The organism is Mesorhizobium sp. M0923, assembly GCF_040319365.1.
Taxonomy (GTDB): Bacteria; Pseudomonadota; Alphaproteobacteria; order Rhizobiales; family Rhizobiaceae; genus Mesorhizobium.
Genome location: NZ_JAMYNW010000018.1, coordinates 1 through 108,052 on the forward strand (window position 1 = coordinate 1; position 108,052 = coordinate 108,052).

The window sequence follows — 108,052 nt, forward strand, 5'->3', positions numbered from 1 at the left end:
GAGTTCTTTCGTGCGCACCCCGGCAAGACCGCCGCTGGATGGCCTGAAGAAAAGGCTCGACCGTTCGCGCGCCGAGAGCGCGCGCATGCCGCGCGACGGCTTCCTGCGCGAGACCTTCGTGCTGCCGCGCTCCGACGCGCGCCTCAAGGCGAAAGAGTGGTTCGAGCGTTTTCCCAAGCAGGCCTATTGGACAGAGATCGAAAGCTGGTTCGAGCGGCCGGGCGACGTCATCGAATTCACCATCAGGCGGCTGCCGGCGGCGGATTAACGCTCGATCAACAGCCGTCTCGCTCCCGGCCCCCGGGTGCTCAGCCGATCGCCCTTGTTCCGCAGCGGGCATTTGTCAATCGACATGCAGCCGCAGCCGATGCAGTCCGTCAGCCCGTCGCGCAGCTTCTTGAGCTGGGCAATCTTCTGGTCGAGTTCGTCGCGCCAAGCCGTCGACAGCAGATTCCAGTCCTCGCGCGTCGGCGTTCGGCCTTCAGGCAGTGATCGAAGTGCTGTGCCGATCTCGGCCAACGAAATGCCGACCTCCTGCGCCACCTTTATGATCGCCACACGCCTCAGCACGTCGCGGCCGTAGCGCCGCTGATTACCGGCGGTACGGTGGCTGCGGATCAGCCCGCGCGCTTCGTAGAAATGCAGCGCCGACACCGCGACGCCGCTGCGCATCGCCACCTGGCCGACTGTTAATTCCGTTGCCGCAGCCATCTCCGATTTTCCGCTTGACCTCAAGTTAAGTTGAGCTTGTAACGAAGAAATTCTGGATAGGCAAACCGCAGGAGAAGGCGATGTGCGCCTGGGTTAGAATGACAAGCGAGGGCGCAGTCGTCGACCAGAAAGCGGCCGTACTCGCCGCGCGCGCCGACGGTCTGCAAATCCTATCCAAGCTGCCGCGTCGCCTCGCCGGCCACCATGGCGACGGAAAGCGCGACGTTGATGCTGCGCGCGGTGCCCTGCATCGGGATGGTAAGTCGCGCATCCGCCGCCTCGTGGACATGATCCGGAACGCCTGCGGATTCGCGGCCGAACAGAAGAACGTCGGCGCCGGTGAAGACGAAATCCGTATAGGCGCTCGCGGCTTTGGTCGACAGCAGCACCAGCCGCCGCGCTTCGCCTTTGCGCCAGTCCTCGAAGGCGTGCCAGTCGACATGCCGGGTCAGCGCCGCCATTTCGAGATAGTCCATGCCGGCCCGTTTCAGCGCCCGGTCGGAGAGCGGGAAGCCGGTCGGTTCGATGATGTCGACCCCAAGGCCGAGGCAAGCGGCGAAGCGCAGGATAGTCCCGGTATTGCCGGCGATATCCGGCTGGTAGAGCGCAATGCGGAGACGGTCGTTCATTTCCGCGTCTTTCTAATAAGTGGCAGATCAGCCACAGAGCTCTCGCGGTTTTGGAAATTCCTGGACTGGCGGGTGGTCATTTTCTGCGAAGTCGGTTATACGGCCAGCATTGTCAACCCGAACCGATGAAGGGGTAATTCATGATGGCCATGCACATCCACCACCCCTCTCGTGGGCTTACCAGCCCGACGGCGGTTTCGGTACGACGATTCTCCTGAACTTCTAGACTTCAATCGCACCGATTCCCGCCGAAACCTTTTTCGGCCTTCGAAGGAATCCGGCGATGTTTTTCAAGCTGTCGAAGGGGCTGAACGCCCCACCTGAACGTGCTTCGACCGATATCACCCTTGCCGCGCGGCGCGTGCCCACGGTCCGGGTTGGTTCACCCTTCTATCTGCATCTTCAACTGGAGGACGGACCGATGTTCGATCCCTGTAGAATACCCGGCTCAAGAAGCCTGCACGAGCGCAAAACCGCGACTTGGGCGCTTTTAATCGGCGAGACCTACTCGTCGGCGGTTCACGCCGAGACCCGCCAGCGTCCGCATCGCGGCATGCTGCCGGACGTCGATTTCTCGCATGCCGTTCCGGACTATAGCCGGCCGTCGCTGGTGCGCCGGATCATCAGGCTCATCCGGCCTGGTGCAAAAACCGGCGCGAAAATCCGGATCGTCAAAACGTCGTCAGCATCGTCAAACGAAACTGTCGGCGAAAGGCCCGCGACAACCTATATAGCCCGAAGCAGGACCGGCGAGGCGGACGATTCCGTATCGCCGGTCCTTGACGCCATGCGGTCTGGGCACGTCGTCCGTTCCCGTGCCGCGTGAGCGGAAACAATATTGTGAGCATCACTATGTTTAGCTGGTTTGAAAAAAGGCTCGATCCGTTTCCGGCTGCGGAACCGGTCGAGCCGCCGAGGACGCTGATCGCCTTCTGCGTGCATTATACGCGCGGCGCGTGGCCCTACATCGCTCTCGATGCGGTGCTGGTGACGGCCATCGCGCTGGCTGAGGTGTGGATGTTCGGCTTCATGGGCCGGATCGTCGACTGGCTGTCGGCGCAGAATCGCGAGACGTTCCTGCAGACCGAAGGCTTGAAGCTGGCCGGCATGGCCTTCATCGTGGTTTTCGCGCTGCCGGCGACGGTCTGGTTCCATTCGCTCCTCAACCAGCAGACGCTGATGGGCAACTATCCGATGCGTATCCGCTGGCAGGTGCATCGCTATCTGCTCAAGCAGTCGATGAGCTTCTATCAGGACGAGTTCGCCGGACGCATCGCGACCAAGCTGATGCAGACTGCGCTCGCGGTGCGCGAATGCGTCATCAAGCTCATCGACGTGCTCAATTATATCGTCGTCTATTTTCTCGGCATGCTGTTCATCGTCGGCTCGGCAGACTGGCGGCTGGCGGCGCCGCTTGCCGTCTGGCTTGCCGGCTATGTCCTGCTCTTGCGCTATTTTATCCCGCGGCTGGGCAAGGTCGGTGAGGAGCAGGCCAATGCGCGCTCGACCATGACCGGCCGTGTCGTCGACAGCTACTCCAACATCCAGACGGTCAAGCTGTTCTCGCATGCGCGGCGCGAAGCGTCCTTCGCCCGGGAAGGCATGGCCGGCTTTCTCGATACCGTCTATCGGTCGATGCGGCTGGTGACGCAGCTCTACGGCCTGCTCTACATCCTGAATTCGCTGCTGTTGTTTTCGGTCACGGCGATCTCGCTGTGGCTGTGGCTCGGCCAGGCCGTGACGATCGGCGCCGTCGCCCTAGTCATCGGCCTCGTGCTTCGGCTGTGGGGCATGTCGCAATGGATCATGTGGGAGATGTCCACGCTGTTCGAGAATATCGGCACGGTGCAAGACGGCATCAGCTCGATCTCGCTGCCCCGCCTCGTCGAAGACAGGCCTGGGGCCAAGGATATTGCCGTGACCAAGGGCGAGATCCGTTTTGAGGACATCCGCTTCCACTACGGCAAGCAGAAGGGCGTGATCGAAAGCCTGTCGCTGACGGTGAAGCCGGGCGAGAAGGTCGGCATCGTCGGCCGTTCGGGTGCCGGCAAGTCGACGCTGGTCAATCTTCTGTTGCGCTTCTACGACCTTGAAAGCGGCAAGATCCTGATCGACGGCCAGGACATCGCGGCGGTGACGCAGGACTCGCTGCGCGCCCAGATCGGCATGGTCACGCAGGACACCTCGCTGCTGCATCGTTCGGTGCGCGAGAACATCCTCTATGGCCGGCCGGACGCCAGTGACGAGATGCTGGTCGAGGCGGCACGCCGCGCCGAAGCGCTTGATTTCATATCAGGGCTTTCGGACGCCGGTGGCCGCAAGAATTTCGACGCGCATGTCGGCGATCGCGGCGTCAAATTGTCCGGCGGCCAGCGGCAACGCATTGCCATTGCCCGCGTTATGCTGAAGGACGCGCCGATCCTCATTCTCGACGAGGCGACGTCCGCGCTCGATTCCGAGGCCGAGGCGGCCATCCAGGAGAACCTCTACAAACTGATGCAAGGCAAGACCGTCATCGCCATCGCGCACCGGCTGTCGACGATCGCCGCCATGGACCGGCTCGTCGTCATGGACAAGGGCCGCGTCATCGAAGAAGGTTCGCATGAGGAACTCGTTGCCAGCGGCGGGCTCTACGCCCAGCTCTGGCAGCGCCAGTCGGGCGGCTTCCTGCTCGACGACGGCCCCTCTGCCAACGATGCAGCCGCCAACGATGCACTCGCCAAGGGTGAAGCCGCCGAATGATGACTGCCATCTACCGCTGGTTCGAGAACTGGGTCTATCCGTTCCGGGAGCCCGCGGACCTTCGGCCACCTGCCGGCGTCAGGGGTTTCCTCTGGCACTATGTCGGGCAGGCGAAGATCGCTTTCTTCGCCATGCTGGTGATCGGCGGCATCGCGCCGTTGGTCGAGGCCGGACTGTTCTACTTCGTCGGGCGGCTGGTCGACATCCTCGACCAGCTTCCTGGCGAACGTAGCTGGCATGCCTTGTGGACTGCCGCCGGCCCCGAACTTGTCTTCATGATCGCCGTGGTGCTGGTCATCCGCACCATCGTCGTCGGCCTGTCGGCGCTGGTCGACGAGCAGACGATCACGCCGGGTTTCTATAATCTGGTGCGCTGGCAGGCGCATCGCCATGTGTCGCGCCAGTCCTACGCCTTCTTCCAGAACGATTTTGCCGGACGTATCGCGACCAAGGTCTGGCAGGCGGGGCAGGCGACCGGCGATCTGATGGAAAGCTTCATCGAGGTCGTCTGGTTCATGGTCGTCTATACGGTGACGACGCTGGCGCTGGTCGCCGGGCTCGATCTCAGGCTGGCGGTGCTGGTGGTGATCTGGATCTCAGCCTTCGGCCTGCTGGCCAGACGCTATTTGCCGGCGATCCGCAAGCATGCCGAGGCCACCGCCGAAGCCGGCTCGATGATCACCGGCCGCATCGTCGATTCCTATTCGAACGTGCAGACGCTGAAGCTGTTCTCGGCCGATGGCGACGACCGCTATATCAGGAACGGCTTCGACATCTATCTCGACGCGCTGCGCCCGTTCACCCGCCGGCTGACCGGCGTGCGCATGGCGCTGACCATGCTGTCGGGGATCATGATCACGGCGATCGCCTGCTTTGCCGTCTATCTCTGGGTCGAAGGCTCGATCACCGTCGGCGCCGTCGCCTTCACGTTGTCCTTGGTGCTGCGGCTGAACATGCTGCTCGGCCGGCTGATGATGCAGCTCAACAGTATTTTGCGGAACCTCGGCGTGCTGGAAAACTCGAAGGCGCTGATCTCGAAGCCGCTCGGCCTGACCGATGCGCCCGACGCGAAAGAGCTTCTCGTTGGCGGTGGGCGCATCGACGTCAGAAACGTCGAGTTCCATTACGGCAAGGGGTCCGGCGTGCTCAACGGCATCGACCTCGTGGTGCGGCCGGGTGAAAAGGTCGGACTGGTCGGGCCGTCCGGCGCAGGCAAGACGACGCTGGTCAACCTGATCCTGCGCCTCTACGACCTCGAGAGCGGCAAGATCACCATTGACGGGCAGGACGTCTCCAGGGTCACGCAGAATTCGCTGCGCGCTAATATCGGCGTCGTCAGCCAGGATACGGCACTTTTCCACCGTTCCTTGCGCGACAACATCAAGCTCGGCATGTCGGAAGCAACCGACGCCGAGGTGATCGCGGCAGCGGAGAAGGCCGAGGCGCAGGAGTTCATCCTCGGCCTGCGCGACAGTCGCGATCGTACTGGCTATGAAGCCTTTGTCGGCGAGCGCGGCGTCAAGCTCTCGGGCGGCCAGCGCCAGCGCGTGGCGATCGCCCGCGTCTTCCTCAAGGACGCACCGATCCTGGTGCTCGATGAGGCGACCTCGGCGCTCGATTCCGACATCGAGGCGGCAATCCAGGAGAATCTGGCAAGGCTGATGGAAGGCAAGACAGTCATCGCCATCGCGCACCGGCTGTCGACCATCGCGGCACTCGACCGGCTGGTGGTGCTCGACGAGGGCCGCATCGTCGAACAAGGCACGCATGACGAACTGGTTGCGCTCGACGGGCTCTATGCACGGCTGTGGAAACGGCAGTCCGGCGGCTTCCTGTTCAACGAAGAGAGCGCGTTGGCCGAGACCCGGCCGGCGGAGTAGTTTTCCATAGACCGGAGTGAAATCATGGCGGTGAGATTGCCATCGAATTTTGGACGGTCCGGCGCGCAGGAGAGCGCGTTGGATCTGCTTGGCCATGAAATCCTCGGCGAAAACGCGGCAGCGCTCGGCCGCGCCGGCCGGCGCGTCGAGAAAACACTGACGAGGCTGCGCGAGAATGGCGACAGCGACGATCGACCCCGGCTGCTCAAGGACGCAGCCGACGCGGTGCACGGCTATTTCATCCAGCGCGAACTCTGCGGCCTGCGCAAGCACGACGCGGTGATCCGGGAATACAATATTCCCAAGGCCGTGCTGGCCAGGCTCGGCGCCAGCGTATGATCCAAACCGGAATCGGTTTGGGAGGCGTTATTCCAGCCACTCGGTGATGAAGCTGCCGTTCTCGTGTATGTCGGTGGTTTCCAGCGGGCCTGGCCCGAGATTGGTGAATTTGTGCGGCGTGTCCGGCGGTACGATCAGGATCTGGCCGGCCGTGGCCTCGATCTGCCGGTCGCCGACGGTGACCAGGCCGGTCCCGGTCCGGATGATAAAAATCTCGCAATAGGGATGGCTGTGCAGCCTGGGGCCGCCGCCGATCTCAGGCAGGTAGTTGAAGATCAGGCAGCTGTTGGAGCCGTAGGCGCCGCATTGCAACTCGCCCTGCCAGTGGTCGGGCGCCTCGGCCCATTTGTCGCGGTCTATAACATGCGCCATAGGGCGAGGATAAACCGCGCCAGCGCCCGCTGTCGAGGCGAACGCAGTCGTTTGGTTTTCCTGCGATTTTCCAATCATTCCATCGGGCAAATTACGTCCCCGCGACAATCTGCCCTTGTGCCTTCACCCGTCTGGACAAAAACAGGCTTCACGCATAAACCCAAGTCCCAAATGCCGGAGGAATTCGCTAGCCTGTTCGCCATGCGCTGTCGGGCCGGCGCGATTGAGCGGGAACAAGGCTCGGCCGCCGGCATGGAAGAGGCGAAAGGATCAGGCACCCGTGAGCGCAACCGACACCCAGGATCCCAACCGTCGTGATTTTCTCTACGTCGCCACCGGCATGGCCGCGGTGGTCGGCGCGGGCGCCGTCGCTTGGCCGTTCATCGATCAGATGCGTCCGGATGCCTCGACGCTGGCCCTTGCCTCGGTTGAGGTCGACGTCTCTTCGCTGACGCCAGGAATGTCGCTCGTTGTGAAGTGGCGGGGCAAGCCGGTGGTCGTGCGCAACCGCACTGAGCAAGAGATGAAGGACGGCGAGGCAGTCAATCTCGCCGAGCTCAAGGATCCAATTGCCCGCAATGCCAATTTGCCGGCCGACGCGCCGGCGACCGACGCCAACCGCACCACGCCGGGCAAGGAAGCGTGGATGGTGATGGTCCAGGTCTGCACCCATCTCGGCTGCATCCCGCTCGGCCAGGAAGGCGATTTCGGCGGCTGGTTCTGCCCGTGCCACGGTTCCGTATACGACACCGCCGGCCGCATCCGGAAGGGGCCGGCACCCGAGAACATGGCGGTACCGGTGTTCCAGTTTATTTCCGACACCAAGATCCGTATCGGCTGAGGCAAGGGATATTTCGATGAGCGAGGGACACTCGACCTATACGCCCAAGACCGGCATCGGACGCTGGTTCGATTCGCGCATGCCCCTGCCGCGGCTGGTCTATGACAGCTTCATCGCCTATCCGGTGCCGCGCAATTTGAATTATGCCTGGACCTTCGGCGGCATCCTCGCGCTCATGCTGGCGGCGCAGATCCTGACGGGTATCGTGCTGGCCATGCACTACGCGGCCGACAGCACTCTCGCCTTCGATTCGGTCGAGAAGATCATGCGCGACGTGAATTCGGGCTGGCTGCTGCGCTACCTGCATTCGAACGGCGCGTCGTTCTTCTTCGTCGCCGTCTACATCCATATCTTCCGTGGCCTCTACTACGGCTCCTACAAGGCGCCGCGCGAGCTGCTGTGGATCCTCGGCTGCATCATCTACCTGCTGATGATGGCGACCGGGTTCATGGGCTATGTGCTGCCTTGGGGCCAGATGAGCTTCTGGGGCGCCACCGTCATCACCGGCTTCTTCACCGCCATACCGCTGGTTGGCGACTGGATCCAGCAGCTTCTCCTCGGCGGCTTCGCGGTCGACAATCCGACGTTGAACCGCTTCTTTGCGCTGCATTACCTGCTGCCGTTCATGATCGCCGGCGTCGTCGTGCTGCACATCTGGGCGCTTCACGTCGTCGGCCAGAACAATCCGACCGGCATCGAGGTCAAATCGAAGACCGACACGCTCGCCTTCACGCCTTACGCGACCATCAAGGACGGGTTCGGCATGATCGTGTTCCTGTTCGTCTTCGCCTATTTCGTGTTCTACCTGCCGAACTATCTCGGCCATCCGGACAATTACACCGTGGCCAACCCGCTGAAGACGCCGGCCCACATCGTGCCGGAATGGTACTTCCTGCCGTTCTACGCGATCCTGCGCGCCATCACCTTCAATATCGGGCCCATCAACTCCAAACTCGGCGGCGTGCTCTGCATGTTCGGCGCGATTGTAATGCTGTTCCTGGTGCCGTGGCTCGACACCTCGAAGGTGCGCTCGGCTGTCTACCGGCCCTGGTACAAGCTGTTCTTCTGGCTGTTCATGGCCGACGCCATCCTGCTCGGCTGGCTGGGCTCGCAGCCGGCCGAGGGCAGCTATGTGTTCATGGCGCAGATGGCGACGCTGTTCTACTTCGCCTTCTTCCTGGTAGCGCTGCCGGTGCTTGGGCTGATCGAGACGCCGCGGCGGCTGCCGAATTCGATCACCGAGGCGGTGCTCGAGAAGAACAAGGGTGGCGGTGGACATCCTGCCGGCGCCACGGCCGCGCCGGAAACCAAAGGCTGAGCATGATCCCGAAAAGTGGAAACCGGTTTTCGGACAAGATCATGCTCGGGACGATGACCGCGCGTCAGAGAATCTCAAGGGGATATGGCATGAAGAAGATTCTCGCCTCGTTGGCGCTGCTTGGCCTTGTGGCCGCGGGCATTGGGGCCACAGGCACTGGAGCGAGCGCCCAGGAAGAGGCGCACAATGAGGCGGCGCCGACGCATTTCCCGATTGACGAACCGAAGGAAATGGACTGGAGCTTCGCCGGGCCATTCGGCACCTACGACAAGGCCCAGCTGCAGCGCGGGCTCAAGGTCTACAAGGAAGTCTGCTCGGCCTGCCATTCGATGAATTTGGTGGCGTTCCGTACGCTGGAAGGCCTTGGCTATTCGGATGCGCAGATCAAGACGCTGGCGGCCGAATATACGATCCATGACGGCCCGAACGATGCCGGCGACATGTTCGATCGTCCCGGCAAGCCGTCCGACCATTTTCCGCCGCCGTTCCCCAACGAGGAAGCGGCGGCGGCGGCCAATGGCGGTGCAGCACCGCCCGACATGTCGCTGCTGGCCAAGGCGCGCGGCGTCGAGCGCGGCTTCCCGCGCTTCGTGTTCGACATCTTTACGCAATATGCCCAGGGCGGCCCCGACTACATCCACTCGCTGCTGACCGGCTACGACCAACAGCCGCCGGCGGGCATGGTCATACCAGAAGGCACGCACTACAATCCGTACTTCCTGTCCGGCGTGTCGCTGAAGATGCCGAAGCCGCTCTCCGACGGCCAGGTTACCTATGATGACGGGGCGCCGCAGACGGTCGACCAGTATTCTCGCGACGTGTCGGCCTTCCTGATGTGGGCGGCAGAACCGCACCTCGAGGACCGCAAGAAGACCGGCTTTCGCGTACTGGTCTTCCTGCTGCTGTTCGGCGCACTGGTCTACCTGACCAAGCGCAAGGTGTGGGCCGGCGTGGCGCACTGAGCCCTGCGATATAAGAGAATGCGAGGGCGTCGAAAGGCGCCCTTTTCATTGCAGGCATGTCGATTCATCGCAGCCGGCGCTGAACAAGGCCCTTTGCCGGACAATTTTCCGTCAGGCGTCACATGGCGGTAGCCGGACTTGGCTGCACCGGGTTACGATTGGCCAATTCCTTTCACGTCTTTAGCCGAATCTGAATGGCCCGGAGAGCCGCTTGATGAAGTCCCCGCTCGAAGAGACGCTGCTTGCCGCGATCCGCACCATTCCGGATTATCCCAAGCCGGGCATCCTGTTTCGCGACATCACCACGCTGCTCGGCAATGCGCGGGCCTTCCGCCGCGCGATCGACGAACTGGTGCATCCCTATGCCGGCCTGAAGATCGACAAGATCGCCGGCATCGAGGCGCGCGGCTTCATCCTCGGCGGCGCCATCGCCCACCAGCTCTCAGCCGGCTTCGTGCCGATCCGCAAGAAGGGCAAGTTGCCTTACGAGACGGTGCGCGTCGCCTACAACCTGGAATACGGGCTGGACGAGATGGAGATGCACAAGGACGGTGTTTCTCCGGGCGAGAAGGTAATCCTCGTCGACGATTTGATCGCCACCGGCGGCACGGCGGAGGCGGCCGTCAAGCTATTGCGGCAGATCGGCGCCGACATTCTCGCCGCCTGCTTCGTCATCGACCTGCCGGACCTTGGCGGCCGCGAGAGGTTAGAGGGGCTCGGCGTGCCGGTGAGGACGCTGATCGGGTTTGAGGGGCATTGAGCGTTTCTTCCTTCTCCCCCGTGGCAGAAGGGAAGAATTCCGCTCACCCCACCTTCACCAGCACGGCACTTTCGAATTCGATCACCTTGTCGCCCGTCGAATCGAAGGCCTCTGAGCGGAGCGTCAGCAGCCGCCAGCCCGGTCGCGAGGCAATGGGGCGGTGGGCCAGCGCCGTGCGGGTGAAAGTCACGGTTTCCCCGGCATAGACAGGTTTGGGCCATTTGAGGTTCTTGAAGCCGGGCGAGGGGCCGAATTCCGGCACCGGCCCGGGGCCGGGCCAGCGGGCGACCTCTGCCTCTATGCCAGCCTGGAGGTTCAATTTCATCCAGGTGGCGGCGGTGTGCCAGCCCGAGGCGCAGAGCCCGCCGAATATGCTGTTCCTCGCCGCCTCTTCATCGATGTGGAAAACTTGCGGATCGTATTTGCGGGCGAACGCCTTGATCGCCTCCGGTTCGAATCGATGCGAACCGAGCGTGACGGTGATACCGATGCAGAAGAATTCGTCGAGGCTCACGCACTGCCCTCGCGGGTGAGGAACATGACGGCGTTTTCGAGCTCGAAAACACCTTCGCCGCGCTGGTTGAATAACTCGCTGCGCATGGTCACCAGGCCAAGCCGGGGCTTCGATCTAGACAGGCGCTTGGCAAGGACGGTGGTGCTGCCGCTCAACAGGTCGCCGGCCAGGACCGGCCGTTTCCATTTGACCTGGTCGACGCCTGGCGCGCCCTGGGAGGTCGAGTCGAGCAGGAAGGCATCGCACAGCATGCGCATGAACATGGCGCAGGTGTGCCAACCCGAAGCCGCCAGCCCGCCGAGGATGCTGGCCTTACCCGCAGCCTCGTCGAGATGCATCGCCTGGGCATCGAACTCGCCGGCGAATTCTATGATTTCGGCGGCGCTTACCAGCTTGGTGCCGAGGTCGAGCGAAGCGCCCTCGACAAAATCCTCATAAGCCCAGGTCTTTGCGGTCATGGTCTGGAAATCCTGTTCAGGATTGTACGATCGCTGCGGGTCGGGGTCCCGGATGCAGGCAGCGCGGCATTTGGTCAAGCAATTTCTAGTGCGCCAGCCTGCGGCGCCCAAGCCGCAGCGGAGGTATTGATGACCCTACAGCCAGCCGCGGCGGCGGAAATACCAGAAGGGCAGGATTGCCGAAAGCACCATCATGCCGATGGCGAAGGGATAACCAAAGTGCCATTTGAGCTCGGGGATGATGTCGAAATTCATGCCGTAGATTGAAGCGACAAGCGTCGGCGGCAGGAAGATGACAGCGGCGACGGAGAAGATCTTGATGATGGCGTTCTGCTCGATCGAGATCATGCCGAGCGTCGCGTCGAGCAGGAAGCTGATCTTCTGCGACAGGAACGTGGCGTGGTCGGCGAGCGACAGCACATCGCGCGACAAGGTCTTGATGCGGGCGCGGGTATCCTTGCTCATCCTGGTCTGCGTGGAGGCATGGGCGAGGAAGCCGGCAAGGCGCTGCAGCGAGATCAGGCTGTCGCGGACCGAGGAGGCGAGATCCTCCTTGCGGCCAATGCCTTTCAACAGCTCCTGGAAGTCGCGGTTGCGCTTGGAAACCTTGGTCGAGCGTGCCTCGAAGATGTCGCGCGAGATCGCCTCGACGTCGCGGCCGGCGCGCTCCAGAATGTCGGCGAGGCGGTCGACGATCGCCTCCAGTAGTCCGATCAGGATGGTGTCGCCGCTGGTGCAACCGGTCGCCACCTTCTCGGCGCGCTGCGGAAAGGTCTTAAACGCCTTCGGTTCGTGGTACCGCACGGTGATCAGCCTGCTGCCGGCGAGCACGAAGGTAACCGGCGACATCAACGGATCGTCCACCTCGGTCTGCGCAGGCAGAATGGCGGTCATGAAGTAGGCGCCGTCCTCGACGTAGAGACGGCTCGAGATCTCGATCTCTTCCATCTCTTCGCGGGTCGGAACGGCGATGCCGAGCCAGGTCTCAATTGTCGTCTCTTCTTCCTTTGTCGGGTTGAAGAGGTCGACCCAGACCACAGTGTCGCTGTTCTGCAGGAGATCGTCGACCAGGCGCAGGCGATCATTGTCGACGACGAAGGCCTTGATCATCGCCGGGTCTCCCTTGCTGTTGCCAAAGAGCGTTCGTTGGAGGGGCGCGTCAGTCAGATCGCACGGACACGGGCAGGTGAGGCGCGAGGCCGGTGCAAAGGCCCCTTAGACCCCGCACGACGGCCCGTCAAGCAGCGCAAGAGGCACTGCGACCCCTGCTTTGAAGTTTGGCATCGAGCGGCGGCAATGGTGGCCGCTGGGCTCCCTCGCCTGGTCAGGTGTTGAACTTGAACAGCATGATGTCGCCGTCCTGGACGACATACTCCTTGCCTTCGTCGCGCGCCTTGCCGGCCTCCTTAGCCGCCACTTCGCCGCCCAGCCTGACGAAGTCGTCATAGGCGATGGTCTGGGCGCGGATGAAGCCGCGCTCGAAATCGGTGTGGATAACGCCTGCCGCCTGCGGCGCCCTGGCGCCCTTGTTCACGGTCCAGGCGCGTGTCTCCTTCGGCCCGACGGTAAAGTAGGTGATGAGCTGCAGCAGCTCGTAGCCGGCGCGGATGACCTTGTTCAAGCCGGGTTCGTCCAGGCCGAGCGTTGCCAGGAATTCCATTTCCTCTTCGTCCGAGAGCTGGGCGACCTCGGCCTCGATCGCCGCCGAAATCACAACGGTGCGGGCACCTTGCGCGGCCGCCATCTGCTCGACCGCCCTGGTATGGGCGTTGCCGATGGCGGCATCGGCTTCGGCGACGTTGCACACGTAAAGCACCGGGTGCGACGTCAAAAGGTTCAGTCCCTGCAGGATGCGCAGATCCTCAGCCGAGATGCCGTTGAGCAGGATGCGGGCGGGCTTGCCGGCCTGCAGTAGTTCAAGCGCCGCTTCCATCATGGGAAGTACGGTCGCTGCCTCCTTGTCCTTGCCGGCGGCACGCTTGCGGATCTGCACGATGCGGCGCTCGAGGCTGTCGAGGTCGGCAAGCATCAATTCGGTTTCGACGGTCTCGGCATCGGCGACAGGATCGATGCGGCCCTCGACATGGGTGATGTCGTCATCCTCGAAACAGCGCAGCACATGGACGATGGCGTCGACCTCGCGGATGTTGGCGAGGAACTGGTTGCCCAGCCCTTCACCCTTCGAGGCGCCGCGCACCAGGCCGGCAATGTCGACGAACGAGATGCGCGTCGGGATGATCTCCTTCGACTTGCCGATCGCGGCGATCTTCTGCAGGCGCGGGTCGGGCACCGCCACCTCGCCGGTGTTCGGCTCGATGGTGCAGAACGGATAATTGGCGGCCTGTGCCGCCGCCGTCCTGGTCAACGCATTGAAGAGCGTCGACTTGCCGACATTGGGCAAGCCAACGATGCCGCATTTGAAACCCATTTTTGTCTGGTCCTATCGGGAAATCGAAATTTGATCAGGGCTATGGGCGAAAGCGCCGACGATCGTCAAGGCGCAATTCAATTCAGACGCTGCGCGATGTCATCGGTGCCTATCGCCAACGCGTGAACGCCGGACCTGCTCAGTATTTGCAGAAGATGCCAGAACGCGTCGACATCCGCGGTTCCGAAATCGATCGTCAGTTGCCCCTCGAGCAATTGCGCACTGTGAATGATGCTTCCTACGGTCTCCGATGTTTCACGCTCGCCATCGATATCGAACCAGCCGCGAAACCATTCGTCGAAGAGATCGCCGTCAAGCTCATTTACGGGGAATTTGAAATGAACCTCGTCCCACTTGAACGGTGAGATGAGGACATCCATTCCACCGATCCCGGCGTGAATATCCGGAGAGAATTTCACATAGGTATCGCTATTGATGAACTGCGGATTTGGCTGTCCGTCATTGCCGACGAAATCAACCGCGATGAGATTTCGATAGAAGGAATCGACGTTCGAAAACTTGACCTCGGTCGCATGCGATCCTTGGCCGTTGCGAGCAAGTTCGCCGGCAGCGGCGACGAAATAATCAACATACTTCTGCCTTACGCGGCGAACCAATTGCTGGACGTCATCCATATTCATGGCTCAGTCCTTGCCGCCAAAAAGCTTCTTCAGCATCGCCGCCATCGGGCCGGTTTCGGGCAGCTTGGCCGCTGGCTGCTGCGGCCGCGCCTGGCGGACATGGCTTTGCACCTTTGGCGCCTTGGGTGGCGGGCGGTCGTCGTCGCCCGTCGGCGTGAGCTTCTCGCGCAGCGCCAGCGTCACGCGATTCATGAACGAATTGTCGTCGCCCTTGGCAAGCAATCCGGCACCATCGGCGATTGCGTCGAGCAGCACGTCCAGCCATTCGCGGTCGCCCTTGGCGAAATCGCCGAGCACATGGCCGTGCACCATTTCCTTGACGCCGGGGTGGCCGACGCCGATGCGCACACGGCGAAAATCCTTGCCGACGTGCTGGTCGAGCGAGCGGATACCGTTGTGGCCGCCGGAACCGCCACCGACCTTGACCCGAACCTTGCCGGCGGCAAGGTCGATCTCGTCATAAAAGACAGTCAGCGCCGAAGGGCCGAGCTTATAGAAGCGCAAGGCTTCGCCGACCGATTGGCCGGACAGGTTCATGAAGGTCTGCGGCTTGATCAGGATCACCTTGTCGCCGGCAAGCGTGCCTTCGGCGATCAGCCCCTGGAATTTCTTCGACCAGGGCGAAAAGGAATGGCGGCGGGCGATCGCGTCCGCCGCCATGAAGCCGACATTGTGCCGGTTGTTGGCGTATTTCGCGCCCGGATTGCCGAGGCCTGCAAAGACAAGCATCGTCGCCTCCGGGCGGGAAGGGGTTACTTCTCTTCGGCGGCAGGAGCCGCTTCGGGCGCAGCCGCTTCAGTCGTCTCTTCTACGGCCTCCGGCTTCATCGCCGAGGAGCCGGCAATGGTCGCGATGGTGAAGTCACGGTCGGAGATCACCGGCTTGACGCCGGCCGGCAAGGTGACGGCCGAAATGTGGATCGAATCGCCAATATCGGTGCCGGTGAGATCGATGGTGATGAAATCCGGGATCGCATTGGCCGGGCAGTGGAATTCGACCTCGTGGCGCACGATGTTGAGCACGCCGCCGCGCTTGATGCCGGGCGACTTGTCTTCATTGATGAAGTGCACGGGCACGTCGACATTGACTTCGGTGTCCTTGCCGATGCGCAGGAAATCGACATGGACCGGGAAATCCTTGACCGGGTCGAGCTGGAAGTCCTTGGGCAGAACCTGGATCTTGTTCCCGTCGACATCGATCGTGGCGACCGTGGTCAGAAACCCGCCGCCATGGATCTTGTAGTAGATGTCCTTATAGGTCAGCGCAATCGCCAGGGGAGGCTGCTTGTCGCCGTAAATCACTGCAGGCACTTTACCGTTGCGGCGAACTGCACGGGCGGACCCCTTACCGACCTGTTCGCGCGCTTCGGCCTTGAGCTCGTAAGTATCGTGGCTCATGGCATTTCCTTTCGCGTTGTTCTGGAGCGTTCGCGGCCGGCAACGTGCCGGGGCCGTAAACGTCGAAAGCCGACATAGCTAACGCATGACCTGGTCCGAAAACCGGAATCCACTTTTCGGGATCATGCGGGAAGGCGGCCTTCCGCCGCGTTGCCTCCAAGGGTGTCTACGCGGGTGGCGGCTCTATAGCGGAAGGCGGCGCGAGGTGCAAGCGGGGTGGAAGGTGCCCAGGGACGGACCGTGTCCCATCAATGTCAGGCCGGAAACGGCAGTGCCGAAAGCAATGCTGCAATGTACAGTCCGACGCCAAAGGACAGATGGGTCATCAGGCTGCGCAGGCGCGCAGTGCGCGGATTGGGAACTTTCGAAGCCGCGATGCCGATCCCAAAAGCCGGTTGCATCACGAAGAACGGGGCGACGATGGTGCAGACGCCGACCAACAGGGCCGGAAGCACTGTCGGGTGCCGTGCCCAGTCGAGGCTCCACACTCCAATCAGCGCCGCGGCAAATACGATGCCGGTCGCGTAATGTGCGCTCCATCCAATGGCGGTTTCGCCGCGAACGCGAGCAGCTTGCGCGATATTCGCGTGCGCGAAACGGCCACGCGGAAAGTGTCCGATCCAGCGGCCGACCCAGGCGTAATCAAGCGATGGAATCGCGAGCATTCGCTTCAGAAACCATCCCCAAAGGTCCATCAGGGCTGTCGCGCCGATACCAATGACGGCCGCACGGACAACGAACTCCAACATTTTTGCTCTCCTGTTTCACCCGTCAGACATTAACCAATTAGAATCAATCATTCAACATATTGATTGATTGATTAATTAATGCTAGCCAAGTCAAATGAAAAGCACGGACGTTCACCACCCGATCTTCGACGAAGTAGCGGATCTCGCCCGCACCTTGGGGCATGCCCACCGGCTGGTTCTGCTGCGTCACATTGCCGATGGCGAACTGGCCGTCGAGCAGCTGACGCAGCTTTCGGGGATCGCATTGGCGAATACGTCGCAGCATCTTCAACATCTCAAGCGAGCGGGCCTGGTGCAGACCCGGCGAGACGGAAAACGCGTTCTGTACCGGCTTGCAGATGTCCCAATCGAAAACGTGTTCGCGGCGCTGCGAAGCCTTGCAAACCATAGACGCGAGCAGATCCGTGAGTTTATCAACGACAGCATTAGCCAGCCGGACAGGCTGGAAAACATCTCGCGCGAGGAACTCGTGCGCCGCATGCGAAACGACGAAGTCGTGCTGCTCGATGTCAGGCCGCAGAACGAATTCGCGACGGGGCATTTGCCGGGTGCGATCAACATTCCCGCTGATGAGCTGGAGCAGCGGCTTGCGGAGCTTCCACGAGAGAAGGTCGTTGTCGCCTATTGTCGTGGGGTCCAGTGCGTTCTGTCGGCCGACGCTTTGGCAATCCTGAGGGCACGAGGCTGGGCCTCGCGCCGTTTCGAAGGCGGCTTGCCCGAGTGGGCAGCTGCAGGCCTGGGTGTAGAGGGAACGAACTACGAAAGCGGCTGACGGCCGCCAAATCGGCGTCGCCGGGCCTGGCCCAAATAACCGCAGGCGGCTGGACGGGCGCGTCGGAAGAGGGGATTCGCTTAGAAACCGAACCCGGGCTTCACCCGACCGTGGTCACCTTCCTCGCTTCCTTCATGTTAGGCAGAAAAACCGTCAGCAGCCCGAGTAGCGGCAAATACGAGCAGACCTGGAAGACGAAATCGATGCCTTTCATGTCGGCGACGACGCCAAGCACGGCGGCCGCGATGCCGCCCATGCCGAAGGCGAAGCCGAAAAAGATGCCGGCGATCATGCCGACCCGGCCGGGCACGAGTTCCTGCGCGAAGACGACGACGTTCGAGAAGGCCGAGGACAGGATCAGGCCAATCAGCACGGTGAGAACCATCGTCCACTCGAAATTGGCATAGGGCAGGGCCAGGGTGAAGGGCAGCACGCCGACGATCGAGAACCAGATCATCGCCTTCTGCCCGTAGCGGTCGCCGAACGGGCCGCCGAGCAGGATGCCCAGGGCCGAGGCGCCGAGGAACAGAAACAGCATAACTTGCGACATCTGCACCGAAACGCCGAATTTATGGATGGAATAGAAGGTGTAATAGCTGGCAAGGCTGGAAATATAGGCGTTCTTGGTCAGTACCAGCAGTGTCAGCACCAGCAGCGCTCCCATCACCTTGCGGCGCGGGAAGGGCGAGACGAAGCCTGCCGCCTTGCGGGTGCTCTGCGCGGCACGCAGGCGGCTGTACCAGCCGCCGACCTGCCACAGCACGATGATGCCGATCAGCGAGCCGCCGGCGAACCAGGCGATGCTGGTCTGGCCGAAGGGCACGACGATGAAGGCTGCCAGCAGCGGCCCCATGGCCTGGCCGAAATTGCCGCCGACCTGGAACAGCGACTGTGCCAGGCCGAACCTGCCACCAGAGGCGAAGCGCGCGATGCGCGAGGATTCCGGGTGGAAGATCGCCGAGCCAATGCCAATCAGCGAGGCGCCGATGAGGAGCAGCGAGTAATGTCCAGCATAGGCCAGCACGACCAGGCCGATCAACGAAGAGGCCATGCCGTAGGGCAGCGAATACGGCATCGGCCGCTTGTCGGTAATCATGCCGATCACCGGCTGCAGCAAGGATGCCGTCACCTGGAAGGTGAAAGTCAAAAGGCCGATCTGCCAGAAATCGAGACCGTAATTGTCCTTCAGCAGCGGATAGATCGCCGACAGCAGCGACTGCATGATGTCGTTGATGCAATGGCAGAAGCTCACCGCCAGGATGACGGTGAAGGCCGTCGCCTGAGCTGAAATGTGGCTGGCCGCTGCCGGCTTGGCGTCGGCGGTTGCTGTGGTATCGGTCAAGGCAGGCTCCGTGGTCTTTTTGGCGGGCGCTCCCGCAGGCGGTCTTATGGGCCGGCTGCCTTATACGTTGCTTGTCACGCGACTTCTTTCGTGGTTTGGTCCAATAGTTTCGCAAGTGGGCCATAGCTGATGCCGCATGGCAGGGAAATGTTCAGAGCGGGCGATACCGATCTTGGGCTGTTGCATGAGCGTCGCTGGCAATGGCTGGAGCAGGCCGTCGGGCCGGCGGTGGCGCTGCCGACCGAATATCCGGACGGCTATCACGTGCCGCGGCACCATCACAGCCGCAGCCAGTTGCTGCACGCGCTGGTCGGTGTCGTGCTGGTGACGACGCGGCATGGGCGCTGGATGGTGCCCCCCAACCACGCGATGTGGATCCCAGCCGGCACCGAACACTCGGTTGAGATGCTGGGCGACGTCAGCATGCGCTCCGTCTATGTGATGCCGGAGGCCATTCCCGGCCTGCCGGACGGGTTGCGCGTCGTCGGCATCACCGACCTGATGCACAGCCTGATCGTGGAATCGGAAAAGCTGCCGCAGGGCGCCGAGCTGGAGGGGCGGGGCGGGCTGATCATGAAGCTCCTGCTGCACGAAATCCCGAACCTGCCGCAACGGCCACTCGGACTGCCGTTCCCGTCCGACGCAAGGCTGGCAGCGCTGTGCCGGCGCTTCGTCTCGGCACCGTCACCGCACGCGACGATCGATGAATGGGCCGCTATCGTCGGCATGAGCCGCCGCTCTTTCACCCGCGCCTTTCATCGCCAGACCGGATTGTCGCTGTCGACTTGGCGCCAGCAGGCCTGTCTGTTCGCGGCGCTGCCACGGCTGGCCGACGGCGAGCCGATCACAAGGGTGGCGCTCGATCTCGGCTATGACAGCGTGCCGGCGTTCATCACCATGTTCAAGCGCATGCTGGGAGCCTCGCCACGCGGTTACATGCTCGGCGCCCGTGATGCTGGTGAAGGTGTGCGGCGAATAAGCGGTCCGGCTCGGCCTGAGTCGCAGCCCTAAAGCGCGTCGCGTTCGACCGGTCTCATGCGACGCGCTTTAGGGTCTTGTTTTATGCATGTCGTTGTCGCAAAACCGCTGCTCACTTTTGCGCGACATGTATTAATCGAACAGGCTCGACACCGATTCCTCGGTTGCCGTGCGGGAGATCGCCTCGCCCATCAGTTCGGCGATGGAGATGACGCGGATATTGGCGGCGTCCAGCACTGCCTGGGTCGGCTGGATGGAATCGGTGATGACCAGTTCCTGCAGTTTCGAGGCGCCGATGCGGGCGATGGCGCCGCCGGACAAAACGCCATGGGTAGTATAGGCGGTGACACTGGTGGCGCCGTCGGCAAGCAGCGCATCGGCCGCATTGCATAGCGTGCCGCCCGAATCAATGATGTCGTCGATCAACAGGCAATCCTTGCCGCGCACGTCACCGATGACGTTCATGACTTCCGATTCGCCGGGGCGCTCGCGACGCTTGTCGACGATGGCCAACTGGGCATCGATGCGCTTGGCGAGGGCACGGGCGCGGACCACGCCGCCGACATCCGGCGACACCACCATGACATTGGCGAGCTGCTTGTATTTCGCCTTCACGTCACGCGCCATCACCGGCACGGAAAACAGATTGTCGGTCGGGATGTCGAAGAAGCCCTGAATTTGCCCGGCATGCAGATCCAGCGTCAGCACCCGGTTGACGCCCGCCCGCGTGATCATGTTGGCTACCAGCTTGGCCGAGATCGGTGTGCGGCCGGAGGCGCGGCGGTCCTGCCTGGCATAGCCGAAATAAGGAATAACCGCAGTGATACGCTTGGCCGAGGAGCGCATGAAGGCGTCGATCATGATGAGCAGTTCCATCAGATGATCGTTGGTTGGGAACGAGGTGGACTGCAGGATGAAGACGTCCTCGCCTCGCACGTTCTCCTGGATCTCGACGAAGATTTCCTGGTCAGCGAAGCGCCTGACGCTGGCCTTGCCCAGCGGAATGTTGAGGTAGCGGGCGACTGATTCGGCCAGCACCCTGTTGGAATTGCCCGCGAAGAGCTTCATGCACCGTTCCTGGCGAAGGATTGAGAGACTCCGATAGCACTCCAGCCTCTTAGTCGGGCTTTTAGCGGCCCGCGCCGGTATTGCAAGCGTCGTGAATGGGAATCCGCCGGCTAATCTCAATAATCGCTTACGGCTTGACGATGCGGCGATAGGCCCACTTCGATGCCGACAGAATCGGGATAGCTTCTATCTTTCAGTCTGAGCATGCTCTTTTCCGAAAACCGGATTCCACTTTTCGGAATCATGCTCCAGGTCAGCCGGCGCCGCCGCCAAGCCAGGTGGCGAACTGGTCGATTGTCTGGTCGGCAATCGCCTGCATGGTCGCCGGCGCGACCGCCGCCCAGCCTTCGCCGCCACCGACGGAGGGCGCCTTCTGCTGGCCGTTGATGCGATGCAGCCGGTTGCCGGCCGGGTCATAGATGTCCCAGACATAGATGACGGTGGTGTCCTTGCCTTCCGTCATGGTCGAGAAATAGCCCTTGAGCACGTGCGTTGGGGTCTGGTCGGTGCTGCCGGCCAAGGTGATGCCACGCTGCCTGGCGCGTGTCTGAAGCTCGGCGGTCAGCGGTGTCGCGGCTTCTACCGAGGCGCCGACGATCGGCGCCACCTGCAGCCGGGTTCGCGCAATGGCAGCGGCGCTTTTGGCGGGCGGCACGGCTGCTGCCGCCGGAGGCTGCGCTGTATCTGCAGTTGGCGCGGTGCCGGAAGACGGCGCCGCAGTTGAGGGGGGCGTTGCGGCGCCGCCGGCTCCGGGCAGGGATTGGGTCGATTGCGGGGCGATGGCCGAGGGTTCGAGAACGTCCTTCGCATTGGTGCAAGCCGCCAGCGCCAGCGCCGCGAGCAATGACACGGTCGTCACATGCGATCGTCTCATTAGCCTGAAAACTCCTTGGCGACGAACGCCCCTCACACTTTTTCCATTATGGATTCACTGCACGATCAAGTCGAGATCATGGCGGGACAGCGGCTTCGGCTGGGATTCGGTCGTCAGGTAGGTGCGGCCAAGGGTCATCGCCGTTTCGGTTTCGGAGTCCATGATGATCATATGGGCGAACAGCGTCATGTTCGGCGCAATCGGTTCGGGATTACCCTGATAGAACATCGGCATATCCATCCAGGACGGGGTGAAGCGGGCGCCGAGCGAATAACCGCAGGCATTGAGCCGGTGCTTGGTCAAATTGTGGGCTTCGAGCGTGCGGGCATGGGCGTCGAACACGTCGCCGAACGTATTACCAGGTGTCATCGCCTTCTCGACTGCAAGTAGCGCGGCGCGGGCGGCATCGAACAATTCCTGGTGGCGTTTCGATACCTTGCCGGTCAACACCGTGCGCATCATTGCCGCATGGTAGTGATGGAAGACACCGGCCCATTCGAGTGTCAGCTGGTCGTTCTTGGTGAGCTTGCGGCGACCAGCCTTGTAGCGGCAGAGCAGGGCGTCGACGCCCGAGCCGATGATGAACTCGTTGGCCGGATAATCGCCGCCGCCGGCAAAGATCGCGCCTTGCATGGCGGCGAGGATCAGCGCCTCATCGCCGCCCTGCTTGATCAGCGGCAGTGCTGCGTCCAGCGCGTCGTCGGCCAGATTTGCGGCTTTTTCCGCCTTGGCGATTTCGGCCGGGCTCTTGAACAGCCGCAGCCGGCTGACAATGCCAGAGGCATCTGCGATCTGCCCGAAGGTCTGCAACTGCTCGTCGAGGCGCCGGCCATTATATGCCGTCAGGCCGTGGGTGTCGTATTCGACGCCGATGCGGGCGCCGAGCAGGTCAAGCTCGTTGAGCAAATTGCGCAGGTCGACCGCCGGATTGGCGCCGTTGCGATCCGTCCACAAAACGATGTTGTCGATGATCGAGGTGTGGCGTGCCTGGCGCAAATCGGCCGAACGCGTCAGCAGTACCATCGAGCCGTCGGCCTTGACCACCAGGCACTGGAAAAAGCAGAAGCCGAACGTGTCGTAGCCGGTTAGCCAATACATGCTTTCCTGCGCAAACAGCAGGACGGCGTCGAGCTTCTTTTCGGCGATCTCGATCATCAGTCGATCGCGCCGCGCGTCGAATTCCGAGCGTTCGAAATGCAGCGCCATCAGTCAGTCTCCAAAACGATTGCCGAAACCTGCCGTCCGTAGTCGGGCTCGTTGCGATGCGTGCTGCGCCGATAGGAGTAGAAAAGCTCTTCCTCGGCATAGGTGCAGCGGCCGAGCCCTTCGGCATTGACGCCAGCCTTGGTCAGCCGGTCGACTGTGTAGCGGTTGAGATCGAACATCGCGTGTCCGGCATTTGCGGAGGGCGCGAAATAGCGGGCATTACCGGCATCGGCGTCGACGAAGCGGGCGACGAATTCCGGTCCGACTTCGTAATTCTGTGGGCCGATGGAAGGACCGAGCACTGCGACGATGCGGTCACGCCGGGCGCCGAGGCTTTCCATTGCCGCGATGGTGTTTTCCAGCACTCCCGTGAAAGCGCCTTTCCAGCCGGCATGGGCGGCTCCGATAATGCACGCCTCGGCGTCAGCGAAGAGGACCGGTCCGCAATCGGCGGTCGAGGCCCCGATGGCAATGCCCGGCCGGTCGGTGACGATGGCGTCGGCCTTGGGACGCTCGCCGGCAAAAGGTTCCCTGGCGATGACGACGTCCGGCGAATGAACCTGATGAGCAGTCAGCAGATGGCTTGCCGCCACGCCCATCCATTCGGCGACGCGGCGGCGATTCTCGCGCACCAGCGTCTGGGCGTCGCTCGATCCGGTGCCGATGTTGAGGCCCCGGTAGATGCCGCTGGAAATGCCGCCGACGCGTGTGAAGTAGCCGTGGCGGATGCCTTGCGCCGTTTCCAGCAAGGGCGACCGAACGGGATCCGGTTTGGTCTGATTCAGCATGGCGGCTTTGTTGTCCGTATGGGCGATTTCGTCAAGCGCGTTGAAGGCGGCCGAGTTGAAGGTAGGCGAGTTGAAGGCGGCGCAGTTGAAGGCGAGTGCAGTTGATGTCGGGCGCGGCCGGAGAGGGGAGAGTGGTAGAGGCGGCAGCGAAAAGTCAATCCGCGCTTGCGAACGGCGGAACGGCAATGCCGGAAGGAAGGATGGCAAGCACCTTGAAGAGCTCGCCCATGGCCTGCTGACCGGCGAGGCGCTCGACGTCGGCCGCGATCTTTTCACGAGCTGCCTGATCGGCATTGGCGCCGAGCCGGCCAGCTCGTTCGAGAAGCCCCATTTTGAGCAGGAATTCACCTTGCGTGGAGAGGTGGGCATCGAGGCTGTGTGCCCGAACGGTTGCCGCGAGGGCAGCGAAATCGACATGGGCGGTGAGATCGGCCTCCCCCGGATTGGCCAGCACGTCCTCATGATCGTGCTTGCGCAAGGCCTGCAAGGTGTCGCCGATGCCGGGCTGGAGGTGACCGTAGTCGAGAAACAGGCCGGCGCCGCCAAATCCGGCAAGTCGCCCGGCGATGGCCGCCATCAGAGCGGCGCGGGCCGGCGCCACCTCGACGATCGCACCTTGCGGCGCATTCTCGGCACCCTCCGGCAGCAGCATCGGATCGAGCGAGCCGGCGCCGACGAAAAAGCGCAGCCGGTTCGCATCGTCGAGACCGATCATCCGTTCGCGCCAGCCGGCTCCGGCGCGGACGAACTGGCGAATAGGCACCGCGTCAAACAGCTCGTTGCCAACAATCAGAAGCTGCCCCTGCGGTAGTGTGTCGATGGTTTCATTCCAGGCGATGGTGGCCGACGTCCCGGCAAGCGTCCGTTTCTGGACCTCGGTCAACCGCGGACTGGTCTCGATCAAGGCGAATGATGCGCTGGCGGTAAGCGTCGGATCGAGCCGCGAAAGCGTGCGCAGCATATCTCTCATCAGCGTGCCGCGGCCGGGGCCTATTTCGGCGATGGCGACCGGCGTCGGCCGGCCGATCGCCAGCCATGCCTGGTAGAGCCAGACGGCGACCAGCTCGCCAAACATCTGGCTGATCTCCGGCGCGGTGACGAAGTCGCCGGCGGCGCCGAACGGCTCGCGTGTCTTATAATAGCCGTCCTGCGGATCGAACAGGCAGAGCGCCATGTATTCGCTGATGGGGATCGGTCCCACCGCACCGATCAGCTCGGCGATGCGTGTCTTCAGCGGCGTCATGCGGGCTGCGGTTTTGTCACCGGCTTGGCTGTAGCCATCGCCCAGATGCCGGCCAGCACCATCGGCAGCGACAGCACCATGCCCATGGTGAGCCAGCTCGTGCCAAGGAGATAGCCGAGCTGCTGGTCGGGCTCGCGGAAGAATTCGACGAAGACGCGCGAGGCGCCATAGCCGGCAATGAAGGCGCCGCCGACGAAGCGCGGCGTCTTCAGCTTGAGCCGCGAATGAGTGAGAAAGCGCAGGACAAGGAACAACACCAGCCCTTCGAGCAGCGCCTCGTAGATCTGGCTCGGATGGCGTGCAAATGGGCCGCCATTGGGGAATTCGAATGCCCATGGAACGTCGGTCGGTCGGCCCCATAGTTCGGAATTGATGAAGTTTGCCAGGCGAACGAGGCCAAGCCCCACCGGCACGCCGGCGGCAACAACGTCGAACAGCGACCATGTGCGGATGCCACGCGCCCGGGAAAACAGCGTCATGGCGAGAATGACGCCGAGCAGGCCGCCATGAAACGACATGCCGCCCTGCCAGACGGCGACGACATCGAGCGGATTGGCGATGTAACGCGGCAGGTCGTAGAACAACACGTAGCCGGTGCGTCCGCCGAGCACCACGCCGATGGCCGCCCAGACGATGAAGTCGTCGAGATCCACGGGCTTCATCGGCAGGGTGCCGTCGGGCCAGAGTTTCGGGTTGGTGACGAGGCGCTTGGCATACCACCAGGCGAACAGGATGCCGACGATGTAGCCGACGCCGTACCAATGCACCGCCAGCGGTCCGATCCGGACGATGACCGGATCGATGTTGGGGAAGGGCAGGGCAGCCAGCGGCAGCAAATATTCGCTCAACAGGGTCTCCCGGTTCCGGTCAGGTTCGGGCGCGGACCATGCGGCAGGGTTTTGGCAGGGTCAAGGCGAGCATATCCTTGCATTCCGCATCGTGCGCCACTACGTCAATTCGACCAAGCGAGGATTTGCCATGGCGACCGGACCGAACCGCATTCTCGATGAATTCGCCAAGCTGATGACCGACGCAGCCGGTGCCGCGCAAGGCGTGCGGCGCGAGGTGGAGACCGCCTTCAGGGGCCAGGCCGAGCGGATACTCAACTCCATGGACGTCGTGCAGCGCGAGGAATTCGAGGCCGCTCGCGACATGGCGGCGAAGGCCAGGGAAGAAAACACCCGCCTCGCTGCTCGCATCGAAGCGCTCGAGGCCAAGCTTGCCGAAATGACCGGTCAGGCAGCGCCTGCGGCTTCGGCAAAGCCGCGTGCAAAAAAATAATAAAAATATTCGTTAAACTTTTCCACAAAGCCGGATCGCAAAAAGCGCTTTGTCGTGAATCGCTTACCGGTACTGCGTGGATCTTTCCGACAGCGCCTTTCCACATGCGAATGACGCAGTGCGAAAAATTGGGCTGGTCACGCGACTCCCGATCAATAGACTGAATTTGTTGCATGATTCGGAGCAGGGTCATGCGCCGGGCGGTGGGGTCCGGTCCGGGGTCTTTGCGTTGACGAAGTCCTGGCCGTCCGAGTTCTAGGCAGAATTGTTCGAGTGTGCCTCTCCCGCGGAGCGTGTGGTGGCGCTCCCAGAACGACAGGAAGCATTTCATGGAACTTCTCGAACTCGAATTCTCCCGCGAAATCCATCCGGTGGATGTTATCGAGCAGGTGGCGCACAACAACGATTGGTCCTTCGAGCGGGCCGGCGATGACGAGATCTCGATCTCGGTCGCCGGAAGCTGGACCGACTACCACGTTTCATTCTCCTGGATGGAGGACTACGAGGCGCTGCACCTGGCCTGCGCTTTCGACATCAAGGTGCCTGAGGCGCGCGCGCTCGAGGTGATGCGGCTGCTTTCGCTGATCAACGAACAGATGCTGTTTGGGCATTTCGACCTCTGGGAGCAGGAAGGCGCCATCATGTTCCGCCAGTCGCTGCTGCTGGCCGGTGGGGTTGAGCCGTCGAGCCAGCAGGTCGAGGTGCTGCTGTCGTCGGCGCTGGAAGCCTGCGAATGCTATTTTCAGGCCTTCCAGTTCGTCGTCTGGTCGGGGACTTCGGCCAAGGACGCGCTGGCCGGCGTGCTGTTCGAAACCTACGGAAACGCCTGACCGTCGATGGGTTCGAGCAACGCGAGAAAAACCGAGATCAGCTTCGCCGATTTCGACCGCGTCGACATCCGCGCCGGCACGATCGTCGAGGCCGAGCCTTTTCCCGAGGCGCGCAAGCCGGCGATCAAGTTGAAAATCGATTTCGGTCCCGTGATCGGGGTGAAGAAATCCTCGGCCCAGATCACGAAATACTATACACCTGAAAGCCTGATCGGCCGGCAGGTGTTCGCGGTGGTCAATTTCCCGCCGCGTCAAATCGGGCCATTCATGTCGGAAGTGCTGACGCTCGGTTTTCCCGATGAAGAGGGCGCCGTCGTCCTCGGCGCGATCGAGCACAAGGTGCCGGACGGCGGCAGGTTATTCTAACTGCGGTTTGCTCAGGCGGCCAGTTTTCGCGTGGTACCCAGTGCTCCTTCGACCGTTTCCATGAACATTTCTGCACAGGCCTTCCAGCTGTAGCGCATAGCACGTTGCCGCGCCTCGGTGCGGTCGACGAGAAGCGCGGCGAGCGCTGCTTGCCTCAGCTCTTGCGAGACTGCGCCGCCTATGCCGTCGCCCACAATATCGATCGGCCCGGTGACGGGATAGGCTGCGACAGGCGTGCCGCTGGCCAACGACTCGATAATGACGTTGCCGAATGTGTCGGTGCGGCTGGGGAAGACGAAGACGTCGGCCGAGGCGTAGATCTCGGCCAGTTCGTCGTTCGGGCGATGGCCGAGAAAATGGGTATCGGGATATCTGGCCTTCAGCTTCGCCAATTCCGGCCCTTCGCCGACAACCACCTTGCTGCCGGGCAGGTCCAGGTCGAGGAAAGCCGGCAGGTTCTTCTCGATCGCGACGCGGCCGACGCAGAGGAAGATCGGTCCCGGAAGCCCCAGGTCCTTTCTTTTATCCGGCCGAAAATGATCGGTATCGACGCCACGCGTCCATGGCCGAAGCTTGGTGAAGCCGCGTGCCGCAAGATCGTCGGCAAGCGACTGGGTGGCGACCAGCGTGCCCTGTCCCGAATTATGGAAATCGCGCAGCCAGCGATAGGCCCATGCTTCTGGCACCGGCAGACGCGCGCTCAGATATTCCGGAAAACGTGTGTGATAGCTGGTCGTGAACGGACGGCCGGCGTTGCGGCAGTAGCGCCGCGCCATAATGCCGAGCGGTCCTTCGGTGACGATATGGATGTGATCCGCCTTGCGTGCCTCGATCAGCTGCGCCACGCGGTGCGGCGTCGTCAGCGCCAGCCTGATGTCGGGATAGGTCGGCAGAGGCAGGGTGCGAAAGATGTTCGGCGTCAGGAAGTCCGTCTCGACATCGAAGGATTTCAAAGTCTCCGAGAGGCGCTCCAGCGTGTGGACGACGCCGTTGACTTGCGGGCGCCAGGCATCGGTGACCATCAGGATGCGCATGGCGGTCCCTTGGCGGAGAGCTTGATTGCTTTGCCGCGATGCCTGAACGGCGACCACGCCGCCGCTCTGGCCTCGCACCAGCGCACCCGGGCAGGCGCGGGGTCGAAATGAGGCCGCAGGGCCGAATCAATCAGGATCGCGCGCTTCATTGGCGCTCTTCACCATGGTTTCATGACGGGCGGATGAAGGCCGGCCTCGCTCCCGTCAAGCCGGAACCTTGATCACCGCCCGCAGGCCGCCGAGCGGGCTGCGTTCGAGGACGATGTCGCCGCCATGGCTGCGGGCAATGTCGCGTGCGATGGAAAGGCCAAGGCCGGTGCCGCTGGCGTCGAGGTTGCGGGCCTCGTCCAACCGCACGAAAGGCTTGAATACATCCTCCCGCTTTTCGGGCGGAATGCCCGGACCGTCATCGTCGATAGTGACGAGCAGCGAACCGCGTCCATGATTGGCATTGATCTCCACCGTCTTGGCATAGCGGAATGCATTGCCGACGACGTTGGACAGCAGCCGGGCAAAGGCATTGGGGCGCACATGGACATGCGGATCGCCGGCAAGCACGGTCGACAGCTTGCGCTTGCGCAGCGCGGCTTCCTCGCGAAGCTTGTCGAAGAAGGCTTCGAGGTCGAACCGGCCGGCGTCTTCCGATGCTTCGCCGCGTGCAAAGGCAAGGTAGCCTTCCAGCATCGACTGCATGTCGTCGATATCCTGGTCGAGTGCCTGGGTGTCGGCCGCCTTGGTCCCGGCCAGCGCCAATTGCAGCTTGAAGCGGGTGAGGATGGTCCTCAGATCGTGGCTGACGCCGCTCAGCATGGCGGTGCGCTGCTCGAGCTGGCGTTCGATGCGTTCGCGCATCTGGATGAAGGCAAAGCCGGCGCGGCGGACTTCCTCGGCGCCGCGCGGGCGAAAATCGCGAGGCATCGGCCGGCCTTTGCCGAAGCTCTCGGCCGCCTCGGCCAGCGTCAGAATCGGCCGGATCTGGTTGCGCAGGAAGGGAATGGCGATCATCAGCAGCACCAGTGAGGTGCCGACCATCCAGATCAGGAAAATATGGGTGTTCGATGCATAGGCCTGGCTGCGGCGCACGAAGACCCGCAGCACCTTGTTCTCGAGCTGGACGCGGACCTCGACGATATTTGAATTGCCGACCGTATCGATCCAGAACGGACGGTTGATCTGGCGGGTGATCTCGGACGAAAGGATCTCGTCGAGGATCGAGAAGAACGGCTTTGGCCCGGGTGGCGGCAGTGGGTCTGGCGGCAGGAGGTCGACCTTCAACTGCATGCGATCCTGGGCGATGCGGATGACGTTGGCGTAGTCGGCGTCGTGCGGATAGGTCTCTATCAGGTCGATGATGGCGGCGATGTCGCGCACCGTGGCCTGCGACAGGCGCTGCGTCACGGTCTGCCAATGGCGCTCCATGAAGACAAAGGCGACGACCGACTGCAGCATGATCATTGGCGCGATGACGATGATCAGCGAGCGGGCATAGAGCCGCTTCGGCATGTAAAGCGACACCAGGCGCCAGAAACGGTTCCAAGCGCGCGGCACGGCCTTCAGCGCCCGCGTCGCGCGGGCGCTCAAGCCGCCATCTTCCGGCCGTTCGAGTTGCGTGGTCGCCATTCGTCTTTTCGCTCACCGGCGGCCCAGCAAAGGACCGCTGTCGGCGGCATTCTATTCCACGCTGAGCCGATACCCAATACCGCGCACGGTCTGCAGCCAGACCGGATTGGACGGATCGCGTTCGATCTTGCGGCGCAGCCGGTTGATCTGGACGTCGATCGTGCGCTCGCCGACCTCGGACTCGTCGCCGACAAGCTCATGCCGCGGTATCGTTTCGCCGGCACGCGCAGCGAAGATCGCCAGGATTTCCTGCTCGCGGTCCGTCAGCTTGAGCGCCTCGCCGCCGCGCTTCAGCTCACGCCTGGCGATCTGGAAGGTATAGGGGCCGAAGACCAGCTGTTCGACCTTGGGCGTCGTCGCGGGGCCGCCGCGGCGCAAGATATTGTTGATGCGCAGGATCAGCTCGCGCGGGTCGAACGGTTTTGGCAGATAGTCGTCGGCGCCGGCCTCGAGCCCGGTGATCCGGCTGTCGGTTTCGGACAGTGCGGTGAGCATCAGGATCGGTACGTTTTTTTCCGCCCGCAGCGCCTTGGTGAGATCGACGCCGCTTTCACCCGGCATCATGACGTCGAGCACGATCAGATCGAAATCGAGGCCGGTGAGCTTGCGCCGCGCCTCGCCGGAATTTCCGGCAACGGTGACGCGAAAACCGTTTTCGGTCAGATACTGTTTCAGAAGATTGCGGATTCGGGTGTCGTCGTCGACCACCAGCAGATGCGGCGCGTCGTCTTCCGGTGCTGTCGGATGATCAACCCTCTCAATGGTCTCCATGGCTTTTCCCTGACATCTTTGCGGGCACAATGTCGATCTGCGCCCTTAGTTCCGGATTGACCATCGCCTCAAGGAACCGTTCGATAACGGCGCGTTCGGTGGCTCCGGAATCCTCCAATGCAGCATGGATGCGGCGCGACTGTGGCCGCGCCAGTGCCAGCGCCAGCGCACGGCCCTTGGCCGTCGGATAAAGCTCGCGCTGGCGGCGGTCGCGAGGGCCCTGCAATTGCACGATATGGTCGGTGTCGATCAGTTGCTTGAGCACGCGCGCCAGGCTCTGCTTGGTGATCTTGAGCACGTCGAGGAGCTCGGCGACCGTCAGGCCGGGCCGGCGATTGACAAAATGCAGAACCCGGTGATGAGCACGGCCAAAACCGTAGTCGGCCAGGATCTGGTCCGGATCGGAGGTAAAGTCGCGATAGGCGAAGAAGAACAACTCGATGATGGCGAAATCGATGCCATCCTCGTCGGTGATCGCCGTCCTGATCGGCTCTGCGGCTGCGTGGCTCGTCATCTTTTCTCCGTGTGAAGCAGGAAATTATGTCAGCACTATTGACGTATTTTCCGCGCGATGGTAATTTTTGGCAAGCTTTTCGGCGGATTGCGAACGAAAAGGCAAACGAAGCCCTTTTTTCCGGAACTTCCTGAGTTTGCCAGACCTTAAATATCCGCCTACGCTTTGAGACAATGGCCGCCCGCGGCGGCCGAGGCGAAACACGCAACGACACAATGATGTGCGGGCTGCCGCCCGCGGGAGGTTACCATGGCATCCGTTCCCTTCGACCAACTGGACGGCTTTATCTGGATGAACGGCGAATTCGTCAAATGGGCCGCCGCCAAGATCCACGTCTTGACCCACGGGCTGCACTACGCCAGCGCGGTATTCGAGGGCGAGCGCGCCTATGGCGGCGAAATTTTCAAGCTGACCGACCACACCGAACGCCTGCATGAGTCGGCGCGCCTGCTTGGCTTCAAGATACCCTACTCGGTCGCCATGATCGACGACGCCTGCCGCACGCTGTTGAAGAAGCAAGGTTTCCAGGACGCCTATGTCCGGCCGATCGCGTGGCGCGGCAGCGAACAAATGGGCGTTTCGGCGCAGAACAGCCGGATCAACTGCGCCATCGCCATCTGGCAGTGGCCGAGTTATTTCGACCCGGCGCAGAAGCTGAAGGGCATCCGCCTCGACATGGCCGAATGGCGCCGCCCCGACCCGCGCACCGCACCGTCGAAATCGAAGGCGGCCGGCCTCTACATGATCTGCACCATGTCCAAGCATGCCGCCGAGGCCAAGGGCTATGCCGACGCCATGATGCTCGACTGGCGTGGCCAGGTGGCGGAAGCGACAGGCGCCAACATCTTCTTCGTCAAGGACGGCAAGATCCATACGCCCAAGCCCGATTGCTTCCTCGACGGCATCACCCGCCGCACGGTCATCGGCCTTGCCAAGGACCGCGGTTTGGAGGTGATCGAGCGCGCCATCATGCCGGAAGAGCTTGAAGGCTTCCAGCAGTGCTTCCTCACCGGGACAGCGGCCGAGGTGACGCCGGTTTCGGAGATCGGCCCGTACCGATTCGAGGTCGGTGAGATCGCCAAGACGCTGATGAATGACTATTCTGCAGCCGTTCAACCCAACCACGCGATTGCTGCAGAATAACGAAAGTCACAGCTTTTTTATCAAGTAGGGGCGGTTTTCGGGCCGCCCCTTTTATTTAAGCGTTTGCGCATTTGACTTTCGTCCAATTCGGCGTCTCATGATGGCGTCGGCCCGGGAGGCTGGCAGCTATGGAGGGATTGGAAATATGGATATGAACACGCTTCTTCCGATCATTATTCAGGTGATTACGGGTATCATCGGTGGTCAGGCGGTGGGCGCGGCTATCAAGACGGCGGCGATGGGTCAGCTTCCCAAAATCCTGGGCGGCGCTGTTGGCGGCGTCGGCGGGGCGGCCATCCTCAGCAGCCTGCTGGGCGGTGGGGCGGTCGATCCGGCAGCAGCCGCCACGGCGGCAGGGGCCGGCAGCGCGTTGAACATTCCCAACATCGTTGGCGGTGCCGGCGGCGGCGCCATCCTGACCGGCATCATCGGTGCGGTCATGAACGCGATGAAGAAATAAGCTTTCGACGTTTCAGGCTTTTCAAATGGGCGGCTTCGGCCGCCCATTTCGTTTGCCGTTTGCGGGAGCGGTGGACGCCGTCCGCGTGTGTCTCTACATCAGGGCCTGATTCAACAAGGTTAGAGCTTTCCTGACGCGTTCGAGGGGACGCGCGGAGCTCCGACAGTGTGAAAGGACAAATATGGGTCAGCTCAACGCCGGCATCGTGCCGGTCACGCCGTTCCAACAGAACTGCACCATCCTCTTCGACATGGACGACAGACAGGGCGTCGTCGTCGATCCGGGCGGCGACATCGACAAGGTGCTGGCGGCGCTCAAGGACAATGCGATCACTGCCGGCGCGATCTGGATCACGCATGGCCATATCGACCATGCCGGCGGGGCCATGGAACTGAAGGAGGCGCTCGATATCGAGATCATCGGCCCGCATGCCGCCGACCGTCCGCTGCTCGCCAATCTCCAGAACCAGGCAAAGCGCTACGGCATCACCGATCCCGTGCGCAACTGTGTCCCCGACCGGTTCCTCGCCGAGGGCGAGACCGTTTCGTTTGGCTCACAGGTGTTTGAGGTATTCCATTGTCCGGGCCACGCACCCGGCCACATCGTCTACTATAACCGGGCGGCGAAGTTCGCCCATGTCGGCGACGTGCTGTTCCGCGGTTCGGTCGGCCGCACCGACCTGCCGGGCGGCGACCACGCCGCGCTGATCGCCTCGATCAAGGAGAAGCTGTTGCCGTTGGGCGACGACATCGGCTTCATCTGTGGCCATGGTCCCGGCGGCCGTTTTGGTGAGGAGCGGCGGAGCAATCCTTATTTGGTCTAAAGCCGGCCTGGTCTGAAACCGCGAAAAACAAAAAGCGCCACCCACCGGGCAGCGCTTTTGTTCAGGACAGGAAAACTGTCTTAATTGGCGGTGCAAAAATGCTGTTCGCCGTCATAGCCAGTGAACGTGCCGGTACGCGCGTTGAAGCTCTGGTAGCGGTCCGAGCAGTATTCGTACCAGCCGCGGGTCCACGGCTCCGCATAGCTTTCGGCATAGGCTACTCGCGGCTGCACGTAATAGCGGCGCACCGGGGCAGGCCGGTAGTATTCATCATCATAGGCCGGGTCGTAATAGCGGGGCTGCGGGCTGGCGAGGGCACCGCCGATCAAGGCACCGGCCGCAAGACCAAGGACGCCGGCCGCAACGGCGTCGCCGTGGCCGTGGTGGCGGCGGTGATGGCGCCATTCATCGGCACTGGCCGCAGGCAAGGTCGCAAGCGTGGTCGCAACGACCGCGGCGGACAGGATGGCAGTCTTGAAAATTCCGTTCATGTCGGTCTCCTTCGTGCCGGCCCGGGTCGTTTTCGGGGGGATGCGGTCCGGCTTTAACGAAGATTAATATGCGACCGTGGCTGAACGGGGGCTGAACGAAATTTGACCAAGCGGTTCATTTAACTGGGGTTCAAACATGCGGCAAACACCGCAGGCCAGACCGGCCCACGTCCATTCTGTCCGGGGCTGGTTCAGCCGATCGACAGGTTGACGGCTTTGGGACCCTTGCCGCGCTTGTCCGGCTCGGTGTCGAATGTCACTTTCTGCCCATCCTCAAGACCGGGAAGACCCGACGCCTGCACGGCCGAAATATGGACGAAGACATCCTTTGCCCCGTCGTCCGGCGTGATGAAGCCGAAGCCCTTGGCGTGATTGAAGAATTTGACGGTGCCGGTCTGCGGCATGGGAAGCTCCTTTGATCCCACAAGTCCAGTCTCGGGCCGGCAAATGCCCGGACGGAAATTTGTCCTTTATTTTAGTGCCATCGGCAAGAGAAAGTTTTGCGGGTGCCGGCAAGCATCCCGGAACACAAAAGGCGCGACGAAAACCGCCGCGCCTTTATAAAATTCGAGTTCACACCAAAAGCCTTGCAGCATCCTCACACACCCGAAAGGACGCGCGGCACGCCGCCGTTCAGGCGGCGCGGAGATTGACCGCTTTCGGACCCTTACCCATACGGTCGGGCTCGACATCGAAGGTGACCTTCTGACCGTCGACGAGCGTGCGCAGCCCGGAAGCCTCTATCGCCGAGATGTGGACGAATACATCCTTGGCGCCGCCATCGGGCGTAATGAAGCCGAAGCCTTTGGTAGCGTTGAAGAATTTAACGGTGCCGGTCTGGGCCATTGGGGAAACTCCTTCACCCGTGTCAGTCTTGGTGGTTCCGCCCGCCGCCTGGCGCCGTGGGCAAGTCCCGGTGGTTGCTTCGGCAGTCATGCATTGGCGCATGGTAAAACCCCCCGCCGAAAACGGGGCTGTCAGAGATTCACAGTATCGGGGAAAGGTCGTCCAAAACGTTCCGCTCTCCGGGTCGCAAATGCCCGAACACAAAATTTATCGCACGGAAACGTGATGCTTGCAAGATAGAGCCGCGGGCGGCCCAACAGGCGCATCCCGACGCATCGCACCGATAGAACTGGTTCTCCGCGCGGTCATCGGCCAGACGCAACCCAGGCATGGTCCAGCAAGCTGGGCCGGTGCTGTTTTGGACTTGCGCCGGCATACCGCCTTGGTTTGCATGCGCCAGGCTGCAAACGGGGTTGCATTTCGCAGCAGAATGGCGAGATTGACGAAGATCGGCCCGATGCAGGCGCGATTACGCGGGGGCGGGAGTTTCGAGGGAGGGAATATTTATGCGGCTTCTTGCGGCAATCTTTTCGCGGCAGGGTTTTTCCATCTTGTTCCTGTCGGCAATTCTTGCGGCCTGCACCGTCGTGGTCGATGAGGGGCCAGGGCCGCGCCCGCCACGGCCGGGGCCGCAATTCTGCACCAGGCAATATGACCCGGTCTGCGCCAGGCGCGGCGGCGACCGCCAGACCTTCGCCAATGCCTGCCTTGCCGAACGGGCCGGATACCGCATCATCCGTGAAGGCGAGTGCCGTGGCGGTGGCGGCGGCGGGGAGCAGACATTCTGTACCCGCGAATACCGCCCGGTCTGTGCCCGTCGCCATGGCGAACTGCGCACGTTCCCCAATCAATGCGAGGCCCGCGCGGCGGATTATCGGGTCGTCGATGATGGGCCGTGCTAGCGCACCGGCCTCACTGTTCGTCCGGATAGGCACCATCGGCGGGGCCGACGTAGAGCTCGGCGCCGTCCTCGTTGGAGATGCGCAGGCGATCGGGGATCTGCGGCATCATCAGCGTGTGAAGCAGCGTGGCGGCGCCTTGCAGGGCGGCGCGCAGGTTCGGTGCCTCCAGCGACACTCGATCGAGTGTCGCTTCGTCGGCATCGCGCGAGCGGTAGAACTCGATGACGAAGTTCAAGCACGCCTCCAGGCAGATTGTCGTGCGATCGAACCCTAGCCTTTGGACTTGGGTTTCACAGCGGTCTCCGCCTGCTTGACCGCCGAGCCGAAGGGCGAGGCCGGTTTTGCCGCCACCTTGTCCTTCTTGGGCTTGCGTGTCTCGCGATTGCTGCGCTGTTGACCCTTGGCCATTTTCTGATCCCTTATACGTGTTGCGGATTGCTTTCGGCTCAGTTGGCCGGGTTGTCGACCGGTTCGAGATTGTCTTCCGTGGTGACCCGCTCATAGGTCTCCTGATCGCTGCGAATGCGATATTGCGGCGAGCCGTCCTTGACCGGCAGCCGGCTCTTTATCTGGAACAGCTCCGCGGTCTTTTGGGCAAGGCCGGTGCGGCTCTTCATGCGAACAGTCTGGCCGACGGTGAAGATATGCGAGGGCGTGTCCGTGCGCCGCGCACTCTGCTGGAAGCGGATCATGTGGCATTCTCCTGGTCGTGCCGAAGCGCTGCTTCGAGTTCGGCGTGGTCGACGGCGACAAGCCGGCCGGTTGGGCTTTTCACCGTCCTTGCCGGCAGATGGATGAAGGTGGCGACGCGGCGCCAGGCAAGCCACGACATGCCGTCGATCAGTTCCTCGTCGTGGTCGATGTCATAGTCGCCGGCCGGCTGCATGCCATCCAGGCCGCCAAGCACGAAAGGTGCCGCGAAATGCGCGATGGAATGAGTGGTGCGGGCAGACATTCTCGTGCCTTGAAGTTTCTTTCCGGCCTGGCTCCGAAAGCGGAGCCTGCATTGCGGTACCAGGTGTCGGCGATTTGGATCAGTTTGGCGGGCCGAGAACCCTGACGCCGCGAGGGCCCAAGCATGACCCAAAAACGGTTTCATACCATTAGTCCGAAAATGCGGCTTATTCAAGAAGATTCCGGCCTCTTACCCCTACCAACGCAAAATTACTTTTCTATAGTTATTTGCAGAACGATGATACGATCCCGGTGCACCTCAAAAATTGTTTGAAGAACTTCCGGAAAAATTCCTCCGGCATTTGTATTTATTTAGGTATGAAAGGAAGAGAGTCATGAATTCCGCAAGAACACCGGATGTCCCGACAGTTGCAGTCAATCCCGTCGCAAAGCCGATAAAGGTTATGTCGCCGCGCCTCACGATAAGAAGCGACGAGGCGGCAAGGCGAAGGCTTGCCGACACCGATGGCACGGTGCGGCGGGCGCGCCAGCTTGCCGAAAGCAACCGCCTGATTTGACGCGCAGCCATGACACTCAATTTTCCCAATCCCAGCCGTTCCTACGACGCGGCGGCCAAGCGTATTCGTTTCGTCGGCCATGACGGCATGTTCGAAGTCCCGTTCTTCGTCGAGGTTGCGGCACTTTCGGCGGCAAACCCGGCCGCAAGCGGAGCCGAAGCCGAATTTCTCAGCGCCTTCGACGCCAAGCGTTCGTCGATCCACGATATTGCGCGCGAAGCCTACTCGCATGGCCGCAGGAACATGTATGTGCTGACGCCGGCCGACTTCCGCTAGTTTGGGGTTTGCTCCATAGTGCCCGTCGTCTGCTCTTGCACGCGCCGCAGCGATGGCCTAGATCGCGGCAGGCGGACAACACGGCAGGTTTCCCATCAACAGAAATCCGAGACAACCGGCAGGCGCACGTTACGGCTCAGGCGGGCAGCCGCCCCTGGGGCTTGACCAGTACGTGCAGCAGGCGCTGCAGCTGCACCAGGCGGGGCGCCGGCAGGAGGCCGAGGCGCTTTACCGTCAGGTGCTGGCGCAAAAGGCTAACCACTCGGCCGCCGCGCATTTCCTCGGGCTTCTGCTGCACCAGACCGGGCGCAGCGCCGAGGGGCTGGCGCTGATCGAACAGTCGGTTCGGCTGCAGCCGAACAATCCGGATTTCCTCAACAATCTCGGCACCGTGCTGCGCGACCTCGGCCGGGTCGCGGCCGCAGCCGATCTCTTCCGCAAGGTGGTGGCAACCAGGCCGGACCAACTGGCGGCGCGCGACAATCTCGGCTCGTCGCTGAAGCAGCTCGGCCAATTCGAAGGCGCCGAGGATATTTATCGCGGTACGATCGGCCGCAACCCGTTCCATGTCCGCGCCCGTGTCGGGCTTGCCGAGACGCTGCAGGAAGCGGGCCGGCTGGATGAGGCATTAGCTGTTTTTCGCGAGGCGCTGACGATCCGGCCGAAGGATGCCGATCTTTTGCATGGCCTGGGTGTCGGGCTGATGGAAAAGGGCAGTCTCGACGAGGCTGCGGATCTTTTCAGGCAGGCGCTGGCGGTGGATCCCGGCATGGCAAGGGCCTGGCTAATGCTCACCCAGGTCAAGCGCCAGAAGGAGCGCGACGCCGAGCTTGCCCGGATGGAGGCGGAGCACGCCAGGGCGCCGCAAGGCAGCCTGCCGCGCATGCAGCTTTCCTTCGGCCTCGGCAAGGCCAATGACGACCTCAGGGATTATGGTCGCGCCTTCGACTATTTCGCCGAAGGCAACGCGATCCGCCGCCAGGGCATCGACTACGACGCCGACAAGACGCGCGGCGAGTTCGAGGCGATGAAGGCGGTGTTCGACAAGGCCTTTTTTGAAAAGCACAGGCCGAGCGGGATTACCGACGACACGCCGATCTTCATTGTCGGCATGCCTCGTTCCGGTACCACGCTGGTCGAGCAGATCATCGCCAGCCACCCGCAAGTCTATGGCGCTGGCGAGCTCAGCATATTGAAGACGGCGGTCGGCAAGCAGTTTCCGCTCAGCATGAAGGGCGGCTTTCCCTGGGGCATCGCCGACATGTCCGATAAGGCCTATGCCGAGGCCGGCCAGGCCTATCTCGATGTGCTGCACGCCCGCTATCCCGGGTTCCGGCACGTCACCGATAAGATGCCCGGCAATTTCCTGTTGGTCGGTTTCATCCACATGATGCTGCCGCAGGCCAAGATCATCCATTGCGCGCGCGATGCGGCAGCGACCTGCCTGTCGATCTACAAGGTGCACTTCCGCGGCGACAGCCACCGCTACGGCTACGATCTCGGCGAACTCGCCGATTTCCACAATCTCTACACCGACATCATGGCGCACTGGCACGCCGTGCTGCCTGATGTCGTGCACGACGTTCGCTACGAGGATTTCGTCGCCGACCAGGAAGGCCAGTCGCGAGCACTGATCGCCCATCTCGGCCTGCCATGGGATGACGCCGTGCTGTCGTTTCACCGGACCGACCGGCCGGTGCGCACGGCGTCCGCCGCGCAAGTGCGGCAGCCGATGTATCAGGGCTCGGTCGATCTGTGGAAGCGCTATGGCGACCGGCTGAAGCCGCTGCTCGACAGGCTGGCTTAGAGCGCCGCTGGGCCTTAAAAGCGCGTCGCGCTCGATCGGCCTCATGCGACGCGCTTTAGATCCTTGTTTTTATGCATGTCGTTATCGCAAAACCGCTGCGCGACATGCATCAAAGCTCCATAAACGGCTGAAAGCCGCCGAAGATCATGCGCTTGCCGTCGAACGGCATCGTCGACCAGTCCGACTTGATGCGTGGGTCGGCCATCACCTTGGCCATCACCGCGTCGCGGCTCTGCCGCGATTCATAGACGACCCACGAGAAGATGACGACCTCGTCGTCCTTGGCCTGTACGGCGCGCGGAAACGAGGTGAGCTCGCCATAAGGGACGTCGTCGCCGACGCATTCGACATAGGCAAGTGCACCGTGCTCCTTCCAGACGGCGCCGGCGGTTTCCGCCAGCTTCTTGTAGGCATCGAGCTTTGCCTTCGGCACGGCAAGTACGAAACCATCGACATAAGACATCTGATTTCCTCCATGCGATTGTTTTCCGCCCTCTTGAGCGGTGATTTCAGGTACAAACCTGTGTGGGGATCCTAAGCTTTCTTCACCGGCGCGTTCATTGCCCATTCGACGCCGAACGGATCACGCATATTGCCCCAGCGGTCGCCCCAGAACATCACCTGCAACGGCACGACTTCCTCGCAGCCCGCCTCGATGGCCCGCTTCCACCAGGCGTCGATGTCGTCGCTGCCGAGATGGAGCTGCATGGTGTAGCCCTGCGGCTTCACAGCGGGCATTCCATGCTCGGGATAGAAGTCGGAAAGCATCAGCGTCGAACCGTTGATGTGGAGATGGATATGCATGGTACGGCCCTGTTCGTCCGGCGGATAGGCAAAGACCTGCTCGGCCCCGAAGGCCGTTTGGTAAAATTCGGCGGCTTTGAAAGCGCCGTCCAGCTGAAGGTAGGGCGTCAATCCGCCAAGCACCTTGGCGGCGGGCTGGGTCTGCGGCTGGTCATTCATGTCATGCTCCTCTTTGCGTCTGATTTGCCTTTGCGAACCACAGGACGAACGGAACGGCGACGATCCTACACGGCCGATGGTTTTTTGGATTCGAAATGGCGCCTGCCGCAACGGCCAACTGCCACCTTTCAACCTTCGATGCGAATCCGCGGGCTGTTTTGCGCGTCGACGACGATTTCCGGCCAGCCGATATCTTTGCGCAACTCGATCGGCAATGAAAGGATGGCGCGTTCGCTGCGATAACGGGCGCGAGCCGCCGAGTAACGCGTCACGGCGTGACCTATGGATGACAGAATAGACATGATGCTTTCTCCTCGATTGGCGCCGGCATCACCGTGTCGGCAACCCAAGGACGTGGCATGCGATCATCATCCGACAGAGCGCCGGAATTTTTTTTTCCGCAATTTTTCAACCGCCGGTTTCGGCAACCTCCCGGAAGAAAGCTTCCGGGTCGTCGACCTCGGTCAGCCGCCGTTTCTCGATCAGCCAGAAGCGGTTGCCAACCGCGCGGATGAAGGAGCGGTCGTGCGAGGCGAGCAGACAGCTCGCCTGACGTTCCAGCAATTCCGCTTCCAGCGCTTCCTGGCCATCGATGTCGAGGTGGTTAGTCGGCTCGTCGAGTAAATAGAAATTGGGATTGGCGAGCCTGAGCGCCAGCATCATCAGCCGCGCCTTCTGTCCGCCCGACAGCACGCCAATCCTGCGCTCCTGCATGTCGATGCTGACGCCGGCGCCCGCGAGCAGCGAGCGGGCGCGCTGCTCGCCAACGTCGAATCTGTGCGAGAGCATCGCCAGCGGCGTGTCGTCGCCGCTGATGCCCGACAATGCCTGGTCGCTATAGCCGAGCACCGTCGACGGCGTCACCTTCAGGCTTTGCGCCGCCATTTCCGGCTCGACGATGGCGTTCCGGATCAGGCCGATCAGCCGTGATTTGCCGACGCCGTTACGGCCGAGCAGGACGATGCGGTCGCCTTGGCAGATGTGGCGCTTGCCGGTGCTGAACAGAACCGTGCCGTCAGGTGTTCCGACCACCAGATCATCCAGCGTGATCAGCACCTTGGCATGGCTGCCGCGATTGGCGAGCTTGATCGCGCCCGCCGATTTTTCGCGGTGTGCCGGCGCTGCCGCTTCTTCCAGGCGCTCTGCCCGCTGGTTGAGCTGCTTGGTCTTGACCGTCAAAAGGTCGCTGCCGGAATTGATGCCGATATTGTTGAGCTTGGCCGCCTGCCGGCGCAGCTTCTGCGCCACTTTCATGTCGCGCTGGAATTTGCGCTCGGTCGAAGCGTCGACCTCGTCCAGCGCAAGCCTCGCCCGTGAATAGGGCAGCGAGAACACCGGTGACTGTTCGGGGCGCAGGAACATGGTGCGGTTGGTCGTCGCATCGAGAAAAGCCCGGTCGTGGCTGGCAATCACAACCGGCACCTCGCGCGGCAGGGCGTTCAGCCAGGTCTCGAGCTGGCTGATCTTGCCGAGGTCGAGATGGTTGGTCGGCTCGTCGAGAAGCAGGACGTCGGGATCGGTGACCCAGACGCGGGCGATCAGCGCCAGCCTTTGCCAGCCGCCGCTCAAGGCCCGCATCGGCCGCTCGCGCATTGGCTCGGGCACGTCGAGCGAATCGAGGACCACATCGACGCGCCACAGCTCGCTTTCGGCGTGCTCGGACGGCAAGGCATCGGCCACCACCTCATGAAAGCTGCGCCCGGCCAGCGCTGCGGGAATGACCTGCTCGACATAGCCGACGCGCAGGCCGCGCGTGCGGGTGATGTCGCCTGATGTCGGCTCCATGTCGCCGGTCAGGCACTTCAACAAAGTCGATTTGCCGCGACCATTGGCGGCGACGATGCCGAGCCGGTCGCCGGCGCCGATGGTGAGATCAAGGTTGGAGAAGAGCGGCGCACTCATGGTGACGCCGAGGGACTTGAGGCTGATCAGGGCCATTTTGATTTCTCTGGTCTTGCCGGAGTCCGGCTCAATGCACTTTGACGGTGCGCGTGCTGGCCATCAGGCTCGGCGTTGCGGCACCACGAAGGGCAGACCAAAAAATCGAAGCGGGAAAACCCGGACCGTCCCTGGTCAGCCCTGCAAGCAAGCTCGCAGGGCAGAAATCGGGCCACGCTGACGATGGTGGTCGAAAGACACGCAGCCCTCCTTTCAAGAAGTTTGAGTGAGGGGAAGCGATTACACCAAAGGCAGGGCGGATGGCAAGGGAGGGGTGGAATGCGGGGTGTCAGCCTCGCCTGATCCCTTCGGCCCAGGCCACCAAGTCCTCCTCGCTGCTGCGCAGCCGCTTCATGACCCGTTGCATGGGCCAGCAGGTCACTCCACTTGCAACTTCGAGGGCCGCGTTGATTTCCCCTTCGGGATCGTTGTCATCCGTCAGCCAATGCCCACCGAGTTCCTTGCGGAGCACCTCACCGCAGTAACATCCCAACGCAAACAGGCGTGGCCCGACATCTTGTGAAATCAACCCGCCAGAGATGGGTTCTCCATCCTTCGTCTGCTCGCGAAAGAACCGTTCTACCTCCGATATGCTCCGTGGCGTGAAATCGACGCGATAGCCCGAACTTTGCAATGCGCTGGATATCCATTGCGCGGCGACCGGAATGTCGTCCTGCAAGCGCCGCGGCGCGCTCGTTGTTTGAGACGTCGCGCGTGACGGCAGGAAGGCTGCGGCAACGGCGGCGAGAAGTCCAAAGAAACGACGCGTCATCATCTGTAGCCACCCAAGCGGTGGCGTGAAGTTACATGTGTCGCTTGAGGAGCGCCATGGGTAGAACCGCTGCTATTTCCCTGGTCTGCCAGTCTTGCCAGGACGACGCTTTTCGCGGCGGGCGTCGGCTGGGTCTTCGTAGGAGCCGATACCGGCACGCTGGCGGACGATGGGCTTGGCGGAATCGCCGCGTTCCTTCGCGCCCCCCTCTGTCCTGCCGGACATCTCCCCCACAGGTGGGGAGATCGGCTGTGGCTTGGCCGGCACTTTTCCCTCGACCGGCTTCTCGGTCCGCCGCACGGTCATCTCGTCGAGCGAGTTCTTCTTGAACAGCGGCTTGGTCGGTTCACCCGGGATGCCGAAATCGGAGCCGTGCGCTTCTTGCGCCGACTGTTTCTTGAACAGCGAACGCGACACCGCGCCTGAAGGCGTCGGCATGTCGGTGCCGGGGCCCATATCGTCCAGCGACGGCTTGGCAAACAACGGCTTCTTGACCGGCACCGAGCCGTCGGCACCCATCTCGTCGAGCACCGGCTTGCGGAAGAGGTTTGGCCGGGCGGCCTCTTCGGTGGCACGTGCCTCGTCCAGTTTGCGGAAACGCTCCTGTTCCTCTGATGTACGATGTTTGGCCACGCCCTTGTTGTGCTTACCCTTCTCGCGGCCGGAGACGGGGCTTTCCATGTCGGCATATTTGGCCAAAGGATCGTCCGAGATCGACAGTTCCATGTCGCGCAGCCGCTTGATCTCATCGCGGACGCGCGCCGCCTTCTCGAAGTCGAGATTGGCGGCGGCGTCGCGCATCTGCTTGTCCAGCGCGTCGAGATGGGCTTTCAGATTATTGCCCATCATGGCGCCGGCGCTGTCGGTGAACTGCGAAATGTCGGCGCGGACATGGTCCTTCTCGTAGACCGAGTCCAGAATGTCGGAGATGCGCGATTTGACCGATTCCGGGGTGATGCCGTTGGCCTGGTTCCATTCCATCTGCTTTTCGCGACGGCGATTGGTCTCGGCCATCGCCCGCTCCATCGAGCCGGTGACCTGATCGGCGTAGAGGATGACCTTGCCGTCGACGTTTCTGGCGGCGCGGCCGATGGTCTGGATCAGCGATGTCTCGGAGCGCAGGAACCCTTCCTTGTCGGCATCGAGAATGGCGACGAAGCCGCATTCGGGAATGTCGAGGCCTTCGCGCAGCAGGTTGATGCCGACCAGCACGTCGAAGGCGCCGAGGCGCAGGTCGCGCAGGATCTCGATGCGCTCCAGCGTATCGATATCGGAGTGCATGTAGCGGACGCGAATGCCCTGCTCGTGCAGATACTCGGTCAGGTCCTCGGCCATACGTTTGGTCAGCACGGTGACCAGCGTGCGGTAGCCGGCCTTGGTGGTCTCGCGGATTTCGCCCACCACATCGTCGACCTGCGTCTTGGCTGGGCGCACCTCGACCGGCGGGTCGATCAGGCCGGTCGGGCGGATGACCTGCTCGGCGAAAACACCGCCGGACTGCTCCATCTCCCAGCCGCCGGGTGTTGCCGAAACCGCGACGGACAGCGGGCGCATGGCGTCCCACTCCTCGAAGCGCAGCGGCCGGTTGTCCATGCAGGACGGCAGGCGGAACCCGTACTCGGCCAGCGTCGCCTTGCGGCGAAAGTCGCCGCGATACATGCCGCCGATCTGCGGTACGGTGACGTGGCTTTCGTCGACAAAGACCAACGCATTGTCGGGGATGTATTCGAACAAGGTCGGCGGCGGATCGCCCGGCTGGCGGCCGGTCAGATAGCGCGAGTAATTCTCGATGCCGGCGCAGGAGCCGGTCGCCTCAAGCATCTCCAGGTCGAAGCGGGTGCGCTGCTCCAGCCGCTGCGCCTCCAGCAACCGACCGGCCCGTTCGAGTTCGACCAGCCTATGCTTGAGTTCTTCCTTGATCGACTTGATGGCCTGGTTCAAGGTCGGGCGCGGCGTCACATAGTGCGAATTGGCGTAGATCTTGACGCTCTTCAGCTCGCCGGTCTTTTGGCCCGTCAGCGGATCGAATTCGGTGATCGCCTCGATCTCGTCGCCGAACAACGAGATGCGCCAGGCACGGTCCTCGAGGTGAGCCGGGAAGATCTCGATCGTGTCGCCGCGCACCCGGAACGAGCCGCGGACGAAGTTTATGTCCTGGCGCTTGTATTGCTGGGCGACGAGGTCGGCGAGCAACGCGCGCTGGTCTAGGCGGTCGCCGATCTGCATCTGGAACGTCATCGCCGTATAGGTCTCGACCGAGCCGATACCGTAGATGCAGGAGACCGAGGCGACGATGATGACGTCGTCACGCTCGAGCAGCGAGCGCGTCGCCGAGTGGCGCATGCGATCGATCTGCTCGTTGATCGAGGATTCCTTCTCGATGTAGGTGTCGGTCCGGGGCACATAGGCCTCAGGCTGGTAATAGTCGTAGTAGCTGACAAAATACTCGACGGCGTTTTCCGGGAAGAATTTCTTGAACTCGGAATAGAGCTGCGCGGCAAGCGTCTTGTTGGGCGCCAGGATCAGAGCGGGGCGTTGCGTCTCCTCGATCACCTTAGCCATGGTGAAGGTCTTGCCCGAGCCGGTGACGCCGAGCAGCACCTGGGTGCGGTCGTTGCTGTTGACACCCTCGACCAGATCCTTGATCGCCGTCGGCTGGTCGCCGGCCGGCTCGAAATCCGAGACCATCTTGATGGCGATGCCGCCTTCGGATTTTTCCGGCCGGGCAGGGCGGTGCGGCGTCCACAGCACGCCGTCCTTGTGCAGCGGATTGCCGGATTCGATCAGCGCCGACAACGCCGCGACGGTGGCGGTGACGCCGCCCGAAGCCATGGTCTCGGCCTCTTCCAGTGAGACATCGAGGCCGGCGACAGGATTGAGACCGGCCGCGGTGCGCTCCCGCGCCGAAGCCGCGCCGCCCATCGAGGTGCCGCGTGCCGTACGGCCGGGGGAAGACGAGCGCTCGGGGATCTTTTTCGCCGACTTCGCTAATTTGCCGCCGACTTTGCCGGAAACGCGCCCTTCCTTCTCGGCTTCCTGCTCGATCTGCTCGGCCCAGTCGGCGATCGAGCCGGTTAGCGGCGCGCCGGTGAGCTCGGCCTGCGGCGCTTCGGCAAAGCCGTGCAGTGGCTCCGAGGCATCGAGGAAATCGGTCAGCGGACTGCGCCGCTTGGGCGGCGATGCGCGATCGTCATTCGCCGGCGGCGGCGTTTTCTTGTCGGAGAGTCTGGCCATGGCCCGAATATGGGAGGTATCGGCCAAAATGGAAAGAGCGGAGTGCCAAGGGGCGCGAGGCACAATCCAGCTGCTGACAGAAGGGTGTCAGGAGCACCGTCCAAGTTTCCCGCTCAATTAAACCAAAGCGCAAATGTCAGAAACCCGGCGCCGCCGAATTGGCGCTGGATCTGGTTGAACTCCTCGCTGGTGAGAATCTTGCCGCGTTCGAGATAGGGCGCGATGGCCGGGCCGGTGATCGACAGCACCAGGTCGAAGGGCTTCGGCTCGTCGAAGAAGCGCTTCATGTTGATGCCTTTGTCGGCGATGCGGAAATGCGGCAGCAAGGTGCGGCCTTCCAGAAGATCCTCGGCCATGGCCAGCGCGGCGAGCCAGGCCTGCACCTGCTGCTCGCCGACGTCGAGGCCGGTGAGCGGGCTGGCGCCTTTTTGCTGCGGCCCGGGCAGCCATTCACGGTCATTGTCGGTTTCGGCGCGGATGGCTTTCCAGTCCTCGCGCGACAGCCGGATCATTTCCATGAGATGGCGGCGCGCCGCTTGCCGGCGCTCCGGCTCGACCACTTGCCAGTTGACGAGATGGACCAGGGAGATGAAGTCGGCGAGCCGCCATTCGGACGACAGGATGCCGCCATTCATGCCACCGTCCAGCGGCACGAGCGTGTCCTGCAGCGGCAGTTTTGCGCGCGGGAACAGCATGTGGAAGGAGCCGTCGAAGGTGTTGCTGAAGTCATGCGCCAGCCAGAAATCGGCCTGCGCCATCAGGAACTCGGCATAGCCCTGCAACCAGTAACCGTCGGCGCGGTCGAAGCGGAAGGTGAGGGCGGGTGCGGCCGCGTCTGGCGCACCGCCGCCGCGTGACAGGGACGCCATGATCGCGGCGGCACTTTCGTCCGGCGCGATCTGGCCGTCCTCGTTGAGATCGATGCCGAGACGGGTCAGGTCGATGACCATGCCGATATCCGCGTCGGCGGGTACCGAGCCCAGCGTGGCTGCGGATTTCTCCAACCGGTCGCGGAAGGCGACGAGAATGGCGCGGAATTGTTCGTAGGTCAGCGGCTCGGGATCGGCATTGTCCGGCACCGGCAGCCGCATCAGCGGCAGCATGAACGATTGCGGGCTTTCGAAACCGTGGCGGTACAGACCGCCGGCCAGGATCTCCAGCGCGGTGAAGAATTCACCGGCGCCGGTGGCATAGGCCGATGCAGGATCGCCGGGCGCGGCGGCTTCCAGCGCGGCTAGCGCGCTGTCGCGCTCGGCCACGGTTTTTGCCTCGAACAGGGCCGCCGGTTCGGGAGCTGCGGTGCTGGCCGCGGACAGCGGCAGGAGAAGAACGATGGCGCATGCCACCAGCCTGGAAAAACGCGTCATCGTGATCGCCCCTTCGTCGCTCCGCAGTGGATCATACACGCATTTGGTTCGCGCGCCTGTAGCCCTGTGGTTCACCGATAACAGTCGAAGCTTCAATCAATCCGGCGGACGGTCTACACAGAGCAAACGATTGGGCGTCGCGTGTCGAATTATCCGCTTTCCTACAAACTGTCCTGGCTTCCCCGTTTCCTCCGGCCTTCGCTCGGCGGCGCGGCTCGCGGCTTCGCTCCGATGGCGGCAACCCTGCTCGAACCGGCGCCGGTGCGGACGGTACGGCTGGCTTTCGTCGGCGACATCTCGGCGGTGGCCAATCGCAGCGCGCCGGAATGCGATCCGGCGATCGCGGCGCTGCTCGCCTCGGCCGATCTGGTAGTCGGCAATTGCGAAAGCCCGGTGGTGGAACGGCCGAGCGCTGTTTGGGGCACAAGGCTTGGCACGCACCATGCGATGAGCGAGCGGTTTCTTGCTGAGGCGCTGGCCGCCGCCGGCATTTCGCCGGAAAGACTGGTGCTGTCGCTGGCCAACAACCATGTGCTCGACCAGGGCATTGCCAGCTTCGACGAGACCGTTGCCGCGCTGGCGCGGCTCGGCATCCGCACGATCGGTGCTGGGGCTCCAGTCGAGCGGCTTGCAGTCGGGGAACTGACCATCGGCCTTGCCGCCTTTACCTTGTGGCGCAATGCCGACGCGGTCCAGTTCGCGGGCCGTGTCTCGATGGCAAGCGATCCGGGACAATGGCCACGCGATACAGTTGAGAGTGTCGACCTCCTCTGCGCGGTACCGCATTGGGATTGGGAATTCCGGCATTTTCCACGTGCGAAGACGCGGGCACTGGCGCGGCTTCTGGCCGAACATGGCGTCGGCCTGGTCGCCGGACATCATGCCCATGTCGTGCAGCCGATCGAGCGGCTCGGCAAGACGCTCGTCGCCTATGGGCTCGGCGATTTCTTCGGCACCGCCTTCGCGCGCCAGCCATGGCCGAGCCGTATCGGCGCCATTCTCGTCGTCGACATCAGCGCCGATCCCGGCACGCGCGGGGCCATCGCCGCCTACCGGCTGCATGCCTTCATGCGGCTGCGCACCGGCGATCATGAGCGGCTGGTGCCGGTTGAAGCGCTGGCGGGAAAATCGAGGCAAAGGGTTCTGGCCCGCCTTGATGCGATCTTCGCCGCGCGCTGACGGCAGCGCTGACGCGGTCCACAAAACCGGCTATCATGCGCTACGCGGGCAGGCTTGTGGCGGCGGGTGGGCGATGGAAACAGCGGATTTCATGCCGAGCGAAGCGGTGATCGCCGGCATCAGGAAGAACATCGAGGCCTACGAGGCCGAAAGAGCTTCGGCCCATCGCCAGACGCGCTGGCGGGTGCCGATGTTCATCGGACTGCTGCTGGTGTTCGTGGCGCTTGTGGCCTGGCTTTTCAACGGGGTTGCCGACCCGAACGAGCAGTGGTTCTCGACCCCGCATGTGTTCCTCTATATCGGCGGCTTCCTGGCGGCGATCCTGCTCTATTTCCAGGCGATCAAGCCGGCGGGCAAATTGCAGCAGTCGTTCCGCAGCACGCTGCTGCCGATCGTCTTCGGCTTCATCGAGGACATGCGGTACCGGCACAATATCAAGCCGAATTCGTTCGACCGGCTGCCGCGCGAGACGGTTGGCCCGTTCAACCGGCAGTCTTTCGACGATGTTTTTTCCGGCCGCTATGAAGGGTTTCCGTTCGAGCTTTACGAAGCAGATCTCCGGGAAGGGACGGGCAAGAGCACGACGGCAGTGTTCAAGGGCGTCATCGTCGCCTTCGAGACGATCGTGCCGTTCCCCGGCACATTGGTCGCCGCGCGCCGGACCAACAAGGTCGTCGGCTTCTTCCGCGGCATCTTCGGCAGCAAGATGCAGGAATTGTCCAGCGGCGTGCCGGAGCTCGATGCCGCCTACGAGTTCCGCACCGACAATATCGAGGCGGCGCGGCCGCTGGTGACCGGCCGGCTGGCGCAGGCGCTGCAATGGCTCGGCGAAACCCGGCCGAACGATCCGGCACGCGTTGCGCTCAGCGGCAGTGACGGTTTCCTGCTGCTGCCGCAGGAAAGGAATTTCTTCGAGCTGCCGGATATCTCCACGCGTCTCGACTACACCAAACACGTCGCGCCGATGATCGCCGACATGGGCGCGATCCTGGCGACCGCGGCACTGGTACGAAAGATCGGCGTGAAGGATGTAGAAGCCGGTTGAACTGGAATTCAGCCGTCAACAATCGAAGCCATAGTTCTGGCGATAATAGTCGGCGTCATCCTTCGACATCTTTTTGAAGAGAACGCAGACAGTGAAACTTCCCACCCGGCGGCCGTTCTTCATATAGCCCCAGTCGGAAATATCGTCCCGGCTGAATTCGATCTCCTGGCCTGCCACGACGTTGTGAACGGTCTGCGGCTCGTTGTCCAAGGTTCCCGCAAATCCGGCCGCCGTACGGTGGAAGGGAATGACCCAGAAATGTTCAGTGGCGTCCCCATCCCTGACCATGACTTTCAATTGGAAGTCGGCCGTTCCGGATGGCGGCGCGTCGGCCAATGCCAGGAAGTCGTCGAGACCGGCACGCGCCTGCTCGATAGCGGCCGCCATCTCCGGATCGTCGCCAGCTACGCTGACGACCTTGTCGTCGCCTTGACCAGGAGTCTGCGCGCCGGCTGATGATGCCGGAGCAAACGCGAGCAACATGGCAAGTGCGGTACGGGCTGCAAGCTTCATGGTGAGACTGCTTTCGACATTTCCGCCAGACAAACCGGATCATCATTCGCCGAACGTCTGATTGGCAACTGGTTTTTGTCTCCATCCGGCGCTATTCCTGGGACAGTGGGGTGGGGCTATGATCGAGGAACGCAAGGGGTTTCGCCTGTCGCGGCGGTTGCTGCTGGGTGCGGCGGTGGTCGGCGGCGCGATGGTCTGGGGCGGCACGACCGTGGCGCGGCTGGCGCGCGGCCCGTCGGCGCAGAAGAATTCCGGCCGCATTGCCGACATTGACGGCATCGACCTGGCGCTGAAGCCGCTGGAGAACGCGCCAGCCTACGATCCGGCGCTGCCATGGCTGACCAAGGGCGGCGACATCAACGATGCCAGCGGCCTGTCGATGACGCCGGTCTACGGCGTTATCGAAGTCAGCGAGGAAGACCACATTGCGAGCGCGTTGGCCTTTGCCCGCACCAATGGCCTGAAGGTCTCGGTCGCGGCGGTGCGCCATTCGATGGGCGGCCACGCTTTCGACGATAATGCGCTGGTCCTCGACATGCGCAAATTCAACAAGGTTAGCGTCGATGCGGCGGCGAAGACGATGACCTTGCAGCCGGGCGCGCGCTGGCACGACATCCAGGACCTTTTGCACCCGCGCTTCGCGGTGAAGGCGATGCAGTCGACCGACATCTTTTCGGTCGGCGGCTCGCTGTCGGTCAATGCGCATGGCATGGACCATCAGGCCGGCTCGGTCGCCGGCTCGATCCGTTCGATGCGGGTGATGCTGGCCGACGGCTCGGTGACGACCTGCTCACCGGCCGAAAACACCGAGCTGTTCCGCCACGTCGTCGGCGGCTACGGCCTGTTCGGCGTGGTGCTGGAGGCGACACTCGACATCGTCGACAACGCCGTCTACCGCACCTCGCGCGAGATCATCAAATCGGACGATTTCCCGACGTTCTTCGCCGAGGCGCTGGAGCCAAACAGGGCGATTGGTCTGTTTTATGGGCATCTGTCGACTGCGCCGGGCAATTTCCTCGAGGATATGATCGTCTATCGCTATGACAAGGTCGCCGACCAGCCGCCGGCCGACCAGCCGGCAATCGGTGAACCGGGCTCGGTTGGGCTCAAGCGGGTGATCATCAACCTGGCGAAATGGGGCAGCCTGTTCCAGGAGCTGAAATGGTTCACCGAAAAGACGCTGGAGCCGCAATTCGAGAGCTGCACGGTGGCGCGGACGACGGCAATGGCCGAGGGCGAGGCCTGCCTGGTCACGCGCAACAACCCGATGCACGATTCAGTGCCCTATCTGTTCAACGACCTGCTCGACGAGACCGACATACTGCACGAATATTTCATCCCGCGGGCGGCCTATAACCCGTTCATCGCGGAAGCGCGCGAGATCCTGCGCAACCAGAGCCTGCCGGTGCTCAACGCGTCGGTACGCATCGTCCACAAGGAGGATGTGGCGCTGAATTATGCGCCGGAGCCGGCCTATTCGCTGGTGCTCTACATCAATCAGCCGACCGACGCCGACGGCAATGCCAGGATGCGGGCACTGACAAGGGCGCTGATCGACGTGACGATCAAGCATGGCGGGCGTTTTTTCCTGCCCTACCAACTCCACTACACGGGCAAGGAGCTGCTTGCCTCCTATCCGGAAGTGCCGTCCTTCCTGGCGAAGAAGCGGCAATACGATCCGGGGGAGCTGTTTTCCTCGACTTTTTACCGCGCCATCAAGGCACTGATCGGCACGGCCTGAAGTGCCGGTTACAGACCGTCAGGCAGCTTCGCCGCCAGCCAGTTCGCCGAGCGCCTGGCGATGCCGATCGTTGCCGATGCGGCGCGGCCGAGATCGGTCTTGACCACGGCGTACCCGGTCTTCGTGCGGTAGAGCAGGGCGCTGCCGCCATCGACCGCCGCTTCGTAGGCGACCGGCCGGACGGCTTCTGTTTCCGTCGCCGTCGCCTGCGTTCCGACCGCTGCACTGGGCCGATGGCTCAGTTCTGCTGGCAGCGGGTCTGTCGCGGCCGTGCTGGCCGTCGTCAATTCGGGCTCCGAAGTGGTCGCCGCGAGCTGCGATGACGAAGACGAGTTCTGTGTCCGGCAGATGCCCGAGACCAGCGGATAATCGAAATTGCGCTCGCGCAGCATCTGGCTTTTCATTGCCGCTTCGCATTCAGCGATGGTCGACCACTTGGCGGGCGTCTCGCCGATATATTCGCAAAGCCTGGCGTCGCAGTCGCAGCCGACGATGGTCATGGCGACAAGGGCGGTCTTGATCACGGTCTTGTCCCTCCGAATTGCCCGGCGCATGTGCGCAAGATCAAAGTGCTACGGCATCATCAATCGTTGCGGAACAAGGCGGGATTTGGCCGCGATTGTGGAATGAGCGTGGCGGAGCGTCACGCAGCGTCTTGCCGAGGCCGGCTGTGACTGAAAGGCCTCAGTAATCGTAGACGTGTTCGAGCCTGGCGCCTGCCGTCATCAGCGCCGGCAGCACGATGTGCAGCTTGCGCACGGCGACGGTCAGGCCGGTGCGGCGCGTCGAAGGTTCCGCCGGAAGCGGGTAGCTGAACAAGGTGCGTGCGCCTTGGGGAACATTGATCTCGTCATTGGAAAGCACGGTGACCATGATCTCGTCATTGCCGCCGATCTCGACGAAGGAGACGCCCTTGCCGATCAGGCGCGGGATCATGTCGGTGAACACCTGATAGCGCCTGGTGACGAAGACCGTGCCGTCGGCGCCGAGATCGCGCTCCAGCAAGGTGTCGGGCTCGTTGCGGGTCACCTCGCTGACCGGACCCTTGGCCCAGACGTGGATGTCGAGCAAGGCCGGGTCGGTGGTGGCGGCGAGCGCCGACTTGATCAGATCGGCGTAACCCTGCTTGATGGTGTAGGCGAGGCCGAAGGCGAGCTTGCGTTCGCTGGTGCGGACGGCGCTGTCGTCCGCTGCCGGCTGGACGGCAAACAGGCCGGCACGCTTTTCGGCATAGGGAAACTGGTACCACGGCACCTGGTCGAGAAAACCAGCATAGTCGGCCGCTACCTTGGCCTGGTAGATGTCGACGGCGGTGCGCTTGCCGGCCGTCGCTTCGGTAATGCGGCCGACCGTATTTTCATAGGCCCACTGGATTGCGTGCTCGATCGTGTGGCTGGTGCCGATGATCACCAGCATCTGGTGGTTGTTGAGGTTGAACTTGTAGGCGGAGCTGGCGCGGACGACCATCGCATAGTCCTGCCAGAAGCGGCCGATATAGGAGAGATAGGGAAAACCACTCGGCTGGTTCTTGTCGATGAAGCCGGCATATTCGCGGGCGGCGTAGACGATGGCCCATTCCGGATAGGTGAGAAAGGTCGATTCCTCCGGCCGCTGGTAGCCGGGGATCTCGGCACGGACCTTGTCGGCCAGCGCCTTTGGCGGGGCACCCTCGGCGATCCCCGGCAATGGTGTTGTGTCCAGCGACGGCGTCGTGAGAAAGCCGTAGGCCAGCCCGGCGATCGGGATCAACACGACAATGACGACGAGCCAGAGGATCGCCTTGATGATGCGCTTCAGCCAGCGGAACAGGAACATGGCCGCTCAGGCCGTGGCGAAATGGTCGTACACGCGTTTCGACAGCCAGAACCCGACATAGACGGCGAAGCCGCCGATGACGATGTGCGGCAGGTTGGCGAAGAAGCGGGCCGGGAATTCGATGTCGTTCAAGGAGCGGAAGCCGTTGATGAAAATGCCGCCATCGAGGCAGCCGGAACCGGTGACCAGGCCGAGCACGCCGTCGAACAGATAGACCGATCCGAACAGCTTGAAATAGAACACCGCCTGGCGGTGCGAGATGAAGGCGGCGGCCAGCGCCCAGACGCCGGAGAAGGCGTGCAGCAAATCGTCATACCATTGCAGCGAGAACAGGCCGAACAGATTGCCGCCGGCATCGTTGAAGGCCGGCACATAGCCGATGGCAACAACACCGAAGAACAGGAAAGCATAGGCAACAGCAAGCTTCTGGATGAGCGTCATGAAGTATCCCCCTGCCGTCAGCCTTCTCAAACGGCCCCGACGGCTAATGGATAGTAGCTGATTTTGGCGCAGGGTGAAGCGTCGCCGGCAAAATCGTCAGGCGGAGCCACAAAGACAGTCGGCGCCGGGATTTCTCCCAGCGCCTCCCTGTCAGATCAGGACACGGTCGTGGCAGCAACTCCCGAAAGATGTCGCGCCATGCCGGCCTTGATTTTGACGGTCCTGCCAGTCGCCACCCGAGGGCAGCGTCCGTTCCGGACCACGCCGGTGTCTACTCTTGCGAGCTTTGCCCAGCGCGCCATCGAAGGTTTTTGCCGTCCTTCATGGCAGCATCGGTCCGCCGTTGGCGTTCGCACGCTTTCCGCGGCCCCGTAGGTCTCGGCTTCCATCCCTCCAACAAGCAAGCCTGTTCTCGTTCAGGGCCGTACGGGCCTCAGGAAATCCGCCGTTCCGCTTTGCCTTTCGGCGTGGCGATCGGTAGCCGCCTGAGATGGGTTTAATGTACGCCGGATAAGCGTTTGGCGAAACTGCCGCGCGCCTGTGAATAGCGGGATTATCGGGGACTAAGGCGCGTATTCGCAGAGGGGTTCGTGGGCAGTTGATTGGCGGTGCCCGCCTGCCAGGCCGTCAATGCAGGGTGTCAGCCATGTGCCTGAGCTTATCGGGGTTGCGCACGACATAGATGGCGACGACGCGGCCATCCTCAATCTCCAGCGCAGTCGTTTGGAGAATGTCGCCTCGCTCGATGGTGATGAACCCCGGCAGGCCGTTGATAAAGCCATAGCGCAGCAGGCGAGATCGGCTCACCGCATAGACAGACGCGAACGTCGCGTACTGGCGCATGACATCATCGAGCCCAATGGCCGGCGCCTTTCGCGCCGGTGCCTTGCCGCCACCATCGGCGTAGAGCGTGACGTCCGCCGCGAGCAGTGCGCGCAGGCTGTCCAGCTTGCCGTCCCGGGACGCGGCGAAGAAGGCTTCGGCGATCTCCAGGCCCTGTTCCCGCGGCACGGGATAGCGAGGGCGGTCGGCGCGGACGTGGGCTCTCGCCCGGCTGGCGAGCTGGCGACAGGTGGCGGGCTCGCGGCCGATCGTGGCCGCGACCTCGGCGAAGTCGAGGCCGAACACGTCATGAAGCAGGAAGGCAGCGCGCTCCAGCGGCGACAGGCGCTCCAGCGCCATCAGCAAGGGCAAGGTTACGTCATCGGTCTCGTCCTCAGCCGATTCCATAACCGGCTCAGGCAGCCACGGGCCGACATAGGTCTCGCGCCGACGCCGCACCGACTTGAGCCGGTCCAGGCACAAACGCGTGACGACCCGGCGCAGAAAAGCTTCCGGTTCGCGCACCGCGTTTCGGTCGACATCGAGCCAGCGCAAGAAAGCGTCCTGGAGAACGTCCTCCGCGTCCGCGATCGAGCCCAGCATTCCATATGCAACGCGGACAAGGGTCGGACGTAGGGGATCGAAGACGACAGCGGCGTCCTGGCCCGATGCGGGTGCCATCAGGCGGCCTGCCGTTCCTCAGCCGCGTGGACGGAACGAAAGCCGATCCTGATGCGGTTCCAGGCGTTGACTTGCGCGATCAGCAAGGTGAGCCTCACCTGCTCGTCCTCCGTAAAATGCTGGCGCAGCGCCTGGTAGGCATCGTCAGGCGCACGGGTCTCCGACACCAGCGTCAGCGCCTCGGTCCAGCCCAGCGCGGCCCGCTCGCGGTCGGAATATAGCGCGGACTCGTGCCAGGCGCTGAGAAGATGGAGCCGGTCCTCGGTCTCTCCGTACTTGCGGGCATCTTCAACGTGATGGTGGATGCAGAAGGCGCATCCGTTGATCTGTGATGCCCGCGTCATGACAAGTTCCCTCAACAAGGGCTCGAGACCGCTGGTCTGAATTGTTTTTCCCAGCTCGATCCACGGCCGCATTGCCGCGGGGCTGGCGGTAAAGGGGTTTAGCCTGGGTGCCATCGTGATCTCCTTTCAAGGGTTTCCGGAGACATGACGAGTTGGATTTGCCGAATGTGACATGGGCTGGACTCTTTTTCAGCCAAGTCTCAGCCGAAATCGCTTTTCATGCTCGATCGCATTGTCAGACATTCGATCTTGCCCCGCGGGCCGGCGCGGGCTTCAATGCCGGCAAATGAGTGGAAGGCGTGTTCGATGGCCTTGGGGAGGCAGGCTTGAAGGTCGCGGTGGTTCTCAATCCGATCGCCGGCGGCGGCAGGCTCAAGCGGCATTGGCCCGAGGTTGCGGCTTCGCTGAAAAGACATTTCGGCGATTTCGAGCTGCGTGAAACGCAGGCCGAGGGCGATGCCGAACGGCTGGCGCTCGACCTTGCCGCCATCGGCTTCGAGCTGGTGATCGCGGCCGGCGGCGACGGCACCGCCAGCGAGGTCGCCGACGGGCTGCTGAAGGCTTTCCGGGAAAGCGGCCGGACGGCCGAACTCGGGCTGCTGCCTTGCGGCACCGGCATCGACTTCGCCCGCGGGCTCGGCCTGTCGGACAATGTCGACCTGACACTGAAGCGGATTGCCGAGGCCAAGGGGCGCAAGGTCGATGCCGGGTGCATCAGCTATGTCGACGACCACGGCGCGCTGGCCAGCCGCCATTTCATCAACATCGCCAGCCTCGGGCTTTCCGGCGCCACCGACCGTGCCGTCAACGCCGACAAGCGCAAGGGCAAGGTTTCGGCCAAGGCGCTGTTCTACTGGCGCACGGTCTGGGAATTCCTCCGTTACCGCTTCCAGGACGTTGCGATCACTGTCGACGACGGTGCCCCGGTCGAGGCGCGCATGGCACTGGTGGCGGTGGCCAACGGCAAATTCTTCGGCGGCGGCATGATGATCGCGCCCGACGCCGAGCTTAACGACGGCGAGTTCGACATCGTTATCCTGCGCGCCGCCGGCAAGCTGAAGCTGATCTGGGACATCCGCCTGCTCTATGGCGGGCGGCACCGCAACCATCCGGCGATCACCATCCTGCGCGGCAAGAAGGTGGTTGTCGAGCCGCTCGGCGATGTGCAAAAGAACGCCGCGCTGATCGACATAGACGGCGAATCGCCGGGTCGCATACCGGCGACCTTCGAGATCCTGCCCGGCGCATTGACGCTGAGATATTGAATCAAGCCGTTGAGGGATTGATTCAAGTTGTTTCGGCGGTGATTCCGATCCTAGGTTCAACACGTTGAAATCGCGTGACATTGTTGGTCGGTCTCGCTTGACAACTCACGGCATCAACGGTGTCTGTATCATCTGCAAATGCAGGTCCTTGCCGGTCCAGGGATGCGCCTCGCAGACGGCTTCGTCGAGTTCGACACCGAGGCCTGGCTCCTTCGACGGCATGACGTTGCCGTCCTGCCATTCGATCTTCTTCTTGAGCAGCTTCGCGTGAAAACCGTCCCACTGTTTCAGCGATTCCAGAATGAGGAAATTGGGTAGCGTCACCGCGAGCTGGATGTTGGCGGCGCCGACGATCGGTCCGCAATAGCAGTGCGGCGCGATCTGGATGTGATAGGCCTCGGCCATGGCCGCGATCTTCTTGGTTTCGAGAATGCCGCCGGAGCGGCCAAGGTCCGGCTGAAGAATGGTCGCCGCACGGTTCTCGATGACGCGGGCGAATTCGAACTTGGTCGTCAGCCGCTCGCCGGTGGCAATCGGGATCGAGGTCGCGCGGGCGACCTGCGCCATCACCTCGGGCATGTCGGGCGGCACCGGCTCCTCGAACCACAGCGGATCATAGGGCTCGATGGCGCGAGCCAGGCGCAGCGCGCCCGATGCGGTGAACTGGCCGTGCGTACCGAACAGGATGTCGGCTCTTGTGCCGACCGCCTCGCGGATCGCCTTGACCATGCGGGCGGAGAGGTCGATGTCGACGAGGCGCGGCTGGTGGCCGTCGAAGGCGGTGTAGGGGCCGGCTGGGTCGAGCTTGACCGCGTTAAAACCCTGCTCGACATATTCGAGCGCGCAGGCGGCGGCCAGATCGGGGTCGTTGTAGACGTTCTTGCCGCGGGCGTCCTCCGAATGGACGCTGCCGCTGTGCGGGTAGAGGTAGGTATAGGAACGCAGCGTTTCGTGAACCTGGCCGCCGAGCAGCTTATAGACCGGCTTGCCGGCCTCCTTGCCGATAATGTCCCAGCAGGCGATTTCGAGCGCCGAAAAGCATCCCATCCCGGACACGTCGGGGCGCTGGGTGAAGCCGGACGAATAGGCGCGGCGGAAGAAATTCTCGACGTCGTGCGGATCGCGGCCGATCAGATAGCGTTCGGCCATGTCCTCAACCATTTTCGCCGTGACATGAGCCGAAAAGGTGGCGTTGTAGGCCTCGCCATAGCCGACGACGCCGCCATCGGTGGTGAGCTTGACGAAGATGAAATACTTGCCGCCGATGCCGGGCGGCGGATTGCCCACCACCCAGGTCTTGACGTCGGTGATTTTCATTTCTGATCCTCCAGAACCAGTTCGGCGCCCTTCCATCCGGTCATGATCGCGGCGGCGTTGGTGTTGCCGGTTATGTTGTCGGGAAAGATCGAAGCATCGATGACGCGCAACGCCTGGATGCCGTGTACCTTGAGGCGCGGATCGACGACGGCGTGCGCCGCGTCCGGCCCCATGCGGCAGGTCGAGACCGGGTGATAGACGGTGCCCGAGCGCTTCCTGAAATCCTGAATGAGATCCGCATCGGAGGTGATCGAGGGACCGGGCAAAACCTCTTCCTCGATGATCTCGGCCATCGCCGGCATCGAGGCGATCTTCCTGACGAATTTCACCGCCGCCAGCATTTCAGCGACGTCCGCCTCGGTCGAAAACGCGTTGGCGACGATTTTGGGATAATCGCGCGGATTGGCGGAACGGATCATGATTTCGCCGCGGCTCGACGGACGGCAATTGGAGAGGCCGATGGAAAAGCCCGGCCATGGATCGGGCGTCAGGATCGGGCGTTCGCCGCTCTTCGGAATGACGGTCGAAAACGCCTGGAAATAGAGCTGCATGTTGGGCCGCGCCGCAGCCGGATCGGTGCGGAGGAAGCCGCCGGCATTGTTCATCGACAGCGACAGCGGGCCTGAGCGCAAAAACACGTATTGCATGCCGACCAGCAGCTTGCCCCACCACGGGCGCAGGATCTGGTTGAGCGTCGGCAGCCTGCCCTTGAACGTGTAGTTGATGCCGACATGGTCCTGCAGGTTTGCCCCGACATTCTCGTTGGCGTGAACGACGGGAATGCCGAGCGCGCCAAGAAGCGCCGACGGGCCGACACCGGAGAGCTGGATAAGTTGGGGCGAATTGACCGAGCCGCCCGACAGGATGACCTCGCGGCCGGCGCGGGCGGTTTTCGTCGCGCCATTCTGGAGATATTCGATGCCGACGGCGCGTTTGCCCTCGAACAGGATCTTTGTCGCCAGCGCGTTGATCTCGACGCGGACATTTTTGCGCTTCATCGCCGGGCGCAGGAAGGCGCGCGCCGCCGACATGCGGCGGCCGTTCCTGGTGGTGATCTGGTAGATGCCGACGCCTTCCTGCGAGGCGCCGTTGAAATCCGGGTTGAGCGGCAGGCCGGCTTGGTTGGCGGCGGCGAGATAGCGCTTGGTGAGCGGATGGACGGAGGTCGAGCAGTCGGTGACATGCAGCGGCCCGCCGACGCCGCGCCATTGGTCGGCGCCGGCCTGGTTATCCTCCAGCGCCTTGAAGGCGGCCAGCAGGTCATCGAAGCCCCAGCCGGGATTGCCGGCCGCTGCCCAAGCGTCGAAATCCTCACGCGCGCCCCTGATCCAGACCATGGCGTTGATCGAACTCGAGCCGCCGAGCAGCTTGCCGCGCGGCCAGTGGTCGGCATTGCCGGCCAGGCCGGGATCCGGCTCGGCCTTGTAGTTCCAGTTGACCGCCGGGTCGAAGAAGGTCTTGCCGTAGCCGAGCGGCATCTGCACGTAGAAGCGACGGTCGCTGCCGCCGGCTTCCAGCACCAGCACCGAGAAGCGGCCGGAAGCCGACAATCTTTCGGCCAGGACCGAGCCGGCCGAACCGGAGCCAACGATGATGAAATCATAGGTCTGCATGGTGGCTGCGGCTGGCTCCGGAATTCGGCTCTAACCTAGGCTTGGGCGCGACGCGGCGTCGCCGGGTCTTCCGGCATCCGTTGTGAAAAAAGCGACCGGGGATATTCAGTCTGAATGTCAGCCTGTCGCCTGCTGCCCGAGTTCAGTCGTGTTCGCGCCTATCCGGGTCGAACAGGGCCGCCGCCTCATTGGCTTCTTCCAGCAGGAAGGTGAACACGCTTGAGTAGGACTTGGTCGAACCGGACAGAGGATCATCACTCTCCCAGCGAAAGACCCCCCGTCCGGATTCATGCCAATTAAATCGTCATTGTCCCCTAGCGCACCAATAAAGAGAACATCGTCTGGTGCATTGCCTGGTCGTCTCTTTATATTTGGTTCCAGTATGGAGAAGGGTTGTTGACCCGCCTCCACCAAATTCGTGCGTGACCAGCTACGTCGCAGCCCATAGACGCTTATATAATTCGCAAACAGACCTATCCCGTTGTGGAGCATGAGAAAGCAACGGAAATTATCTGGGAGTCGACGCGAAATTTCAGACTCCATCTGCCCAATTCCGATGGCGCCAAGTGGTGCGTACAGCTGATGCAAATACGCTTGAGGCGCTCGATGCGGGGTATGGCCAATCCACTCGGTTCCATCCGGATAGGTCTTGTATCCGAGGCGTTTCCATTTATCGACCAAGGTTCGGAGCTCTCGGTAGGCACGAGCGTCTTCTTCGCTTGACCATTCTTCCTGCCCAGGCATTTCCTTAATAGGCTCCATTTACCCAGTTCGACGGGTTCGTAAGGTCTAACCTGTCGAACGCATCCATCGCATCGAAAACTTTACCAAGTGGCTCTAGCGACCGGCCGGAAGCCGACAATCTTTCGGCCAGGACCAAGCCGGCCGAACCGGAGCCAACGATGATGAAATCATAGGGCTGCATTGTGGCTGCGGCTGGCTCCGGAATTCAGCTCTAGCCTAGACTTGAGCGCGACGCGGCGTCGCCGCGTCTTCCGGCATCCGATGTGAAAAAAGCGACTGGCAACTTCGTTTGAATTTCGACTTTCAGCGCCAAGAAGATTGATGAAGACCTAACTTGCCCACGCATCGAGTTGATTGAGGACAGCAATCGCTGGATAGGATTTTCGGTTGGGATAAGCATGCCTATAATAGGCATTCCAATAGCTTGTGGCCCTGGTGCGCATCGTACGCATTATGTTTCGGTTCTGTCGGACAAAACTGGCATAGGCTGATGCGTCCAGATCAGGTACTGCCGCGTAGATATCTTCGGCGATTTCGACGACATATTCGCCCAACAGCAGAACGACGAAGGCGATGCTCCAACTTTCGTTCAGCGAAAGGATCACCCTGGCTGATTTCTGCCGCAAAAAGCCATCTGTCGATCGTGTCAGCAGGCAATGCGACGGAAACGAAAAGCCAAGGTGATGCTCTCGCACGCTTGGCAGAAAATGTAACCGATAAGGAATATAGATGCCCGCTCCATCAGAAATGAGATGCCGGGACGTCGTTCGGTAAGTGTCGTCGACAAAGGGCGTCAGCTCCTCCTCTGCCATGGTGGTCAACATGCTGAATGGGAAAGCCCACTTCGCAACGCCTGAGAACGGCTTTCGTCGTGTGAACCAATCCACGTTGTGCCCCTGACCAAAGTTGAAACATCTGTATACCGGGATCACGTCGGCTGCGCGATGGCACTGCGACCGCGTCGACCCATTGCCGAATTTCAAGCCCCGCCATCTGAACTCAGGACGTTGGCCACGCCTTCGCCTGTGCTTTGTCGGCAAGCCCGTCCGAGCATCACAGGCGATGATCGGCAATCTGCTTGAATTCATAGCGCATGATCGGGCGGGCCGGCGTTCTGCGAGCGACGACCCTGAACCCGGCGCGCGCGAAGGTGGAGGCATATCCGCTGCCGGAAGCGCTCGGCGATATTTCGGCGTCGAAAGGATAGGCTTCGAGTGCCGGAGCATTTGCGCGCCTTGCGACTTCCAGGGCCTCTGCAATCAGCTGGGATGTTACGCCCCGTCGGCGGTATTGTTTTCGCACGTAGAGGCAGGACAGGGACCAGACCGGCCTGTCATCCACGCGCTTGAGCTGCCATAGCCGATCGAGCCAGGGCAGGGCATCCCGCGGCGTCACCTGGCACCAGCCGACAGCCATATCGCCGTCGAAAGCAAGCAAACCCGGAGGCGGACCATGCTGGACGGCTTGCCGGAACGCCGCCTTGTTTTCCTCGCCAGGTCGCTTTCGATAAGAACGACCGATCCGCCCGTACATACACCAACAACGACTGCAGACGGCGCTCTCACCGAACAGGTCCTCGAGCGCCGGCCACAGATCGGGCGTCAGTGGGCGAAAGCCAAGTTCCATGTCAGCCGTCATCCGCTATCGATGTTACCAGTCTAGCCTGCACTGCGCGCTAGCGCATCATAGGTTGCGGTCCATGCGGGTGATGTTCGAAACGGGGCTTCACTCAGCATCCCCGTCGTGCTCCGGCTCAGCGCAGAAAACCGAGCACGGCCTGCATGAACTCTGCAGGGTACTCGACGTTCGACAAGTGAACCGCGGGCAGGACAACCAGTTTCGCGCCGGGCACCGTCGCGGCGATCAGATCGCTATGGCTGGCGGCTGTGACAGTGTCGTGCTGGCCGGCGATCACCAGCGTTGGCCTGGAAATCAGAGCCACGGTTCGGCGAAGGTCTGCATCGCGAACCGCTGCGAACAAACCAGCCAAGCCTTGCCGGTCTATGCCCAGCAGCATGGTGCGAAATGCTTCAATGACGGGCCCGCTGGCCGCCAGCATGTTTGCAGGAAACCAGTTGCCCAGGAACATCTCGGCGGTTTCGGACATGTCCGGCGCCTGCAGCACGGCGACAATCCGTTCGTCAAACTGCTTTGCTGGTCCGAGGTAGGATGAGGTGTTGCTCAGGATCAGGCGATCGATCCGCTCGGGCGCGTGGATGCCGAGCCACTGCCCGACGAAGCCGCCCAACGACAGACCGAGGAAGTGTACGCGTTCAATGCCCAGGGCGTCGAGCAACTCGATCACGTCGCGGCCAAGGCGGTCGAGCGAATAAGCACCGGCCGGAACACTCGACCCTCCGTGGCCGCGAAAGTCATAGCGCAGAACACGGAAATGCTTCGACAGCTCGTTGACCTGCAAGTCCCACATCCGCAGCGTGGTGCCGATGGAATTCGACAGCATCAGCACAGGTTGCCCGGCGTCGCCGTCGATGCGGTAGGCGATGCGCGTGCCGTCGCCGACGATCACGAAATCCATCTCATTCATGGTGAATACGCCTTCCTTTTTGGAGCGTTGAATGTGGCGAAGCCTAGCTGCGGCACGCTTTTGATGATATTACAAAGATAGGATAGTCTCTGTAATGTAAGCTGACATGGCCGAATTTACCCTGCACGACCTGCAATGCTTCGATGCGGTGGTCCGCTGCGGCGGCTTTCAGCCTGCGGCGGCCATGCTGCATCGCTCGCACCCGGCTATATTCGCCGCCGTGGCAAAGCTGGAACGGCAACTCGACCTCGTTCTTTTGGATCGCAGCGGCTATCGCGTGCGCCCCACCGAGGCAGGGCTGTCGTTCCATCGCAGGGCACAATCGCTGCTGCGCGAGCTCGAGGGCTTGCGGCTTCATGCTGCTCAGCTGTCAATGGGCGAAGAAAGCGAGATCCATGTGGTGATCGGTGACCTGTGCCCGCGTCCGCAGGCACTGGGCATGCTCGGACGGTTCTTCGCCCAGTGTCCGGGCACACGCCTGCATCTGCACTTCGAGGCGGTGGGCGGCCCGTGGGAGCGCCTCTTCGATGACGAAGCCGATTTGATCCTGCACTGGATCGACAAGAGCGACCCGCGGGTGGAATGGGTCGATCTGTGCAAGGTGCAATTTGTTCCGGTAGTGGCGTCCGGCTTTCTGCCGGAGCGGGTCAAGCACCCCATCACGCCGGATCAGATGCACGCGTTCACCCAATGTGTCATGCGCGACACGGCCCGCCATTCGCCGCAACAAGACTACTTCATGATCGAGGGTGCGCCGCAATGCATGGTGGCCGATCAGGGCATGAAGAAGGAAATCATCCTGCAGGGCCTCGGATGGGGCCACATGCCCCGCTTCCTGATCGAGGATGAGCTGCGCGACGGACGCCTGCAATCCATTGCCGGTCGTCATCTGCCAGGCCGCACCGAGGAGTTGGTGGTGGCGCGCCGCCGCGACCGGCCGCACGGGCCGATCTCGAACCGTCTTTGGGACTATATCCAGCAAGAGGCGCCGACGTTGGGGGCGGTTCCGGTAGAGGGTGAAATGACACCCTAAGCGGCCATGACACGTTTTACACGACAGGGATTTTAGCCGGTTTCGCCACACAACAGTCGCTGGACAAACACCTTGCAGACGGCAGAGCGCGACCCCTTCCCGATCCTCGGCGGCGGACGCGATGAACGGCTCGATTGCGCGCCCGAAACGAACTTCTGCCACATCGGTAACCTGCCGCCACCTCCTCAGCAAGATATGTGCTATTCTGAGGATATGCCCGCGCCCTCCGACCGATCACCCGACAAGTCGCCGGAAGACGGTGCAGTTGCATCGGATCCGTATGCGGAGCTAGCCAATCGCGGAGATTGGTCCAGGCTTCACCGCGAACTGTCAGACAGAGACCGCCGCAGTGAACTTGGCGGCGCCGAGCTCCAGCGCCTCGGGGAAGCCGCCTACATGCTTGGGCGCGAGGAGGAATTCGTTCAGGACTACGAGAGGGCCTTCGAAGAGCATCTCCGGAACGGACGCGAACGATCCGCAGCGCGTTGCGGCTTCTGGATCGGGCTCACCCTGATGTTTCGCGGCGAATTCGCCCAAGGCAGCGGATGGCTGACCCGCGCCAACCGGCTGGTCGCGGATCATGCGCCGGAATGTGCAGAACAAGGTTACCTTCAGCTCCCAATGGTCGAACAATGCCTCGCCGCCGACAGTCCGGACGAAGCATTCGCGCACGCAACACGTGCCGCGGAGATCGGACAGCGCTGCGAAGATCCGGACCTCTTGGCTATCGCGCGCCACCTTCAGGGTCGGATATTGATCGTGCGCGGCGACTATGTGCGAGGCTTCGAACTGCTGGACGAAGCGATGGTTTCGGTCACCTCGGGCCGGCTCTCACCGATCGTTACCGGGCTGGTCTACTGCAGCGTGATCGAGATCTGTCAGAAATTTCATGCCACGAGCCGGGCGAGGGAATGGACATCGGCGCTGATCGGATGGTGCGCGGGACAGCCCGACATCGTTGCCTTCACCGGCCGATGCCTGATCCACCGGGCCGAAATCCTGATCCTCGACGGCCACTGGGACGAGGCCGGCCGCGAGGCCAGTGTCGCCAGCATCCGCCTTCAGCAGGGGCCCTCGAAGCACCACGCCGGTCCGGCATTCTACCAGAAGGGCGAGGTCTTTCGCCTCCGCGGCCAATGGGACGAGGCCGATGCCGCCTATCGCGCAGCGAGCAGGCTCGGGTTCGATCCGCAGCCGGGACTGGCGCTTATGCGATTGCAGCAGGGGCACGAGCAGCCGGCCCTTTCGGCGATCCGCCGCGCACTGCAGTCGGTCGATGACAGGCCGGGCAAACTCCGCCTCTTGCCGGCTGCGGTGGAAATCACTCTCGCTGTCGGTTCGGCCGATGACGCCTGGGAACTGTGCGAAACACTGCGCGACTGCGCGCGCCAATATTCCGCGGATGCAGTCCGCGCCGCAGCCGCCGAGGCTACCGCGCGGGTGCTGATCCATGCTGGTCGAGCCGCGGAGGCATTGGCCCATATCCGGCGCGCAGTGGAGATCCTCTGGGACCTTCGGGCGCCCTATCATCTTGCCCGGATGCGGGTGCTGACAGCGCGGGCCTGTCTCGCAACCGGCGATACTGAAGCGGCGCAGACCGAACTGGACGAAGCGATAAGACTTTTCCGCGAGCTCGGCGCGCGCCCCGACGAAGCCGTTGCCGGCAAGCTGCGGGCTATCATGACGGCGACAGGCAGCGAAGCTCTCACCCCCAGACAGACGCAGGTTCTGCGCCTGATCGCGTCAGGCCTGACCAACCCGGAAATTGCCGGCGAGCTCAGTCTGAGCCAGCGGACGGTAGACCGTCACGTTAGCGATATCCTGACGCGGCTGAACGTGCGCACGCGCGCGGCAGCCACGGCCTTTGCGGTCGAGCACGGCCTGATCGGCATGGGCGTATCTGGGTAATCCTACCCAAGCCAAAATTTCTCGCTGCGTGGGTATTTACGCCGAAGCGGGCAACCGTGGCGCGGGTCTAAACTTCATGGCGTGGCAAAGGCCACAGGAGGTTTTCCCGATGCAAACGAATAATAACAGCATGAGCGGGCCCGGCGGTGTCTGGCTCGCCACCGGAACGCTGCTGCTGGCGGCTGCGCTCGTCTTTCACGGGCCACCGGACGCGGATTTGTCTGTTCAGATGCAGAATATCGCCGAGGGCCATGGGCGATGGGCTACGGTCCATTGGACGGCGGCAGCGGCGCTGTTCCTGATCGCCGGCGCTTCGTTCCTGAACCTGGCGCTCAATCCCCGGGTCCGGCATTCGCCGATGCTGAGTTCCGCCTGGATGGTGATGGCTCTCGGCGCCCTGACCACGTTCTCCACCGCAGTCGCCGAGGCATCGGTGGTCGCGGTCGTGGCCGACCGGGGTGACACCAACGCCTTCATGACCTGGTGGGTGTTTTCCGGCGGCATGGGTAACGGATTCTGGGCGCTGGCCTTGGCGACAGCGCTTGTCGCGTATTACGACGCCCGCGATAACGTCGGGATACTGCCCCGATGGGCCGCGATCGTCGGCTCGGCGTTCGGTATCCTTTCGGCAACCGGGTGGACACTCGGTGAGCAGCTCGGGATCGGCATCGGGGGTCCGATCTGGCTGATTTCCTCGCTTCTCATGTGCCTGTGGCTCGCGTGGTACGGGCTGTCCTCAAGCAGCGTCCGGTCGGGGCAAGCCACGGCGTAAAGCGCCTGATCCAGCATCATCTTGAGACAGGAGGAAAAAATGTCCCTTCAAACGAAGGAAATCGAGGCGACGATCCACGACATCCACGAATTCTTCACCGACTGGGTGGCGGGCCGATGCCCTGGCGACGACGCGACGTTCAAGAAGAACGCGCTCGACCGGATCAGCGACGATCTGGTCGCCATCATGCCAGGCGGCAGGGCGTTCGGGAAAAAAGACTTCGCAGGTTACATGAAGAGCATCTACGGATCGAATCCGGCCTTCCGTATCAAAATACGCGACATCCGGATCAGCCATCAAAGCGCCGACCTGGCGGTCGTGAACTACCACGAATGGCAACGCGACGCGAAGGACTCCGATGAAGCGAACAATGGCCGGGTCACGACGATGGTGGTCCGCGATCGCGGCTACAGCCGCGGGCCCGAGATATTGCAGGTTCATGAAACCTGGCTCCCAGCCGATGTCGTTCAGTCCGCGGATTTTGCGTTCTGAAAAGCGTCGGTCCGAAACGGGCAGAGAAATGAATTGCGCTGGCGGGACCATCGGCTCTACCGCCGTCATGGAGCCAGAACTTTGCTTCTTTTCAGCCCGAATTGATCCACATTCAACGTCCGGCTAGTCCAGCAATCCGGCCATTCCATGCGTTCGCGTGGAGCGTTCGGCCGTCATCTGCCAGGCCGTACCGAGGAGTTCGCGGTGGCGCGCCGCCGCGACCGGCCGCACGGGCCGATCTCCAACCGTCTGTGGGATCATATCGAGCAAGAGGCGCCGACGTTGCGTCGAGCGCTCGAGCCTCGGAAGCCTGTCCAGTAGGCAAAGCCGGGGCTCGGCCAGGCCGTTCAGCGGACGGCCAAACGAGCGGCCTTACCCGCCTAAATTGATTGCTGCATAATTTGCAGCAGTGAACTGCATCCCGTCGCTATTCCAGCTGCTTGTGAGGCGCATTATTGATGTCGCAAGGAGTTCGCCATGACCCGCGCCGACCCCGCTCGAAGAGTGGTCCGAGGGGTCGGCATCCGCACTGGCAGCGACGACGTAGTCTGGGACTAGCTTCATCTGCAATTCGAAGGACAAGACCATGAATATCGACCGTCGAACGTTCGGCCTCGGGACCTTTAGTGCCGGCGCCCTGCTACTTTCCCCGATCAGCTTCTTTGGGAGCAACGCTGCGGCTATCGCCGCCCCGTCTCCGGCTTCGCTTGCGAGTGCCCACAGGTTCATGCTCGGCGACCTCGAAATCACAGCACTGAGCGACGGCTATCTCAATCTCGGCCTTGAACTCTTCCCTTCCGCCGATCCGGCTGCCGCTGAAGCGCTTTTGGCAAAGGCATTCCTGCCAAAGGCACTCCCGACCTCGGTCAACGCTTACCTTGTCACCAGGGGCGACAGGCGGGTGCTGATCGATACCGGCACGGCATCGGCGATGGGGCCTATACTGGGACATATACCTGAGGCGCTCGCAGCCGCCGGCGTCAGGCCGGAAGAAATAGACACGGTAATCATCACCCACCTCCATCCCGACCATGCCAACGGCCTTGTCGGGATTGGCGGCAAGGCCGCCTTCCCGGCAGCGGAGGTCGTGGTTGCCGCGCCGGAATTCGCTTTCTGGCACGATGACGGGATCCTATCCAAGGCGCCCGACCAGATGAAGCCGTACTTCAAAATAGCGCGCAAATCGCTGGTGCCTTACCATGGCAAAGTCAGGAAGATCGAAGGCGAGGTCGAGATCGCGCCCGGGATCAGCGCATTGCCTGCGCCCGGACATACGCCGGGGCATCTCGCGCTTCGGATTGGCTCTGGTGACGCCAACCTGCTGCTCTTCACTGACGTAATCCACGCCTCCGCGCTGCAATTTGCCCATCCGGAATGGGCAATCGCTTTCGACGTGGACCAGGAGGCCGCAATCGCCACACGCAAGAAGGTGCTTGACATGGTGTCAGCGGATGGCCTGCTCGTCGCAGGCATGCACCTGCCCTTCCCAGGCATCGGTCATGTGATCCGCGAAGGCAACGCCTATGCCTACGTCCCGACGCCGTGGCCCGCTTTGTAAAGCGCACCTATTGGTAAGCTCTCGGGCGCGCCAGCTTTCTCATCTCGGCCGTGGAATGCATCGCCGAACGTCAGGCCGCGACACTATTCAGTGGCGTTGACCTGTCCGTGCCATGACGATACGGGATCGGACGATCGGCTTCGAGAGGATTGGCCAAATGGTGCATTACGCGGACGGGCGGCCGATCGGCGATCTGACGCTCAGGACGCTGGCCATGCCTTCGGACGCCAATGCGGCGGGCGATATCTTCGGCGGCTGGGTGATGGCGCAGATGGATCTCGCTTGCGGCATCCGCGCCGCCGAGCGCGCCAAGGGCCGCGTGGTGACGGCGGCGGTGAAGGAAATGTCCTTCGCCAAGCCGATGAAGATCGGCGACACGCTGTGCATCTATACGCATGTCGAACGCGTCGGCCGCACCTCGATGACGCTCAAGGTCGAGGCCTGGGCGCAGCGCTATCTCTCCGACCTGATGGAGAAGGTCACCCATGCCGACTTCGTCATGGTGGCGCTGGACGGCGAAGGCAAGCCGAAGGCGGTTCCGGCCGAAGGCTGACCGACCGGATTCCAGAAGACGGATTTAAACAGCCGTCTCTCCCGCGCGGGGGATGCGGGCGGCGATCCGGCATGGTCTTTGACCAACGGGTTCCCGCATGCGCGCCTGCAGCGCGAGCGACGGGATCTTGGGAGGAAAGACAATGCGTCAACACATGCTGAACGCTGCCCTGGCCGGTGCGTTTGCAGCCTTGCTCTGCCTGTCGTCCGCAAGCGCTTTTGCCGAGGTCAAAAAAGGCGATCCAGGCGCCACCTGCACGTCGGAAAACCGCACCATCAACGGGCAGGCGGCCAAGTGCGAGATCTGCTCGGCGACGAAATGCGACACCAGCGGTACGACGGTGAGCAATTGCCGGAAGGAGACGACCACGACCTGCACGATTGGCGGCAAGGTGGTCAGTCCCAACCCGAAATGGAACCGGATCGAGAAGCTGCCGAAGAGCAAGATGCAATTACAGCAGTAGGGCTCATCCGGAGGATCCCCGACAGGTTCAAACCCTTGCAGCGCAAGGGATCAGCTGTGCATGGCGTCGAATTTTTCGCGCGCGACCTTGACACGCTCGGTGTTCTTGCGCGCCCATTCGCCGAGTGCACCGACCGGCACCAGAAGCTCGTAGCCAAGGTCGGTCAATTCGTAGTCGACCCGCGGCGGGATGGTCGGGAACACGGTGCGCGTGACGAAGCCGTCGCGCTCGAGCCCGCGCAAAGTGGTGGTCAGCATCTTCTGTGAAATGCCGCCGACCGCGCTGCGCAGCTCGTTGAAACGCAGCGGCCCGTCGCCGAGCTTGCCGACGACGAGCACGGTCCATTTGTCGCCGACGCGCTGCAGGATTTCCGAGATGGCGCGGCAGTCCTCGGTGCGGTGCGGGTGCCTTGGTAACAAAAAAGTGCCTCCTTGCACATTGAGCGGCCAGTTACTCATATAGCGCAGGTATCTAAACGATACCAGTATTCCTGTAAGGAGAGCCCCTCTATGTCAAAACCCAAAATCGCCATCGTCATTGGTTCGACCCGCGCCGCGCGCTTTGCCGACGTCCCGGCCCAATGGATTGCCAAGATCGCCAGGTCGCATGCCGACATCGATGTCGAAGTCGTCGACCTGCGCGATTTCCCGCTGCCGTTCTTCGATGAGGTCGCATCCTCCGCCTGGGCGCCGTCGCAGAACGAAGTGGCGCAGCGCTGGCAAAAGAAGGTCGCCGGATTCGACGGCTTCATCTTCACCGCCGCCGAATACAATCATGGCCCGACGGCCGTGCTGAAGAACGCCATCGACTACGCCGCCAACGAGTGGAACAAGAAGGCGGCCGGCTTCGTCGGCTATGGCAGCGTTGGTGGCGCGCGTGCGGTCGAGCAGCTGAGGCTGCATGCGGTCGAGTTGCAGATGGCGCCGGTGAAGTCCGCCGTCCACATCGCCTGGGCCGATTTCCTTGCCGTCAAGCAAGGTGAGAAGAAGCTCGATGAATTCGAGCACCTCAACCAGGCGGCAACCGCGCTCGTCAACGACATTGCATGGTGGGCCAGGGTACTGAAGACGGCGCGTCAGGCCGATGCCGTCGCCGAGGAAGTCAAGGCGGCCTGAGCGCAGGTTCGAACAATCCTCCCAAGGATTAATTCTCCCAAGGATTCAGGGCGGCGCATGCGCCGCCCGTTTTTTTTCAGACGGCATGCGCGTCCTGCGCTTGCCTTGGCCTGATGATGCAATCGGCAAGGCGGTCCATCTCATTCAACTCGTCGGCGTGGTGCTGACCCCACTGGCAAAGTGCCAGCAGGATGGGCTCGAGGCTGAGGCCGAGCCGCGTCGCCGAATATTCCACGCGCGAGGGGATCTCGGCAAAGATCTCGCGGCGAACGAGGCCGTGCTCTTCCATGTCGCGAAGCTGCTGGATCAGCACTTTCTGCGTGATATTGGGCATCAATCCTTGCAGCGCCGACAGCCGCCGCGGCCCGTCGAAGAGATGGTAGAGGATGATCGCCTTCCAGCGGCCCGAAATCACTTTCAGCGCGCGCTCGGCCGGCAGCATCGGCAGTCTCTTGATCAGCTTGGCCATGGTCACCTCCCGGTCAGCGGCGGACAAATCGGTGTGTGGTCGAAGCCAGGCAGATAGTGGCAAACAGCGGCCGATGCCAATAACGATCGGTGCATGTGATGAGAGCCATTCAACTGAACCGTTTCGGCGACCCTGACGTTCTCGAAATGGTTGAGGTGCCGAAGCCCGAGCCGCAAGCCGGCGAGGTCCTGGTCCGCGTTCGTGCGGCCGGGGTGAATTTCTTCGAAGTGCTGATGCGCGCAGATCGCTACGCGGTGACGCCGCAACTGCCGATGATCCTTGGCGTCGAGGCCGCCGGGATCGTGGAGGCGCTCGGGCATGGGGTGGATGCTTCCTTGCTCGGCACGCGCGTCGCCGCGCCGTTGTTCGCCTCGAGCCGCCCGTTAGGCGGCTATGCCGATTATGTGACGATTGACGCAAGCCTGGCCGTGCCCTTGCCGGATGCGCTCTCGTTCGAAGCCTCGACGGCATTGATGGTGCAAGGACTGACGGCGTTGCATCTGTCGCGGCAAAGCCCGCCGGCCGGCAAATCGGTGCTGGTCGCCGCTGCCGCGGGCGGCGTCGGTTCGTTGCTTGTCCAGCTTGCGAAGCGGGCAGGGGCGAGCAATGTCATCGCGGCTGCCGGCAGCAAGGCCAAGCTCGATCTTGCTTTGTCGCTGGGGGCCGACGTTGCCGTCGACTCCAGCAAAACGGACTGGCCAGAGCGCATCCGGGTAGCGACAGGCGGCGCCGGCGTCGACATCGTCTACGACATTGTCGGCGGCCCGCTGACGGCGGTTGCGCTGGAGGCTCTGGCACCTCGCGGAGAGCTGGCGTTTGCCGCACTTGGCAGATACGCGCTCGGCGGCCCGGAGATGGAGGCGATGATCGGCCGCAACCAGTCGCTGAGAGGTTTTGCACTGCTGCCGCTGCTCTCTCCAGACGTGCTCCGTGACGACCTGTCGGGGCTCTTCAATCTGGCGGCAAGTGGTGAGCTTAAAGTGACCAACGGCGGTCGCTTCCCGCTCGACCAGGCCAGTCAGGCGCATCGCCTGCTGGAGGAGCGCGGCGCGACCGGCAAGGTCGTCTTGATACCCTAGTAGTGCTCGGCAAGGAGCCGGGGATCCGGGCTTGTGCCGTTCCGGCCGTCAGCGAACCCGATAGAACGGATTTGGCAACAGGAACAGCTTCTCGGCATGCCCCCCGAACAAGTCGGATGGCTGGTCGCCGACATTGGCAATTATCGTGTAGCCGGCCTTTTCGATTTCGGCTCTTATGGGTGCCTTGAAATCTGCGGCGGAACCATATTTGGCTCCAGGCTGGACCATGTAAAGGTGCTCATAGCCGGCATAGCCCGCCGACTGCAGGTTCTGTTCGGTTGCCTGACGCTGGTCCTCCGGACGTCCGGTGATGAAGAACACCGCGACTTTCGCCGTTCGCGCCTGCCGGAAGACCTCCAGCACCGGGTCAATGGCCGGATCCTTCGCAAGCTGGTCCCAGGCGGCCCAGCCACAGGAACCGTCGATTGCGATATCGCAGGCGCCGCTGATCGGGCGGCCGAAATTGTCACGTGTGATCACTTCCCAGTTGGCCAAAGCCGTCTCGTCGATGTCGAGCACCAGTGCGGGGCGAGGCACCTCCGTCGCGCGCTTGACGACCCAGTCGCCGGCCTGCTTCGCCACTGCGGCAAGGTCGCGATCATAGTCGCCGGAATCATGATAATTGGCAGCCGCCAGCATCGCATCGCCGACATTGGCTGGCTGGGACGGGCTTGTGAGAAGGAGCGAATCGGAACGTGCCGGCACAGGAACATTTGTGCCGATCATCAGCACGATTGCCCCGACACGCGCAATTCTATTCCAACCAATCGCCCGCATCACGAGACTTTGCGGTCACGAGAAGTCCGCTGTCAAGCGAGACCGAACAGACGACCGTGCTCCCGGGTGAATTGTGACACGCTTTCGTAACCGACCGCGAACGCCGCGCTGCTCGCGGTCTTTTCCTCCGACAGGTGACGCACCGCCGAAATCTCCGGCGCAAGTGCGTCACCCCAGGTCATAGCCAACACGGCCTTGACCGTGCCCTACGCCGCCTGAACGATCTCGACCAGTTCAACGTCGAACACCAGATCCCGCCCGGCCAACGGATGATTGCCGTCGAGCTTGACGCTGGCGTCGTCCACGCCGACGACTGTTACCGGCATCGGGCGCCCTTCTGGGGTTCTGACCTGCAATCGAGTGCCGATATCGACGTTGATGTTGTCTGGTACGCGGGCGCGGTCAACGGTCATGACCGCTTCGGGGCGGTGGGGGCCATAGGCGGCCTCGGCGGGAACAGTCACGGTGCTTTTCGCGCCCACCTCCATGCCCTCGACATGGGTTTCAAGACCGGGAATCACCTGTCCTTCACCCAGCGTGAATTGCAGCGGTTCGTTGCCGGAAGAATCGAATTGGGTGCCGTCTGCGAGGCGGCCATTGTAATTGATGCGCACGGTGTCGCCATTCTTGGCCTGTGTCATGGTAGTCATCCTTTTGGAAGGTTTTGAGGGGCCGGCCAGAGCTCACGGTCCCGTCCTCGATCATCCACGCACTCAAGTGCACGGCGCGAAACGTTAAAACTAGGTGCCTGGCTGCCGATGTAAACCCCGATTGAGCGACGCCGGCATGACGCCGCCGGCGCTCGCCGCCTCCGGCAGCAGGGCGCCGGACTGGCGGTCATGCCGGCTCAACCCATTCAGGCGGCGTGCAAATGGCGGCTAGATCAGGTTATGGCCGCCATCGATGCGGATTGTCTCGCCGGTCGTGAAGTCACTTTCCATGAGGTAGAGGTAGGCGGCGGCGACGTCCGCGGCGGTCGGAATTTTTCTCGATGGCAACCGGGCAGCCATGTCGGCAAAGAAGCCGGATTTGGCTTCTCCAACGATGTCCCACATCGGTGTGTCGACCCATCCGGGAGACACGACATTGACGCGTGTCGGGGCCAGTTCGAGCGCCAGGGCGCGGGCGAAGTAGCTGAATGAGCCGGCAATCGCGGAGACGACTGCACCTCCCGGCACCGGCGGCTTGTCCTTGTTGATACCCGACGTGAAGGTCATGGAGCCGCCGGCCCTCAGGGTGCGCACAGCGTGCTTGGCGAGCATGACGGCGCCAATCAGCTTGTTGTCGACGAAGCGCCGCACCGCCTCCATGTCGGCGCGCTCGATGGGGTCGCCGGGCGGCAGTGTTCCGGCGGTCGATACGAGGTGATCGAAATGACCGGCCTCTTCGAACAGGCGAGCGACGTCTGCTTCGTCGGTCATGTCGGCGACCAAACTTGTCACGCGATTACCCGCATTGAGCGTCCGTTCGGCCGCCTGCAGTTTCTCTTGCGACCGGCTGACGATCACGACCGTCGCTCCGCTGTTGAGCGCAGCTTCCGCGACGCCAAGACCGATGCCGGAGCTGCCTCCGACGACGATGACTTTCCTGTCCACGAGCGATGTCACGGGAGGTCTCCATTCGTTTGCGATGTAGGTGAGGGTCAAGCCTTGCCGGCGTAGGCGGCTTCGAGGTCGGCGATGATGATCTTGCGCATCCCATACATCGCCTGCCGGACGCGGTTGGCCTTTTCGCGATCCGGATCGGCACTGAGCCGCGGCAGGATTTCCGGGATGACCTGCCAATAGACGCCGAACTTGTCAGTGAGCCAGCCGCAGGGTTGTTCCCTGCCGCCGCCGGCGGTGAGCGCCTCATAGTAGTAGTCGGTCTCGGCCTGGTCCTTGGTCTCGATGTAGAGCGAGAGCCGCTCGTTGAAGGGCGGCTGCGGCCCGGCGTTGAGCGCTGTAAGGTGCAGTCCCTCGAGCTCGAAATCGAAGGTGGCATGCGGGACCGTCTTGTTGGTTCCGGACACCCAGTCGGTGTATTCGATCGTCTCGAGCACTTTGCCGTTCTTGAAGACCGAGAGATAGAAATCGCGGGCCTCCTTGGCGTCGGTGTTGAACCAGAGGAATGGATGGATGGTGGCCATGTCCGTTCTCCGTTAATTCCTTGCGACAGCGATCTTTCGCGAAGAACCTGTCCGCCGTTACTTTCGTTCAGGCTAGCGGTAGTCCGACGGCCGATAGACCGAGCCGTCCCAGTCGCGGGCAAACCCGAGGTCTTCGAGCCGGCGGGTCGAGAAGCGTGTAATCAGCCGCTCGGTCCGGCGCCGGCTGCTCGAGGCGAGGATGCGGCCGGCCATGCCGGTCAGGACGTCGACGATGGGTTCAACTCGTTTGGCGCTCATGGTGCTCTCCCAGGGTTGCGGCAGTTTTGGTGTTGGTAGTTGCCCCGCGACTTTCGTCAGCGAGAGTATCAGTCACATCAGACTTGCCTTTTGCAGCGGCGGTGGATGGCTGATTACGTGAGCAAACATGCCGTCTTCCGGTCTGGACGACAAACGACTTATCGGCGACAATGTGTGAGCATCGCTCACACATGCAGGTATCGATCATGCCCCGGAAACTGCCTCCCCTCACCACCTTGCCGAGCTTCGAGGCGGCGGCGCGCCTGTTGAGTTTTTCCAAGGCGGCAGAGGAACTTCATGTCACCCACGGCGCCATCAGCCGGGCGATCAAGAACCTTGAGGATCAGCTCGGTGTGCAGCTGTTCGAGCGCGGTACGCGTTCGGTGAGCCTGACCGCCGTCGGCGAGCCCTATGCGCGGGCGGTGCGCGAGGTGCTCGACCAGTTGGCTGCCGCCACCGCTGCAGCAACGGCCCGCTATTCGAGCTCGACACTGAACGTCAGTACCTCCGATGGCTTCGCGGGGAGATGGCTGGTGCCACGCCTCTATCGCTTTCACCGTGCGCATGGCGACATCGATGTGCGGGTTTCGACGAGCGGGAAGCTGACCAACTTCCTCGGCGACGGCATCGATGTCGCGGTCCGCTATGGCAGCGGAAATTATGCGGGGCTCACGTCAGAGTTCTTGACCGGCGAGGAGGTGTTTCCAGTGTGCAGCCCAAAGCTTCTTGAGGGTGCACATCCGCTCCGCACTCCTCAGGATCTTAAACATCACACGCTGATCCGTGACAGCTTTCCGATCGACTGGGCGACCTGGCTCGCAAGCGCCGGGGTCGAGGGCGTTGACCCGCAGAGCGGGATTACCTTCGACTCTGCCACCTTTGCGATGGAGTCGGCAGCACAAGGCGAAGGGGTGGTGCTGGGCCGGACCATGCTCGTTGCAGCCGACCTTGCCGCCGGGCGACTTGTCCGCCCCTTCGGCCACGCCCTGAAATCCCCCTCCAGCTTCTATCTCGTCTACCCGCCAGCGGCGATCCGTCAGCGCAAAGTCAGGGCTTTTCGGGATTGGCTGCTTTCAGAAGTCACGCCGCAAATAGGGTGACGGGAAGGCCGAGCCGAGGGACAGTTCGCCTACAGATCAATGTCCGAAAAACCGCTACTATCAGCTCGCCCGAACTGCGGTGATGATCCAGGCACGCGAGTCGAAAAGCACGCCGTCCGCGGTCAAGCGCGCGTCGAGCAGTTCGCGCAACCGCCGCAGCGCCGCAGCGACATCCACATCCGCGCTAGCCAGCGGATCCTTCACCAGTTGCAGGCCAAGCAAAGCGTCATAAGCCGCATCGACGTCCAGGCCATAGAAAACCGGTTCATGCACTTCGGCAAAGTCGACCGAAACAAAACCGGACGCACGCAAGACCTCCGCGGTGATGACGGGGTCACCGAGCGAAAACGGGGTGGCGGCGGCTGCCGATATGGCGGTCCCCGGCGCAATCGCCCGCTGAATGGCAGTCGCCCACTCGTTGCGGTCCTGGCCCTGCCATACCATCCACACAAGACGTGCCCCTGGTCGCATCGCCCGGCCGATATTGGCGAACGCCGCCGCCGGATCGGCAAAGAACATCACGCCAAAGCGACTGATGCACAGATCGAAGCCGGCAGGCGGAAACGCCAGCAATTGCGCATTGCCGCGCTCGAAGGCGACGTTTCGCAATCCCTCGTCCGCGCTACGCCTCCGGGCGAACTCGAGCATCTCGGCCGATACGTCCACCCCGAGCACGCTGCCTTCCACCGCGACGCGGGCAGCATCGCGAGAAGATTGTCCCGAGCCGCATCCGATATCGAGCACGCGATCACGCGTTCCCGCCTTGACGGCAGCCCTGAAGACCTCGTTGTGCCGTCGCAGCTCGGCGTCGTAAAACTCGGCGCAGTTCAACACCATCGCACGCCTGCCTGGACATGATGGGCACGGCGGCATTCCCAGCCGCTCCGCTCTGATCTTGTCGATGATCTCCTCAGCCGGGTGATGCACCGACTTCTGCTTCGGGTCACCCCAGCACTATCAGCCGCGCCGCGCTGCCTCGATCGCGGCAACGTCGATTTTCTTCATCTCCATCATCGCCTCGAATGCGCGCTTTGCTTCGTCGCCGCCGGCAGCCATCGCCTCGGTCAGAACGCGCGGCGTGATTTGCCAGGAGATGCCCCATTTGTCCTTGCACCAACCGCAGGCACTTTCCTGGCCGCCATTGCCGACGATGGCGTTCCAGTAGCGGTCGGTCTCCTGCTGATCGTCGGTGGCGATCTGGAAGGAGAAGGCTTCGTTGTGTTTGAACGCGGGACCGCCATTGAGGCCGAGGCAGGGGATGTCGGCGACCGTGAACTCGACCGTCAGCACGTCGCCCGCCTTGCCGGACGGGTAGTCGCTGGGAGCGCGGTGGACGGATTTCACCAAGCTGTCGGGGAAAGTCTCGGCATAGAAGCGGGCCGCAGCCTCGGCGTCCTTGTCATACCAAAGGCAGATCGTGTTCTTGGCGATTGTCATTGCTGGTCCCTTTGCTTTTGAATCAACCTGGGCTTTTGATCAACCTGGGCTTTTGGAAACAACCTGGGCTTTTGAAATCAACCCGGGCCTTGAAGTCAATCCGGGCTTTTGCACAGCCAGCCTCGGCGTTGCACTACGAAAATGGAATGCGCTCGTGCCATCTGACGTTCCGACAGCAACACCTGCACGGCATCAAGGTATCACGGCTGGCACTTTTAAGACCAGATGTGGGCAGTGACTCGAACGGGCGACGGTCCGCCGGGTCCCGACCGGTGGCCTTCACTTTTTTGTCTGGGGCAGCTTTGTCTGGGGCAGCGCCGCTTTGCTCAAGGTCGTGCTGGCTTTCGGTTGGGCGCCCCGGTGCCTCAGGAGGCGCACAAGCAAGTTCCGTCTGCCCTTGCGCGGGACGAGATCGATATCGCTGACAAGCTTTGCGCCGCCCTCGCGACGCTCCAACGTGATCTTGCGGCTATGAAAGGTTTCCAGCTCGGCGCGATGCGCTACGCTGATGATGGTGACCTTCGGCAATTCGCGAATGATCATCTCCATCATCTTGTCCTGGCTCTTCTCATCAAGTGCTGAGGTTGCTTCATCCAGCACTATGATATCGGGGCTGTGCAGCAGAAGACGCGCGAAGGCGAGCCGCTGCTTTTCGCCACCCGACAAGGTCTGGTCCCATGGCGCGTCCTCTTCGATCTTGGCGTTGAGATAATCGAGTCCCACCTTGTCGAGAGCCGCCTTGATCTTTTTCAGCGTCCAGTTGTCGGCGGCGCCTGGATAGGCGACTGCGCGGCGAAGCGTCCCGGTGGGGATGTAAGGCCGTTGCGGCAACATGAACAACCGTCTGTCGGCGTGGATGTTGACGCTGCCGCTACCCCACGGCCACAGGCCTGCGACGGCCCGCACCAGCGTGCTCTTGCCTGAGCCGGATTCGCCGGCAACGAGCACCCGCTCGGCTGGTTTGATCACGACCTCGGTTTCCTTGACCACGGCGGTACCGTCGTCGAGCGACACGGAGAGATTGTTCAGCCCAAGCATCGCATCGCCTTCGGTTTCGCCGCGCTTAATGCGTCCAAGGGTGTTGCTCTGTTCCGCCCGCTCGAGCCCGTCGAGCGACATCATCAGCGAGGCGATGCGCCGTGCACAGGCATTCCAATCAGCGAGACGGGGGTAGTTGTCGACCAGCCATCCGAACGCGCCCTGCACGATGGCAAAGGCCGAGGCAGCCTGCATTACCTGTCCAAGTGTCATGCTGCCTTCGAGAAACTTTGGAGCGCAAAGCAGAACCGGCACGACCGGCGCAAACAGGCTCGACCCCTGCGACACCAGCGCTGTGCGCATGTGCTGGCCTGCAAGGAGCGCCCACTGCCTGAGCACATGGGCGAATGTCTTGTCCATGCCGCTGCGCTCCTCCTCCTCGCCGCCGAGCAATGCGATACTCTCGCCGTTTTCCCGCACGCGCGTCAGCGTGTAGCGGAACTCAGCTTCCGCCTGGTTTTTTTCCTCGGAGAGGTGGACGAAATGGCGGCCGATGACCGCCATCGAGGTGGACGTGATTGCGGCATAGATTACCGCGGTGACGACCAGGAAGCCGGGAATGGTGACGGTCGAACCTGCAATCGGCAGGGTCAAGGCGCCGCCGATCGTCCACAGCACCACGATGAAGGTCGAGGCCGACAGAAATGCGACGATGACACCGGCAATGAAATCGACGGGCGATTCTGTGGCAATCCGCAAATCCTCGGCGATGCGGGCTTCGGGATTGCTGTGGTCGCCGCCGACGAGGTTCAGCTGATAGTAGCGGCCACTTGCGAGCCAACGCGCGATGACTGCGGTGGTGAGCCAGGAGCGCCAGCGGCGCTGTATCGTCATACGAAAGAAGACTTGTGCCACCACAAGGCTTGTGCTTCCGAGCACGAGCGGCACGAAAACGGCGCTCAGCCGATATACGGTATGGGCGTTGCGTTGCTCAATGGCGTCGAAAATTGCGCGATTCCAGACATTGATCCCATACTGGAAGCCGACATTGGTGACGATCAGGACCAACAGCCCGATCGTGCATGGCCAAGCGAGCCTATCGCCAATGCTGCCCCAGTAACCGCGCGCGCTGATCCAGAAACGCTTCAGCAGGTACCTCTTGCGCGCCTGCTCAGCCTCTTCGGGTGTCAGCTCCGGATCGGGTTCGATGAAATCCGGCGGCGGCGCGGCCTCGCCGACGACCTCGGACGCGTGTTCGACAGTCGAGTGTTTCTCGTGGCGCGACCTCTCGGCATCGCGCAATTGGGCGGCGTCAACCGATTTCGGCTTGAATCTAGCCTCGGGCATCCGGCGATAACGGCTTAAAAATCAGAAGGTTTCATAGCGTCCGCTTGAGATGGTCAGCTGCCAACAGCGCCTGGGTTTCGCTCATGATTGCCGGCTGCCCTAGCGGCCTCGCTCCTGCATCGGCTCCTGTGACCGCGACGCAGCTCCGCCGGCAGGCGCATCGCGTGCAGTTGGCTGGAGTGTCAGCGATGCACCGGGACGGCGTTTTCGTACCGGGCCATCTACGCCGACGCGGCCCTCGTCGGACAGAAAGGGGAGACCAGATTCTGGCGCAGAACCTGGTCGTCGGGACAATGGTTGGAGCAGACATTCTGCACCATTTGCGGATCGGTCGTTTTCATGCGGGCAAAGGATTGAAGGATGCGCTGTCGGTCTCGGTCGGCTGTCTGGAGGACCCGCATTTTCCGGCCCCGGCAACGCTCCACTGGCCTGACAGGAAACATAAATGGCTTTGTTTGGAAGGCTTGCCCAAGGTCGCTTGAGGAGCGAAATGGCGATGCGTGCAGACGCTGGCACAGAGTTGCAACAGAACTTCAGGGATCACTCTGCTGGACGAGCAGTCTCGACAATTCGCTTCAGGCTCTCAAGATTTATTCGCATGCCGCGTTCGAAGAAGCTGGACGCGAGCGGCGCGAGAAGCGCCATCGGCCCGGGAAGCCCTTTTCCGGTAATCGAACCCTCGAGGTGGAGATGCGTTCTGTGGCCTGTCGGCCCAGCCGAAAGCGGTAGGTGAATGGCGTCGGCCCGCTCAAGCTGGACAAAGTCAGCAGTGCATCGACTTCGAACTCGGTGACCTCCACGATGTTTTCGAGGACCCGCCCGACCGGGCCGGCCGTGAGCTTGGCTACGGACTGCACAGCCGAGTACCAGGCCGGAGCCGCTTCAATATCCTCGATATGACGGAAGACGGTCTGGGCAGGCCTGTCGATCTCGATTGATATGTCGAACATTTGTGACTTATTCCTTCGGGAGATCGGATGATGGCCCATCGCGCCGGGCGATTGCGTTGCCGGCGGCTGTTCCGGCGACCAGAACTCGCAGCAGCCCGACGGCGGTTGTGACCTCGTTCGGCGTGAGCCGCTGGCCCAGCCATCCGTAAAGCCGGGATTCGACCTGCCGGATTTCGGCGGCGAGCCGGTGCCCCTCCTGTGTCAGTTCGAGCTCCACCTGCCGGCGATCGTCGGAGTTTTCCCGCCTGACGACGAGCGCCCGCTCGACCAGCGTGCTTACCAGCCGGCTGGGACTGCCGGTCTCGCAGACCAGCAGCTTGCCAACAGCATTGAGCGACATTGGTCCGCCGGCCTTCAGGCAGCTGATGACTTCAGCCTGGGAAGGGGTGACGCCAAGCGGCGAGAGCAAGTCGGTAAGCAGCCTGTTGCCTTCGCGCTGGGCGCCGAGAATGAGGAATCGGAGCTCCTCTTCTGGTTTCATGCCGCCGCTCCCAGTTCGACCGGGGCGGTCACCAGCTGACGCGTCGCCAGCCGCACGGCGCTCTCCGGATCATGGGTCGGCAGATAGATCGTCGGCTGCTGCTCGGCGAGGTGCCGGACGGCTCGCAGGGTGGCGGCGGCAATTTTTGTATCGGGTCCCACGCCGTCCACCTTGCCGGCAAGCATCAGTGCCTGGTTGTAAGACGTGTCGCCGGCGAGAAAGAGCGTTGCGTCGCCATCCTCCACCAGCACCGAAAGATGACCGGCAGTGTGACCAGGAGTTGCGATCGCCACGACGTCGCCCGCTTTGGTCAAGCGCTTGCTCGCCGCAAATTGGCCGAACGGTCCATCGTCGAGCTCGAGCCGTATGGGGTTGAACCAGTCGGGCCAGCGCTGCGGCAGGTAGCCGCGGAGCATTCCCATGAAACCCGACGCCGTGTCGATCTCACTGGGGGCGGCGAGTATCTGGCTATGGGGAAAATGCACCAAGCCCGCATCGTGGTCCATGTGCAGATGCGTGAGCACCACCCGTTTGACGTCGCGCGGCCCGATGCCCAGGCCACGCAGCTGCGGCCCGATCTCTTCTTCCGGCTCGATACGAAAGTGCACTTCCCAGCGAAAGAACGGATGCAGCGAGCGTCCGTGCCCGTTCAGCAGATGCGCCGCCTGTCCAGTGTCGACAACAATGACGCCTTCGTCATGCTCGATGGCCCAGGCGAAGGTCGGCAACCAGCCGGACCAGTTCCTGTCGGCAAAGATGCTGGCAAGCCCATGGCCGCGTCCTTCGATCTGGGCCGTCTTGATGCGGACCGACCCGGTCCGGATGGCATGTACTTTCATTTTTTCCTCTCCATTAGATGATATGTCATCGTATGACACGTCATATATTGAGGAGTCAATAGAACGGAGGAGAAAAGATCAGCGCGACAGCGATCGCGAGCATCTGCCGCTCAGCCCGACCGCGCAGGCGCTGAATTCCGGAACAAGGGTGCGATTTTGCCGTTGAGCCAGAAACTGGAAGCGACCCGCATGTCCGAATTGCCGAATGAAGAGATCGAAGGGCGGCTGAACGCCCAGCGCGAGACTTTGGCGCTGGTCGTCGCACTGCTTGCCAGCAAGGATACGGCACCCGAGCGAATATGGGCCGAGCTGGAGGCCCGTTTTCAGTTTCAGAACAGTCAGGAGGACCCCGGCGTCCTGCCAAGCAGCGCATTCGCCATCGAGGCTGCGAAGATGCGGGAGTTCAAGCTGATCGCCGAAGAGGCGCGGGCGCGCACTGCGGAATGGAACGGCAGGGACATGCCACAGGGCGCCAGCTGAAGCCCCGGCAAGTGGTTGCAGGACCGGCTATTTTGCGAGGGGCCGAGCAGGCGTCAGCTTTGCCCTAAAAGTGCACGCGCCAACTCTTCCCATTCCTCGTCAAGACTTAAGGTCGATGGCGCGGCGTTGCAGCGGCGATACCAATATTCGGCATTCGACTGGTCGCCTTCCTTGCGGTGGAGATAGGCATGCACGTGCATGCCCGCAGTATCGTCGCGCCGCTGCGCGCACTCGTGCGCCTTAGCCCAATTGCCCTTTGCATCCCACCACAGCGCCTGCAGGGCAGGGCTCAAACCGTCTGGCGGCTGTGGTTTCGCAATCGAATCCCTGAAGGTTTGCAGATCCATTTTTCCACCCTAGCAACGTACAGGGCGCCGATAATACCTGCACCGGCAGCCGACCGATAGCGTGCATCGGGCGGCATAACCGGAATGGGTGTCGGGAGCCGATAACCGCACGGCCAGATGCTTGATTTGGTGACGTGCATGAAATAGTGCGCACCACGGCACCATGATGCCTGAGACAGCGAGGATGGGTAGCGAGCCGATGACAGCCCCCGACAACGCACGCCAATTCTACCACGGCACCCGGGTCGACCTTAAACCGGGAGACCTGATAGAAGCCGGCTACAGCTCCAATTACGGCGCGAGAAAGCAGGCAGCCTGGGTCTATCTGACCGGCACTCTGGATGCGGCCATCTGGGGTGCAGAGCTGGCCGCTGGTGACGGACGGGAAAGGGTCTATATCGTGGAGCCAACCGGCCCGATCATGGACGACCCCAATCTTACGGGCAAGAAATTTCCCGGCAATCCGACGCAGTCCTATCGCTCCCGTGAGCCGCTCAGGATCACGGGCGAGGTCGCCGAGTGGCAGGGCCACTCCCCCGAGCGGCTGAAAGAGATGAAGGACCATATCGAACGGCTGAAGGCGCAAGGCATCGAGGCAATCGATTGATCGCTAAATCCTGCGATTGCCAAGCTTGGCTCTGACCTACGGTCGGCGGCAGTCGCCGCGAAATACGGCTCCACGTCCGCAATGGGTCCGCGAGTTGTCGTTCCTTGCAGGTTGGAGAGCGGATGCTCCTTTTCATCTCGTCGCGAACGTGATGATCTCGGGGCTCGAAGGGCCAAGTGGGCTGCCGTCAAAGCCGCCGAATTGCTGTTCGATCCGTAGCCCCGCGTTCCCCAGCAGGCTCGATAAGGCGTCCGTGTCGAGGAATCGCAAGGTGCTGCGACTAACTTGCGGAAGGCTCGGATGCTTTCCGCCGAACCTGTGGGTGAATGTCACCGTCTGTCCATCGAACGGCATGATCACCTCTGTTGTGATCTGCACCAGAGACCCGTCAGGTAGCTCAACGACGACCGCATTTTCGGGTGTCCAGCGCTCCCACGCCCGCACAGAAGGGTTCCGCGTCTCGAACGCGAAGCATCCGCCTGGCACAAGGGCCTGTCGCGCAGCCGCCATCAAATCCCGCAGGTCTTCGTCGCTGACAAGGGCCTGGAATGCATGCCCCGTCATCACAATGAGATCAAACTCGGCTGTCCAGCCGGCCGATTGGAGATCGCCGAGGACCCATTCGATATCCGTGCGCGTTCGTGCGCGATTCAACACGCCGGGTGCTGGGTCGATGCCGCAGAGCCGCCCTGAATGTCCGGCCAGGCGTGCCTCGTGAAGGAGGGTGCCCGTTCCACATCCGACATCAAGCACCGCGTCTGCTGTTAGAATGCGGGGCAGGTAGAAATCATAGTCGTCGCGCGCAGATCTCGGGTGCCAGGCATCGTAGACGGCAGCGAGATATGGGTCGGCGAAAAGGTGGTCGACCATAGGCGGTATTCCCAATCAACTTTGATTGTGCGAGCGGTGGCGCCGCGAGCATATAGCCCATAAGTCGCGTCGATCGTTACCGCACGACCTCGCGGTGGGCGCCGGGCAGTCGGGTGGCGATGAGCTTGTCGATGCGGCGGCCGTCGAGGTCGACGACCTCGAAGCGCCAGCCTTGCGCGTCGACGCATTCGCCGGTCGCCGGCAGATGGTGCATATGCGACAGCACATAGCCGGCGACGGTTTCGTAGTCGCGGTTCTCGGGCAGATCGATGCGGAGAACCTCCGCCATCTCGTCGGCCTGCATGTAGCCGGCGAGCAGCCATGAGCCGTCCTCGCGCTTGACGGCGTTTTCCTCGTCGCCGGCATCGAGGTCCGAGCGGAAGACGCCGGTGATCGCTTCCAGTATGTCGGCCGGGGTGACGATGCCTTCGAAATGGCCGTATTCGTCGTGCACCAGCGCCATCGGCACGTCGGATTCCTTCAGCGTCGCAAGCACATCCAGCGCGTCGGCCTGGTCATGCACGATCGGGGCGGTGCGCACGTGCCGGCGCGGGTCCAGGGCGCGGCCGCCCAGCATCGCGGCCAGCACGTCGCGGGTCTGGACGACACCAATCATGGCATCGACGCCGCCGTCGCCGGCCGGCAGGCGCGAATGCTGGGTATCCATCAGCAGCTTCCTGATGGCGGCCTCGTCGGCTTGCAAATTGATCCAGTCGACCTCGGTGCGCGGCGTCATCACCGCGCGCACGGCACGGTCGCCGAGCCGCATGACGCCCGCGATCATGCGGCGTTCGTCGGATTCGATGGTGCCGTGGTGCTCGGCCTCGGCGACCAGCATCTTGATCTCCTCGTCGGTAACCTTCTCCTCGCTCTGGCCGCGCTGGCCAAGCAGCCACAGGAGGGCACGGCCGGAAAAGTCGAGCAGGAAAACCAGCGGCGCCGAGATGCTGGCGAGGATGGTCATTGCCGGAGCGACCCTGACGGCGACCCGTTCGGGGTCGCGCAAGGCGATCTGCTTGGGCACCAGTTCGCCGATGATCAGCGAGCCATAGGTGATTAGGGCGACGACGATGCCGACGCCGAGCGGGTCGGCGAGGCTTTCGCGGATACCGGCCGACACCAGGAAGGTGGCCAACCGCTCGCCAAGCGTGGCGCCGGAAAAGGCGCCGGACAAGACGCCGACCAAAGTGATGCCGATCTGCACCGAGGACAGGAATTTGCCCGGATTGGCGCCGAGCGCCAGAGCCCGGCCAGCGCCCTTGACGTTGCGGTCGATCATCGCCTTGAGGCGCGCCGGCCGCGACGAGACGATGGCGAGCTCGGACATCGACAGAAGGCCGTTCACACAGATGAGGACGACCACGATGGCAATTTCAGCATAAAGCATGCCGGGTCCATAGCATTGCCACGCGGTTTTCGAAAATAGGACGGTCGCGCTTTTTCAGGGCAATCGCTTCAGACAGAAAAGATAATGCCCAATTCGTGTTGGAGGTTATCAATTGTCGAAGTCGGCGCCGCCCTGGCAGCGCAAACCTTAAGCAATGGCCCTTTGTCTTTTCAACTAGCCGGCGGAGCAATCAAGCGGCATCCCAGGGCGGCGCGGAAAAATGCTCGATCAGGGTGTCGACAACGACGCGCACCTTTGGCGCGAGGTTGCGTGTTACCGGCCAGATGGCATGCACCGCGGTATTTTCGACAAGACAGTCCGACAGAACCATTTCGAGCTCACCGCGCCTGATGCTGTCGGCCGTCAGCCATGTCGGCAGAAAGACGATGCCGCAGCCGGCCAGTACCGCATCGAGCATCGGTTTGCCGTGGCCGAGCACCAGCCGCGCCTTGGGCGCGAATTTTTCGAGACGGCCGTCGGCATGCCTGACGGTCCAGGGATGGACAGCGCCGTCGCGGCCGTAGCCGATGAGGCTATGCCTGGCGAGATCCTCGATCGATTGCGGCCTGCCATGGGCGTCGAGATAGGCGGGGACGGCGACGATGCCCGAACGCTGGGCATAGATGCGGCGCGCGGCGATCGAAAGGCTGTCGTCGAGATCGCCCATGCGCACCGCCAGATCGATGCCTTCCTCGATCAGGTCGACGCGCCGGTCGTTGAACGAGATTTCCATCGTCAGATCCGGGAATTTTTTGGAAATGTCGAACAGCACCGGGGCGACGCATCGCCGGCCGAAAGCCAGAGGCAGGTCGACGCGCAGCCGCCCGGAAGGCACCTGCTTGCGGGAAGCGAGCAGTGACTGGGCGGCTTCGATCTCGGCCAGCGCCCTGACGCAGGCTTCATAGTAGCTCAGGCCCTCGCTGGTTGGGCTGAGGCTACGGGTGGTACGGTTGAGCAGGCGAACGCCCAATCGCTGTTCCAGCTGTGCGATCGACTTGCCGACCGCCGATTTCGTGACATGCAACCGGACAGCGGCGCCGGTGAAGCTGCCAGCCTCCACGGTATGAACGAATGCGACGATGCCCTGCAGATTGGCCGATTCCAATGAAGCGCTCCTATTGTAGAGTTTCACTCATTAATCCGTTGCAAAACATGCCACATAGAAGCTCTTTTCTCCATAGTGAAACGGCGTAAATGTCCGCGCAGCCATCAACCGCGGAGCGCGAACCAAATGAGCACCGAAAACAAATCCTGGCAGATGAACGGTTTCGGTCTGTCCAGGCTGAAGCCGGCTGAGGGCAAGCTGCCCCAACCCGGGCGGCATGACCTGCTGGTGCGCGTCACAGCGGTATCGCTGAATTACAAGGACAGGATGATCGTCGATGGCGTGCTGATACCGGACCTCAGCTTTCCGTTCGTGCCGACATCGGACGCGGTTGGCGAGGTGGTGGCGATCGGCGGCAAAGTCAGCCGCTTCGGCATCGGGCAGCGCGTGCTCGGCCAGGTCATCGCCGACTGGCCGGACGGCGACGCGCCGCCCGTGCTGCACAAGCATACGCTGGGTTCGTCACTGCCCGGCACGCTGTCCGAGCATGTGCTGTTTCATGAGGATGCCGCCGTGGCGGCGCCGCCGTCGCTCAGCGACATCGAGGCATCGACGCTGCCGATCGCGGCGCTGACGGCCTGGTTCGCGCTGGTCGAGGCGGCCAAGCCGATCCCGGGCGAAACCGTTCTCATCCAGGGCACTGGCGGCGTGTCGCTGTTTGCGCTGCAATTTGCCGCCGCCTTAGGCCTGCGCGCCATCGTCACCTCGAGCTGCGACGAGAAGCTCGAGCGGGCGAAGGCGCTCGGCGCCTGGAAGGGAATCAATTATCGCAGCCAGCCGGCATGGGACGAGGCGGCGCGCAAGCTGACAAACGGCGCCGGCGTCAGGCATGTGCTGGAAATGGTCGGCGGCGACAATGCGCGGCGCTCGCTCAATGCGCTGGGCGCCGACGGCAGGCTGTCGCTCATCGGCCTTCTCGGCAGCATGGAGCTTAGTTTCCCGATCATTCCGTTCCTGCGCAACCGGATCGTCGTACAGGGCATATCGATCGGCCATCGCCGCGCTTTCGAGCGGATGAACCAGGCGATCGAGACGCTTGCGATCAAGCCGGTGATCGACAAGGTGTTTGGCTTCGACGAGGTGCCGCAGGCATTTGAGCGATTGGAGACGGGACCGTTCGGCAAGATCGTGATCGCCGTGCCCTGAACCCCGTCGGCACGAAAATGGCTGTCAGACGGGAAGGCTGATGGCGCCTACGGCAGTTGCAGCAGCACGCCGACAATGGCCTTGCCGTCGGTGAAATAGGGATCGCCTTCGCCGTTGCGCCCGGCCTTTGTGGCGCCGACGCCTGGTATCTGGCTGGTCGAGATCAGCATGCCGGCAGCGGCGAGGTCGCGCATCAACCCGTCGCGCTCGGCGTCGATGTCGGGGCCGATGTGATGGGTGATCGCGCCGGTATCGTGGCTGAGGCCGACGCCGCGGTCGAAGCTTGCCGAGCCAAGCCAAAGCGGCCGGCCGTCGTCGCCGGTCGCATCGGTCTGCCAGAAACGGACGTGGTGGCGCCGGTCGGCGCTGTCGCCGACCGGCTTTTCGAAGGCGAGGTCCTGGGCGCGGCCTTCGAACAGCAGCCGGCTGACCGGCGCATCGGGATAGGGGCGGTTAAACAGCACGCTTTCGCCGATCTCGATCGCGGTCTTCAGCGTGATCGCGTCTGCCGTATCCCAGCCGGCGACGGCAAAAGCATGGACAAGCTCCTTCCTGGTGCCGACAAGGCCGACATTGATCGGATCGCCCGGAATGCCTTGCGGCGTGTGCGTTACCATCTCGAATTGCTGATTGCGAAAATTGCGGTCCCGCAACGTCCAGAACTCAGGCGCGGCGAAATAGGCGAGCGAAAGATAAGCGGCACAGCATGCCACCAGCCAGGTCGTTGCACGTCGTCGAAGGCTTCGTTGGCTCATGCATTGGCGCTCGAACTGGCAGGCCCGTCAGGCCGTCGAAATCCTTGGCAAGCGGCGCGCAGCCGGTCTATCGTAGCATGAAATGGCGTAGAACCGGCTAGCACGAATGAGGGCGTGATGAAGGGCAAACCGGCGCGCGGCACTGCCATGGCGTTGACCGCCGACCTTGTCGCGCTGGTCGAACGTGTCGAGCCCGACCCCGGCCCCGAGCCCGGGACGACAGAGCACACCGACGCGGAGTTCGATGGTCTTGTCGAGCAACTGCTGCTGGAATACCGGCCCGAAATGCTCTGGGTCTTTGCCTACGGCTCGCTGATCTGGAATCCCGAATTCGACTATGTCGAGCAGCGCCCGGCCACGGCGCCAGGGTGGCACCGCTCGTTCTGCCTGAAGCTGACCCGCTGGCGGGGAACCCGTGATGTTCCGGCCTTGATGCTGGCTTTGGACCGGGGCGGCAGCTGCAAAGGCGTTGTCTACAGACTTCCGGCAGAAGATCATTTCGGGCAACTCGGTCGGCTGATGCGACGGGAGATCGACGCCAACCCGCCTACCAACGTGCCGCGCTGGATCTGGGTCGAGACCAGCGACGGTCCGCTACGCGCCCTGGCATTCGTCGCGGCGCCCGACGGCAAGGCTTATGCCGGGCGGCTGCCGCTCGATCAGGTGGCACAGACATTGGCGCGCGCAGCCGGACATTGGGGTTCGTCCGCCCAGTATCTGTTCCGCACCGTCAGCATGCTCGAGGAAAGCGGAATCGGCGACAAAAACTTGTGGCACGTCCAGGGTCTGGTCGCGCAGCACATCAAGGCTTCCACCGGCGGCACGCAACGCAGCTGATCCGGACGCTCTCGCGAAATGCTTGTTCCAATTTCATCTGAAAACCGGAACGGTCAGCGGCAGGCGCGGTAGCCGTTCTTGCGGTTCTTGATGTCGAAATGGAAATGGTTGCGGTGATCGTAATTGTAGCCGGGGCCGAGCACGGTGGTGAAGTACTGGCAGCCGTCGGCGCGCACATTGTTGAGGAAGCCGCGTGTGCGGAAGGCGAACAGGCCGGGCTTGCGGACGTCGATGTCGTCACCATTATTGAGCTCGATGCTCATCACGTCGAGCGCATTGCCCTTGCCGTGTTCCGACAAAACACCTTCGCCGGCAATCCTGCGGCAGGAATAGCTCGAGCCCTGGTGGATGGTCTTGACGCCTGAAAAATAGCGCCAGCGGGCCGACGGGACGAGTTCGTTCCTGGTCCAGCCGGCAAAGGTGGCGGCCATGTCGCAGGTCAGCGTCGCGGCCGGCTTCATCTCGACGCTGCCGATGGCCGAGACCTTGACCGGATAGTCGATGCCGCACTGGCCTTCATGGATCGGCGCAACGTCGGTGTAGACGACGCCGAGGCGTTTCAGTTCCTTGCGGCAATCGATCTCTGTAGCCGGCATCTGTTCGGCCGGCGACATCGGGTTGTCCATGCGCGGATAGGCGGCCGTCATATAGGGGTCGGACGGGACGAGGCGCTGCATGCCGGAATATTCCGGGCCGGAATCTTGGGGACCGGAATCTTGTGGGCCGGAATTGGGCGGAACGGCAGCGGTCTGGCTGCCGACATCGACGGCCGGCTGCAGCGACAGCACGCTGCCGGTATTGCAGGCCGAGACCGCTGCAATGGCAAGCACGGCGGCAAGCCTGCCGGCCATGCGCGCGCGTCCTGTGTGCCGCGCAGCGGCAAGCGCAGCGCGAAATAGCCCGGCCATCGGAGGGGTTCCCTGTCCCTGGATGGCACAGACTCTAAACCTGAAGAGTAAAGGAAAAATCAGCGGCGCCGTTCACGCCTGCGGCCAAATTGCGGCGCCACTGTCGGCGCCCGGCGTCATTGGCAAAACGTGCCGCCATTGCGGCGCGGTTCGAGGTCGAAGTGGAGATGTAGCGAATGATCGGCGTCGCTGCCCGGGCCAAGCACGGTCTTGAACGGCCCGCAGGCGGCCTTGCGCACTGCATCCAGGAATTCCGCGTCCTTCTGCGGCGGCGTTGGACCGACATCGATCTCTTTCCCGTCGGAAAGCGTGAAGCTGGCGATGTCGAGGGCGTTGCCGAAGGCGTGCTCCGACAGTTTGCCGCCGGCGTGGCGCGGCCGGCAGACGAAGGCGGAGGCCTGGCCGATCGATTTGATATCCGTGCCGAACTCGGCCTTTGCGGCAGGCTGGATGACCGAAGCAGCAAAGCGGGCGGCCGCTTCCGCCATCTGGCAATTGAGCTCGGTTTCGGGACCGATGGCGATGGATTTGCCGAGCGTTTTCAGCACGACCGGGTAAGGGATCGAGCAACCGACCGCCGTATCATGCTCGGGCTTGCGCTCCTCGAAATCGACGCCCATGGACTTCAGCCGCCTGCGGCAGGCCAATTCTTCGGCCGGCATTTCCTTCCCGGCAATGGCGGCCGAGCGAGGATCTGGAAGGATTTCTTGCTCCGCCTTTTTGTCTGCCTCGGCCGGGTTTGGTGGCGCGGCCGGTGGGCTTGCCGGCGGCTCAGCCTGCGCCGGCTTTTCAGGAGGCTGTGGTGCAATCGCCGGCGGCTCCGGCTGCTGGGTCTTGGGCTGGCCATTTTGGGGCTGCCCGTTTTGCGGCTGCTCGTTTTGGGGCGGCTCAGCCTCCGGGGCATCCGCCGGGCGCGGTTCGGGGACCGGGATGTCGGCTGGCGACGGCGGAGTGGCTTCCTGGTTGAACTGCGGAACCGGTGCAGTTTGCGGCAGTTCGGGCGCCTTGGCCAGAGCGGGTCCCGTCAGCGACGTAGCCGTAACGGCCAGGAGCAATCTACCCAATCTGAAAAAGCCAAACGCCGCCATTACTTCGCAACGGCCAGAATGCAGGGAAGTTGCCTTGGGCGAGGCGGGCCGGCGATCACAATCGGTAACCGCGCCGTCACGCGCCGATCGCTTCCAGGCCCTCCTCGAGCCAGTCCGCCAGCAGCGGCATGCCGAGCAGGTACTTTGCCGTGCGCTTGTTGGCGCGCTCGCGGGCGGCGGTCAGCGCGTCCGTCCATTCCGTCGCGTCATAGTCGCCGCGGCCGACCCAGGCCAACGCAATCAGTTCGGCCGCTTCGTCGACATTGAGGTCGTCGATCAGTTCGCGCAGTTCCTCCTCGGTGAGATTTTCGGAGCTTTCCTCGGCAAGGCCGTCGTGATGGTGGTTGTCGTGCGCGTTGCCGTCGAGCTCTACCTCGTGCTCGGCGCCGTCGGCATAGTCTTCGTTGACGGCGGCGCTGAGCGCCTTCGCCTTCAGGATGAACAGGCGCACGGTGTCGGGACCGATCGAAAGCTCCCAGTCTCGTTCAACGCGTTGCTGCACCGGCCGTCTCCCTGCTTCGTGCTCGGTCGGCCCGATGATAGCGGATTTGCAGCGCTCGTCACGTTCTCTTGCGCGTCGGCGTTGATCGTGAACCATGATTTCCGATGCCCTCTGTTCCAGGGATAAGATGGCCTTGCTGGGAGAGATCGCGGTTTTGAGATAGAATGGACATTTTCCGGGGACGAAACGGCTTCGGCCCGGCGTTAGTGTTGCATTGTCAGGTTCTAAGGAGAGTTCGATGCGCAGACGATTGCTGATTTGTGCCATGGCCATGGCCGCCCTGCCGCTGATTGCGGCTCCGGCGTTTTCGGCTGGTGAAGGCGGGGGAGGTGGTGGCGGCGGCGGCGGCAATGGCGGCGGCGGCCAGAGCCAGTGCAAGAAGGGGGAGGCCTGGGACAAGAAGCAGAAGAAATGTGTCTCGCCGAAGCAAGGTATGCTGGACGACGACAGCATCTATGATGCCGGTCGCGCGCTGGCGATGGATGGACGCTATGACGAGGCGATCGCCGTGCTCAGCCTCGCCGCCAACAAGCAGGATCCGCGCATCCTCAACTATCTTGGCTATTCGCACCGCCATTCCGGCCGTGTCACCGTCGGCCTCGGCTATTACGAGGAAGCGCTGCGCATCGACCCGAATTACACGCTGGTGCGCGAATATCTCGGCGAGGCGCACCTGCAGATCGGCGATCTTGCCGGCGCCCAGGAACAGCTCCGCGAAATCGAGAAGCGCACGGGCAAGGGGTCTCGCGAATACGGCATGCTGTCGGAGCAGATCGATCATTTCATGAGGAGCTGATCCTCCGGAACGCTCCTCATAACCGGCTGTGAGCGATCGCAGCCGGTTTTTTGCTATGCTGCGCACGTTTGGCCACAACCGGGATTTGGCATCACAGTACACACGATGCGATCTTGGAAACCGCGCTTGACGTCGGGTCAGCCGCGCAATTGGTGGATGATTTTTCAAAAACCGACTTTTTGGACGTGAAAAACCCGCGAAGATTGCTATATCTTGCGAAATTGTGGTGAGACGGTTCCGTTAGCCCGAGGCTGCCGGACCGTTTTCTTTTTGTACCATCGACAAGGTCGCTCCCGATTGCGGGGGCGGCGGCAGGAAAGGTCAGGCATTATGAACAAGGTCCCGATGACAGGCGAGGGGTTCGCGTCATTGAAGGAAGAACTGCGCTGGCGCCAGCAACAAGAGCGGCCGCGTATCATCGAGGCGATTTCCGAAGCGCGCTCGCATGGCGACCTCTCCGAAAATGCCGAATATCACGCGGCAAAAGAGGCACAGAGCCTCAATGAGGGCCGGGTCAACGAACTCGAGGACCTGATCGCGCGGGCCGAGGTGATCGACGTCACCAAGCTCAGCGGCGACAAGGTCAAGTTCGGCGCCACCGTGGTGCTGGTCGACGAGGACACCGAAGAGAAAAAGACCTACCAGATCGTCGGCGACCAGGAAGCGGACGTGAAATCCGGCCGCATCTCGATCTCCTCGCCGATCGCGCGTGCCCTGATCGGCAAGGAAGTCGGCGACGCCATCGAGGTCAACGCACCGGGCGGCGCCAGGGGCTACGAGATCGTCCAGGTGCAGTTTATTTAGGCCGCGAGCCGATAAACAGCGTGCTTGCGGGCGAAAGGCTGCTCAGCGGGCGCGGATCGCCCCAAGCTTGACCCAGACCCAATCGGGATTTTGGTCGTTGTCAGCCCAAACTTCGATGGACACCGGTCCCGGCGGGACCGGTATGTTCACATAGCGGAACGAGCTGCTGTCGCTCAAAGTGGCCACTCCGCTTGGGACGTCGATTGTTCCGCAGAAGAATTTCGCCCCGCCACCCTCACAATTCTGATCCGTGATGGTTACGAGGGTCGCTCCATCGACAAAGGACAATCCGCAAAAGCACAGGCAATCGCTGGTTGCAGTGGCGAATATCTCGCCCGCATTGTCTGGGATCGACACCAGCGGCGAGGAGTCGGAGAGGAATAGAATCGGGTGGGCAGTCTCGATCTGCATCTGAAACTTCGACATACATCCCTCCGACGCGCAGCCAGCAATTGCCGCCCGCTAAAATTCTACATCGCAGCCTGCGATTTGAGTGTCAGCAATCTCTCTGCTTCCGCCATCACCTCCGGCGGCGTGACGCCGCGGCCGGGCTTGGCCAGCAGCGTCGATGAGAATGGGCCGCGCGGGCCGGTCAGACCGGGCTCGGTGGCCAGGAATACCGCCACCGTCGGCAGGCCGAAAGCGCTGGCGAGATGGGTCAGGCCGGTGTCGGCGCCGATGACCAGCGCCGAGCCGCCGATGACAGCGGCGATCTCGGCAAGCGGCGACCTGGGAACCACCACGGTTTGCGAAACGGCGCCGGCGATCGCCTCGGCAACTGCCTTTTCCCGGTCGTTCGACCAGGTGGTGACCGGCGTCATCCCTCGTGCCACGAGAAGCCGGGCGGTTTCGATCCAGTCCGCGACCGGCCATTTCTTGTCCTCGCGGCTGGTGCCGTGCAGCAGGAAGGCGGTCTTTTCGCCGACAAAAGTCGATCTTCCGGCTGGCGGAACGATGCCGGAGTCAAGCCGGGAAAAATCCGGCTCGTAGCCGAGCGCCAACCCGAACAGCCGTCTCGTGCGCTCGATTGCGTGCAGGCCGCGCGGCACGGCGTAGCGATGGCCATAAAATAAACTCGCCGAAGGCTCGCGGGCGCTCGAGCGGTCGAACCCGGCGATCGGTCCTGCCGCCAGCCGCGCCACCAGCGCCGATTTCAGCAAGCCTTGCGCATCGAGAACGAGGTCGTAGCGGCAATCGCGCAAGGCGCGGCACAAGCCGACCACTTCCCGCCATGTGCCGGGCTCGAGCAGCTTCCTGCGCCAGCGCCGGATCGCCACGCTGTGGATGGTTTGGATGGCTGGATGCAGCGCCACGATGCCGGCAAAGGCCTCTTCCACGCACCAGTCGAACGACAGGCCGGGCCGGGCGCGGCGCGCATCCTCGATCGCGGGAAAGGTGTGGATGACGTCGCCCATCGACGACGTCTTGACGATCAGCACCTTCATGCGGCGGCCGGCATTTCCAGCAGCCGCTCCGCCGCCACCACGACGCGTTCGACGTCCAGCGTCTTCAGGCAGTTGAGATGACCGAGTGGGCAGGTCTTCCTGTGGCACGGCGAACAGGACAGGCCGAGCCAGACCAGTTCGCGACGCTCTGCGAGCGGCGGCGTGTTGTCGGGCGAGGTCGAGCCGTAGACGGCGACAACCGGCGTGCCGACCGCGGCGGCGACATGCATCAGCCCGCTGTCGTTGGAGACGGCGAGCCTGGCCGCCGCGATCAGGTCGATGGCATCCTCCAGCCGCGTCTGGCCGGCAAGATCGACGGCGCCCGGCGCAAGCGCGGCGATTTCCGCCGTCACCCCAGCGTCGTTCTTCGATCCGAACAGCGCCACGCCAAACCCTTTCGCCATCATCTCGCGGGCAAGGCCGGCATAGTGTTCGCTCGGCCAGCGCTTGGCCGGGCCGAATTCGGCGCCGGGCATAAGTGCGACGAATTTCCTCGCCGTCAGCCCGAAACGGCCGAGCAGTGCCGCCTGGTTATCCTGATCGACGGCAAGCTTGGGAGCCCGGAAGGCGCCGCCCTGGGCAAGGCCGAAATAGGCCTGCGCGGTGCGCCGTTTCAGGCGATCGGGCAAGGGCACGATGTCGGTCAGCAGCCCGTAGCGCATCTCCTTGAGATGGCCGACGCGGCGCGGAATGCCGGCAAAGAACGGGATCAGCGCCGACTTCCAGCTGCCCGGCAGGATATAGGCCATGTCGTAGCGGCCGCGCAGCAGGCGGCCGAAGCGCCTGCGGACGCGGAATTCGAACGCGCCGGATTTCAGCGGCAGATCGATCTGCTGGCGTATTTCGGGCATGCGCTTGACCAGGGGGGCTGCCCAGGCCGGCGCCAGCACGTCGATGGCGGCGCTCGGATGAAGCTCCCTCAGCGCCTGGAACAGGCACTGCGCCATCACCATGTCGCCCACCCAGCGTGGGCCGATCACGAGGATCGTTGGGCTTTCAGCCATTCGACATAGTCTCTGACGCCGGTTTCCACTGTGCGGAACTGGCCATTGTAACCGGCTGCGCGCAAGCGGGACATATCAGCTTGCGTAAAGCTCTGGTAGCTGCCCTTGAGGTGGTCGGGAAATTCGATGAATTCGATCTGGCCTTGGCCGAGCGTATCGATCACCGTTTCGGCAATGGCGCGGAACGGCTGGGCCTTGCCGGTGCCGCAGTTGAAGATGCCGCTCGAGCCGCGTTTCCACAGCCACAGATTGACGTCGGCGACATCGCCGACATGGATGAAATCGCGGCTCTGCTCGCCGGGCCCGAAACCGTCATAGGCGCCGAACAGCTTGGGGTTTTCGCCGCGTTCGACCTGGTTGAACAAATGGAAGGCGACCGAGGCCATGGCGCCTTTATGCGCCTCGCGCGGTCCGTAGACGTTGAAATATCGCAGGCCCGCCACCGGCGAATGGTCGGTATCGAACACGGTGCGGCGGACATAGTCGTCGAACAGCTTTTTCGAATAGGCATAGACGTTGAGCGGCCGTTCGTATTGCGGATCCTCGCGGAACTCGGCGCCGCCGCCATAGACCGAAGCGGACGAGGCATAGAGGAAGGGTACGCGCAGGGCCAGGCAGGCGTGCAGCAAGTGCTTCGAATAGGTGTAGTTGACCTCCATCATGAACTTGCCGTTCCATTCGGTGGTGGTCGAGCAGGCACCCTGGTGGAAGACGGCCTCGATGCGGCCGAGGTCCCCGGCTTCCATCCGCGCCAGGAAATCGTCCTTGTCGAGATAATCGGCGATCTCGAGATCGGCGAGATTGGCGATCTTGTGGCCGTCGGTGAGGTCGTCGACGACAAGGATGTCGCTGAAACCGTCGGCGTTGAGCGCGGCGACGATGTTGGAACCGATCATGCCGGCGCCGCCCGTGACGATGATCATGAAAGCCTCTGGTACCTTGTGTCGGTTGTAGCCTTGTGGGATTCTGGCCTTATAGGGGAGCCGGGCCGGGCTGTCGACAAAGCAGGTGGCGGGCGGCAGGATGAGCGTCATAGTGGCGCCGCAAAGGTCTCGTTTCGGTCGGCCTGCCGGCCGACCGGCGACAGGAGCAAGGTAATGCCGTCAACCGAACTGCTTGTCGCCTTTTTCGCCACCACGGCGATCTTCGCCTATATCCCCGGTCCGGCGATGCTCTATGCCGCCGCGCAAACTATGGCGCGCGGCCGCTGGTCCGGCCTGATGGCGGCGCTCGGCATCCATCTCGGCGGCTATGTCCATGTCTTCGCCGCCGCTGTCGGCCTGTCGGTGCTTTTCCATGCCGTGCCGGTGCTTTACATGGCGGTCAAGCTGGTCGGTGCACTGTATCTGATCTGGCTCGGTGTTTCGCTGTTTCGCGCCAAGGCCCAAGGCGATGCGGTTTTGCCGGGAATTCAGCCGAAATCCGCCCGCCGCGCCTTTTTCGAGAGCGTTGCCGTCGAGGTGCTCAATCCCAAGACGGCGATTTTCTTCATGGCGTTCCTGCCGCAATTCATCGATGCCTCGGCAGGGTTTCCGGTCTGGCTGCAGTTCGTCGTGCTTGGAACGATCGTCAATTTGATGTTCTCGTCGGCCGACATTGTTTGCGTGATGCTGGCCGGCGCGGTGACCGCCAGGCTGCGGCGCTCGAGCCGGGCGCAACGACTGATGCGGCGCGCCGGCGGTGCGGTGCTCGTCGGGCTGGGCGTGCATGTCGCGTTGCAGAAAAGCTGACGCACCGTCGCGCTGCCGCGATCGGTCGAAGGCCTGCCGTTGCGTTGGCTGGAATTGCGGTATATCGGCATCGCCATGAACGGCCGGCCCTGCCAATCGAATTTCCCTGTCACTGAAATCGGCTCTCCCGCGCGTTGACATGATCAAGCTGCCTTCACCCGAACCTCTTCACCGCGCCATCTCGCGCTTCGGCAGCGCCACCGTGCTGGTGGTCGGCGATTTCATCCTCGACCGTTTCGTCAATGGCGTAATCGAGCGCATTTCGCCGGAAGCGCCGATCCCCGTGCTGCACGGGCGCGGCGAAACGCTGGCGATGGGTGGCGCCGGCAATGTCGTCGCCAATATCGTTTCGCTCGGCGCCGCCGCCATACCGGTCTCAGTGATCGGTGCTGACGAGGCCGGCAAGAACCTCATGCGCATGCTCGACGAGTTTGGCGTCGACACCGGCGGGCTGGCGCAGGATGCCGATCGCATGACGTCGTCGAAAAGCCGCTTCAGCGCGCTCAACCAGCAGGTGCTGCGTTTCGACGAAGAGGAAATCAAGCCGCTGGGCGATGCCGAGCGGGCGATGATGGTCGGGCATTTCCGCGACGCGCTGGTCGGCGCCGACATCGTCATCCTGTCCGACTATGGCAAGGGCGTGCTGCTCGACGGCGTCGCCGGCGAGCTGATCTCGATCTGTCGGGAAGCGGGCAAGCCGGTGCTGGTCGATCCGAAGGGCAGCGACTATGCGCGTTATGCCGGCGCGACGGCAATCACGCCCAACCGTAAGGAGCTCGGCGAGGCGGTCGGCCGCGCGGTGTTCGCCGACGACGAGATCGAGGCGGCGGCGCGCCAGCTGATTGCGGCGCACGGTTTCGATTTCGTCGTCGCGACGCGCAGCGAAAAGGGCATGAGCGTCATCGGTGCGGACGACGCCCGGCATATCGCCACGCAGGCGCGCGAAGTGTTCGACGTTTCAGGCGCCGGCGACACGGTGATCGCGACGTTTGCACTGGCGCTTGCTGCAGGGGCGGATCGCGTCATGGCCGGATCGATCGCCAACGCCGCCGGCGGCGTTGTCGTCGGCAAGCGCGGCACGGCGCGGCTGACGATCGAGGAACTCACCGGCGCGCTGTTTCGCTCGCATGGTCCGGTTGCCCACAAGGATGCCATCCTCGATGCCGCCGCCGCCGCGCGGCTGGTGGCGGGCTGGAAGGACGAGGGCTTGAGCGTGGGCTTCACCAATGGCTGTTTCGATATCCTGCATGCCGGCCATGTCAGTCTGTTGCACGCGGCGCGCAGCCTGTGCGACCGGCTGGTGCTCGGCCTCAACAGCGATGCCTCGGTGCGCCGGCTGAAAGGGCCGGGGCGCCCGGTCAACGACCAGCATGACCGGGCCTGCGTGCTGGCAGCACTTGCCTCGGTCGACGCCGTCGTCATCTTCGAGGAGGATACGCCGCTTTCGCTGATCGAGGCGCTGAGCCCCGACATACTGGTCAAGGGCGCCGACTATACGGTCGATCAGGTGGTTGGCGCCGATGTCGTGCAGAAGGCCGGCGGGCGCGTCGTGCTGGTCGATCTCGTTGCCGGCAAGAGCACGACCGGCACCATCGGCAGATTGCGCGCCGGGAACTGAGGATTTCATGTCCGAACTGAACGATTACCTGGCCCGCTCGGCGGCCGCGATTTTGGCGATGGTCGAGCGCGACCTGACCAGCGAGATGGAGCGGGCGGTCAGCGCCGTCGTCGCCGCGCTTTCGCAGGGCAAGGCGTTGCTGATCGCCGGTAATGGCGGCTCGGCCAGCGATGCCATCCACATTGCCGGCGAGCTGGTCGGCCGCTTCCTCAGGGAGCGCAAGGCCTACAACGTCATCGCGCTGCCCGCCAATGCGGCGGTGCTGACAGCCTGGGGGAACGACTACGGCTTCGACACGGTGTTTGCGCGCCAGGTCGAGGCGCATGGCTCGGCGGGCGCCGTGCTGCTCGCCATCTCGACCAGCGGCAATTCGCCAAGCATTCTCGCCGCCGCCCAGCAGGCGCGCATGATGGGCATGACGGTCATCAGCCTGACCGGCGACACCGGCGGCAAGCTGAAGCCGCTATCCGACATCCTGCTCAACGTACCCTCGACCTCGACGCCGATCATCCAGCAGGGGCATTTGTGCCTCTACCACCATCTCTGCGAAATGGTCGAAACGCGCCTCTGCGACGCGGGGTGATTGGGTATTCGATTAGGCGCCAGCGCTGAAGCTGCCGATCTCCCCCCTTGTGGGGGAGATGCCCGGCAGGGCAGAGGGGGGCGCTGTCCCGCCGACCTGTCGATGGATTTTCAATCATGCCCTCAGACATGTTATCGGCTGGTCGCAGGTGAACGAGGTTGGCGTTCCTTCACGCCCGCTCTGTCCTGCCGGACATCTCCCCCACGAGAGGGGAGGTTGGATGTAGCCTCGGTTTTCGCCAATCTTCAACGCTGAAGACAATTTTGTTCTTGCTTTGTGCCGGCAGCTATGCTACTAATTTGGGTATGGTGATGATTTCCACCAACGACCCGCCCGCCGAGGCGGGTTTTTTGTTTCCGGGTTTTTGTTTCGCAGGCGCTTTGCCTGGTCTCTCAAGCTGAAAGTGCCACCAGCCCTTTGTCCTTGACCCGGCGGATGGTCAGCGCGGTTCGCACCGTATCGACCGAGGCGCTTGGGTCAGAGCACAATTAGTTGGCTTCTGCCAATGTCGCGAAGTTTAGGATTTTTGCGTCATCCAGCGGCGAAAAAGCCGGCCATCTATGATGAGCAGGCTTGCAATGATCGATGTCATCCCCGCGAACTCGAACGGCTCCAGCCTTTCCCCGAGAAACACTGTGCCAAGCAGGATCGCGCTGGCAGGCACCAGAAGCGTCACGAGGGAAGCGTTTGTCGCTCCGGCCGAGGCGATCAGGTTGAAATAGAGGATGAATGCCAGCGCCGTCGTGAAGACCGCAAGAACAGCCACTGCCGCCCATATGGGGACGCTTGACGTCACGATCGCCGCCGGACTGTAGAGAAGGAAAACGATCGGTAACATGACTATGGTGGAGGCAGTGAGTTGGCCGGTCGCCACCACCGATGGCTTCATGTTCTTGAACCGCTTGGCGTAGACGACGCCGAAGCCGTATGAGATGGCCGCCCCGATCACGGCGAGCTTCGCCCAGGCAGGGCCACCAAGATTGGACAGCAGCCCGGGGCCGATCATGATGGCGGCTCCGGCGATTCCGAGCCCCACTCCCGCAAGCTTGGTTGCCGACAATTTCTCATCCGCCGTCAGCAGGTTTGCAATGAGGATCGTCCACAGAGGTGTTGTTGCGTAGAAGATAGAGGCAAGACCCGCACCAATCTCGGTTTGTCCTGTGAAGATCAGAGAGAACGGAATCACGTTGTTGAGCAAAGCCAGGCACAGGAAGGAGCCGGACCTCGCCAGTGCGGGAGCGAACGAAATGCCACATGTCCTCAGCCATAAATGCAGAACCAAGGCGGCGATCGACACCCGATAAAGGACAAGGGCCAGTGGCGGAATCTCGGCTACCGCGATACGCGCGAAGAAGAAGGTGCCGCCCCACAGAAAACCCAGAAGCAGCAACTGCCCCCAGTCGCTTGCCGACATTGAGCGTGTCGGTGCTGTCGTGCTCAACGCTTCGCCTGTCTAATTTCGGAGTGTAAGTGCAGACGATAATACGAATTAAACTGGCGATTATATTGGAAGTTTTGCCTGAATCGACGAGATTTATTAGAATATTAATATTGGAATTAATATTCTAAAGTGTTTTAGAATTCCTATTGTCGAATATCAAAGCTTCCGTTGCTGCGGTCCGGATCAGGCGTGGAACGCCACTAGCCCTTCATCCTTGACCCGGCGGATGGTCAGCGCGGTTCGCACCGTATCGACATTGGCTGCCGAGGCCAGTTCCTCGATGACAAAGGTCTGCAAGGTGCCGAGGTCGCTCGCCACGCAATGCAGCAGGAAGTCGGACTCGCCCGACACCATCCAGGCATCGCGCACGATCGGCCAGCCGCGGGTGCGCTCGGCGAAGGTCTTGAGCTCGGCGTCGGCCTGGTGATGCAGGCCGATCAGGCAGAAGGCGACGACGTCAAGGCCGAGCGCCGACGCGTTGAGCAAGGCGCGGTAGCCGCGGATGATGCCGGCTTCTTCCAGCCGCCTGACGCGGCGCAGGCATGGCGGCGCCGAAATGCCGACGCGGCTCGACAGTTCGACATTGGTCATGCGCCCGTCCTGCTGAAGCTCGCGCAGGATCTTCCAGTCGATGGCATCGAGATCGGCCTTGATCGGCATGGCGGCTTCCGTGCGGGCTTCCGTGGTGACGCGAAAGAATCTTTCGCGACTTTGTAATTAAACGACTTTGCTGTCTATTCCATCCGGTGGATCGAGGATTTTCGCATTATCTTGCTACCGGTTGCTTGTCGCCGTCGCCGGTGCGGAAGCTTTCCGGGGACGAACGGCAACTTGCCTTGCTGGCGTCGCAGGCAACACTTACATTACGCGCAACAATCGACGAGAGTTCATGCCACAATCCATGGCTGCTCCCCCGCAGAGGCTTTTCATGATCACCAAGCACGCGCCTGTTCTCATCATCGGCTCCGGCCCTGCCGGCTATACGGCGGCGATCTATGCCGCCCGCGCCATGCTCAAGCCAATGCTGGTCGCCGGCCTGCAGCAGGGCGGGCAACTGATGATCACCACCGATGTCGAAAACTATCCGGGCTTCGCCGACCCGATCCAGGGCCCATGGCTGATGAGCGAAATGCTCAAGCAGGCCGAGCATGTCGGCACCGACATCGTCAACGACATCATCACCGAGGTCGACCTCAATGTGCGGCCGTTCCGCGCCAAGGGCGATTCCGGTACGACCTATACCGCCGACGCGCTGATCATCGCCACCGGCGCGCAGGCGAAGTGGCTGGGCATCCCGAGCGAACACACCTTCATGGGGTTTGGCGTCTCGGCCTGCGCCACCTGCGACGGCTTCTTCTATCGCGGCAAGGATGTCGCGGTGATCGGCGGCGGCAATTCGGCGGTGGAGGAAGCGCTCTATCTCTCCAACCTGGCCAAGAGCGTCACCGTCATCCACAGGCGCAGCGATTTCCGCGCCGAGCGCATCCTGCGCGAGCGGCTGCTGCAGAAGGACAATGTCCGCGTCATCTGGGATACGGTCGTCGACGAGATCACCGGCCGGCCCGGCAAGGCGCCGATGCCGCCTTCGGTCGAAGGGCTGAAGCTGCGCAATGTGGTGACCGGGCAGGAGATGCATCTCGTGGTCGACGGCGTGTTTGTGGCGATCGGCCACGCACCGGCGGTCGAGCTGTTTGCCGGCAAGCTGAAGCAGAAGCCGAACGGTTATCTGTGGACGGCACCGGATTCGACCCGCACCGACATGCCGGGCGTGTTCGCCGCCGGCGACGTGACCGACGATATCTACCGCCAGGCGGTGACGGCGGCCGGGCTTGGCTGCATGGCCGCGCTCGAGGCGGAAAAATATCTGGCGGGGATCGAGGTTCACCGCGAAGCGGCGGAGTGATTGTTGAATAAGCGGCTGAGAAAAGCCGCGCAAAAGCCTGATTTTTCATTCAGACGCCAAAACAGGCGGACGCCAGAAAACAGGACGAGGGGAAATCATGGCGTTGGATTGGGACAAGCTACGCGTGTTTCACGCCGCAGCAGAAGCGGGGTCGTTCACCCATGCCGCGGAAACACTGCATTTGTCGCAATCGGCGATCTCGCGGCAGGTCAGCGCGCTCGAGCATGACGTCGGCGTGCCGCTGTTCAATCGCCACGCCCGCGGCCTGGTTCTGACCGAACAGGGCGAGATGCTGTTCCGCACGGCGCACGACGTGCTGATGAAGCTCGAAACCATCAAGTCGCGGCTGACCGAGACCAAGGACCGGCCCTCCGGCGTGCTCAGGGTGACGACCACGGTCGGCCTCGGCGCCGGCTGGCTGACCGAGCGCGTGCAGGAATTCATCGAGCTCTATCCCGAGGTCAGCCTGCAGCTTATCCTCGCCAATGAGGAGCTCGACCTCACAATGCGCCAGGCCGATTGCGCCATCCGGCTGCGCCAGCCGCAGCAGCCCGACCTCATCCAGCGCCGCCTGTTCACCGTGCATTTCCATCTCTACGCGGCGCCCTCCTATGTGAACAAATACGGCAAGCCGAATTCGATCGCCGAGCTGAAGGCCCATCGCATCGTCACCTTCGGCGTGCCGGTGCCGGCGCATTTGTCGGAACTGAACTGGCTGGAAACGGTCGGCGATTTCGAAGGCGGGCAAAGGGTGCCGACGCTGCAGATCAATGACATCCTGTCGATCAAACGGGCGGTGCAGGGCGGCGCCGGCATCGCCATGCTGCCGGATTACGTGGTCAGCAAGGATTCCGGGCTGGTGCAGTTGCTGCCCGAGACCGAGGTGCCGTCCTTCGACACCTATTTCGCCTATCCCGACGCGATGAAGAACCAGGCGAAGCTGCATGTCTTCCGCGATTTCATCATCGCCAAGGCGCGCAGCTGGTCGTTTTAGAGTGCGTCGATAGTCAGCCTAGGTTGCGACGCCGATGGCGGGCTTTTGGGCGACATGCACCCAGCAAGGTCTGGCTGCCGAAAAAACAAACGCGTGCTGCACGATTCCACGTCATCCTGCGTTTTTCGACTTTCCGAGCAAGAATCGCTGCCGATTCGCGGCTGCAGATCGATTTTTGCCTTGCCGCAGGCTGCATTTCAGCGATTCAACTGGTCCTATTGCGCTTCGGGCCGGATTGGACCACAGCCGGCGCCTTTTTGCATGTGTGTGTTGCAAAATAGATGCTTGTTTCTTGGGCATGAAGAGCACATATATAGATCATCTCCTGAGCGCGTTCTCCTCCCATTAGCGCTCTCGAGTGTTCCCCTCTGGAGGTTAGCCTTAACAGGCACTTCCAATCAAACTCAGCCGGGTCTTCATTGATCCGGCTTTTTTGTTGCCCGAAACCAACACATCGCCAGAAAATCGGCCGGAACTGGCGCGTAACAGTGACATGTAACCTCGGGTAACATGCCGCGGGCGCGCCAAATCGATTAAGCAGAGCATAGGACGCGGTGTGGCTCGTCCGGGGGATGGGGGCATCACTCGGACGACCCGGGCTCAGGCGGCTACCGCGTCCGAACCTTCCTCCGCCGCCAGGCACCGGCGGCAAGCATGCGGCGGACCTGCCGTTTCGCCTCCCACGAAGACGGTCCGCAACGAAACGGCGCCCGGATGATCCGGGCGCCGTTTCCTTGTGTTCTGGCCGCAAGCTGTTGTTTCAGGCGGCCTTGCCGTTGGCGTTCAGCGCTTCGTCGGCCAGCCGGCCAGTGAGTTCGGCCATGTGGTCGAAGACGGCCCGGTAGCTGGCGACACCCGCAGTGGCAGAGCGCAGCTCGATGATGAGGTCGCCGATCTCGGCCTGCGGCATGGTCGCCTCGACAACGTCCCATCCCGGCCAATCAGGCCGCGCGTCGTAGCCGAGGATCTGGCCGCGCCGCTGCGGGATCAGCGCGATGATCTTCGACGTCGCATCCGACGGCGTGACGATCTCGACCTTCATCACCGGTTCGAGCAGCACCGGCGAGCACGCGGCCATACCTTCCTTCATCGCCAGCTTCGCCGCCATCTGGAAGGCCATATCGGAGGAATCGACGGCATGGTAGGAGCCGTCGGAAAGGTTGACGGCAACATCGACGACCGGGAAGCCGAGCGGCCCGGATTTCAGGTAATCGCGCACGCCGGTCTCGACCGACTGGATGTAGGTCTTCGGCACGACGCCGCCGGTGATCGTATCGGTGAACTGGAAGCCTGACCCGCGCGGCAGCGGTTTGATCTCGATCACCACGTCACCGAACTGGCCGTGGCCACCCGATTGTTTCTTGTGGCGGCCCCGCTGCTGCGTCGCTTTGCGGATCGTCTCGCGGTAGGGCACGGCCGGCACATGGCCTTCGACCGGGATCTGGTTCTTGCCTTCCAGCCGCTCGCGCACGACGCGCAGATGCATCTCGCCATGGCCGGACAGCACGGTTTCGGCCGAATCCTGGTTGTGATGCAGGTTGAGCGAGGGATCTTCCTCGGCCAGGCGCTGGATGGCCGCCGACATCTTGACCTCGTCCTTGCGCTCTTTCGGCCGCAGCGCGAAGGCGAAGACCGGTTGCGGCGGCGCCAGCGTGACCAGCGGCTTGATGCCGCCCTTGGTCGAGCTCAGCGTCTGGCCGGTCCTGACGGCGTCGAGCTTGCCGAGCGCGACCGTGTCGCCGGCCTTGGCCGAAGTCAGCTTGATCTGGTCCTTGCCGAGCATCTTGTAGATGCCGGAGACCTTTGCCGTTTCGCCATTGGAAAGGAACAGCTCGGCGGCGTCGGCGACCTGGCCGGACAGGATGCGCGACACCGATAGCTTGCCGCCATGCGCGGTGTGGACGGTCTTCATCACCTGGACCACGGTGGCGTTGCCATCGGGCGCGCCGAGACGCTGGCGCGTCGCCTCGATGTCGGG

General features: G+C 62.6%; 125 protein-coding genes and 1 pseudogene (1 of these 126 cut by a window edge). 48 read left to right on the forward strand and 78 right to left on the reverse strand.

Annotated features, from left to right (window positions below; all coding sequences use genetic code 11):
* The first annotated feature begins 10 nt into the window (after window positions 1-10).
* Entirely contained in the window at window positions 11-268 is a 258-nt protein-coding gene (locus NKH89_RS25730) for a hypothetical protein (protein WP_352910611.1), read from the forward strand.
* Here NKH89_RS25730 and soxR read toward each other — a convergent pair.
* Both soxR and NKH89_RS25740 read right to left on the reverse strand, forming a co-directional pair.
* Window positions 265-711: a redox-sensitive transcriptional activator SoxR gene (gene soxR, locus NKH89_RS25735; protein WP_023719213.1), complete on the reverse strand. Its 447-nt coding sequence runs from the start codon at window positions 709-711 to the stop codon at window positions 265-267. The two genes, NKH89_RS25730 and soxR, sit on opposite strands and share 4 nt — an antisense overlap.
* 170 nt (window positions 712-881) lie before the next feature.
* The gene (locus tag NKH89_RS25740) at window positions 882-1,340 is read right to left on the reverse strand and encodes a tRNA (cytidine(34)-2'-O)-methyltransferase (protein ID WP_352858895.1); all 459 of its coding nucleotides are present in this window, start codon (window positions 1,338-1,340) and stop codon (window positions 882-884) included.
* A gap of 283 nt (window positions 1,341-1,623) precedes the next feature.
* Between NKH89_RS25740 and NKH89_RS25745 the strand changes: the two genes are divergently transcribed.
* From NKH89_RS25745 to NKH89_RS25760, 4 genes are read left to right on the forward strand one after another with little or no spacing between them, the layout of a single operon-like run.
* On the forward strand, window positions 1,624-2,166 hold the full coding sequence (locus NKH89_RS25745) for a hypothetical protein (protein ID WP_352482080.1): 543 nt from the start codon (window positions 1,624-1,626) through the stop codon (window positions 2,164-2,166).
* Window positions 2,167-2,192: 26 nt separating this feature from the next.
* Complete coding sequence (locus NKH89_RS25750) at window positions 2,193-4,082, forward strand: ABC transporter ATP-binding protein (protein WP_352482081.1); 1,890 nt, start codon at window positions 2,193-2,195, stop codon at window positions 4,080-4,082.
* Window positions 4,079-5,962 carry an ABC transporter ATP-binding protein gene (locus NKH89_RS25755; protein ID WP_352546823.1) on the forward strand — a complete coding sequence of 628 codons (1,884 nt, stop codon included), beginning with the start codon at window positions 4,079-4,081 and terminating at the stop codon, window positions 5,960-5,962. Before NKH89_RS25750 ends, NKH89_RS25755 begins: the two co-directional genes overlap by 4 nt.
* A 24-nt stretch (window positions 5,963-5,986) precedes the next feature.
* Window positions 5,987-6,301: a DUF6665 family protein gene (locus NKH89_RS25760; RefSeq protein WP_352910500.1), complete on the forward strand. Its 315-nt coding sequence runs from the start codon at window positions 5,987-5,989 to the stop codon at window positions 6,299-6,301.
* A gap of 27 nt (window positions 6,302-6,328) precedes the next feature.
* Here the strand turns inward: NKH89_RS25760 and NKH89_RS25765 are convergent, their stop codons facing one another.
* Window positions 6,329-6,673 carry a cupin domain-containing protein gene (locus NKH89_RS25765; RefSeq protein ID WP_352858896.1) on the reverse strand — a complete coding sequence of 115 codons (345 nt, stop codon included), beginning with the start codon at window positions 6,671-6,673 and terminating at the stop codon, window positions 6,329-6,331.
* 280 nt (window positions 6,674-6,953) lie between these two features.
* Here NKH89_RS25765 and petA point away from each other — a divergent pair, with 280 nt between their 5' ends.
* The 4 genes from petA (at window position 6,954) to NKH89_RS25785 (ending at window position 10,554) form a co-directional block, all read left to right on the forward strand.
* The gene (gene petA, locus NKH89_RS25770) at window positions 6,954-7,514 is read left to right on the forward strand and encodes a ubiquinol-cytochrome c reductase iron-sulfur subunit (protein WP_023719206.1); all 561 of its coding nucleotides are present in this window, start codon (window positions 6,954-6,956) and stop codon (window positions 7,512-7,514) included.
* A 16-nt stretch (window positions 7,515-7,530) separates the two neighbouring features.
* The gene (locus tag NKH89_RS25775; protein WP_352516104.1) at window positions 7,531-8,832 is read left to right on the forward strand and encodes a cytochrome b; all 1,302 of its coding nucleotides are present in this window, start codon (window positions 7,531-7,533) and stop codon (window positions 8,830-8,832) included.
* Between the two features lie 89 nt (window positions 8,833-8,921).
* Window positions 8,922-9,794, forward strand: a complete 873-nt coding sequence (locus NKH89_RS25780) for a cytochrome c1 (RefSeq protein ID WP_023719204.1) — start codon at window positions 8,922-8,924, stop codon at window positions 9,792-9,794.
* A gap of 214 nt (window positions 9,795-10,008) precedes the next feature.
* Window positions 10,009-10,554 (forward strand): adenine phosphoribosyltransferase, encoded by a 546-nt coding sequence (locus tag NKH89_RS25785; RefSeq protein ID WP_352910503.1) that lies wholly within the window; start codon window positions 10,009-10,011, stop codon window positions 10,552-10,554.
* Window positions 10,555-10,597: 43 nt separating this feature from the next.
* On the opposite strand, the gene NKH89_RS25790 is transcribed toward NKH89_RS25785, so the two are convergent.
* The 8 genes from NKH89_RS25790 to NKH89_RS25825 form a co-directional block, all read right to left on the reverse strand.
* On the reverse strand, window positions 10,598-11,068 hold the full coding sequence (locus tag NKH89_RS25790; protein WP_023719202.1) for a MaoC family dehydratase: 471 nt from the start codon (window positions 11,066-11,068) through the stop codon (window positions 10,598-10,600).
* The gene (locus NKH89_RS25795) at window positions 11,065-11,526 is read right to left on the reverse strand and encodes a MaoC family dehydratase (RefSeq protein ID WP_023719201.1); all 462 of its coding nucleotides are present in this window, start codon (window positions 11,524-11,526) and stop codon (window positions 11,065-11,067) included. The genes NKH89_RS25790 and NKH89_RS25795 overlap by 4 nt, the downstream gene beginning before the upstream one ends.
* Before the next feature lie 135 nt (window positions 11,527-11,661).
* Window positions 11,662-12,636 carry a magnesium/cobalt transporter CorA gene (gene corA / locus NKH89_RS25800; protein WP_023719200.1) on the reverse strand — a complete coding sequence of 325 codons (975 nt, stop codon included), beginning with the start codon at window positions 12,634-12,636 and terminating at the stop codon, window positions 11,662-11,664.
* Between the two features lie 214 nt (window positions 12,637-12,850).
* The gene (ychF, locus tag NKH89_RS25805; protein WP_023719199.1) at window positions 12,851-13,954 is read right to left on the reverse strand and encodes a redox-regulated ATPase YchF; all 1,104 of its coding nucleotides are present in this window, start codon (window positions 13,952-13,954) and stop codon (window positions 12,851-12,853) included.
* Window positions 13,955-14,031: 77 nt separating this feature from the next.
* Window positions 14,032-14,595 carry a hypothetical protein gene (locus NKH89_RS25810; RefSeq protein WP_352482088.1) on the reverse strand — a complete coding sequence of 188 codons (564 nt, stop codon included), beginning with the start codon at window positions 14,593-14,595 and terminating at the stop codon, window positions 14,032-14,034.
* Window positions 14,596-14,598: 3 nt separating this feature from the next.
* Window positions 14,599-15,324: an aminoacyl-tRNA hydrolase gene (gene pth, locus NKH89_RS25815; RefSeq protein WP_352496088.1), complete on the reverse strand. Its 726-nt coding sequence runs from the start codon at window positions 15,322-15,324 to the stop codon at window positions 14,599-14,601.
* A gap of 23 nt (window positions 15,325-15,347) precedes the next feature.
* Window positions 15,348-15,992, reverse strand: coding sequence for a 50S ribosomal protein L25/general stress protein Ctc (locus tag NKH89_RS25820; protein WP_023719196.1), 645 nt, complete (start codon window positions 15,990-15,992; stop codon window positions 15,348-15,350).
* Between the two features lie 254 nt (window positions 15,993-16,246).
* Complete coding sequence (locus NKH89_RS25825; RefSeq protein ID WP_023719195.1) at window positions 16,247-16,741, reverse strand: DUF2938 domain-containing protein; 495 nt, start codon at window positions 16,739-16,741, stop codon at window positions 16,247-16,249.
* Window positions 16,742-16,835: 94 nt separating this feature from the next.
* Between NKH89_RS25825 and NKH89_RS25830 the strand changes: the two genes are divergently transcribed.
* The gene (locus NKH89_RS25830; protein ID WP_352496089.1) at window positions 16,836-17,513 is read left to right on the forward strand and encodes an ArsR/SmtB family transcription factor; all 678 of its coding nucleotides are present in this window, start codon (window positions 16,836-16,838) and stop codon (window positions 17,511-17,513) included.
* Between the two features lie 100 nt (window positions 17,514-17,613).
* Here the strand turns inward: NKH89_RS25830 and NKH89_RS25835 are convergent, their stop codons facing one another.
* Entirely contained in the window at window positions 17,614-18,855 is a 1,242-nt protein-coding gene (locus NKH89_RS25835; RefSeq protein WP_352496090.1) for an MFS transporter, read from the reverse strand.
* A 129-nt stretch (window positions 18,856-18,984) separates the two neighbouring features.
* On the opposite strand from NKH89_RS25835, the gene NKH89_RS25840 reads away from it, so the two are divergent.
* Window positions 18,985-19,866 (forward strand): AraC family transcriptional regulator, encoded by an 882-nt coding sequence (locus NKH89_RS25840; RefSeq protein WP_352591744.1) that lies wholly within the window; start codon window positions 18,985-18,987, stop codon window positions 19,864-19,866.
* Between the two features lie 99 nt (window positions 19,867-19,965).
* Here NKH89_RS25840 and NKH89_RS25845 read toward each other — a convergent pair whose 3' ends face one another.
* From NKH89_RS25845 to lgt, 6 genes are all read right to left on the reverse strand, one after another.
* Window positions 19,966-20,901: a ribose-phosphate pyrophosphokinase gene (locus tag NKH89_RS25845; protein ID WP_023678427.1), complete on the reverse strand. Its 936-nt coding sequence runs from the start codon at window positions 20,899-20,901 to the stop codon at window positions 19,966-19,968.
* 253 nt (window positions 20,902-21,154) lie between these two features.
* Window positions 21,155-21,775, reverse strand: coding sequence for a hypothetical protein (locus tag NKH89_RS25850; protein ID WP_352591747.1), 621 nt, complete (start codon window positions 21,773-21,775; stop codon window positions 21,155-21,157).
* 54 nt (window positions 21,776-21,829) lie between these two features.
* Complete coding sequence (locus tag NKH89_RS25855) at window positions 21,830-22,981, reverse strand: M24 family metallopeptidase (RefSeq protein ID WP_023678425.1); 1,152 nt, start codon at window positions 22,979-22,981, stop codon at window positions 21,830-21,832.
* A complete protein-coding gene (gene pgeF, locus NKH89_RS25860) occupies window positions 22,981-23,769 on the reverse strand; it encodes a peptidoglycan editing factor PgeF (RefSeq protein ID WP_352910508.1) in 789 nt (262 codons plus the stop codon). The genes NKH89_RS25855 and pgeF overlap by 1 nt, the downstream gene beginning before the upstream one ends.
* A 154-nt stretch (window positions 23,770-23,923) precedes the next feature.
* Window positions 23,924-25,012 carry a class I SAM-dependent methyltransferase gene (locus tag NKH89_RS25865; protein ID WP_352910510.1) on the reverse strand — a complete coding sequence of 363 codons (1,089 nt, stop codon included), beginning with the start codon at window positions 25,010-25,012 and terminating at the stop codon, window positions 23,924-23,926.
* Window positions 25,009-25,860, reverse strand: coding sequence for a prolipoprotein diacylglyceryl transferase (lgt, locus tag NKH89_RS25870; RefSeq protein ID WP_352483082.1), 852 nt, complete (start codon window positions 25,858-25,860; stop codon window positions 25,009-25,011). Before lgt ends, NKH89_RS25865 begins: the two co-directional genes overlap by 4 nt.
* 130 nt (window positions 25,861-25,990) lie before the next feature.
* Between lgt and NKH89_RS25875 the strand changes: the two genes are divergently transcribed.
* The 3 genes from NKH89_RS25875 to NKH89_RS25885 all read left to right on the forward strand — a co-directional run bounded on the left by NKH89_RS25875 (window position 25,991) and on the right by NKH89_RS25885 (window position 27,489).
* A complete protein-coding gene (locus tag NKH89_RS25875; RefSeq protein ID WP_023719187.1) occupies window positions 25,991-26,293 on the forward strand; it encodes an accessory factor UbiK family protein in 303 nt (100 codons plus the stop codon).
* Between the two features lie 329 nt (window positions 26,294-26,622).
* Window positions 26,623-27,123 carry a type III secretion system chaperone family protein gene (locus NKH89_RS25880; protein ID WP_023678420.1) on the forward strand — a complete coding sequence of 167 codons (501 nt, stop codon included), beginning with the start codon at window positions 26,623-26,625 and terminating at the stop codon, window positions 27,121-27,123.
* 6 nt (window positions 27,124-27,129) lie between these two features.
* Window positions 27,130-27,489: a tRNA-binding protein gene (locus NKH89_RS25885; protein WP_352483084.1), complete on the forward strand. Its 360-nt coding sequence runs from the start codon at window positions 27,130-27,132 to the stop codon at window positions 27,487-27,489.
* Window positions 27,490-27,500: 11 nt separating this feature from the next.
* On the opposite strand, the gene NKH89_RS25890 is transcribed toward NKH89_RS25885, so the two are convergent.
* The 4 genes from NKH89_RS25890 to NKH89_RS25905 form a co-directional block, all read right to left on the reverse strand.
* Window positions 27,501-28,523 (reverse strand): glycosyltransferase family 4 protein, encoded by a 1,023-nt coding sequence (locus NKH89_RS25890; RefSeq protein ID WP_023719185.1) that lies wholly within the window; start codon window positions 28,521-28,523, stop codon window positions 27,501-27,503.
* 204 nt (window positions 28,524-28,727) lie between these two features.
* Window positions 28,728-30,143 (reverse strand): ATP-binding protein, encoded by a 1,416-nt coding sequence (locus NKH89_RS25895; RefSeq protein WP_023719184.1) that lies wholly within the window; start codon window positions 30,141-30,143, stop codon window positions 28,728-28,730.
* A gap of 51 nt (window positions 30,144-30,194) precedes the next feature.
* The gene (locus tag NKH89_RS25900) at window positions 30,195-30,914 is read right to left on the reverse strand and encodes a response regulator (protein ID WP_023719183.1); all 720 of its coding nucleotides are present in this window, start codon (window positions 30,912-30,914) and stop codon (window positions 30,195-30,197) included.
* Window positions 30,901-31,428, reverse strand: a complete 528-nt coding sequence (locus NKH89_RS25905; RefSeq protein WP_023719182.1) for a MarR family winged helix-turn-helix transcriptional regulator — start codon at window positions 31,426-31,428, stop codon at window positions 30,901-30,903. The genes NKH89_RS25900 and NKH89_RS25905 overlap by 14 nt, the downstream gene beginning before the upstream one ends.
* Before the next feature lie 249 nt (window positions 31,429-31,677).
* Between NKH89_RS25905 and NKH89_RS25910 the strand changes: the two genes are divergently transcribed.
* The 3 genes from NKH89_RS25910 (at window position 31,678) to NKH89_RS25920 (ending at window position 33,854) form a co-directional block, all read left to right on the forward strand.
* Window positions 31,678-32,571 (forward strand): branched-chain amino acid aminotransferase, encoded by an 894-nt coding sequence (locus NKH89_RS25910; protein WP_352483089.1) that lies wholly within the window; start codon window positions 31,678-31,680, stop codon window positions 32,569-32,571.
* A gap of 145 nt (window positions 32,572-32,716) precedes the next feature.
* The gene (locus NKH89_RS25915) at window positions 32,717-33,031 is read left to right on the forward strand and encodes a hypothetical protein (RefSeq protein WP_023719180.1); all 315 of its coding nucleotides are present in this window, start codon (window positions 32,717-32,719) and stop codon (window positions 33,029-33,031) included.
* Between the two features lie 181 nt (window positions 33,032-33,212).
* Complete coding sequence (locus NKH89_RS25920; RefSeq protein ID WP_023719179.1) at window positions 33,213-33,854, forward strand: MBL fold metallo-hydrolase; 642 nt, start codon at window positions 33,213-33,215, stop codon at window positions 33,852-33,854.
* A gap of 80 nt (window positions 33,855-33,934) precedes the next feature.
* Here NKH89_RS25920 and NKH89_RS25925 read toward each other — a convergent pair whose 3' ends face one another.
* The 3 genes from NKH89_RS25925 to NKH89_RS25935 all read right to left on the reverse strand — a co-directional run bounded on the left by NKH89_RS25925 (window position 33,935) and on the right by NKH89_RS25935 (window position 35,191).
* On the reverse strand, window positions 33,935-34,345 hold the full coding sequence (locus NKH89_RS25925; protein WP_023719178.1) for a BA14K family protein: 411 nt from the start codon (window positions 34,343-34,345) through the stop codon (window positions 33,935-33,937).
* Between the two features lie 191 nt (window positions 34,346-34,536).
* The gene (locus NKH89_RS25930) at window positions 34,537-34,749 is read right to left on the reverse strand and encodes a cold-shock protein (protein ID WP_006202521.1); all 213 of its coding nucleotides are present in this window, start codon (window positions 34,747-34,749) and stop codon (window positions 34,537-34,539) included.
* A 229-nt stretch (window positions 34,750-34,978) separates the two neighbouring features.
* A complete protein-coding gene (locus NKH89_RS25935) occupies window positions 34,979-35,191 on the reverse strand; it encodes a cold-shock protein (RefSeq protein WP_006202520.1) in 213 nt (70 codons plus the stop codon).
* Between the two features lie 506 nt (window positions 35,192-35,697).
* On the opposite strand from NKH89_RS25935, the gene NKH89_RS25940 reads away from it, so the two are divergent.
* Window positions 35,698-36,093: a Kazal-type serine protease inhibitor family protein gene (locus NKH89_RS25940; RefSeq protein ID WP_352910513.1), complete on the forward strand. Its 396-nt coding sequence runs from the start codon at window positions 35,698-35,700 to the stop codon at window positions 36,091-36,093.
* A gap of 10 nt (window positions 36,094-36,103) precedes the next feature.
* On the opposite strand, the gene NKH89_RS25945 is transcribed toward NKH89_RS25940, so the two are convergent.
* From NKH89_RS25945 to NKH89_RS25960, 4 genes are read right to left on the reverse strand one after another with little or no spacing between them, the layout of a single operon-like run.
* Window positions 36,104-36,328: a hypothetical protein gene (locus tag NKH89_RS25945; RefSeq protein WP_254819206.1), complete on the reverse strand. Its 225-nt coding sequence runs from the start codon at window positions 36,326-36,328 to the stop codon at window positions 36,104-36,106.
* 35 nt (window positions 36,329-36,363) lie between these two features.
* Window positions 36,364-36,501: a hypothetical protein gene (locus tag NKH89_RS25950; RefSeq protein ID WP_023719175.1), complete on the reverse strand. Its 138-nt coding sequence runs from the start codon at window positions 36,499-36,501 to the stop codon at window positions 36,364-36,366.
* Window positions 36,502-36,539: 38 nt separating this feature from the next.
* Entirely contained in the window at window positions 36,540-36,785 is a 246-nt protein-coding gene (locus NKH89_RS25955; protein WP_023719174.1) for a hypothetical protein, read from the reverse strand.
* Window positions 36,782-37,048, reverse strand: coding sequence for a hypothetical protein (locus tag NKH89_RS25960; RefSeq protein ID WP_023719173.1), 267 nt, complete (start codon window positions 37,046-37,048; stop codon window positions 36,782-36,784). The genes NKH89_RS25955 and NKH89_RS25960 overlap by 4 nt, the downstream gene beginning before the upstream one ends.
* Window positions 37,049-37,382: 334 nt before the next feature.
* Between NKH89_RS25960 and NKH89_RS25965 the strand changes: the two genes are divergently transcribed.
* The 3 genes from NKH89_RS25965 (at window position 37,383) to NKH89_RS25975 (ending at window position 39,648) form a co-directional block, all read left to right on the forward strand.
* Window positions 37,383-37,565, forward strand: a complete 183-nt coding sequence (locus tag NKH89_RS25965) for a hypothetical protein (protein ID WP_023719172.1) — start codon at window positions 37,383-37,385, stop codon at window positions 37,563-37,565.
* Between the two features lie 9 nt (window positions 37,566-37,574).
* Window positions 37,575-37,841, forward strand: coding sequence for a DUF1488 family protein (locus tag NKH89_RS25970; protein WP_023719171.1), 267 nt, complete (start codon window positions 37,575-37,577; stop codon window positions 37,839-37,841).
* 172 nt (window positions 37,842-38,013) lie between these two features.
* Window positions 38,014-39,648, forward strand: a complete 1,635-nt coding sequence (locus NKH89_RS25975) for a tetratricopeptide repeat-containing sulfotransferase family protein (protein ID WP_352910515.1) — start codon at window positions 38,014-38,016, stop codon at window positions 39,646-39,648.
* 109 nt (window positions 39,649-39,757) lie between these two features.
* Here the strand turns inward: NKH89_RS25975 and NKH89_RS25980 are convergent, their stop codons facing one another.
* From NKH89_RS25980 to NKH89_RS26010, 7 genes are all read right to left on the reverse strand, one after another.
* Window positions 39,758-40,111 (reverse strand): DUF1428 domain-containing protein, encoded by a 354-nt coding sequence (locus NKH89_RS25980; protein ID WP_352910518.1) that lies wholly within the window; start codon window positions 40,109-40,111, stop codon window positions 39,758-39,760.
* A gap of 71 nt (window positions 40,112-40,182) precedes the next feature.
* Complete coding sequence (locus NKH89_RS25985; RefSeq protein WP_352910520.1) at window positions 40,183-40,611, reverse strand: VOC family protein; 429 nt, start codon at window positions 40,609-40,611, stop codon at window positions 40,183-40,185.
* Window positions 40,612-40,739: 128 nt separating this feature from the next.
* Complete coding sequence (locus NKH89_RS25990) at window positions 40,740-40,913, reverse strand: hypothetical protein (protein ID WP_023719167.1); 174 nt, start codon at window positions 40,911-40,913, stop codon at window positions 40,740-40,742.
* A gap of 106 nt (window positions 40,914-41,019) precedes the next feature.
* Complete coding sequence (locus NKH89_RS25995; RefSeq protein ID WP_352483096.1) at window positions 41,020-42,549, reverse strand: ABC-F family ATP-binding cassette domain-containing protein; 1,530 nt, start codon at window positions 42,547-42,549, stop codon at window positions 41,020-41,022.
* Window positions 42,550-42,838: 289 nt separating this feature from the next.
* The gene (locus tag NKH89_RS26000) at window positions 42,839-43,324 is read right to left on the reverse strand and encodes a hypothetical protein (protein WP_023719166.1); all 486 of its coding nucleotides are present in this window, start codon (window positions 43,322-43,324) and stop codon (window positions 42,839-42,841) included.
* A gap of 69 nt (window positions 43,325-43,393) precedes the next feature.
* Window positions 43,394-46,555 (reverse strand): excinuclease ABC subunit UvrB, encoded by a 3,162-nt coding sequence (gene uvrB / locus NKH89_RS26005; RefSeq protein ID WP_352910523.1) that lies wholly within the window; start codon window positions 46,553-46,555, stop codon window positions 43,394-43,396.
* Between the two features lie 113 nt (window positions 46,556-46,668).
* A complete protein-coding gene (locus NKH89_RS26010; RefSeq protein WP_352910526.1) occupies window positions 46,669-47,922 on the reverse strand; it encodes a hypothetical protein in 1,254 nt (417 codons plus the stop codon).
* 141 nt (window positions 47,923-48,063) lie between these two features.
* Between NKH89_RS26010 and NKH89_RS26015 the strand changes: the two genes are divergently transcribed.
* Window positions 48,064-49,101 (forward strand): CapA family protein, encoded by a 1,038-nt coding sequence (locus tag NKH89_RS26015; protein ID WP_352910529.1) that lies wholly within the window; start codon window positions 48,064-48,066, stop codon window positions 49,099-49,101.
* Between the two features lie 73 nt (window positions 49,102-49,174).
* On the forward strand, window positions 49,175-50,146 hold the full coding sequence (locus tag NKH89_RS26020; RefSeq protein ID WP_352640800.1) for a hypothetical protein: 972 nt from the start codon (window positions 49,175-49,177) through the stop codon (window positions 50,144-50,146).
* A gap of 15 nt (window positions 50,147-50,161) precedes the next feature.
* Here the strand turns inward: NKH89_RS26020 and NKH89_RS26025 are convergent, their stop codons facing one another.
* On the reverse strand, window positions 50,162-50,659 hold the full coding sequence (locus tag NKH89_RS26025; protein WP_023719161.1) for a YegJ family protein: 498 nt from the start codon (window positions 50,657-50,659) through the stop codon (window positions 50,162-50,164).
* Window positions 50,660-50,777: 118 nt separating this feature from the next.
* Here NKH89_RS26025 and NKH89_RS26030 point away from each other — a divergent pair, with 118 nt between their 5' ends.
* On the forward strand, window positions 50,778-52,400 hold the full coding sequence (locus tag NKH89_RS26030; protein ID WP_352910533.1) for an FAD-binding oxidoreductase: 1,623 nt from the start codon (window positions 50,778-50,780) through the stop codon (window positions 52,398-52,400).
* An 8-nt stretch (window positions 52,401-52,408) separates the two neighbouring features.
* On the opposite strand, the gene NKH89_RS26035 is transcribed toward NKH89_RS26030, so the two are convergent.
* The 5 genes from NKH89_RS26035 to NKH89_RS26055 form a co-directional block, all read right to left on the reverse strand.
* On the reverse strand, window positions 52,409-52,924 hold the full coding sequence (locus tag NKH89_RS26035) for a hypothetical protein (protein ID WP_352910536.1): 516 nt from the start codon (window positions 52,922-52,924) through the stop codon (window positions 52,409-52,411).
* Between the two features lie 160 nt (window positions 52,925-53,084).
* On the reverse strand, window positions 53,085-54,215 hold the full coding sequence (locus NKH89_RS26040; protein WP_352640806.1) for a hypothetical protein: 1,131 nt from the start codon (window positions 54,213-54,215) through the stop codon (window positions 53,085-53,087).
* A gap of 6 nt (window positions 54,216-54,221) precedes the next feature.
* Complete coding sequence (locus tag NKH89_RS26045; protein WP_023719157.1) at window positions 54,222-54,656, reverse strand: DUF4383 domain-containing protein; 435 nt, start codon at window positions 54,654-54,656, stop codon at window positions 54,222-54,224.
* 627 nt (window positions 54,657-55,283) lie between these two features.
* On the reverse strand, window positions 55,284-56,159 hold the full coding sequence (locus NKH89_RS26050; protein WP_352910539.1) for a sigma-70 family RNA polymerase sigma factor: 876 nt from the start codon (window positions 56,157-56,159) through the stop codon (window positions 55,284-55,286).
* Entirely contained in the window at window positions 56,159-56,617 is a 459-nt protein-coding gene (locus tag NKH89_RS26055) for a carboxymuconolactone decarboxylase family protein (protein ID WP_352910541.1), read from the reverse strand. The genes NKH89_RS26050 and NKH89_RS26055 overlap by 1 nt, the downstream gene beginning before the upstream one ends.
* 212 nt (window positions 56,618-56,829) lie before the next feature.
* Between NKH89_RS26055 and NKH89_RS26060 the strand changes: the two genes are divergently transcribed.
* The gene (locus NKH89_RS26060; RefSeq protein ID WP_352910544.1) at window positions 56,830-57,768 is read left to right on the forward strand and encodes a diacylglycerol/lipid kinase family protein; all 939 of its coding nucleotides are present in this window, start codon (window positions 56,830-56,832) and stop codon (window positions 57,766-57,768) included.
* Window positions 57,769-57,873: 105 nt separating this feature from the next.
* Here NKH89_RS26060 and NKH89_RS26065 read toward each other — a convergent pair whose 3' ends face one another.
* The 6 genes from NKH89_RS26065 to NKH89_RS26090 all read right to left on the reverse strand — a co-directional run bounded on the left by NKH89_RS26065 (window position 57,874) and on the right by NKH89_RS26090 (window position 63,987).
* Window positions 57,874-59,085, reverse strand: a complete 1,212-nt coding sequence (locus NKH89_RS26065; RefSeq protein ID WP_352910546.1) for a mandelate racemase/muconate lactonizing enzyme family protein — start codon at window positions 59,083-59,085, stop codon at window positions 57,874-57,876.
* A complete protein-coding gene (locus NKH89_RS26070; RefSeq protein WP_352910547.1) occupies window positions 59,082-60,698 on the reverse strand; it encodes a GMC family oxidoreductase in 1,617 nt (538 codons plus the stop codon). The genes NKH89_RS26065 and NKH89_RS26070 overlap by 4 nt, the downstream gene beginning before the upstream one ends.
* A 117-nt stretch (window positions 60,699-60,815) precedes the next feature.
* Window positions 60,816-61,460, reverse strand: a complete 645-nt coding sequence (locus tag NKH89_RS26075) for an SMI1/KNR4 family protein (protein WP_352910550.1) — start codon at window positions 61,458-61,460, stop codon at window positions 60,816-60,818.
* A 311-nt stretch (window positions 61,461-61,771) separates the two neighbouring features.
* Window positions 61,772-62,329, reverse strand: coding sequence for a hypothetical protein (locus NKH89_RS26080; protein WP_352815450.1), 558 nt, complete (start codon window positions 62,327-62,329; stop codon window positions 61,772-61,774).
* A 166-nt stretch (window positions 62,330-62,495) separates the two neighbouring features.
* On the reverse strand, window positions 62,496-63,080 hold the full coding sequence (locus tag NKH89_RS26085) for a GNAT family N-acetyltransferase (RefSeq protein WP_352910553.1): 585 nt from the start codon (window positions 63,078-63,080) through the stop codon (window positions 62,496-62,498).
* A gap of 115 nt (window positions 63,081-63,195) precedes the next feature.
* Window positions 63,196-63,987 (reverse strand): alpha/beta fold hydrolase, encoded by a 792-nt coding sequence (locus NKH89_RS26090; protein ID WP_352910554.1) that lies wholly within the window; start codon window positions 63,985-63,987, stop codon window positions 63,196-63,198.
* Between the two features lie 106 nt (window positions 63,988-64,093).
* Between NKH89_RS26090 and NKH89_RS26095 the strand changes: the two genes are divergently transcribed.
* A complete protein-coding gene (locus NKH89_RS26095) occupies window positions 64,094-65,020 on the forward strand; it encodes a LysR family transcriptional regulator (protein ID WP_352910557.1) in 927 nt (308 codons plus the stop codon).
* A gap of 330 nt (window positions 65,021-65,350) precedes the next feature.
* Here the strand turns inward: NKH89_RS26095 and NKH89_RS26100 are convergent, their stop codons facing one another.
* Entirely contained in the window at window positions 65,351-65,758 is a 408-nt protein-coding gene (locus NKH89_RS26100; protein ID WP_352910560.1) for a hypothetical protein, read from the reverse strand.
* Between the two features lie 21 nt (window positions 65,759-65,779).
* Between NKH89_RS26100 and NKH89_RS26105 the strand changes: the two genes are divergently transcribed.
* The 6 genes from NKH89_RS26105 (at window position 65,780) to NKH89_RS26135 (ending at window position 70,766) form a co-directional block, all read left to right on the forward strand.
* A complete protein-coding gene (locus NKH89_RS26105; protein ID WP_352910563.1) occupies window positions 65,780-66,928 on the forward strand; it encodes a LuxR C-terminal-related transcriptional regulator in 1,149 nt (382 codons plus the stop codon).
* Between the two features lie 130 nt (window positions 66,929-67,058).
* Window positions 67,059-67,700 carry a hypothetical protein gene (locus NKH89_RS26110; protein ID WP_352910565.1) on the forward strand — a complete coding sequence of 214 codons (642 nt, stop codon included), beginning with the start codon at window positions 67,059-67,061 and terminating at the stop codon, window positions 67,698-67,700.
* A 39-nt stretch (window positions 67,701-67,739) separates the two neighbouring features.
* On the forward strand, window positions 67,740-68,192 hold the full coding sequence (locus NKH89_RS26115; protein WP_352910567.1) for a nuclear transport factor 2 family protein: 453 nt from the start codon (window positions 67,740-67,742) through the stop codon (window positions 68,190-68,192).
* A 586-nt stretch (window positions 68,193-68,778) separates the two neighbouring features.
* Window positions 68,779-69,750, forward strand: coding sequence for an MBL fold metallo-hydrolase (locus tag NKH89_RS26125; RefSeq protein WP_352910570.1), 972 nt, complete (start codon window positions 68,779-68,781; stop codon window positions 69,748-69,750).
* 157 nt (window positions 69,751-69,907) lie between these two features.
* Window positions 69,908-70,303, forward strand: a complete 396-nt coding sequence (locus tag NKH89_RS26130; RefSeq protein WP_023678380.1) for an acyl-CoA thioesterase — start codon at window positions 69,908-69,910, stop codon at window positions 70,301-70,303.
* 97 nt (window positions 70,304-70,400) lie between these two features.
* Entirely contained in the window at window positions 70,401-70,766 is a 366-nt protein-coding gene (locus NKH89_RS26135) for a hypothetical protein (RefSeq protein WP_245278591.1), read from the forward strand.
* 50 nt (window positions 70,767-70,816) lie between these two features.
* On the opposite strand, the gene NKH89_RS26140 is transcribed toward NKH89_RS26135, so the two are convergent.
* Window positions 70,817-71,185 (reverse strand): winged helix-turn-helix transcriptional regulator, encoded by a 369-nt coding sequence (locus tag NKH89_RS26140; RefSeq protein WP_352494900.1) that lies wholly within the window; start codon window positions 71,183-71,185, stop codon window positions 70,817-70,819.
* Window positions 71,186-71,275: 90 nt separating this feature from the next.
* On the opposite strand from NKH89_RS26140, the gene NKH89_RS26145 reads away from it, so the two are divergent.
* Window positions 71,276-71,881: an NADPH-dependent FMN reductase gene (locus NKH89_RS26145; RefSeq protein WP_023719141.1), complete on the forward strand. Its 606-nt coding sequence runs from the start codon at window positions 71,276-71,278 to the stop codon at window positions 71,879-71,881.
* Between the two features lie 76 nt (window positions 71,882-71,957).
* Here the strand turns inward: NKH89_RS26145 and NKH89_RS26150 are convergent, their stop codons facing one another.
* Window positions 71,958-72,350, reverse strand: a complete 393-nt coding sequence (locus NKH89_RS26150; RefSeq protein WP_352483120.1) for a winged helix-turn-helix transcriptional regulator — start codon at window positions 72,348-72,350, stop codon at window positions 71,958-71,960.
* A gap of 98 nt (window positions 72,351-72,448) precedes the next feature.
* Here NKH89_RS26150 and NKH89_RS26155 point away from each other — a divergent pair, with 98 nt between their 5' ends.
* The gene (locus tag NKH89_RS26155) at window positions 72,449-73,429 is read left to right on the forward strand and encodes a quinone oxidoreductase family protein (RefSeq protein ID WP_352910574.1); all 981 of its coding nucleotides are present in this window, start codon (window positions 72,449-72,451) and stop codon (window positions 73,427-73,429) included.
* Between the two features lie 48 nt (window positions 73,430-73,477).
* Here NKH89_RS26155 and NKH89_RS26160 read toward each other — a convergent pair whose 3' ends face one another.
* The 6 genes and pseudogenes from NKH89_RS26160 to NKH89_RS26185 form a co-directional block, all read right to left on the reverse strand.
* Window positions 73,478-74,155 (reverse strand): HAD family acid phosphatase, encoded by a 678-nt coding sequence (locus NKH89_RS26160; protein ID WP_352910576.1) that lies wholly within the window; start codon window positions 74,153-74,155, stop codon window positions 73,478-73,480.
* An 83-nt stretch (window positions 74,156-74,238) separates the two neighbouring features.
* Window positions 74,239-74,322 (reverse strand): annotated as a pseudogene (locus tag NKH89_RS26165) (helix-turn-helix domain-containing protein); the annotation flags it as partial.
* A 90-nt stretch (window positions 74,323-74,412) separates the two neighbouring features.
* Entirely contained in the window at window positions 74,413-74,847 is a 435-nt protein-coding gene (locus tag NKH89_RS26170) for an FKBP-type peptidyl-prolyl cis-trans isomerase (protein ID WP_023719136.1), read from the reverse strand.
* Window positions 74,848-75,084: 237 nt separating this feature from the next.
* The gene (locus NKH89_RS26175) at window positions 75,085-75,813 is read right to left on the reverse strand and encodes an SDR family oxidoreductase (RefSeq protein ID WP_352859301.1); all 729 of its coding nucleotides are present in this window, start codon (window positions 75,811-75,813) and stop codon (window positions 75,085-75,087) included.
* Between the two features lie 35 nt (window positions 75,814-75,848).
* A complete protein-coding gene (locus NKH89_RS26180) occupies window positions 75,849-76,334 on the reverse strand; it encodes a VOC family protein (protein WP_352483124.1) in 486 nt (161 codons plus the stop codon).
* Between the two features lie 72 nt (window positions 76,335-76,406).
* The gene (locus NKH89_RS26185) at window positions 76,407-76,592 is read right to left on the reverse strand and encodes a DUF1127 domain-containing protein (RefSeq protein ID WP_352859299.1); all 186 of its coding nucleotides are present in this window, start codon (window positions 76,590-76,592) and stop codon (window positions 76,407-76,409) included.
* A gap of 206 nt (window positions 76,593-76,798) precedes the next feature.
* Between NKH89_RS26185 and NKH89_RS26190 the strand changes: the two genes are divergently transcribed.
* Window positions 76,799-77,692, forward strand: coding sequence for a transcriptional regulator GcvA (locus tag NKH89_RS26190; RefSeq protein WP_352910581.1), 894 nt, complete (start codon window positions 76,799-76,801; stop codon window positions 77,690-77,692).
* A gap of 60 nt (window positions 77,693-77,752) precedes the next feature.
* Here NKH89_RS26190 and NKH89_RS26195 read toward each other — a convergent pair whose 3' ends face one another.
* Both NKH89_RS26195 and NKH89_RS26200 read right to left on the reverse strand, forming a co-directional pair.
* Window positions 77,753-78,529, reverse strand: coding sequence for a class I SAM-dependent methyltransferase (locus NKH89_RS26195; RefSeq protein WP_023719131.1), 777 nt, complete (start codon window positions 78,527-78,529; stop codon window positions 77,753-77,755).
* 120 nt (window positions 78,530-78,649) lie between these two features.
* The gene (locus NKH89_RS26200) at window positions 78,650-79,123 is read right to left on the reverse strand and encodes a VOC family protein (RefSeq protein ID WP_352910613.1); all 474 of its coding nucleotides are present in this window, start codon (window positions 79,121-79,123) and stop codon (window positions 78,650-78,652) included.
* Here NKH89_RS26200 and NKH89_RS26205 point away from each other — a divergent pair.
* Window positions 79,116-79,367 carry a hypothetical protein gene (locus NKH89_RS26205; RefSeq protein ID WP_156948077.1) on the forward strand — a complete coding sequence of 84 codons (252 nt, stop codon included), beginning with the start codon at window positions 79,116-79,118 and terminating at the stop codon, window positions 79,365-79,367. The genes NKH89_RS26200 and NKH89_RS26205 overlap by 8 nt on opposite strands.
* A gap of 41 nt (window positions 79,368-79,408) precedes the next feature.
* Here the strand turns inward: NKH89_RS26205 and NKH89_RS26210 are convergent, their stop codons facing one another.
* On the reverse strand, window positions 79,409-81,454 hold the full coding sequence (locus NKH89_RS26210; protein WP_352910584.1) for an ABC transporter ATP-binding protein/permease: 2,046 nt from the start codon (window positions 81,452-81,454) through the stop codon (window positions 79,409-79,411).
* A gap of 174 nt (window positions 81,455-81,628) precedes the next feature.
* Here NKH89_RS26210 and NKH89_RS26215 point away from each other — a divergent pair, with 174 nt between their 5' ends.
* Window positions 81,629-81,811: a GFA family protein gene (locus NKH89_RS26215; protein WP_502896946.1), complete on the forward strand. Its 183-nt coding sequence runs from the start codon at window positions 81,629-81,631 to the stop codon at window positions 81,809-81,811.
* A gap of 233 nt (window positions 81,812-82,044) precedes the next feature.
* Here the strand turns inward: NKH89_RS26215 and NKH89_RS26220 are convergent, their stop codons facing one another.
* From NKH89_RS26220 to NKH89_RS26230, 3 genes are read right to left on the reverse strand one after another with little or no spacing between them, the layout of a single operon-like run.
* The gene (locus tag NKH89_RS26220; protein ID WP_352910586.1) at window positions 82,045-82,404 is read right to left on the reverse strand and encodes an SRPBCC family protein; all 360 of its coding nucleotides are present in this window, start codon (window positions 82,402-82,404) and stop codon (window positions 82,045-82,047) included.
* A gap of 7 nt (window positions 82,405-82,411) precedes the next feature.
* Window positions 82,412-82,885 carry a MarR family winged helix-turn-helix transcriptional regulator gene (locus NKH89_RS26225; protein ID WP_023719127.1) on the reverse strand — a complete coding sequence of 158 codons (474 nt, stop codon included), beginning with the start codon at window positions 82,883-82,885 and terminating at the stop codon, window positions 82,412-82,414.
* Complete coding sequence (locus NKH89_RS26230) at window positions 82,882-83,724, reverse strand: N-acyl homoserine lactonase family protein (protein WP_352494909.1); 843 nt, start codon at window positions 83,722-83,724, stop codon at window positions 82,882-82,884. Before NKH89_RS26230 ends, NKH89_RS26225 begins: the two co-directional genes overlap by 4 nt.
* 189 nt (window positions 83,725-83,913) lie before the next feature.
* Between NKH89_RS26230 and NKH89_RS26235 the strand changes: the two genes are divergently transcribed.
* Window positions 83,914-84,204: a hypothetical protein gene (locus tag NKH89_RS26235; protein WP_352494910.1), complete on the forward strand. Its 291-nt coding sequence runs from the start codon at window positions 83,914-83,916 to the stop codon at window positions 84,202-84,204.
* A gap of 53 nt (window positions 84,205-84,257) precedes the next feature.
* Here NKH89_RS26235 and NKH89_RS26240 read toward each other — a convergent pair whose 3' ends face one another.
* A complete protein-coding gene (locus tag NKH89_RS26240) occupies window positions 84,258-84,551 on the reverse strand; it encodes a hypothetical protein (RefSeq protein ID WP_352910590.1) in 294 nt (97 codons plus the stop codon).
* Between the two features lie 199 nt (window positions 84,552-84,750).
* Here NKH89_RS26240 and arr point away from each other — a divergent pair, with 199 nt between their 5' ends.
* Complete coding sequence (arr, locus tag NKH89_RS26245; protein ID WP_502895871.1) at window positions 84,751-85,158, forward strand: NAD(+)--rifampin ADP-ribosyltransferase; 408 nt, start codon at window positions 84,751-84,753, stop codon at window positions 85,156-85,158.
* Window positions 85,159-85,290: 132 nt separating this feature from the next.
* Here arr and NKH89_RS26250 read toward each other — a convergent pair whose 3' ends face one another.
* The 3 genes from NKH89_RS26250 to NKH89_RS26260 all read right to left on the reverse strand — a co-directional run bounded on the left by NKH89_RS26250 (window position 85,291) and on the right by NKH89_RS26260 (window position 88,520).
* Window positions 85,291-86,028 (reverse strand): class I SAM-dependent DNA methyltransferase, encoded by a 738-nt coding sequence (locus tag NKH89_RS26250; protein WP_352592485.1) that lies wholly within the window; start codon window positions 86,026-86,028, stop codon window positions 85,291-85,293.
* A gap of 76 nt (window positions 86,029-86,104) precedes the next feature.
* Entirely contained in the window at window positions 86,105-87,415 is a 1,311-nt protein-coding gene (locus NKH89_RS26255; RefSeq protein WP_352592482.1) for a hemolysin family protein, read from the reverse strand.
* A 190-nt stretch (window positions 87,416-87,605) separates the two neighbouring features.
* Complete coding sequence (locus NKH89_RS26260; RefSeq protein WP_352910595.1) at window positions 87,606-88,520, reverse strand: LysR family transcriptional regulator; 915 nt, start codon at window positions 88,518-88,520, stop codon at window positions 87,606-87,608.
* A 126-nt stretch (window positions 88,521-88,646) separates the two neighbouring features.
* Here NKH89_RS26260 and NKH89_RS26265 point away from each other — a divergent pair, with 126 nt between their 5' ends.
* Window positions 88,647-89,666 (forward strand): zinc-dependent alcohol dehydrogenase family protein, encoded by a 1,020-nt coding sequence (locus NKH89_RS26265; RefSeq protein WP_352592476.1) that lies wholly within the window; start codon window positions 88,647-88,649, stop codon window positions 89,664-89,666.
* 47 nt (window positions 89,667-89,713) lie between these two features.
* On the opposite strand, the gene NKH89_RS26270 is transcribed toward NKH89_RS26265, so the two are convergent.
* Window positions 89,714-90,421, reverse strand: coding sequence for an LssY C-terminal domain-containing protein (locus NKH89_RS26270; RefSeq protein WP_352856875.1), 708 nt, complete (start codon window positions 90,419-90,421; stop codon window positions 89,714-89,716).
* A 117-nt stretch (window positions 90,422-90,538) separates the two neighbouring features.
* Between NKH89_RS26270 and NKH89_RS26275 the strand changes: the two genes are divergently transcribed.
* On the forward strand, window positions 90,539-91,258 hold the full coding sequence (locus NKH89_RS26275; RefSeq protein ID WP_352856877.1) for a gamma-glutamylcyclotransferase: 720 nt from the start codon (window positions 90,539-90,541) through the stop codon (window positions 91,256-91,258).
* Window positions 91,259-91,311: 53 nt separating this feature from the next.
* On the opposite strand, the gene NKH89_RS26280 is transcribed toward NKH89_RS26275, so the two are convergent.
* The 3 genes from NKH89_RS26280 to NKH89_RS26290 all read right to left on the reverse strand — a co-directional run bounded on the left by NKH89_RS26280 (window position 91,312) and on the right by NKH89_RS26290 (window position 93,756).
* On the reverse strand, window positions 91,312-92,166 hold the full coding sequence (locus tag NKH89_RS26280) for an extensin-like domain-containing protein (RefSeq protein ID WP_352787701.1): 855 nt from the start codon (window positions 92,164-92,166) through the stop codon (window positions 91,312-91,314).
* Between the two features lie 116 nt (window positions 92,167-92,282).
* Window positions 92,283-93,254, reverse strand: coding sequence for an extensin-like domain-containing protein (locus tag NKH89_RS26285; RefSeq protein WP_352592470.1), 972 nt, complete (start codon window positions 93,252-93,254; stop codon window positions 92,283-92,285).
* A 76-nt stretch (window positions 93,255-93,330) separates the two neighbouring features.
* Window positions 93,331-93,756, reverse strand: a complete 426-nt coding sequence (locus NKH89_RS26290; RefSeq protein WP_023719115.1) for a DUF3775 domain-containing protein — start codon at window positions 93,754-93,756, stop codon at window positions 93,331-93,333.
* Between the two features lie 238 nt (window positions 93,757-93,994).
* Here NKH89_RS26290 and NKH89_RS26295 point away from each other — a divergent pair, with 238 nt between their 5' ends.
* Window positions 93,995-94,552 (forward strand): tetratricopeptide repeat protein, encoded by a 558-nt coding sequence (locus NKH89_RS26295; RefSeq protein ID WP_352592467.1) that lies wholly within the window; start codon window positions 93,995-93,997, stop codon window positions 94,550-94,552.
* A 330-nt stretch (window positions 94,553-94,882) separates the two neighbouring features.
* Window positions 94,883-95,356 (forward strand): transcription elongation factor GreA, encoded by a 474-nt coding sequence (greA, locus tag NKH89_RS26300; protein ID WP_023719113.1) that lies wholly within the window; start codon window positions 94,883-94,885, stop codon window positions 95,354-95,356.
* A gap of 42 nt (window positions 95,357-95,398) precedes the next feature.
* Here greA and NKH89_RS26305 read toward each other — a convergent pair whose 3' ends face one another.
* The 4 genes from NKH89_RS26305 to rfaD are packed head-to-tail and all read right to left on the reverse strand — an operon-like array spanning window position 95,399 to window position 98,728.
* Window positions 95,399-95,782 carry a hypothetical protein gene (locus NKH89_RS26305; protein ID WP_352592464.1) on the reverse strand — a complete coding sequence of 128 codons (384 nt, stop codon included), beginning with the start codon at window positions 95,780-95,782 and terminating at the stop codon, window positions 95,399-95,401.
* Between the two features lie 44 nt (window positions 95,783-95,826).
* The gene (waaC, locus tag NKH89_RS26310; protein ID WP_352856882.1) at window positions 95,827-96,801 is read right to left on the reverse strand and encodes a lipopolysaccharide heptosyltransferase I; all 975 of its coding nucleotides are present in this window, start codon (window positions 96,799-96,801) and stop codon (window positions 95,827-95,829) included.
* The gene (gene waaF / locus NKH89_RS26315) at window positions 96,798-97,805 is read right to left on the reverse strand and encodes a lipopolysaccharide heptosyltransferase II (RefSeq protein WP_352856884.1); all 1,008 of its coding nucleotides are present in this window, start codon (window positions 97,803-97,805) and stop codon (window positions 96,798-96,800) included. Before waaF ends, waaC begins: the two co-directional genes overlap by 4 nt.
* Window positions 97,778-98,728, reverse strand: a complete 951-nt coding sequence (gene rfaD / locus NKH89_RS26320) for an ADP-glyceromanno-heptose 6-epimerase (RefSeq protein WP_352592456.1) — start codon at window positions 98,726-98,728, stop codon at window positions 97,778-97,780. The genes waaF and rfaD overlap by 28 nt, the downstream gene beginning before the upstream one ends.
* A 174-nt stretch (window positions 98,729-98,902) precedes the next feature.
* Between rfaD and NKH89_RS26325 the strand changes: the two genes are divergently transcribed.
* The 3 genes from NKH89_RS26325 to NKH89_RS26335 all read left to right on the forward strand — a co-directional run bounded on the left by NKH89_RS26325 (window position 98,903) and on the right by NKH89_RS26335 (window position 101,736).
* Window positions 98,903-99,535: a LysE family translocator gene (locus tag NKH89_RS26325; RefSeq protein WP_023719109.1), complete on the forward strand. Its 633-nt coding sequence runs from the start codon at window positions 98,903-98,905 to the stop codon at window positions 99,533-99,535.
* Window positions 99,536-99,674: 139 nt separating this feature from the next.
* Window positions 99,675-101,153, forward strand: coding sequence for a D-glycero-beta-D-manno-heptose-7-phosphate kinase (gene rfaE1 / locus NKH89_RS26330; protein ID WP_352592450.1), 1,479 nt, complete (start codon window positions 99,675-99,677; stop codon window positions 101,151-101,153).
* Window positions 101,154-101,160: 7 nt separating this feature from the next.
* A complete protein-coding gene (locus tag NKH89_RS26335; RefSeq protein WP_352791417.1) occupies window positions 101,161-101,736 on the forward strand; it encodes a D-sedoheptulose-7-phosphate isomerase in 576 nt (191 codons plus the stop codon).
* 517 nt (window positions 101,737-102,253) lie between these two features.
* Here the strand turns inward: NKH89_RS26335 and NKH89_RS26340 are convergent.
* Both NKH89_RS26340 and NKH89_RS26345 read right to left on the reverse strand, forming a co-directional pair.
* A complete protein-coding gene (locus NKH89_RS26340) occupies window positions 102,254-103,150 on the reverse strand; it encodes a DMT family transporter (protein WP_352494919.1) in 897 nt (298 codons plus the stop codon).
* A 210-nt stretch (window positions 103,151-103,360) separates the two neighbouring features.
* Window positions 103,361-103,837 (reverse strand): Lrp/AsnC family transcriptional regulator, encoded by a 477-nt coding sequence (locus NKH89_RS26345; RefSeq protein WP_352910604.1) that lies wholly within the window; start codon window positions 103,835-103,837, stop codon window positions 103,361-103,363.
* A gap of 268 nt (window positions 103,838-104,105) precedes the next feature.
* On the opposite strand from NKH89_RS26345, the gene trxB reads away from it, so the two are divergent.
* Window positions 104,106-105,080, forward strand: coding sequence for a thioredoxin-disulfide reductase (trxB, locus tag NKH89_RS26350; protein ID WP_023719101.1), 975 nt, complete (start codon window positions 104,106-104,108; stop codon window positions 105,078-105,080).
* Between the two features lie 97 nt (window positions 105,081-105,177).
* The gene (locus tag NKH89_RS26355) at window positions 105,178-106,074 is read left to right on the forward strand and encodes a LysR family transcriptional regulator (protein WP_023719100.1); all 897 of its coding nucleotides are present in this window, start codon (window positions 105,178-105,180) and stop codon (window positions 106,072-106,074) included.
* Between the two features lie 760 nt (window positions 106,075-106,834).
* Here NKH89_RS26355 and NKH89_RS26360 read toward each other — a convergent pair.
* Window positions 106,835-108,052 carry the 3' portion of an elongation factor G gene (locus NKH89_RS26360; RefSeq protein WP_352910607.1) on the reverse strand. Its footprint extends 834 nt past the window's final position, so the window shows 1,218 of its 2,052 coding nt (coding positions 835-2,052); its start codon lies off the right edge, out of view; it ends in the stop codon at window positions 106,835-106,837.

Bases quoted from the DNA above. Each gene is read 5' to 3' on its own strand.
- NKH89_RS25810 (WP_352482088.1), bottom strand. From the start codon at position 14,595: ATGAATATGGATGACGTCCAGCAATTGGTTCGCCGCGTAAGGCAGAAG.
- NKH89_RS25935 (WP_006202520.1), bottom strand. From the start codon at position 35,191: ATGGCCCAGACCGGCACCGTTAAATTCTTCAACGCTACCAAAGGCTTC.
- NKH89_RS25925 (WP_023719178.1), bottom strand. From the start codon at position 34,345: ATGAACGGAATTTTCAAGACTGCCATCCTGTCCGCCGCGGTCGTTGCG.
- rfaE1 (WP_352592450.1), top strand. From the start codon at position 99,675: ATGATCAAGCTGCCTTCACCCGAACCTCTTCACCGCGCCATCTCGCGC.
- uvrB (WP_352910523.1), bottom strand. From the start codon at position 46,555: ATGGCCAGACTCTCCGACAAGAAAACGCCGCCGCCGGCGAATGACGAT.
- NKH89_RS26075 (WP_352910550.1), bottom strand. From the start codon at position 61,460: ATGGAGCCTATTAAGGAAATGCCTGGGCAGGAAGAATGGTCAAGCGAA.
- NKH89_RS25760 (WP_352910500.1), top strand. From the start codon at position 5,987: ATGGCGGTGAGATTGCCATCGAATTTTGGACGGTCCGGCGCGCAGGAG.
- NKH89_RS26345 (WP_352910604.1), bottom strand. From the start codon at position 103,837: ATGCCGATCAAGGCCGATCTCGATGCCATCGACTGGAAGATCCTGCGC.
- NKH89_RS26040 (WP_352640806.1), bottom strand. From the start codon at position 54,215: ATGTTCCTGTTCCGCTGGCTGAAGCGCATCATCAAGGCGATCCTCTGG.
- NKH89_RS25965 (WP_023719172.1), top strand. From the start codon at position 37,383: ATGAATTCCGCAAGAACACCGGATGTCCCGACAGTTGCAGTCAATCCC.
- trxB (WP_023719101.1), top strand. From the start codon at position 104,106: ATGATCACCAAGCACGCGCCTGTTCTCATCATCGGCTCCGGCCCTGCC.
- NKH89_RS26280 (WP_352787701.1), bottom strand. From the start codon at position 92,166: ATGGCCGGGCTATTTCGCGCTGCGCTTGCCGCTGCGCGGCACACAGGA.
- NKH89_RS26285 (WP_352592470.1), bottom strand. From the start codon at position 93,254: ATGGCGGCGTTTGGCTTTTTCAGATTGGGTAGATTGCTCCTGGCCGTT.
- NKH89_RS26190 (WP_352910581.1), top strand. From the start codon at position 76,799: ATGCCCCGGAAACTGCCTCCCCTCACCACCTTGCCGAGCTTCGAGGCG.
- NKH89_RS26160 (WP_352910576.1), bottom strand. From the start codon at position 74,155: ATGATCGGCACAAATGTTCCTGTGCCGGCACGTTCCGATTCGCTCCTT.
- NKH89_RS26010 (WP_352910526.1), bottom strand. From the start codon at position 47,922: ATGACGCGTTTTTCCAGGCTGGTGGCATGCGCCATCGTTCTTCTCCTG.
- NKH89_RS25840 (WP_352591744.1), top strand. From the start codon at position 18,985: ATGCCGCATGGCAGGGAAATGTTCAGAGCGGGCGATACCGATCTTGGG.
- NKH89_RS26230 (WP_352494909.1), bottom strand. From the start codon at position 83,724: ATGAAAGTACATGCCATCCGGACCGGGTCGGTCCGCATCAAGACGGCC.
- NKH89_RS25895 (WP_023719184.1), bottom strand. From the start codon at position 30,143: ATGGCGACCACGCAACTCGAACGGCCGGAAGATGGCGGCTTGAGCGCC.
- ychF (WP_023719199.1), bottom strand. From the start codon at position 13,954: ATGGGTTTCAAATGCGGCATCGTTGGCTTGCCCAATGTCGGCAAGTCG.
- NKH89_RS26045 (WP_023719157.1), bottom strand. From the start codon at position 54,656: ATGACGCTCATCCAGAAGCTTGCTGTTGCCTATGCTTTCCTGTTCTTC.
- NKH89_RS26145 (WP_023719141.1), top strand. From the start codon at position 71,276: ATGTCAAAACCCAAAATCGCCATCGTCATTGGTTCGACCCGCGCCGCG.
- NKH89_RS25930 (WP_006202521.1), bottom strand. From the start codon at position 34,749: ATGCCGCAGACCGGCACCGTCAAATTCTTCAATCACGCCAAGGGCTTC.
- NKH89_RS25750 (WP_352482081.1), top strand. From the start codon at position 2,193: ATGTTTAGCTGGTTTGAAAAAAGGCTCGATCCGTTTCCGGCTGCGGAA.
- pth (WP_352496088.1), bottom strand. From the start codon at position 15,324: ATGCTTGTCTTTGCAGGCCTCGGCAATCCGGGCGCGAAATACGCCAAC.
- NKH89_RS25845 (WP_023678427.1), bottom strand. From the start codon at position 20,901: ATGAAGCTCTTCGCGGGCAATTCCAACAGGGTGCTGGCCGAATCAGTC.
- NKH89_RS26240 (WP_352910590.1), bottom strand. From the start codon at position 84,551: ATGGATCTGCAAACCTTCAGGGATTCGATTGCGAAACCACAGCCGCCA.
- NKH89_RS25865 (WP_352910510.1), bottom strand. From the start codon at position 25,012: ATGACGCCGCTGAAGACACGCATCGCCGAGCTGATCGGTGCGGTGGGA.
- rfaD (WP_352592456.1), bottom strand. From the start codon at position 98,728: ATGATCATCGTCACGGGCGGCGCCGGCATGATCGGTTCCAACATCGTC.
- NKH89_RS25955 (WP_023719174.1), bottom strand. From the start codon at position 36,785: ATGATCCGCTTCCAGCAGAGTGCGCGGCGCACGGACACGCCCTCGCAT.
- NKH89_RS26125 (WP_352910570.1), top strand. From the start codon at position 68,779: ATGAATATCGACCGTCGAACGTTCGGCCTCGGGACCTTTAGTGCCGGC.
- NKH89_RS25785 (WP_352910503.1), top strand. From the start codon at position 10,009: ATGAAGTCCCCGCTCGAAGAGACGCTGCTTGCCGCGATCCGCACCATT.
- NKH89_RS26255 (WP_352592482.1), bottom strand. From the start codon at position 87,415: ATGCTTTATGCTGAAATTGCCATCGTGGTCGTCCTCATCTGTGTGAAC.
- NKH89_RS26270 (WP_352856875.1), bottom strand. From the start codon at position 90,421: ATGAGCCAACGAAGCCTTCGACGACGTGCAACGACCTGGCTGGTGGCA.
- NKH89_RS25825 (WP_023719195.1), bottom strand. From the start codon at position 16,741: ATGTTGGAGTTCGTTGTCCGTGCGGCCGTCATTGGTATCGGCGCGACA.
- NKH89_RS26135 (WP_245278591.1), top strand. From the start codon at position 70,401: ATGCGCGCCTGCAGCGCGAGCGACGGGATCTTGGGAGGAAAGACAATG.
- NKH89_RS25970 (WP_023719171.1), top strand. From the start codon at position 37,575: ATGACACTCAATTTTCCCAATCCCAGCCGTTCCTACGACGCGGCGGCC.
- NKH89_RS26050 (WP_352910539.1), bottom strand. From the start codon at position 56,159: ATGGCACCCGCATCGGGCCAGGACGCCGCTGTCGTCTTCGATCCCCTA.
- NKH89_RS26155 (WP_352910574.1), top strand. From the start codon at position 72,449: ATGAGAGCCATTCAACTGAACCGTTTCGGCGACCCTGACGTTCTCGAA.
- waaF (WP_352856884.1), bottom strand. From the start codon at position 97,805: ATGGCTGAAAGCCCAACGATCCTCGTGATCGGCCCACGCTGGGTGGGC.
- NKH89_RS26295 (WP_352592467.1), top strand. From the start codon at position 93,995: ATGCGCAGACGATTGCTGATTTGTGCCATGGCCATGGCCGCCCTGCCG.
- NKH89_RS26220 (WP_352910586.1), bottom strand. From the start codon at position 82,404: ATGTTCGACATATCAATCGAGATCGACAGGCCTGCCCAGACCGTCTTC.
- NKH89_RS25910 (WP_352483089.1), top strand. From the start codon at position 31,678: ATGGCATCCGTTCCCTTCGACCAACTGGACGGCTTTATCTGGATGAAC.
- NKH89_RS25990 (WP_023719167.1), bottom strand. From the start codon at position 40,913: ATGTCTATTCTGTCATCCATAGGTCACGCCGTGACGCGTTACTCGGCG.
- NKH89_RS25795 (WP_023719201.1), bottom strand. From the start codon at position 11,526: ATGACCGCAAAGACCTGGGCTTATGAGGATTTTGTCGAGGGCGCTTCG.
- NKH89_RS26130 (WP_023678380.1), top strand. From the start codon at position 69,908: ATGGTGCATTACGCGGACGGGCGGCCGATCGGCGATCTGACGCTCAGG.
- NKH89_RS25950 (WP_023719175.1), bottom strand. From the start codon at position 36,501: ATGGCCAAGGGTCAACAGCGCAGCAATCGCGAGACACGCAAGCCCAAG.
- NKH89_RS26085 (WP_352910553.1), bottom strand. From the start codon at position 63,080: ATGACGGCTGACATGGAACTTGGCTTTCGCCCACTGACGCCCGATCTG.
- pgeF (WP_352910508.1), bottom strand. From the start codon at position 23,769: ATGCTGAATCAGACCAAACCGGATCCCGTTCGGTCGCCCTTGCTGGAA.
- NKH89_RS25980 (WP_352910518.1), bottom strand. From the start codon at position 40,111: ATGTCTTATGTCGATGGTTTCGTACTTGCCGTGCCGAAGGCAAAGCTC.
- NKH89_RS26305 (WP_352592464.1), bottom strand. From the start codon at position 95,782: ATGTCGAAGTTTCAGATGCAGATCGAGACTGCCCACCCGATTCTATTC.
- NKH89_RS25765 (WP_352858896.1), bottom strand. From the start codon at position 6,673: ATGGCGCATGTTATAGACCGCGACAAATGGGCCGAGGCGCCCGACCAC.
- NKH89_RS26235 (WP_352494910.1), top strand. From the start codon at position 83,914: ATGTCCGAATTGCCGAATGAAGAGATCGAAGGGCGGCTGAACGCCCAG.
- NKH89_RS26150 (WP_352483120.1), bottom strand. From the start codon at position 72,350: ATGGCCAAGCTGATCAAGAGACTGCCGATGCTGCCGGCCGAGCGCGCG.
- NKH89_RS25885 (WP_352483084.1), top strand. From the start codon at position 27,130: ATGGGTTCGAGCAACGCGAGAAAAACCGAGATCAGCTTCGCCGATTTC.
- NKH89_RS26025 (WP_023719161.1), bottom strand. From the start codon at position 50,659: ATGAAGCTTGCAGCCCGTACCGCACTTGCCATGTTGCTCGCGTTTGCT.
- NKH89_RS26340 (WP_352494919.1), bottom strand. From the start codon at position 103,150: ATGTCGGCAAGCGACTGGGGGCAGTTGCTGCTTCTGGGTTTTCTGTGG.
- NKH89_RS26115 (WP_352910567.1), top strand. From the start codon at position 67,740: ATGTCCCTTCAAACGAAGGAAATCGAGGCGACGATCCACGACATCCAC.
- NKH89_RS26225 (WP_023719127.1), bottom strand. From the start codon at position 82,885: ATGAAACCAGAAGAGGAGCTCCGATTCCTCATTCTCGGCGCCCAGCGC.
- NKH89_RS25780 (WP_023719204.1), top strand. From the start codon at position 8,922: ATGAAGAAGATTCTCGCCTCGTTGGCGCTGCTTGGCCTTGTGGCCGCG.
- arr (WP_502895871.1), top strand. From the start codon at position 84,751: ATGACAGCCCCCGACAACGCACGCCAATTCTACCACGGCACCCGGGTC.
- NKH89_RS25875 (WP_023719187.1), top strand. From the start codon at position 25,991: ATGGCGACCGGACCGAACCGCATTCTCGATGAATTCGCCAAGCTGATG.
- NKH89_RS26265 (WP_352592476.1), top strand. From the start codon at position 88,647: ATGAGCACCGAAAACAAATCCTGGCAGATGAACGGTTTCGGTCTGTCC.
- NKH89_RS25775 (WP_352516104.1), top strand. From the start codon at position 7,531: ATGAGCGAGGGACACTCGACCTATACGCCCAAGACCGGCATCGGACGC.
- NKH89_RS25740 (WP_352858895.1), bottom strand. From the start codon at position 1,340: ATGAACGACCGTCTCCGCATTGCGCTCTACCAGCCGGATATCGCCGGC.
- NKH89_RS26210 (WP_352910584.1), bottom strand. From the start codon at position 81,454: ATGCCCGAGGCTAGATTCAAGCCGAAATCGGTTGACGCCGCCCAATTG.
- NKH89_RS25745 (WP_352482080.1), top strand. From the start codon at position 1,624: ATGTTTTTCAAGCTGTCGAAGGGGCTGAACGCCCCACCTGAACGTGCT.
- NKH89_RS25995 (WP_352483096.1), bottom strand. From the start codon at position 42,549: ATGGCCCTGATCAGCCTCAAGTCCCTCGGCGTCACCATGAGTGCGCCG.
- NKH89_RS25920 (WP_023719179.1), top strand. From the start codon at position 33,213: ATGGGTCAGCTCAACGCCGGCATCGTGCCGGTCACGCCGTTCCAACAG.
- NKH89_RS25830 (WP_352496089.1), top strand. From the start codon at position 16,836: ATGAAAAGCACGGACGTTCACCACCCGATCTTCGACGAAGTAGCGGAT.
- soxR (WP_023719213.1), bottom strand. From the start codon at position 711: ATGGCTGCGGCAACGGAATTAACAGTCGGCCAGGTGGCGATGCGCAGC.
- NKH89_RS26070 (WP_352910547.1), bottom strand. From the start codon at position 60,698: ATGCAGACCTATGATTTCATCATCGTTGGCTCCGGTTCGGCCGGCTCG.
- NKH89_RS26335 (WP_352791417.1), top strand. From the start codon at position 101,161: ATGTCCGAACTGAACGATTACCTGGCCCGCTCGGCGGCCGCGATTTTG.
- NKH89_RS25960 (WP_023719173.1), bottom strand. From the start codon at position 37,048: ATGTCTGCCCGCACCACTCATTCCATCGCGCATTTCGCGGCACCTTTC.
- NKH89_RS25820 (WP_023719196.1), bottom strand. From the start codon at position 15,992: ATGAGCCACGATACTTACGAGCTCAAGGCCGAAGCGCGCGAACAGGTC.
- NKH89_RS26355 (WP_023719100.1), top strand. From the start codon at position 105,178: ATGGCGTTGGATTGGGACAAGCTACGCGTGTTTCACGCCGCAGCAGAA.
- NKH89_RS26275 (WP_352856877.1), top strand. From the start codon at position 90,539: ATGAAGGGCAAACCGGCGCGCGGCACTGCCATGGCGTTGACCGCCGAC.
- NKH89_RS26055 (WP_352910541.1), bottom strand. From the start codon at position 56,617: ATGGCACCCAGGCTAAACCCCTTTACCGCCAGCCCCGCGGCAATGCGG.
- NKH89_RS25890 (WP_023719185.1), bottom strand. From the start codon at position 28,523: ATGCGCATCCTGATGGTCACCGATGCCTGGCGCCCGCAAGTCAACGGC.
- NKH89_RS26180 (WP_352483124.1), bottom strand. From the start codon at position 76,334: ATGGCCACCATCCATCCATTCCTCTGGTTCAACACCGACGCCAAGGAG.
- NKH89_RS25900 (WP_023719183.1), bottom strand. From the start codon at position 30,914: ATGGAGACCATTGAGAGGGTTGATCATCCGACAGCACCGGAAGACGAC.
- NKH89_RS25905 (WP_023719182.1), bottom strand. From the start codon at position 31,428: ATGACGAGCCACGCAGCCGCAGAGCCGATCAGGACGGCGATCACCGAC.
- NKH89_RS25880 (WP_023678420.1), top strand. From the start codon at position 26,623: ATGGAACTTCTCGAACTCGAATTCTCCCGCGAAATCCATCCGGTGGAT.
- NKH89_RS26325 (WP_023719109.1), top strand. From the start codon at position 98,903: ATGCCGTCAACCGAACTGCTTGTCGCCTTTTTCGCCACCACGGCGATC.
- waaC (WP_352856882.1), bottom strand. From the start codon at position 96,801: ATGAAGGTGCTGATCGTCAAGACGTCGTCGATGGGCGACGTCATCCAC.
- NKH89_RS26170 (WP_023719136.1), bottom strand. From the start codon at position 74,847: ATGACACAGGCCAAGAATGGCGACACCGTGCGCATCAATTACAATGGC.
- NKH89_RS25915 (WP_023719180.1), top strand. From the start codon at position 32,717: ATGGATATGAACACGCTTCTTCCGATCATTATTCAGGTGATTACGGGT.
- greA (WP_023719113.1), top strand. From the start codon at position 94,883: ATGAACAAGGTCCCGATGACAGGCGAGGGGTTCGCGTCATTGAAGGAA.
- NKH89_RS26090 (WP_352910554.1), bottom strand. From the start codon at position 63,987: ATGAATGAGATGGATTTCGTGATCGTCGGCGACGGCACGCGCATCGCC.
- NKH89_RS25940 (WP_352910513.1), top strand. From the start codon at position 35,698: ATGCGGCTTCTTGCGGCAATCTTTTCGCGGCAGGGTTTTTCCATCTTG.
- corA (WP_023719200.1), bottom strand. From the start codon at position 12,636: ATGATCAAGGCCTTCGTCGTCGACAATGATCGCCTGCGCCTGGTCGAC.
- NKH89_RS26095 (WP_352910557.1), top strand. From the start codon at position 64,094: ATGGCCGAATTTACCCTGCACGACCTGCAATGCTTCGATGCGGTGGTC.
- NKH89_RS26030 (WP_352910533.1), top strand. From the start codon at position 50,778: ATGATCGAGGAACGCAAGGGGTTTCGCCTGTCGCGGCGGTTGCTGCTG.
- NKH89_RS26065 (WP_352910546.1), bottom strand. From the start codon at position 59,085: ATGAAAATCACCGACGTCAAGACCTGGGTGGTGGGCAATCCGCCGCCC.
- NKH89_RS26110 (WP_352910565.1), top strand. From the start codon at position 67,059: ATGAGCGGGCCCGGCGGTGTCTGGCTCGCCACCGGAACGCTGCTGCTG.
- NKH89_RS25855 (WP_023678425.1), bottom strand. From the start codon at position 22,981: ATGGCGCTGCATTTCGAACGCTCGGAATTCGACGCGCGGCGCGATCGA.
- NKH89_RS25755 (WP_352546823.1), top strand. From the start codon at position 4,079: ATGATGACTGCCATCTACCGCTGGTTCGAGAACTGGGTCTATCCGTTC.
- NKH89_RS26020 (WP_352640800.1), top strand. From the start codon at position 49,175: ATGGAAACAGCGGATTTCATGCCGAGCGAAGCGGTGATCGCCGGCATC.
- NKH89_RS25850 (WP_352591747.1), bottom strand. From the start codon at position 21,775: ATGAGACGATCGCATGTGACGACCGTGTCATTGCTCGCGGCGCTGGCG.
- NKH89_RS25985 (WP_352910520.1), bottom strand. From the start codon at position 40,611: ATGAATGACCAGCCGCAGACCCAGCCCGCCGCCAAGGTGCTTGGCGGA.
- NKH89_RS26185 (WP_352859299.1), bottom strand. From the start codon at position 76,592: ATGAGCGCCAAACGAGTTGAACCCATCGTCGACGTCCTGACCGGCATG.
- NKH89_RS26250 (WP_352592485.1), bottom strand. From the start codon at position 86,028: ATGGTCGACCACCTTTTCGCCGACCCATATCTCGCTGCCGTCTACGAT.
- NKH89_RS26195 (WP_023719131.1), bottom strand. From the start codon at position 78,529: ATGGTGTTGAACTGCGCCGAGTTTTACGACGCCGAGCTGCGACGGCAC.
- NKH89_RS26000 (WP_023719166.1), bottom strand. From the start codon at position 43,324: ATGATGACGCGTCGTTTCTTTGGACTTCTCGCCGCCGTTGCCGCAGCC.